This window comes from Enterocloster sp. (assembly GCF_057861365.1).
This window is the reverse complement of record NZ_DBMACH010000007.1, coordinates 115,343-204,331: the sequence shown is the minus strand read 5'-3', so window position 1 is coordinate 204,331 and position 88,989 is coordinate 115,343. Positions and strand designations below refer to the sequence as shown.

Sequence of the window (88,989 nt, the reverse complement as noted above, 5' to 3'; positions counted from 1 at the left end):
CCATATATTACTATATAATAAAAACAAAAATTTGACAAAAAAATAAGCCTGTTTCAAGGCTTTGCAGTATCCTTTTTAATTTTGATGTGTCAAACTCCCGACAACATACAATTCCCAAATATCTGATATAGCAGTAATCTTTATTTGTTATTGAATGCCAGATTATACCTATTTTTCGTGTATATGATATACTTGTGGTATAATCCATATACTAAATAAGATAAAGGGTGGTACTATGCAGATTTTTGTAGATGCAGATGCTTGTCCGGTGGTTTTCATTGTGGAAGCAGTTGCGAGAAAATATGGGGTGGCGGTAACGCTGTTATGCGATACAAATCACATATTGTATTCTGATTATAGTGAGGTAGTGGTTGTTGGAGCCGGCGCGGATGCTGTAGATTATAAGCTGATCAGTATTTGCCATAAAGGAGACATCGTGGTATCGCAGGATTATGGAGTAGCAGCTATGGCTCTCGGCAAAGGGGCTTATGCGATTCATCAGTCAGGCAAATGGTATACAAATGAAAATATTGACCAGATGCTGATGGAACGGCACTTAAACAAAAAAGCGCGGCGGAGCAGCCAGAAGAATCATATAAAGGGGCCGAGAAAGCGCACCGATGCAGATGATGAAAGATTTTTTCAGTCTATGGAAAAATTGGTATTGATGGCTATGAAAAACTGTTCAGAAGATACAGAGAGAGGGCAGAACGCGTGAATGAGAAATATCAGCTTTATTATTATTGGAATCATGGCATGTGCGATCAGTGTGGAGCACCAATACTGATTTTAAATGAGGCATTAAGCTACGAGGGCAATGATCAGCAGGAATTACAGGCTTTTTTGGATGAGCACGCAGAGTGCCGGTATTTTTCTAATAAAGATGAACAGAAAATTTTTGAAGAAAACGGTGGCTGCAAAAAGTTGGAAGAAACATATAATTACAAGTCACCATATTGGGCCATGCGATCTGTAGGAAGCAAATCCCTGCTGGGTCAGTTTTGCTGCCGCACATGTAGAGAAAAATGGATCCGGGAAAGAGAAGCCGATCATTTGAAAATTTATACATACTTCTGGGAATTGCGAGAGTACGCACTGAAAGTAGCCCCAGAACCATGTGATAATCCATCTGGAATTGTTGTGTTTGATCTGGAGACTACGGGGTTGAACAGTAACGATAATGAAATTTTACAGATCAGTGCGGTTGATGGAAACGGGGATTTACTTCTTAATGAGTATGTCAGACCAGAACTGATCAGGTCATGGCCAGATGCAGAACAGGTGAATGACATCACACCAGAGCGGGTAAAAAACTGTAAGACCATCAGAGAACTGATAGGGAAGATAAAAGGCGTTTTTGCATCAGGGAAAACATGGATTGCGTATAATTGTGATTTCGATCTCGGATTTTTATTCTTTGCAGGTATCGAACCAGGTACGAATACTGAATTAGAAGATGTGATGCTCGATTTTGCCGAAATTTGTGGGAACTATGATAAGCGGTACGGAACCCGACGATGGCAGACGTTAGAAGCGGTCGCCGCACATTTTGGGTATAACTATAAAGCGCATGATTCTTTGGAAGACGCAAGAGCCACACTGTATATTAGGAATAGAATTAAGCGGGAAAAAGAAATATTAGACGAATTGACTGCCCCATTTCAGACGGTGAAAAGACAATAGACTTAGGAGAAATGATACCTTACTTGCAGTGTGAAAATGATACCTCATTTATATCGGAAACAACCCCAAATTTTTCGGCTATCCAAGATGGGTGAAAAATTTGGGGTTTGGTCATTCAAAATGTGCAGTAAAATCAAGAGGATTACTGGACTTTTAATGAGGAAAATGATACCTGATTTATGTAGTAGGGGATCATTTTTTCTGAAATTAAATAGTGAATTGTATGGTGCAGAAAATTGGGGGATAGATTATGCGGAGGGCAGCTATATCTCGAAGCTGCCCTTAATGCAAAAGGCGGATTTGGAAATTATAAGATACCTATTTCTTCCATTTCGTTGCACAATTCTTCGAACGTACCGGTAACATAGTTTTTTGTGGTGCTGATATCGGAATGTCCTAAAATATTTGAGAGCATGACCAAATCATGCGTCTTGTCGTAAAAGGATTTGGCAAAAAAGTGGCGAAGTGCATGGGGATGTGCCTTTCTTTTATCAATGCCGGCATTGGCAGCAATGGTCTGGATCATGTTATAAATATTTTGCCGTTCCAATGGTTTTTTATTTTTATCAGTGAAAATAGGTCCAGATGGGATGTTTTTTTCAATGACATAATCATTAAGCATTTCCTGAAGTTCCCGGATTAATGGAACTTTTCTGTTTTTATTCTTATTTCTAATTGTGATTTCCTGTTGTTGTATGGATTCAACGGTAATAAACTGCAATTCTGAAACACGGATACCAGTTTGTCCGAAGGCGCGGATCATCAGGTTAACCTTTCTTTTTTGAGGTCGACTGCTTTCTTCCAGGAGTTTATGGTAATCTTCCGGGGTAAGAATAGCATAGGTGGCTTTTAATTCTTTCTTTTGAACTTTTTCTAACTGAACAAAACAATCAGCACGGTCCAAAAAGGTCAGAAAAGAATGAATGGAACACAATTTTGAATTTACCGTGGAAACGGCATAATGCTGTTCCAATAGATATTTTTTATAATTCAGGCATTGTTCTTTCGAAATTTCTGCGCCGGACAAAAAAGTTATGAAGTCAGTTACATCAGAAATGTATTTGCTGATTGTATTCTTGGATCGCTCATTTGCTATTAAAAAATCCCGATAAGGTTTCAAATTATCTGGAGAGAAAGAGGGTGTGTCGGTAATGGTATCGGAATTTGTTCTGTCACAGCAATCCAGAGGATCAGCTGCAAAATTCGGGTTTTCTAAGTGGGGCAGAATATTTGGCGTATTCGTTAATTCTGTATAAATGCTGCCAAGTAAGGACTTCAGCATGTCGAGATCTTTTTCTTTAAATTCCGCTTTTATATAGTGCAATAAGGTTTTTTTAATATCAACAGTAGTGGAACTGACTGTATTCATCACATTACTCCATTCATGCGCATTCCGTTTTAATTGGACACTCCGATTATATAGCGAACGTGCGTTTGTGTCAAAGAGCACAAACGCAAAACTTCTTGTTCAGAAAATAAATGAATGGAAGTTTTGCTTTTTTTTGATTTTATAATGGTCGTTTTTTAGGTAAAATGCCTAAACCGGATATGGTATCTAATATTGGAATATTAAAATAATGACATAATCCGATTTATGACATTATTTTACAATTATTTTTTCTTAAAAACAACGCAGATGAAAGTTTTTGACTGTGAGACTATTAATAATTTCGCTTATTTTTAAATATTGTTGATTAAATTATTAAAATTGTTGCTATTTTGTATATCTCCATGGTTTCATAAATCGGATTATGTGAAAAGAAAGCAGGGGGAAACGTGGCATTAGAACATGATACACAGGTGCTGGCAAAGCAGATTTTGGAGGATTTGAAGCCTGAATTGATTCTTCCATCTCCTTATTCCATATGGGATCCCAGCAAAATGAAATTTGAAGTTGCGGGTGTTACAAATCCGCAGTCATTAGCGGAGATGCAGGCGCTATTGGTAAAGAAAGCATTTACCGTTTCTGATATGTATATTTTACGTGTGATCCGAATGCTTGGGCATGCGGATCTGTTATCAATCTGTACAGTGCTGATGGCAGAACGTGAAAAGGAAGAACGAAAAGCCAAGGAGGAAAATCGGCCGACGCGTTGTATTCCGAAATTGGATCGGCGCTCCCTGAAAGAACGCCTTGATATGTTGGCAATGAGTGGTTTGGTTATTGTTGAAAAGTTTCAGATCAATGAAACCGTATACGCATATTTAAAGAGTGCAAAATCAGAAGCACACCAGACCCGGCAGATGTATTCTCTTACTGCCCATGCAACATACGCTTTTCGGACCATGTTGGAGGCGGATCAGCAATTAAGGTTTGATTCAAAAACAATATGGCTTAATGAAATGACAAAAATGGAGCGGGCAAATGCTGGGTTACTTGCGGCGGTTTTTTTGAAGCAGAAGTATATGTCAAAATATATATTTTCTTATCGCCTGAAAAATGTGAAGGGTATAGATGAGTTGCCAGCAATTATTGATTTTAAGAAAGAAGGAGTTATGCCTACTCGCCTGGTGATCTTCGCGGTTAATTTCTATACGAATGAGAGGATCGTAACCGAAAAAGATCATTCGTATTATATAAATTCAAAGATTAGGGGATTTTGTGCAGCTCTGCGTACAGTAATCCATGAAACCACAGGAAATGGATCTGCGTTTGCGGCCATCATATGCGAAGACGCTAAAGGCATACAAAAAGTAATTTCCATGATCCAGAACATTGATGAGCCGCTGATGAAGCATTGCATTTTTACGACAGGGACGGTATTGATATCACGGAGCGCGCTTTCAAAGGCGGATGTCTTGCCAGGATGTTTTGTAGAGCCGGTATTCAACACGGAAAAGGCGCGGTGGCAGATTGTTGGAGCAACAGGTTTTTATTTCCTGGAAGCATAAGAAGGGAGGAAGTGGACTGCCTGGCAGCGGACTTAGGCAGGAAATTAAATGGCAAAAATAATGAAGGACATGGCACAGGAGCAGGCTCTTTTAGAAGTGGCCGACTTGCTTCAGCAGCTTAAAATATTGGATAACAGTACTAAAAATCCGGAATCTTCGCTGAGCTGTACCTATCGCGTTGGAAGTGGACGAATGCAGCGCCTTCCAATTTCTGAAAACTATCTGGTTAGTATGATTGCAACTGTTCAGACTGACTTGCAGAAGAAAATAAATAGCCTTTGTAAAAAATATCGTATTGAACTGGAAGCTGATGAGGCAGCATTGATGGGAACGGGGATGGGAGAGGATATTGAGTAATCCACTTTGCTATAGCCTGCAGTTTCGACTATAGCGGTTAGCTTGGGGAAAGATTGTAGAGGATGATCTTCACCGGTTAGAGAAGCAGAAAAGACTGTATGGTAAAGAATTCATTATGTCATTTTTGAAATTGCTGCAGAAAACAGAATTTATTGATCGATTGATGGAGATTTGCAATGAATAAAAGAAAATCAATGAGCCGTTATGCCTTCTTGCTTTTGGGAATTGTGATTATGTCAGAACCGGTCCTGTCTTATGGTTATACGATAAAACAGCCGGTGGAAAGTGAACTTTCTGCATATGGAAATGCTTTAGAGGATACAGACCAGAATGCAACAGTGGAAGTTGCCCCGCGGGAACTGGTTTCATGGAAGGTTTATTTTGTAGATGAAGAGAGCAGACAAATCCAGTTATCTGCAATGCGCAGTGGAACGATTTTAGAGGGTGAAGAGCTGGTTATACCATATGCGAACAGCCTGATCGTAAACGGGCATCGCTGGCTAGCAAATGAGGACTCACCATACCGGATAAATGTATATGGGCCGGGTGAAAAAATCATCTATATCACTTATTCGGATGAAGGATCTGTCGGGGATGCAGACGATCCAGAGGCGTCGGAACGGGAACGCTTTGAAATGTATCTTGAAAGGGTTAAAAAAGCGGATGCAGCAATCACTGGAAAGGAAGCAGAGGAGATTCTGGATGATCAGATAATTTGTGAAAGTAACGCCAAATGTTCTTATCGTCTGCGAAGTCTGTCAACGCAGATAAAGAATACTGCTGCCACTCCTGTTTATGTGATTGCGAAAGACTGTGCGGCAACAGGGGTAATTTTGAAGGAATTATACAGTACTTCTGTGGAGTACAGCACAAATCTTCTGGATACGATTCAGCTGGATGGAGCGGAATATAGAATTTACGTGTTTCTCGTAAATAAAAAATTTGGAGAAACTTGTAGTCATAACTGGAAACTGGAGAAGCGAACAGAAGCAACATGCCTGTCATCAGGGTCAGAGAAATATGTTTGCAGTATCTGCAGTAAGACAGAAGTAAAAACGTTACCGGCCCTGGGGCATGTGGATGAAAATGGTGACTCATTATGTGACAGGTGTGGGAAGCGCACAGAGGAACAGAATGACGGAGACCGGATCACGGCAACGTATAGGCCATCCCAGAGTGAATATCAGATGCAGTTTGTCTGTGTGAGTGAAAACTTTCAGAATGGCTATCTTTATATTTCGGATACGGGAATACCGGCAAGTGAATTTGGAGGTTATGGATCACTTGATTATATGCTTTCCAATCCATACCAGGCTTTTGTTGGTACATTTGCGGACTGTTTCAGCATTACAGGGCAGGCACTGATGCCGATTGATGCAGATGGTGCGCTTGCGTATGCAGCTATTATGTCTAAGGAAGAAGTGCTTGCATATCGTGGGCAGATAGAAGGTGATTACATTACAAGAACCGTAGAAAATGGACAACTTGTGGTTGTACATGAGGATGGTTCAACGAGCCTTGTGGCACCTACGGATGATATGTTGCTTCGCCCGGCTATTGTGCTCAGTGCTCCAGATGCCGGTACCGCGGATCCAATCTATTGGTCAGTGGGAGATGTCCAGAAAGTAGTGATCGATCAGAAAACTTATGAATTTCGGTGTGTAGATACAAATTATTATGATAAATCCGAAAATCATCAGAAACTGGCATTGTTCCTTTGTGATGATGTGATTCCGGCAAATTATGGAAGTGAGTATTCATATTTGCCAGATGGAGAGGGTGATATGAGCCAGGTATTTCTCCCGGGACCCGTAGTAAATTTTGGTGATGAAAGTGATTATAAGTATTCCAAGATACATAGTTGGCTGAGCGAGCATCAGAATGGAATTTTTCAGAGCTTTAACTGTCATATTGGCGTGGACAGTGCATTTACCGGAAGCACAGGTAAGGGGCGGTTCAGTGAATTAAGTGACCAGGATTTGACTGTGCATAGTATCGGATATCAGAGACTGACAGCCAGACTTTTTAGCTTATCGGTGGAAGAGGCATTAAAGTATAAAGATTATCTTTGGAAATTAGGTGATACGGATTCGGATAATCCGGAAGCGGTAACCGATAATTTCTGCAATGGATATTGGCTGCGTTCTCCTATGGGGAATACAGCTGCTGACAGTGGATATGCCTATATCGTGGATCTGGTCAATGGAATGATCCGGCCAGAGGCAGTGAAACCGGATGGCAGTAGTACTGATGAAGAGTTAAGGGTAACTACTTCGATTGGTGTAAGACCAGCCTTTGCGGTACCGCAGGGATGATCATAGAAAATTAGTAGGAGGAATTTGAATGAGGAAACGAGGCGTTGTGATCTTAATGGCAGCTGCACTTACCGCTTCTGTTCCGGCAACCGCGCTGGCTGATCAGTTTGCCGGTCAGATAGCTTTGAATGGGGAGGCTGCTTCGGAAGATGTTGTTGATGAGGAAAGTCCGGTGGACATGGATCAGACAGAAGAAGCAGAGGATGAAAACCATGAAGAGTCGGAGAACGCGGGTTTGGAGGAGACGGATGAGGCAGAAGCAGGAACGGAAGAATCGGAACCCGAAGAGTCAGAGGAAGAGGTAAAGGAATCAGAAAAATCTGATGAGAGCAGTGAATCAGAAAATGAAGATGCTGCCTCAGAGGGATTGGAATCGAAAGAAGATGAGTTAGAGGACGAAGACACAGAAGAGACTGAAGAGAAGGAGGTAGTGGACGAGACAGAACTGGCGGATGAACTCCAGAAAGAACCGTCAAAAGCGCCAGAAGAGGAAGCCGGGGATATGCCGGAAATCGGAACGGAAGAATTTACAGCATGGTTTAAGAAAAACTGTAAAGAGGATTTTTTATGGGAGATGCTGGCAGAGCATTTAGAGGATGACACATTTTTTACCTGGGCGGTAGAACACGATAAGCTGTATTATAAAGCATTTAAAGCCTATCAGAAGATCCTGGAGAAAGACGGGCAGCCAGATGAAGAAATATCTTCCGAGGTAGATGCAGAAACAGAAGAAGACATGGCCATACTGGATGAAGAGGTGGAGGAACTGACATGAAAAAACGTAGATATCGAAGACTGTTTGCGGTGCTGACTGCTGCGATGTTTAGTGCCTGCAATGTTTCCACTGCGCTTGCAATGCCACTGCAGGAACTCACGGAAGATTATCAGGACTTCAATACAAAGCTAGTTGAAGAGAGTCGGCCGAAGGATATTGGCAGTGATGCATTTTCAGAGTGGTTTTTTACATATTTGGAAGAAGAAACTCTGTGGGACTGGTTTTACGGTGTTATGGAGGATGATACCAATGAAGATTACAGCGCACTGTATTCCTGGTATGAAAAAAATCAGGAGCAAATTGCAAAGCAGTTGGGGACAAATGCCACGGCACTTATGGCGAGCAGCGTAGGTGATCTTTGGAATAACTGGATCGACGGTAATTTTGATCTTACCGGAGACGGAACAGAGAGTAATCCGTATCAGATTGAAGATCTGGAAGATCTGATGATCATGACACAGGCAATTGCAGCTGGTACAGGTAATTATGATACTGCCTATTATCGGTTAATGGGTGATATTGATCTTTCTTTTGCCATTAACAATGGAAACTGGAATCCAATCGGCTGGTATCAGAATGCAGCACAGTTATCCGGTAATGTATCCAACAGTTTTAAGGGTACTTTTGACGGAGATGGCCATACGATCAGTGGCCTGAAAATTGTAAACATTTCAAAAAATCTTCAGAATGTTGGCCTTTTTGGAGTCCTGGATGGTGCTGTTGTAAAAAATCTGGCCATTGAAGATGCCCGTGTATATGGATATAACCATGTTGGTATTCTGGCCGGCCAGATAAAAGGAGAGTCCGTGATCACGGATGTGACAGTTGAAGGAACGGCTGCTGCCAACACATCGTCTGGTGGGTATGCTTCTGATGCAGCAGTAGGCGGTCTGGCTGGAAAAATTTCCGGGAGCAATTCTGGCTCCAGGGCTACGATCGAAAATGTAACAGCAACCGTGAATACAGTGAACCTCGGTGCTACCAGTAAAACGGGCGGTATTGCTGGTGAAGTGAGCAATGCCTATATCATTGATACCAGCGTATCCGCGACTGGAAATAATATCCTGGGAAGATATTATGTAGGCGGTATCGTCGGAGCAATGAGCAGCGGTACGTCCATTTACAATGTGTCCGTGGACGGAACAATTGGCGGAAACGGTTCCTACGCGGTAGGCGGTATCACTGGTCATTATGAAGGCGGAGAAATTGTCGTTGCCCGCATGTTCGGAGAAATCGGGAAGACAAATGCGGGGACGGCAAGAGAAGGTATCTTTATCGGTACCCGCAAAGATTCCGTTGATATGAAATATGGCACAACCTCTGGGAAGAACCTGGCGTACTGGTTCACGACCGCGGCTAATAAGACCAAAGCGATTGTCGGAAGCGGAAAATCAGCGGATATGACGGTTACCAATGCGGCCCATATTGGATACTGGAATGATAATGAAGTTCATTATTATTTGAAAAATGGAGCTAATGAGACCTATGATGCCAGCAGATATTTCTATGAGGAACTGGAGGACGGAATCCGCAATATTGTAGTCACCAGGCTGGACCGGGATTTTACGGTAGCCGATTACGAGAATGGCTTGCCATTTTCCATTGATCATTATGCACCGGGAACATATGGGCAGCCGGTGAAAGGCTATTTATTATCGGTCAGTCGTGTAGATGTAGCAAATTCAAATGGCACATTTGATCAGGATGTGGCTACTTTTACGGCATATCCGGGAGGTGCCAACAGTTTTTACCGGATCATCGATAAAGATAGTTCTGCTGCTGTCAGACCGGGAGAAACGGTCCATGTAACGACTGCGGCCAAGAATACAAATGGAAGCATTTATCAGATGGTAACGGATGAAAATGAACCTGGCGGCGTAAAACCACCAACTTATACGGATGAGGATGGAAATCCGCAGGATATGACGTATCAGATTGGTGGAGGATATACGTTTGAAATGCCAGAGCATAGCACAGAGCTGGATGTGGAGTACATCAGAACAACCTCAAAACTTTCCATGAATCCGGCCAATGTGACGTTCCATGTGGTACAGACCCGGAGCGGGGATCGGAAAAATCCGACGGTACAGACAGTAGTATTGGATGGCAACAACAATCAGCTTGCAACTTATACAGGAAATGATCTTTCCGCAATAAATGTTAATCCGGTTACTGTAAATGCCGTACACAATGATACCGGAGCAAGTACGGATAAAACACACAGTTGGAGCATTGATGATTCCGATCTTGTGGTAAATGCCTCTGATGCAGGTTTTGTGGAAACGGCTGCAAAGATCAAGCCGAATATGGACGGCAGTTGGATCAATGGCTTGTTAAATAAAGCGGTAAAAGCGCAGCAGGATAATAACTACTTAAGTGCAATTCCGGCCACGGTGACCAGCAAAAATGCAATTTTGACAGCTTCGACCAATGCGGACACCTCACCGGATCATAAATCTGTTTACGGAAATGTGACCGTTACGGTTGATTTTAAGATTGTGGATGAGACAACGCTCCGCGTTGAAGGAGTGGAATTAAACAAGAACAATATTACCTATACCATTACCAGAAAACTCACTGGAGACCGGAAAAATCCGACAGAAACCATTTTTGCAGATGAACCGCAGATCCTGGCGGCAAGTCTCAGACCGGCCCAGAGTTTTACCCAGAATGTGCGTTGGGAAGATGAGAATCCCAAACAGTATTTAAAGATTACTCCACAGGGAAGCTTTGAGCATGAGTTGAAAGTGGAAGCAAAGTATGATCCGAATGGCGCTGATAACCCTGCATGGATCCAGAATGTCATTAATGCAGATAATCAGAAGCGGGATGCGGATCCTTATGAGAAGCTCTCCGGAACAGCAACGCAGGTAGAGCATGTGACCGTTACCAGTGAGGATGCTACGAATGGCCACCAGACCGCAGACTGCGAGGTTACATTGAAATTTGTCACAGTGGATGAGACCGTCATTCACCCGGAAAGTGTTCAGATGGGCCAGCAACAGGTGAAATTTGATCTTCAGGCAACCAAAGAGGGTGATATTAATTCTGCAGTGAAAACCCGGACTGGATTTGATCCGGTACAGCTTAGCTGCACCGTACTGCCGGATTGTAGTTCAGATGCTTTACATACACCATATAACCGTGAAGTAATCTGGTCCGTATCGGATACGGATGTGGCAAGTATTTCCCAGACCGGTCTTCTGGCACCGAATCCAAATGCACAGTGGATTAAGGATGCTGAGCATGTAGCGCCGTATACTGGAACCAAGACGATCAAAGCGATTGCAACGACTGTTGACGGTCAGAAAGTGGGCGAAACCACGGTCGTTTTAAATTATGCTGCAAGGTGTATTGAGATGCCGGAAACAGAAACTCTGGATCTGGTACTCACGATGACCGGAAGAAGAAACTCTCCAACCTATACATTTGGTGATATGCCGCAGAAACAGGTGATTGCAACAACATATCAGGAAAAACGACCGGTTACTTACAGTTCTTCCAATACATCTGTGCTGCAGGTTTCTGCAGACGGAACGATCCGGCCAGTTCAGGATGCTGGTCTGAAGTGGATCAGAAAGGCGTGTGTAAGTCCGTATACGGGAACAATTCAGGCGGTTATTACCGGAACGGATGCGACTGGTTCAGACAGCACCGTTGTGACATTAAAAATTACAGTATCCGACCAGACAACCTATTCATCATCCTCCAGCGGCGGCGGTGGAGGTGGTGGCGGTGGCGGAAGCCACAGCTCAAAGACAGTAGCCACTTCTGGAACAACACCTGCTGCCAGCAGTCTGCCGGAATATGTTGTGCGAGGAACATGGACAGAAACAGAGTAGCACAAATGGACGTTCCACGATGATACTCGTACTTATGCATCTGAATGGGCAGCAATTTATAATCCGTATGCGGATAAAACCAAAGGTCAGCAGGAGTATGCCTGGTTCTGGTTTGATGAATCCGGTTATATGGTGACAGGCTGGTTTACAGATGTCGATGGAAACAGATACTATTTGAACCCGGTATCGGATGGCACACAGGGACGTATGGTAACCGGATGGTACTGGATCGACGGAATGTGTTATTACTTTAACCCAGTCTCTGATGGAACCAGAGGAGCCATGAAAAGAAATTGTGAAATTGACGGATATCAGTTAAATGCAGATGGTATCTGGGTTGTGAATGGAGTAGTTCAGACAAAATAAATATACCAGGTGTATTTATTATTTTGGTGGTGCCCTGTTAAGGGCACCGCCATTAAAAAATAAGTGACCATACACAGGGGGAGCTGCTGTTGGAAAAGCCGGGAAACAAGCAAGATGAAGAATTCGAGGAAGATTGGAAATTACTTTTTGAATTGTATGAAATTCTAAAAAAGAGGGTTGATGCCAGGGAAGAAAAGATGCGGGATTATGTAAGAAAAGTTGGCTTGACAGAGAAAGAAAAGAATAAGGATGAGCAGCAATAACAATGCAGAGAATCGTATGCTGTCAAAGGGATACGGTTTAGTTTCCGCAGGTGCGGTGTGTACCTTGAAAACTGAATAGTATGATAGCAAAAGAATATGCAGTATGGAAAATTCCCATGCTGCGGAATATGAATAACGTTTCTTGATTATAATTGAAATACTGGAAGCGCCGAAAAAAGTGTTTTATATTCCAGATTAACATCCGAAAAAATATTAAGATTTATAAAATAATGTCCGAAAAAATGTCAAAATAATTAGAATTACAGCCGAAAAAATGTTATAATTAAAACGGCGGTAGGAAACATATGCGTTTTGGAGGAGGTTTTTTATGGAAAGAGAACTGTTTACTAAGTTGGAACGGTGGATGAGAAAAAAGAATAGAAAGCCTTTGATCATACAGGGGGCAAGACAGGTCGGTAAAACATGGATCATGAAGGAATTTGGTGCCAGATTCTATGAAAATACAGTCTATATCAATTTTGATAATAATAAGGCGATGAAGGACGTATTTGAACTGGATTTTGATTTAAAGAGGATTCTGTCGGCAATTAAAATAGAATACGGAAAAAGTTTTCAGGCAGAGAATACCCTGATTATTTTTGACGAGATTCAGGAAGCGCCAAAGGCTCTGGCATCATTAAAGTATTTTTATGAGAACGCGCCACAGTATTCTATTATTGCAGCCGGTTCATTGCTCGGTGTTGCATTGCATCAGGGAACATCCTTTCCAGTGGGAAAGGTGGATTTTTTGAAACTCTGTCCAATGAGTTTTAGTGAATTTCTTTTGGCGGTTGGTGAAAATGGGCTGTATGAAACACTAAAGACCCAGGACTATGAGCTGATCAATGCATATGCAGGAAAATACGTGGATCTATTAAAGAAGTATTACTATGTGGGCGGAATGCCAGAGGTGGTACAGACTTATATTGATTCCGATGATCTGTATGAAGTTCGTGAGATCCAGAACAATCTTCTCACGTACTATGAGGAAGATTTCAGCAAGCATGCTCCCAAAGAGGTTGTTCCGCGTATTATGATGGTCTGGAATTCCATTCCGTCCCAACTGGCGAAGGAAAACCGAAAGTTCATGTATGGTGCGCTGCGTGAAGGAGCACGGGCTAAAGATTTTGAACTGGCAATACAATGGCTCGAAGATGCAGGATTGATTTTGAGAAGCTACAGGGTATCAAAGCCGGATATTCCACTTATTGCATATATGGAGATGAACAGTTTCAAGATGTTCATGTTTGATGTGGGATTATTAACAGCGAAGGCCGGTTTATCGGCCAGATTGTTGCTTGACGGCAGCCGTATTTTTGAAGAGTTCAAAGGGGCGCTCACAGAGCAGTATGTCGCGCAGGAGTTGCATGCAGCTGGATATCCACTTTATTATTTTGCGACAGAACGTTCAACGGGTGAAATTGATTTCATGCTGCAGGGAGATCTTGATTGCATCCCGATTGAAGTAAAAGCGGAACAAAATCTTCGTGCAAAGAGCCTGAAAGCTTTTTGTGATAAATATCAGCCGGACATGGCGGTTCGAAGCAGCATGGCAAATTATAAAAAAGAAGACTGGCTTATTAATGTTCCATTATATATGCTCGCTGAGTATTTAAAGAACATGGTGCATGTAAATTAGGCTATGGGAGAAACAGGCTATCGTTTGGTGGCCTGTTTTTTTATTCAAACAGATTGAAGTATTCATATTCCGTAGCATGGGAAGAGAAAGAAATTTCTATAATTGATGTTCGATAGTCATGATTTTTGCTCAAAAGGGCTTTTGAATCAGGTTGGTAGTTTACATATCATCATGGATCGTATACAGTGATTATAGACAGAGGAGGGGAGAAGTTTTATGAAAAGACTAACCATTTTGTGTGCGACTTTGACCGCAGCGATGTTTATGAATATGTCAGCATACGCTGGGACTTCAGAAGTGGCAACAGAAGTCAGTGCCGGTACTGTATGTTTACCGGGAGCTGATTTAACGGATGTAATGGGCAGCGGTGCTATTTTCAGCGATCAGCATCCGGAAATTACGGATCCGGAATATTACTTAAAAGAATGGTACAATTCTCCGGAAGAAAGGGAACAGAGCATTTTAAATGCGCATGGAGAGTATAAGACACCATACAACAATTACATGGATGAGGCATATCCACTTTTGCAGGAATTTCTTCATAGTTTTGACTGGATCCATGCAGATGAATATACCAGATACCAGAAAGCTTTTGAAAGAGTCGGGGCAGCATACCATGGAAATGTCTATGATGCGGATGCGGGATACAATCGCAGCAAAGAACGGTGGTTAGTTCTTCGTACCGGACATGGGATGTGTGAACAGTTTTCCAATGAACTGGCAGAGCTTTGTAAGCTGGTAGGCGTCAGATGTGAAGCATATCAGTCCTCGGCCTACCATAAGCGGTGTTTGGTACAGATTGGAGAAATCTGGTACGTGGTTGATCCAACCAATAATGGGGTGAAGAACTGCAAGGCCGTTGATTATGCGGCGGAGAGAGATCGGTATAAAAACGAGTATTTTGCATCAGAAGAAGCGCAAAAATTGCAGCAACAGTTAGATTTACAGAAAAAAGCTGAAAATGGGGAAATATCATGGCGCGAATATTATCGTACCATATGGCCAGATGTTTCTGACGAGCAAAGACAGGCGTGGCTCGGAATGACATATGATGAATATGAGCAACTTTACAAGTAGTGAAAGTGCTTTATAAATGGATATAGGAAAGCAAGCTATCAAACAAGGTAGCTTGCTTTTTTCTTTTTATAAAACAATCAGAAAATGGAGTATAAAGAGATGAAAAAATTTCGGAAGAATAAAAAACGAATTTGTGCAGGAATATTAGCGTTTGTTCTTAGCGCATCGCCAATATTAAATGATATCCCATCATTTTTTCTTTCCAGTGAAGCTGCAACGTATGGTGATACGATGCAGGCTTATATTAAGGACTCTGGATTTCGCCAGTATTGTATTGATGGAATGTCACCAAATAATGCATTGGGAGTGGCAGACCGATATGTGTATGTAAGTCCGTATGCATCGCTGAGCGAAGCAGAGGCTGGGCAGATATTTTTTGCACTGCTATCATTAGAGGTGAGTCAAGGCGGTAGCCAGGATATAAATAAAGCGTTAAATCAGCTAAATGTGGCTGCAGCATCTATTGGATTGACGCCTATGGGGCGTACTATGTCAAAGGATGATTTAAAGCTATATTTGCACAGCGCTGCCACCAGGGCAAAATATCCGTGGGTACAGGCCTGGAGTGATAATGCAGATAAATTGTTGGAAGCAGCTGGGTTACTAAGCAGTAGTTCCTCCGGATCTACAATGGGTGGACTGGTTCCGGCAACTCTGGCAGGCCATACCACTCCGGAAACAGCGGTAGCAGCAGATGGCACCCTGAGTATTAAGTTTGCGCAGGACGGCTCAGATGCCGGGTTTATCCAGTCGGTACCGCTAAAATTTTCTGCAACGGGGGAGGCTGGCTCCTATGTATCTGAAATTCCGAATGGTTGGACGTATGTAAAAACGGATACGGAGATCATCTTTACCAATCCTGGAAACAGCCCGACTCCGTTATATGTGCAGTTTGATCCAATAGGAACAAGGTATGAAACGGCAATGGGAACATTTGCTTCGGCCAGAGATTTGTATGAACAGTGTCTGCAGCTGTGGGTGCTTCAGCAGTGTGCTGGTCAGCATAAGAAATTCCCGCGAATTGGGGTAGTGCCGGCGCAGCAGCATCAGAGACTGGCATACGTGGAAATGGCTCTTCCAAGTAGTGTATATTATGCGTCCGTGGGAGCATCAGGAGTTTTTGGTACAGGAATTTTCTGGGGCCAGCAAGGTTTTGGTGGGAATGGTGGAAATACGCCATCGTATCCTTCTGGAACATCCAGCAGTGGCAGCCTTGAATTTAACTGTTATCGGCATGAGGAGGACTGGACTTCTACTTATAATACACAGCTGACTAAGTATGATCACGAAACAGGGGAAACTCTGGAGGAATCGAGTTTCCGGCTTTATGAGCGTTTTGATGATAAGGACCAGGTCAACCTGGAACGTGACGGTGCGGTAGAACTGTATGGCGGAACAGATCATGAAACGTATCTGTCAAAATACCTGGATAATCCGGTTGTATGGGATGATTATCGGTTTGTTGCGACCGTTACGACCAATGAAGAAGGCTATGCATCCAATACTGTAGAGCACAAATATCATTACGATAAAACCTTCTGTGATGGACATCCGGCACCGGCTTTTGTCGAAGTCCCGGAAGAGGAAGAAGATGAGGAAGGAGAAGTTACAAATCAGGACGAAATTGATGAAGCAAAGGAAGAAAACCGAAGACTTGCAAGTGGCTGGTTGGAATGTTTTGATGCGTGTGACGAAACTGCATCTGCAGGTACCTATGAGGGAGTCCACTTTCATTGGCTGATGTCGGAAGTCAGCCAGGGAGAAATCTCTTCCATTGCATCAAGCGGCGGCGAGGAGGGAAGCACTCCGAATGCAGGACCGACCAGTTCGGCATCCGGGGAGGATTCCTATGTGAATTCTGGCTGTAAGCAGGATGCGGAAGCGACATACAATAAATTTATTGCTTTGAAATACAGCTATACCTATCAGGAGGATACCGCGCGAAATGGGTATATTCTCCACGATCTGCATAATGATGACCTTCCAATTGAGGTGATCACAACAGATTCTTCGGAAAATGGTGCAAATTCATTTTTTGCGAATGAATACAGCAATCATATCCAGATCAACGAAGATGCAGCTCCAGAGGCAGATTCTTCCACGAGTAGAGTGGAGCAGGGCGCCGTTCATAGTATCACGGAGTCCGAGTATGCGGAGCTGACGGGAGAAGATCTGGATGTTCCGGAACTGGAGGAAGAGAAGAAAGAAGGAATTCTTTCAAAGGCCATTTCATTTTTTACAAAAATATTTAAGATCGAAAAAGAAGTGGAGCTTGAAGAAACAAAGGCACCGGAGCGTGTGGACGGCTCGGCTGCGGATACAAAAAAATCAGATGATGAGGAGTTTCAGGAGCATGAGACAGTGGACGGAGCGGATGAAACAACAGATTCCGACGACATTGATAATAAAAACTCATCGGATTCCGATGGTGAAATTTTGGATTCCACGGAAGCTTCGGATAAGGATGAGGAAGATCAGGAGAATAAAGGTGAGGTAGAGAATCCTGACGGCGGAATGTCAGATACGGACTCAAAAGATGAGTCCGAGAAAAATGATTCTGGAACAGGCTCTGAGGACGTAGCAGAGAAAGATTCCGATACTGGTAATAACTCTGGAGATCTGGAAAATTCAGACAGTGTGGATGACGCAGCTTCTAAAGAGCCGGACAGCGCGGTGGGAGATGTGTCTGCGAGATTGGAAACCTTTGAAGGAAAGGTATTTTCCGGCTGGATTGAAAAAGGCATTCAAAAAATTTTCGGTATTATGACTGTTTACGCAGAGACAACAGAGAATGCTGCAGGCAGTGATATAGAAAAAGAGTCGGTTTCTGCCAGGGAAACAAAGGACGATGATTCTGAGGATGTTTCTGATGAAGAGGAAAGAAGACCGTCTAAAGAAGAAACGCCAATTCAGGATGTTGTAAAAGATAATCGTGATTTAAAAAATGAGGAAAATCCATCAAAAGAAGAATTGGCAGACATTGATTCAGAAGAATTCCTTGATGACGATATTGAAGATGAACAGGAATTTATCGAGGATGAAGAACGGATCAGTGAGATAGAGGCTCTTGGCGGCAGGCAGGTAGATCTTGCGTCAGCCTCCAATGCGACCTACGTGGCGTATGTGGAATTTACTAAGCAGAGGGATGAGGGTGATCTGACTGTATCCGGAAGTGATGATCCGGACATTTCCCTTTATGCGCAGCTTTCAGGATCTGGCAAAGAATTGTTTGAAAGTGCCTACAGCACGGCAAAGGGTTCACCAAGTGTGGGCGTACTTATTACACCAGGATCGGCGGATCATTTTAGTCACTGCAATGATGAAGATGGCTGCGGAAATATGTGGCGTATCTATGACCATCGGACGGAGGGTGAAATCCATATCAATAAGAGAGATTTGGATCTGGAAAATGGGGCAAACGACGCATATGATTCCTATGGAGATTCTCAGGGAGACGCCACTTTAGAAGGAGCGGTGTACGGCCTGTTTGCTGCAGCGGATATCATTCATCCGGACGGAAAAACGGGAACCATTTATATGGCAAATGATCTGGTGGCAGTCACGACAACGGATAAAAACGGCGATGCTTCGTTTATGGCCTTTACAGAAGCACCGGGAATGATCTATGACTGTGAAGAGGGTAAGATCGTGGATCGCGGCCAGGGCTGGAATGCAGCATCTCCACAAAATCTCTATGATCATGCGGAAACATACGATGAGTATACGGCAGACGCAGATGTGGTAAGAACTTATCCGGATTATAAACTGGCGAATGGCAACTGCTGGATTGGAAGACCGCTGATCCTGGGGGACTATTACGTAAAGGAATTGACTCGCTCTGAGGGATATGAATTGTCGATTGGAAACCGAATGCAGCAGCAGACCAATCTGGGACAGGATGTAAATGCGGGAGTTCCAGGCGATTTGACCGGTTATGCTGGAATTGTTGGGATCCTTGCCGCGGAGGAGCAGATCAGTGATGAACCGACTGGAGATGTGGAAGATCCTGACTACAATCAGTTATTTTTTACAGCTGAAAGTGAAAAAACAGGGGATTCGGGATTTGATCTTGTATTTCGAAATCTGCCGGAGGGAGTAAAACTTTACCGGAAGGACAGTATTTCTACGACGAAAGAGGTAGAGGCCGGTACGGGTATCTATGATGAAGTGCCAGTCAAAAATATTTTTGGCCTGCCGGAGTATGTTGTGGCGGAAAACAATCATCAGTACCCGAAATATAATGCAGATGGAAGCATTAAAACCAAAACGACCAACGTGAATTTTACTGCGAAAAACGTAATCCGTGTGACCAGAAAAGGGTTGGATCCTGCGAAAGTTACGGATGTAATCCTGGCCTCTGTGCCAGGAATGTCCGATGATGACCTTCTTTTAAGACTAGCATCTGTACCAGATGTGGATAATGACTTTGCGCTGCTTAAAATCAAGGTGGAGCAGGCGCTTCGCACAAATGGAAAAAGCTCACCGAACTATAAAAGAAGCGGAGTTACAGCTTATTCGAGCATGGATGAGCTGGTATTTGACCGCGGTGTATGGGAAGGTGAGACAGATACCTATGGTATATCTGGTGGCAGCGTCGGAAGCGCAGCTGATAAAACGGTATGCGGTTCTCCTCTTGTAACATTGACGATCAATAAGGAAGGAACAGACGGAGAGGCCGTATCGTTATCTTCACTGATTGTTTCGATTCTGGATTATTACAATATCCATGATTATTACAATTATGGTGGAGTGGACTATATCAAAGAAAATGCCGACAGTTGGACGGTCGGTTTATATGCAAACCGGACTAATTATCCGATGCTCTTTTATGTTCCGGCGGACAGTTCTTCTGGAGATGCAATGTTTTACCGGGTAGCAAGTATGCCTACAGACCACAGTAAGCGGCCAAGAGCCATTTATGTTGCATACAGTGAGGATGCCATTTATGATCCTTGCGGTGAAATGAAGAATTTTTCCGTGAACGAGGACGGCACCGTTAATGCGATCCTTTCCCCAGCTGTACAGGCAGATGAGAATGGGGATATCGTGAATGGTGTCGTAACCGAAACTGAATTTTATAAAACCGGGGAAACACCTCTGGATAAAAATGGCAATAAAATTCTGAAGGTAACCTATGTGGAGAGGACAGAAAAGATTTTCGTTGAAGTTAATGAATGCAAGTGGACGGAGATCCTTCTCACAAAGGAAGGGAATGTGTGGATCGCCCATCAGAATGGTAATTATACGGATGGATATGGAACAGAGCATGCTGACGAGGCAGCAGCACGTTATGAATATACGCTGAAACTTCCATCCCGGTTCATTTCCCTGACTGAGCAGGATTGCATAGATTTTGGAATTTCAAAAGAACTTGCAGGAAACCAGGTTGGTAGCGCCTCCTATTATCTGGCAAAAGGTTCCAGTGTAAAAGCATACCTTAACTATCGCAGCCTTTTAGTAGGCCAGGAAAACTCCTATGTAAAATCGGTGGAACTTGATTACCCAGGCCAGGATTATACTTTCCAGGATGGTACAGAACAACCTGGAACCAATACCAGAAAGCTGCCTGTCGGCGTAGAAGAGAGGATCATCAGCCAGCAGATCAAGGTTACAAAAACGATTGATGAGAAGAGTTACCGCAATACGAACTCCTACAGTGAGGTGCATGAGGACTGGTGGAGTCGCTTATTTGGTAATCATGCAGGGAATGGAGCATCGGATCATTCGGCGAAAAAGCTTGATAATTTCCGTTTCAAAACCTATTTGAAGTCAAATCTGGAAGCATTGTACCGGAATGAAAATGGAGAAATTGTATGGCAGGACCGTATGGGCACTGAACGGACGGATGCTGAGCAGCTTGCCGCAAATAAAGCATTTCCAATGCTGGTCAATAAGATCTATACAAAGGTTCCTCATCAGACGGATCCGCTGTTTAAAAATTCCAATGATGCAGCGATTGCCAATACGGCTCTTTATGATTATCATAACGGTCTGATCAGTGATGAGGCAAACACGGGTTATACGAGACTGCTGGAAATGGCAGACTATCTGGTTGAGGATGGAGACAGTACAAGAACAGTCAAAAATTACAATTATGAGAAGTTTTTTGATGCGATCAGCGTTTCCAATGGAGATAAATGGGATGAAGATCATCCGACCTACACAAGTTATAAGCCGATTGGAAATTTCATGAACCGTACCGAAGAGCAGCTGGATAATGCCAGGGTATCTGACCGGGTGCGTCAGTTTGCAATCAGCTGGTACCTGGATGATGAGGTAAAAAAACTGGTTCAGGAGGTAGACGCAGGTACTGGAGAGAAGGAGGCCAGTGCAGGTGCAACGGCATACAGTGAAGAAACGTATGATCTGGCACTCCGTCAGGCCATTATAAAGGCAGAAAACTATTTGAAGCCATTCTTTGCGTATGATCTTGATGAGCTTTACGCAATTCACTGGGATAGTGAGGCAAACGGAGGCAGCGACCATGATACAACAACACTGGCTGCCAATACGATTTATGGAGATAAAGATCTTTCAAAAGACGGTGGATATGCCTATGGGTTATCTCGATATTTGCCCTACGGAACCTATGTAGTGGCAGAGCAGCAGCCTCATGTTGATGAACTGAAGGATTTAAAAAACCGTCATTATCAGATTGATCAGCCAAGGGAAGTAACTTTGCCAAGCGTGTATGCATCTTATGATGCATCACAGGAAACCCCGGAAACATTTAATTCTTTCTATAATTATGACCGTTCTGATTCCATGCAGCAGCTGGAACAGAAATATCAGATCCGGTTTGGTGAGGAGGACCATAAGATCCAGGCCCATAATCATCATGGGGATTTTGAAATTTATAAGTATGGACTTGATCTAAATAAGATCACAAATGGGGTTCTGGCAGAAGCCGGTAACTATTTTGCATTAACGCAAAGCCCATGGCGACCACTGAAAAATTATTATAATCCGGAGAATGATCGTTCTGCTGCCGAAGTTACCTATTATCTGACGGAGGGGCAGAGCGGTAGAAAAGGGATTTCAGAAAATTACCGGTATAGTTCCCTGTCTGAAGATGCGGGACTTTCTGATAATGTTCCGTATCCGGGTGCAGATATTACTGCAGATAACCGGTTGGGAATCCAGTACCGGGATCATGTTGCAACAATGACGGGAATGCAGACGGCTTATGACGGGAAATATGCTGCCATGCTGGTTCCATATAGCGTGGTTGCATCAACGGATGAGCAGGCGGAGGTGACAGATGAAGAGCCGGGCCAGGGAGGAAGAGCAACATATCGGGGCTTTGCTTACGATAAGTTTGTGAACCGCTTCTTTACGGCAAAGCTTAGAATTGAAAAGATTGACGCAGAAACCCATGAGAATATCCTTCACGACGGTGCACTTTTCAATCTGTATGCGGCATCCCGTGATGACAGTGAGAGTGGTCAGGGAACAGTAAAATTTACGACAGAACCCACGCAGTTTACTGGAACAAAAGAATTTTTAACGGCAATGGGGGCTACTGACATCCGGCCGATTGCAAAAGGCCGACTTGCAAGGTGGATTGATCGCATTACCGGAAAAGAGAATGGAATCGGTGATCTGTATAGTGGCACCGTGCCGGAGGGCATACCGATCTGCAGTGAGGATGAGCAGATTGTGCTGGGAGATGAATACGGGAATAAGACGGTGGTCTTTAAAACCTATTCAACAACCAGGGACGGCCTGATGCGGGATGAGATGACAGACAAGGGAGCGTCCTATCAGGACCAGAATGTCGGTTATCTGGAACTGCCACAGCCTTTGGGCGCGGGGGTTTATGTTCTGGCGGAAGTAGATCCGCCGGCCGGATATGCGCGGAGTAAGCCGATCGCGATCGAGGTTTACAGCGACAAGATTACTTATTATAAGGAAGGAACAAAGGATAGCCGGGTATTGGCAGTCGTTTATGAGGATGATGCGGACCACCAGACAACCAATGCAAACAAACCGGAAGACAAGGTAAACGTGGCGCAGGTCTATGTGGAGAATACTCCGATCCGGCTGGAGGTTGAAAAGGTAAAAGAATCCTATGTAGGAAAGGCCAATACGACGGCAGATAAGACGGTCAGCTACAAGATTTCCGGTCGTGTGGATGGAAAATACAGCGAGATCGGAAAAAATCCGGACCTGGTTTATGCGTATCGGGATGGAAAATATTTGGGATATGCATGGCAGAAAGGAACCCTGGAGTATTTAGAGGAACGCAAGGCAGCAGGAGAAAAGGTGGAAATCGTTTATTCCCACGGAACATTTGCGGGCTATGGGTATGTTACCAGGACTCTTGAAACTGCAGATGATGAAAATGGCTATGTAGCAGGGGCATTGATGACATTGTTTGATGCAATCCCTGTGGAGCGTTCTGGATTTGAGGGAGATGAGGCTTATAACGGACTGAAGATTGAAAGAAATCTCACGAACAATATCACCAGAATGTATATCGAGCAGGGATATGCCGGAGAGAAAGTAGAGTTTGTCCGTGAAAAGGACGAGGCGGGTAAAGAACTGGAAGTGACTTTTTCGGCCGGTATTGATAAAGACGGAAACACCATTTCGGCAACCGGCGGAGTATGGTCTGCGGTTACGTTACAGCGGCCAGATACAGATATCTTATATTATGATCTGGATGGCCTGGATCCATATCAGGAGCGGTATATTGACGGCCAGTTCATTACCTATGTGTATGATAAAACGCATAAGCAGACGCCTGTGGAAGATGCAGAACGGGACCGCAGAAACTTTGAAAAGACTGATATAGAGCATTCGATGTATGTTTTTAAGGATGGAGTCCCATATTTAGAGATTACAGAAGGCGATTTTACAAAGGTAAAATACCGAAAGAATGATAAGCAGCTTGAAGTGGAGGCAGGCACCAAAATTTATCATTTGGATAAAGACGGGTACCGCGATGCTTTGGTTGATCCGGCAACAGGAATGGCATATATCGAAGAAGGCTGTTCAGACGGAACGGTAAGAACTCTGGTATGGCCAGTTAATGTAAGAAAAGATGAATTCGGAAATGTGATTGCCCGTGATAAGATCACGACTTCCCGTATTGCTACGGTGGCAGAAAATAAGGACGGATATGCAGAGGATGAAACGCTGGATGTGGTAAATAATTCCACCGCGGAGATACCGGATGCGGATAAACCGTCGTATACCCATGCGGAGTCTGGCCATATTACCGGAACCTGGAAAGGAAATGGTGAGCAATCACACGAGGAGAGCAGCGTTGAGCAGAACCGTTTTAATCAGGATATGAATGGTTCTGTCCTGGTAGATGACAATGATGGTGATTTTCTAAATGAACTCAATCCGGTCTATGATGACCATGGTTTGGTTTTGTATTACCAGAGAAGTTCAGAAACCTACAAAAAGGGAGAGGATCTTTATGACCGGAATGGAGATTTTGTACGACACCAGGATTCAGATAATCTGGAAGAATACAATCTGAACGCATATCGTATCAATGAACATGATGAACTGTATGATGCTTCTCAGGAGAAGAAAACACCGGAGCGGAAAAATCTGTATCACCGGCTGGGTGAGGGATATATCCTTGAAAACACCTGGTTAAGCTCTGACAAGACTCCGAATGATCCATTCGATACATTTCAAACAGACGGACAGGCAGATGTTTTAAAACGCCTTCCGAGCGGAACCTATATTTTGGAGGAGTTAAAGGCACCGGAGGGCTATGTAAAGGGCCTGCCTAGTGGCATTTCTGTAGCGGAGACGGGAGAGCTTCAGCATGTTCAGATGGTTGATCGGACCACAAAGATTGAAATTAGTAAGATCCATGCGCCGCAGGATACCAAAATGCCGGTTCTGGATATGGACCATGAACATCCGGAAACGGGAGAGAAACCGTATGAGCGCGAGGTGGTGACTGGTGATATTGCTTCCTATACATACAGTTCTGTTTCTGGAGCAAAACTGGCGCTGTATCCGGCCAGACGGGTATATAGTGCGGATACGGAGAAATATCCGAAGGGATATTATCTGGTAAAAACGCAGAATACTCCGCTGGTTTGGGAAGATACAAACAGTACCGCTTCCAACCCGGTATGGAATACCGCGGAATGGATCAGTGGAAATGAACCGGCCTATTTCGAGCGGATCCCGGCGGGAGATTATCTGTTGGAAGAGATTGAAACGCCGGAAGGATTTGTAACAGCAGATCCGGTGGAAATTACAGTTGGAGATCAGTCAGAAGTTGAAACCGTCTGCATGAAAAATGATACCACAAAGGTTGAGATTGAAAAATTCTTTACAGATGAGCACGGAGAGAAAGTCCAGCTGTCTGGGGCGGAATTTAGCCTTCATCAGGCAGTGGTCAATGCAGAAGGGGAAATTATTTACGATGCGGATGGCACGCCGGTATATGATGCCCGTGTTCTGGCATCATTTAAGAGCGGCACTGTTGAGGATTATCAGAATTTCCGCGATGCATTTGAAAAAGCGTATGCGTCCTATGGTGTGGATCTTTCACTATTTGGCTGGAAGGAGAATGGGCAGGAAAAATCTGCAACCGTCACAGCTAAGACGGTAATGGATGCGACAAGCGCCGGAGGAAGTCACGACCGATTTGCAACGAAAGCACTCCTTACCATGATTACAAGCGACGGGGAGACTATACGCGTAGCAGTATCTGGCAACCTGCCGGAAACCGTCTTTGATTACCAGTTTGATTATCAGAAATTGGAGCATATAAATGCTTACGCGGATACTTACCTTACGGACAGAGGCACCAGAAGGATCAATGGCCTGCCAGCAGGGGAAAAGTATGTCCTTGTAGAAACCAAGGCACCCGATGGATTTTTAAAAGCAGATGCCCAGGTGATTGTAGTGGAGAACCGGAAGGAGATCCAGCAGTATCACATCGAGGATCTGGAGGGACAGATCTGGCTTTCTAAATCTGCTGTTGGTGTGACCGGGGAGATGGCTGGGGCTACCATGGCCCTGTATAGAGCAGATCAGTCAGGAAATTTGAACCAGTCCGATGAGTATCTGGTCAGCCAGTGGGTAACCGGAGCAGATGGCATTTATACAGTGACAGATAAAGTAAATGGCAGGATCCCGGAAGGATATCAGGTGGGAGATTTAAGGATTCACATCGAGACGGGCCTGGCAGAAGGCATCTATTATTTAGTGGAACTGTCAGCACCGGAATATTATACCTTAGCAGAGCCGGCACGATTTGAGTATCATCTGGATGATTTGGTACAGACGATTCGGGCAGTCAATGAAGCGGTGAAAGGTGCGCTTTCTATCACCAAGACTGGAGAAGACGGCCAGGGACTTGCCGGAGCAACATTTGAGATCAAAGCGTATAAAGAAAATGATCTGGATGAGCCGGTCACCACAAACATGATCTATGGAACAGAGCCAGTCATCACCGTGCAGGATCTTCCTGTTGGTGAGATGCGGCCAGATGGAAGCATCATTCCATATACATACACGTTACAGGAGATCGCAGCGCCGGAGGGTTATAGTGTAAATCCGGAAATCATCACCTGGCAGTTTGAGCCGAAACAGGGTGACGGCCAGAGCTTTGCCCATGAGACGGTAGTAATTCATCAGGAGAGCGTAAAGGATCAGAAAACCAGGCTGTATTTTAGTAAGCAGGACTTCGATGTTTTAGGGGATGACAATACAGAAGGTGCTTTTATAGATGGGGCAATTCTTTCCATTTATGAAGTGACAGGAAAAGATGAACACGATCAGCCTGTATATGATAAAGATGCACCGTTTACGACCTGGACCACCAGAAAATTGGAGAAGAGGCATAAGGTTATCGGACTTATCGCAGGGCATACCTATATCCTGGTGGAAGATACTGCGCCGAAGGGGTGGAATCTGATGAAGCCGGTACTGTTTACGGTATCCAGTGATGGAAGGAGTATCCAGGGCCTTTCTAACCAGATGGAGAGTATTGAAATCCAGCGGGTATCAAAGAATGATTATGAATTGGATACGATCAATCGTGATACCACAAGCATTGAGCAGGTAAAACTGAAGGGCCGTTATGTGACCCAGATATATTATGAGCTGACGGACGCAAACAAAGATCTGATAGAAAGCTGGATCGGTGCTGGCGAGGAACATGTGATAAGAAAACCGTTCGCTTCTGTGTCAGAAGGATCGGCCTATACCATCACGGAGTACTGCAGGTATTCCGATGGAACGGTTCTTGTGACGGATCGGTTCACCAAAACATTCTGGTTTGATGAAAATGGAGAGATTAAAATTCCAACCAGAGAAATTGACCATGTAAATGAGACCTTATCTTATGCGGACGGAACCAAGATTACCGCGTTTATTCCAGATGCGGATAATCAGGAAAAGCAGGTGAAAAATCCTCTGCAGAAAGATGATCTGGTAATAACCAGACTGTCTGCGGATGGTGCCAGTGCATTAGCGCCGGATCAGGCAATTTTTGAAAGAATTCGAATGATCAATACGGATCACAAAACGGCAGATATGGTATTAACCGTGACTGTCGATGCAGATACAAGCATTATTGATCCGGGAACAGGAACTTTCGACGGAGAAAAACTGGTATTTCATTTTGAGAGCGTGGCGCCGGGTGAAGCTGCATACGCTGCTTTTACAACACAGGTAAGTGGTGAGGCATCTACGATTGAGGCGAAAGCAGAATATAACGGAATTGTAAGGGAAACCCAGAAGACAGTGCCGGTATTAACCTATGGAAAAGTAGTATTGTTCAACGAACTTACGGGATCTGGAAAGGAGCGGTATAAAGATCAGAAAACATCATTTAGGGTAAAACTTTATGACGCATCGACAGGAAGGGAACTTCCAGGGACCTATTCATACAGCGGCAGCAGGACCGGCATGATAAAGAGTGGCGATACCATCAGCCTCTCTGGTAATGAATATGTCAAGATCGATCCTGGTTACTATAAAAATGTGACCTATGAGATTGAAAAGATCGAGAATGGCCTGCACCATACGGAGAAAATGACATCCGGAAGTGTGGATGTAACTCACGGAAACGGAGCCAGATTTACCAGAAATATTGAGGATACGGCGAAACGCACGATATTTAAGCAGGGAGAAACCTATGTGCTTACGGAAGAAACCGTATTCGCAAATGGGGACAGCCTTCCGACAAATAAGATCAGTACAATTCTGGGCCAGTCTGTGAATGTTGAAGGCATTGCAGCCGCGGACCGGAAAACCAAAGTTATGATCTCAAAGACGGAAATTGGCGGTGGTAAAGAGCTTCCTGGCTGTGAAATGGAATTATACGATGAGGAAAATAATTTGATCCACAGATGGACCAGTTCTGATGTAGCGGAAAGCCTTGAAGAATTCCTGGAACCGGGAAAGACCTATAGACTGGTTGAAAAAAGCCCGGAACCTGGATATTCCTATGCGGAAGATATCACCTTTACCGTAAATGAGGACGGCACAGTGGACCGTGTGGTTATGGTGGATAAGCCTACTCACATCGTGTTATCTAAAAAGAAGATCACAAACAGTGAGGAACTCCCGGGAGCGCTGCTTCAGGTTGTGGATAAGGACGGAAACGTAGTAGAGGAGTGGATCTCTACGGACAAGCCTCATGAAATTGTTGCAAAACTGGTAGTGGACGAGAGTTATGTGCTGCGAGAGGTTCGGCCTGCAGACGGCTGGGCATATGCCGAAGATGTGCCGTTTAAGGTGAGTCATGACGGAACAGTTGATTATGTCAAGATGGAGGACAAGCCGACTCATGTTGTAATTTCCAAGCAGGAGATTACGGGAAGTAAAGAACTTCCGGGCTGTACGCTGCAGGTCATTGATAAGAATGGAAATGTGGTAGATGAGTGGTTTTCTACCGACCAGCCTCATGAAATTAAGGAGAAACTGATCGCAGACGAGGAATATACACTGCGGGAGGTTCGTCCGGCAGACGGTTGGGCCTATGCGGAAGATATTCCGTTTAAAGTAAGCCATGACGGAACGGTCGATCAGGTCAAAATGGAGGATAAGCCGACGCATGTGGTTGTATCCAAGAAGAAAATTACGGGAAAAGAAGAACTTCCGGGCTGTCATCTGGTGATAAAGGATAAGAATGGAAATGTGGTTGATGAATGGACCTCTTCAACGATACCACACGAAATCGTAGCAAAACTGATTGCCGGAGAAACTTATACACTTATTGAGATCCGGCCGGCAGATGGCTATTCGGTTGCGGAGAGCATTGAATTTACGGTATCCAAAGACGGCAGCGTCGATATGGTGGAAATGTTTGATGATGTAACCCATGTAGAATTTGGCAAGGTAAATCCAAATGGCACGCTTCTTAGTGGTGGCCAGATACAGATCAAAGATCTGGACGGAAATGTACTGGTTGATTTCGTGCCGGATGGTACGGTTTACCGGGTTGACGGTGTACTGAAAGCCGGAGAGACCTATGTCATACACGAAGTATCAGCTCCTGGTGGATACCGGGTATCTGAGGATCAGGAGTTTATTATGCCATTGGGTCAGGAAACAAAAGAAATCCGATTCGTGAATTTTGCGATCAATGGCGGTGGTGGCGGAGGTGGCACCACTCCGGGGAAACGCCAGTTGTCCATTCGCAAGTACGATCCAGTAAACCAGATCGGCGTGGCCGGAGCAAAGCTTACTGTTTACAGTGCGGACGGAAGCCTGTATTTAAAAGGTATTACGGATGAGAGCGGATATCTGACATTTGCTATGCCGGCGGATGGAACCTATACATATCAGGAAACAGAGGCACCGGCTGGATATTACCTGAACCCGGCTGTACAGTACCTTTATATTAAGGATGGTAAAGTAACAAATCCAGAAAACCGGACCTTGTATGATTATCCAAATGTGGAGGTGATACTTGAAAAGAAAGATTCAGAAGACGGCACAGCAGTTCCGGATACACTGCTTCAGGTGACTGATCCGGCCGGCCAGGTGGTATTTCATGGCAGAACGGATGAAGCAGGAGCGTGCAAGGTTCCGGCCGGTAAGGCAGGAACTTACCGTATCGTGGAGATCGAACCGGCAAACGGATATGAGCGGTCCGAAGCACCATGGCAGTTCCTTGTTTCATATGACGGAACCATTGCTGGGGAAACAACGCTATATAATGAAAAGATTGATAAAAGGGTTGGTATCGGGCGGATCTATGCACATTATGAAAGTACGAATGGAAGCAGTGGATCCTATGGATTGGGTGTTCCAGACTGGCTGAAGCAACCGAAGGCAGGAGATACTACAGATTCATTCAAATGGTATGTACTGGCAACCATCTTTGCGATGGGCGCAGGGGGACTGGTGCTTATCGGACGAAGGAAAGGAAAGAAAAAAGATGATGAGGCGTAGATATTTTAGCGCCCTGATGTTTACGGCGGTACTGGTATTTGCCAGTCCCGCCGGGAAAACCATGGCGAGTCAGGTATCAGAAAACCAAACGCAGAGTATTGCAGAGAATGTGAATGTAGCGGTGCCTTCTGAGGCAGAAAAGCAGGTTAGCGGCGCAGATGATGCGATTACCACCGTGGAAGAAGTATTTGGAGAGCGGCCATATTACGGTTCAGGAGAGACGGATGGAAGTTATGTATATTATTCACAGGTCTTTCCAAAGGATGCGGATCAGGACCAATATCTGCCTGAGGAAGAGCATGTGGAAGGTGATGATACATACCGGTTAGTGGATTATGAGGTGAAGGAACAGTCTCTTTCAGGAAGGAAGAAGCATATCCGGGATACGTTACTACTGAAAGATTATGAGGGGATCGATGAGATTCCGGAAACCTATAAGGTAGAAATTGCAGATAATCCGTTTCAAACCGTAACGGAATATACGTTGCCGATCAAAGAGGCAGAGCGGGTAAATGAACGCTGGGAAGATTCCTTTACGTTTGATATTGTCGTAGAACATGCAGACTCAGGACTATTTCAGATTGGAAATGAGGTGATATCACTTAATCAGACTGTGGATCCGTTTGCTGGTAATGAAGGGCTTTTATTAGAGCTGATCGGGGTGCCAAATGACGCATACCAGATTGATCACACGGCCTGGGCCGGTGACATGTATGAGCAGAATGGGATCCTGTATCGGAATGCAGTCGCTTATGGGAAAAAGCTGGTTTATGATCTGGAAATTTCGTATGAAGATGTGATCACCCTGCCGGAAGAAGAGGGGTATCAGATCCGGGCGCGGTATGAACTGCTGCCGAAGGATGCTTCTGTTATGTCGGAAAGCACATCAAAATCATCGGGATCCAATCACTGGGATTGGCTTAAAAACCTATGGGAAGAGATGATGAAGTTTCTGAAAAAGATAGCAGAAACTGTAAAAAAGCATCCGTACATTACGGCGGTTGTATTTTTCCTATTGTTTATCGCAATCATATTATACCTTGCTGTCAGGCGCAGAACCAAAGATGTCGAAGAGCCGGAGTATGTTTCAAGGCGGTGGCATCGCGGTCCGAAACGCGGCAGAAGAAGGTAGATCTAGCTGCGTGTGGTGTCACAGCCATACGCAGTTTTTTAAAAAGAAGAATTTAAGGAGGGTTGTATTGAAGCAGAAAATCGGTTTTTTAGTATTGAAATCAGGTGGAAATGAAGAAGCGCGCTATTTATATCCAACAGTATTATATCATTTAGCACTTCGGTCCAGGATCAAAAGAGCATTAGAAACAGGAAAAGTGCTGCGATGCTGCTGCAGAGAGGATGAGACGGAAGTGACTGTCAATGAAAATTTGAAACTTCAATTTTTACGCGGCAGACATGCAGCAGCATGCGTAGAATACGTTCGGCAGCTTGCTAAGTATTCCAAAGCCGCCGGTGTCATTCCGTTCATCTATGGGCATGGATTTTCCATACCGGTTGCCTTTAAGTGCAAAAAAGGGGCCAGAAAGGAAGCAGGCATATACTCAGGAGAAGTGCTTGACTTGTGCAAGTGGAAGCGATTTGATCTAACAGCCCTAAACGCGATCATTGCCGCCAGAGCATTCGAAATGTGTGCACAGACAGGGCAAATGACGGCGGATGCTGTGCTTTCCCAGATGGAGTATGAATATGGCTTATATCAGTATGAGGACCCAGATGGTGCGCTGATCTCAATCAACAGTTCACTTGTACTTACCCGTAGGACAAAGATTGGAGAAACGGCATTCTTTTGTGGAAAGGTGCGTAAAATCAGCGCTCAGTATGGTGCTCAGATATATTTGATTTGTGAGAATGATTATGGAAATTTTAATATTTCGCTTCCTCGCGTGAAGTGGGAGAAAATTTCTTCTGCCGTATACCGTAGTGACCGTATGGCCTGTTGCATTACCGGGTTTGTTCAGGTGAAAGAAATTATTCCATATAAGAAGAGACATTATGACAAAATTACAAAGACCTCAACTGCAGGAAAGCAGGATGCAAAACGTGTCCTCGAATTTGCAAGCTTCACCTTGTTTTATCTGAATGAATATGGTCTGATTGGTGGAAAAGAGGAGGAACTGGCAGAGGTGAGTGAACTGATGCGGCAGGGGAAGCATGTGATCAAGCCATATTACCCGGTACCAGGATGTGACAAAATTCCAAAGTATTATGTGTTTTAAGAATGCAGCAGAAAGGTAAATAAATGCACTATATCAAAGGATGCCCATGCCTGTTTAAGGTGGCGTGGATAGCAGATCAGGCACTAAAAAATATCTATGTAATTCAGAAATGCGCTTCATGTGGATACACGAAGGAGCAGTGTGATTATGTGTTTGAAGAATTAAAGAGCATGAAAATAGTAGACACAAAGCCTGAATCAGCCTACATTTCCGATTTATACCAGACATATGGGGAACTGTCATTTCATTGCGAAGAAGTGGATACAAACTTTCACTTTGAACCGGAATGTCAGAAAGTAGATTTTTGCAAAATATGTGAATTCTCGAAAGATTTTTGTAATTGTCAGCTTAACGCGGAACTGCAGGTGCTGCGTTATATGTTTCATAATCCGACTGTTTCAATGATACGAAAAAATGTATTTCACATGCAGGTTTGCATCATTTTAGAACAGATGGGGCACATAAGAGGGTATGTATTACCGGTTGGAGAACAATTATATAAAGCGTTCAAAGATGCCAGGAAGCGTACCTCTGCTTCATTCCTATATGACAAAGAAAAGTTGCTGGATCATATATTAAATGGAAATCGGGGAATACTGCCAGAGCAACATGCCTTGGCAGCCAGGAAAATTCTGCGGAGTTTACTGGATGCCATTTTAATAGAGAATGAGGTGTGTTCGGCAAAAAGGTATGAGGATTGTCTGAAGAAACTTCGTGCTGCACCTGCTTACCAAGGACGCGAGCGACAGCAGTTCTTTGAAGATATCTGTATATATGATGAAATTCCTTATCTGTTTTTTGCGTCAGTAGCGGTAGAATTTGGTCAGAAAGATGATAAACAGATATGTCCTGAAGGAGCACACTCTGCTCATAAAAAGAAAATATTGGTTCCTACATACAGCGACAGGCCGGCTTTATCACTGGAGGAACTGATGAGTCAGGCGAGCATGAGTGCAGGTTTTTTAGGGCATGAAGCGAAGGAAGAAGAGAAAACTTCGGGACTGAATTGCCTGGAAAATTCTAGTAAGCCCGTTCCAGACACTCAAAAAAATAATCATAAATTGCCGTTGGATTCGATAAAAAATGATCCACAGGCACATATGGAAATCCGAGAAAAGTGGGCATTGCCCGGCGAAAAAGTTCCATTCCTGTTACCGAAAACAGCAGAAAATGTGCCGAAAAATGTAGAGTATATGCTTGATTTTTTACCAGGTTCTGACCGTATAAGTCAGACATCAGAGAGTGGGACAGAAGCAGGATCGGATAAAAATACAGCACAAAATGAGGAATCTCAAAAGGTTTCAATGGCATTTATGATAGATGAAGGCGCGCTGATTGTGGAAGACGGGGATGTGATAGACATACACAGCGAGGACTTTTTGCCGTTTTGCGCCGTAGTATCTTTGGAAGAATGGCTGACTATAGATTATGCGAAACGCTGGAAGCAGGAAGGGCTATTCATAACGGTTGCGTCACGAAGATGTGCCTATTTTCTGAACAAAAAGATGATCAAACCACTTGTGTTCGAGTATCTATTTCATGTGATCCGGCGGCCAATTTATACATATTCAGTGTATCTTGTGTGGCGTATCCTTTCTATGAATGATCTTGGAAATATTCGTCCAAAAGCAAAAATTTATTCATTGTCGTCTCTTTATAATGCTGTTCAGGGGACAGACCAGTTGCAGCCAATGGCAGATATAGTGAAAGAAACTGCTCCCGATAACAGTAATGTGTATTCCGTGACAGCACTATATAAGCGCTATGTGACAAGCAAAGAACCTTTGCTGTTATCGGAAGATATAAGAAAGCTGTACCGACATTATGTGAATGTAGAATATGCTTTTGGCACATCACGCGAATGTCACAATGGAGATTTTTTGTGCCGGAAGACATTCCTGTCATGCGAGTTTTCGCCATTTGATTTGAATGAAAAGAAGAAGGATCAGATCTTTATGTGTTACGAAATTTCTCCGGATTTGATTCCAGAAAATGCACCGTCAGATCTACTTCTGGCAACGAGATATACCATTGTGCAGGCCTTAACAGAACCGATTTTTATACGTTCTAATGCAATGTTGGTGGCGCTGGACGCAAGCAGTTTTTCGTTGATAGTAGATACCAGAAACCGTCATATCATTGATGAAATGGATCAGATATTAATGAGCCGGTATGCGCATTTGCTGTCTGAAAGTGGGTGCAGGATGCCAGTGATAAAACGATACTGGATTTGAAAGATATGGGGCGGATTTTGTGCCATGTGCGTGGCATAACCCAGGTGAGAAACGCAGCGGCCTGTGCATGGCATAACTATGTTGTGCCATGTACAACAGAAGAAACTGTGCCATGCACATGGAGCTTATACAGTAAGAAAAACCTATAGAATGCCTGAAATAATGTTTTTGAACCCATAAAAAGGCATACATAAAAAGGATATTTTTAGAGCTGAAAAACCCAGAAGCCAGGCACCATGAAATATGTATGAGAAAAAATTAGAAATAAATGAGAGTAGATGAGGTGGTACATGTTACATCTTAGAATGATTTACGATGAGATTTTAAAAAATAGTGTATTTGCAAGTTCCAGGCCCGGCCGAACAGATGCAAGGGTGATTTTAATTCTGGCCCTGCTCTTAAAATATAAGCGCCTCAGGCGGGAGATGATCCTATTCCTGATTCAGCATATTGATCCGTGTATCCAGGAAGCTGGAAGCATGGGGCAGCGGACGGTCAAAACATGTATTGAACGGGGCTGGATAAAAATGCAGGAACAAGGAGGAGCGCGGGAGAAAGGACTGTATTCCATTACCCAGGCTGGGAAGAAGCACCTTTACGAATTGATAAACGAATATTTCCATGGAGATCAAAATATGGTTTCGGTCCTGGATGCATATGCTACAGGCAGGACAAATATGGAATTATCCCCGCATAAGGAAGCAGAGATCGCAGCGGCGCTGAAAATGGTACTCTCTGATTATAGAGAGAAATGGACGCAGCTGGAGTTTGAAGTTCCGTATTCAGTTGAAATGATGCGGGAGTATAGCGGCCAGGCGAAGAAGCGTGGAGATATCTTTGCAGATCTAAAATTGTCATACCGATGCACGGATCACTTAGAAGAACGTCCACTTTGTATAGAGATTGATATGGGAACAGAGCGGGTAAGTACGCATGGTGGATTACTTTTTAAATGCAATGCGTATGCACAGGTAAACCGCCGGATGCGGCAAATCTCCCTGCATCAGGCAATCAATGTGGTGTTTGTTTTCAGCAATGATCCTGCGGATGATCTTCAGCAGACAGATCTTTTAAAATTTGAATCCATAAAACGTTATCAACAGCCGCTGCTGCCATTTCTGTCCTTTATCTGCAGGCAACAGGATCCAGATGCTTCTGTAACTTTGAAAAAAATGGAACAGGCCCTGGGAAAGGTAAAAGAATGTGATGCGTTTGGCTATGAAAAGAAACAGTTTTATCGAGATGCAGAATTCTTTTTGCATGTTTTAAAGGAGCAGTGCAGTAATCAGGAGCAGGCCGAAGAGAAAGAAATCCTAGCTTGTATGACAGAAATATCGGATTTCTGCAGAAATCATTTGGAAACATCCAGAACAGAATACAGCAGGCAGTATGCTCTGAAAAAGAGAATGGATCTGTTTGAACAGATCAGAAAGAATAATTCGTATGCGTTGGAGGGGTTGAGGAATGGAATGAGCCTCTCCTGCAATTCCCATCAGGATTTTGAACAGGAAATTCCATTTTTATTCCCGGAGCTATACTTCCGGGATCAGTTTGGAGTCTTTCTTTATCATTTGGGTATTACCAGGGAAAATGTAAAGGTTTCATCCGTGTATGCCATTCCGCTGTTTGAAGAACAGGACGTTGCAGAAATTGGTACAGTTTACCGATGCGTATTTATGGTTGGTGAGCTTACGGTCCTGATTGAAAATTTGAGTTCCGATATGGGCGGCCTTATCCGGGCAAGGGATTATGTACGGCTCCCGCCGGCCGCCAGAGAGAATACCATTATGATCATGCTGATGAATGACAGGGAGGAACTGGCTGACGGGAGCTATCTGAAAGAAGGAACTTTATATAACCAGTGGGGCAGTGAGGAGCACATCACGGATCAGGCAGCCATGGGTATGGCCTTACTTGCAAAAAAGGTGGCACCGACAATGACAGCATTCGGCACCGGTTATGCTTTTGAGTCTGTTCCGTTTCTGATGAACTCTACACAGGATTATATCATGCTTCATTACTCAGAATTTCTTCAGGCACTTCAGAGACCGGTGCGGCCCTGGATACGAATGGACCTGTATGTGAAGGAACAGAACAAGGTGCCATATATTCCATTCCTTATATACCGTACAGGAGAACATCAGGAAGAGGAAACATACAAAGTTCCATTTCATAAAGAAAAGCAGTATACGCCGGTTGACTGGAGGGGGTTATGCAATGATTAGAAAGACTGTTGCCATGTCGTTGATCCTGGCAGCAGGTATCTGTGTTTATCAGGGATCGTCTTCTTATATAGAGGCGCGCATGGAACAGGAGCATTTGAAACAGGCAGCATTTCCCGGAAATGAAGGAAACCTATCAGAAGAGGAGGGGCGTAAGGGGAATGGAGCAACCAGGGAAGAAACGGTGCTTTATACTTCACCGATAGATTTTGAAGTCTTAAAGAGTATCAACCCGGATATTGTTGGCTGGATACAGATTCCTGGGACAGCTATCGATTATCCCATTTGCTGGCGGGCCGATGATAACGAATATTATATGACGCATTCGGCAGAGGGCAATAAGCGGGAATTTGGTGCCATTATGCTAGATGGATCCAATTCCTCTGCGGCAGAGGATCATCTAGTTGTACTTTATGGACACCATATGCGCAATGGGACGATGTTTAAAGATATCGTCCGGTATACGGATGCGGATTATTTGAATGACCACAAATCAATTTATTTATATTTCCCAGACAGGGAAGAGCGATACAGCGTGATCAGAACCATTGTTTGCTCAGCAAAAAGTTTTGATCCTTCGCAAATGGTGAAAGAAGAGCTGCTTTTCAAAGAATGGTGTCGCAATTCATGGAATGGATTGCCGGAAGAGACAATTCAAAAGAAAATGCTTGCACTGGTGACTTGCAGTTATGGAAGCAGGGATGAAAGGACAATTTGCTTTGCGATGATCGAAAAATGAAGGACAGGAGGTGATGCTCCTGCGTGTTAGAGGTAGGAGACGGTTATGAAAAAACGGATATTCGGACGAATGATAAAAAAATTAAAGTGGCTTGTGATAATCAGTGTGGTGCTTGTTGCATTAGGAACGGTTGGAATTGGTATTGCATCGGTATACCACATGAAATATGCACTGAAGAGTCTGTTCAATATGGAGTTCAACACGGGAAGTGATTTCTGGGCTTATGGAGATATTTCATCCTATAATAAGATCGGGGAACGGGCAGTTGCGATAGCGCGGTCACGTTTGAATTGGTCTTACAGCCAGGCAAAGAGAACCCTGGAGGGATCCTGGGACTGTTCTTCCATGGTTGCACGCTGCTATCAGGAGGCCGGCTTTGATTTAAAAGGTATTATGGGATCTGGGTGGTGCATGACAACCGTTGGTTGGAAAAATTTTGCGACCAAAAACAGACAATTCATCGAAGAAGCGGATCTTCAGCCTGGAGATGTAATCTGGTATGGTAAGTCATCGGGAAACCATATGATGATGTATGCTGGGAACGGTCAGGTGATACATGCAAAAGGAGCTAAATACGGGACGGTCTTTGAACCATTAGTAAATACCGGATACCGGTCCGCAAGACAGGTTTATTTTTTCCGGCCTTATCTAAATTTACTTGATGAAAGTATCGATGATTCCTCAGATGATGCTTTATTTACGGATTCCTCCGGGTATGGGCCTGATAATGGGATCGTCATGCAGGTGCCTGGAGGAACGGTTTGGACCGGCTGGACGGTATTTGAGTCCGGAAGGGAACGGTTTAACCTGGCTGGAAGTGATGGTGGATATGCATATGGCTGCTACCAGTTCGATATTGGATATTCACTGGTAGATTTCCTGAAATTTTGCATTTCCTATAATCAGGCGCATTATGGACAGTTCCAGCAGTTTATTGATATGTCTTCGATTGAAAGCGGATACCGCAAGGAAACAGACACAAAGCCGAGCATGATAAATCCGCCGTTATATTCTAACCGCGCTTCCCTGATCAATGCATGGCACGCCGCTTACATGAACTATCCGGATGAATTTGCAGGGCTACAGAGCCGGACCGCCTATGAGACTTATTATTTGCCAGCGCAGCGCGGACTTCTATCCAATTATGGCATCAATATAAAAGAATACAGCCCGGCCCTTCGAGGTACCATTTGGTCCCTGGCCATCCGAAATGGAGCAACGGTGAGTAAGGATAATACAAAGAATGGTTTACGATCTGCAACAAGTACATATTATCCCGGGATTGATGAGAGGGAATGGCTTACCAAAATATATGAGGCAGAGGCGAGACGGCACCCGTCCCAGAGAAACCGCTGGGGAACGGAGCAGATAGCAGCCTGCTTTGCATTTATGAATGGAGCCACGCACCTCGGTGGCCTGGATGGAAACTATGACGGGGCATTTATTGGCTCACTCAATACGAGCGCGGCAGCAGGTGGTGTTTCCAATGCCATGATGTTAAATGCCATCAAAAACGATGTGGTTTTAACTGAGAGCGATTACCGGATTTTAAAGATAAATCGGGATACGCTTCTGTACCTGCTACAGAAAGTATATGACTATGAGACTCAGTACCTGCTGCAGCGCTCTATTACCGTATACGGATTACGGGAGTATCAGATCGAGCATGAAGATGAAGAGGGAAGCTGGTACGAAGATGCTGAGGCATATGTGAGCAAACAGATACTGGTCAGCAATGAAGATACGGAATGTATGCTCCGGTTGGACTGGCAGATGCTCTATATGTATTCTATTCTGGCATCCATGGGAAGAGAAGGCCGCGGGGAGACAGAGGGAGTATGGGACTGGGAGATCACGGTAAAAGATGTGGATGTGGCATTTGATCAAATCGCGATGAAATATGATTATGCTTTTAATGTGATGACAGACGAAAAATCCGAATATGATTTTGCAACCTGCCAGAGTCTGCCGCATAAAACGGAAATTTACGGAGACCCGGACACAACAAGCGGAAGATATACCTGGTATTATCCGAACAGCCTGCTTCGCAGCGCCTCTTCCGGCTATTCTGACCTGGCATATACGTATTCTGGAGATGAGATAAACGGGATTGTTGAAACATACCAGAATGAACGTTATGAGGGGATACCGACTGCACTTACGCGGTATTATAATTTTGACCGGTTTCATACGCTTGCAAAGTATATGCCAGGAGGGTACGAGGCTCTGAAACGTTATGAAGCGTACAATCAAAAGGCAATGACTGGGAATCCCATTATATACAGTGGAAATTTTGATATGAGCATGGGTGACTGGAAATCAGTTTCTAAATAATAATTAGTCATGAGTAAACGGCAACAGTACCGGGATTGTAAACAAATAATAGGGAAAACTGAGTATGATAATTTAACCAGGCGCAGAATTTTATTACAGGGTAATGTTTTGTACCCTGGTTTTATTTGCAGCAGAAACAGTGTTAAGAGCATATATAGTCAATGGGTAACAAAAGAGTTTGGGATGATGTATAAAATTTTAATGAGAAAAATTAGATGTTTTGCACAAAATGAAAAAGAAAGATCGAAAAAAATTGACATACTTATGACATGGTAGTAATATGTAGTCATGGACGTTCGTAAATAAAAATAGCGTTCCTATATAGGAACGAACGAGGGGAGATGGATATAGATTGATTAAAAAAGATAATAACTTTGTAACTTAATCTGTTGTTTAACATTCTGGTCGGAAACTGCAAACAAAAATATGGAAAACACATTTATTACTGTTGTGTCATCGTTGCACGGTGGGAGGAAATTTCTATGGGAGATTCAAGCAATAAAAGTGAAAACATATGGAAAAAAGGAGTAGCGCATGTTATTGATCTGCTATCTTCTTTGTTTCTTCCTTTTATTAATCTCATGGTTTCTGTGGGAATATTAAAAGGTATTTTGGTACTTATGGTTGCAAATGGGATAGTTACAGATGGAACAGCAACTTATGATATTCTGAATGCCATGAGCGACGCGTTCTTTTATTTTATTCCGCTGTTCTTAGCTTATACTGCAGCAAAAAAATTTGATGTAGAACCGTTCTCGGCAATTTTAGTTGCGTGTATTCTTTTACACCCCAGTATGACTACAGTTATGGCAACAGAGGGAACAGCCACCTTCTTTGGAATTCCTCTGAAAACTGTGACTTACTCTGCTTCTGTAATTCCCATTCTTCTGGCTATTTACTGTATGAGTTTTGTTCAGAAGTTCTGTTATAAGGTAATACCGGAAACGTTTCGATATTTGTTTACGCCTCCGGTTTGCGTGATTGTGATTGTTCCTGTTACGCTTCTTGTATTTGGACCGCTTGGAAGTTTTGTTGGCGGCTGGTTGGCAAAAGGATATGAGTGGATTTATAATTAAAGTCCCATGGTAGCCGGTATGTTTATTGGTGCTTTACAGCCGTTTATGGTTATTTTGGGGCTTCACTGGGGACTGTTCCCAATTGCACTAAACAATGTAGCGGTATATGGTTATGACACAATTATGGCATTGTTCGGCGGGGCCATTTTTGCTCAGGGAGGCGCAGCTCTCGCAGTGGCAGTCAAAGCCAAGGACGCAACGTTCAAATCTCAGGCATTATCTGCGTCATTAACTGCTTTGCTTGGCATTACAGAGCCGGCCATGTTTGGTGTAAACCTTAGACTGAAAAAGCCAATGGCATGTGCATGTGTGGCTGGCGGCATCGGAAGTGCCGTAGCCGGATTTTTCGGATGCCGGGCCGTTTCATTTGCATTGCCTGCACTCACGACATTGTCGGTATTTATGAGTCATGCCTTTGTTCCGTTTTTAATTTCACTGGTGGTTGCTTTTGGGTTAGCATTTGTATTTACAATGATGGTAGCAATTCCTGATTTAAATAACAATGAAAAGGAGATCTAACTATGAAGAAGATTGATGCACATGCACACATTTTTGAGCGTATTGCAAGTTTTGGGAAATGCGGCGAGTTAAGACCAATTGGAAACGGTGTATGTCGATGGGCCAATGGCGATGAAATGGCTATCATACCGAAAGGATACGGAGATAAAGAATTTATGGCCGAAACATTGCTGAAGATTATGGATGAAGAAGATGTCGAAAAAGCAATTCTTTTGCAGGGAAGCCTCTACGGATTTCAGAACGAATATGCTATGGAAACAGCAGAAAAATATCCGGATCGTTTTAAGGCTGCTGTAACACTGGATGCTTTCTGCAAGGAGGCAGATTCCATTCTTAATCATTTCATCGATGATCTGCATGCAAAAGTATTTAAATTTGAGGTAAGCGTTGGTGGTGGTATGATGGGATATCACAAGAATTTTATTATTGACGGTGAACCTTTTGGGAAAATTTTTGAAAAAATCTCAAAAGTAGAGAAGGCAACGTTGGTTCTTGATATTGGCAGTCCTTTCATGGAAAGCTGCCAAGTAGAGGCTGTAGACCGTCTGGCGCAGAAATATCCTGATTTAAATATCGTGGTATGCCATTTACTGGCGCCAAGAAGAGAGGATGGAGCAGCTTTGAAAAAAGCTTTGCCTTATTTGAAACACAAAAATGTATGGATTGACTTATCAGCACTACCATGGAATGTAAGTCCGGAGGCATATCCGTATCCAACTGCATTAAAGTTTATCAGCATGGCAAAGGAAGTTCTTGGAACCGAAAAAATTATCTGGGGTACCGATTCACCATGTGTTATGACAAAGTTCAAATACGCAGATTTATATAATTTTATTATTGAATCCGATGTATTTACAGAAAAAGAATTAGAAATGGTATTCTATCAGAATGCTGTTGAAGCTTATTATTTAGGTTAATCATTCATCTTATATGGTTGATATTTGACTGATATGCTGCAGACCATCTTTGGAAAAAATTGTTTTCGTAAAAGACGGTCTGCAGCAATTCTTACTATTCTGCAGAGTGGTTATATTAAAAGATCCGTTCATTCTGTTCCAAAAGTTTTTCAAAACGTGGTTTGGCAGAAAGAAGAATCTGTTCGATTTGCGTCTGCTTTTCTGGTGTGAAACGAAAAGTTGGTACGCTGACACTGATGGAAGCAGCTGGTTTTCCATTGTGGAACAGTGGGGTGGAAATACAGGAGATGTCTGGATGAGTTTCTCCACGTTCAATAGCTATGGAGGTAGCGCGGACAGTAAGAATCTGTTTGTATAATTCATCCAGATTTTTAACTGTATTTGGTGTAAACGGAATCAAAGGATTGGGGAAGAGAACTTCCAGATCCTCTTTTGTACATTCGCATAACAGAGATTTTCCAAGGCTGGTGCAGTATGCAGGAAGGCGTTTCCCGATAGAAGATGACAGGCGGATTGGTTCTGGGGAATCGACTTTCGCAAGATAGAGAACCTCAGAATGGTCAAGAATGCCGAGCTGACAAATCTCGGAGCACTGATTGACAATGGACTTCATTTCTTCCTGAAACCGTTCAAATATATTATGTGTTTCCATATAAGCAACGCCGGTCAGATAGGCATTTAAACCAATACTGTACTTTTGAGTCACCTCATTGTAAGAAGCAAAATTCTGGTTAGCCATAGTATGTATAATAGTAAACAGACTACTCTTTGGTGCAGAAAGTTGTTGGGAAAGCTCTGCAAGGGTCATTCCGTCCGGTGTGTTTGATAATGCTAACAATATAGATAACACACGTACTGTTGAGCGGTGCTCGTCTTTGGTCATGGCAAATTCCTTTCTATAAATAATACTTATATAGGCGTTTGCGAAACGCCACAAACCGCATAAATACGGCATATTTTGTTACCTATAGGATAAAGGTGGATAACTTTGGCTTAATCACAGATTTGAGTTTCGCAACACCTAAATAATACTTATATTATACTATAGAACTATAATGTGCAAGATAGATATCTGTCAAGAATAAGGAGGTAGGAAATTATGCGAAATGCAATGCTGATCAATGAAAAAGATAATGTCATTGTAGCAATTGAACCGCTTTCGAAAGGAACGAATGCGGTGTATCAGGTGAATGGAAGATCAGAGGAGATAAAAGTGCTGGAGGATATTCCTATGTATCACAAAATTGCCAGAGTTCCGATAAAAGCCGGAAGCGAAATTATCAAATATGGCGAGTACATTGGAGAAGCAGCTTGTGATATTCCGGCCGGATCGTATGTGCATACACATAACGTTTTAAGTATCAGAGAAAAGAAAGTAGATTGAGGAGGGATTTTTATGAATTTTTGGGGCTATAAAAGACCAGATGGCAAGGTAGGGATTAGAAATCATATATTGATTTTGCCGGCAAGTATCTGTGCATCAGATACTACAAGGATTATTGCTTCTCAGGTAGAAGGAGCCATTACCTTTAATAATCAGAATGGCTGTTCTCAGGTACCGCCGGATATGAAGCTGACAATGGATGTTCTGGCAGGATATGCTGCAAATCCAAATATTTACGGAACCGTTGTTGTTTCACTGGGATGTGAAGGATGCCAGATGGATTTGGTAGTAGAAGCAATTCGTGAAAGAACCAACAAGCCGTTGAAAACCCTGATCATTCAGGAAGAAGGCGGTACAATCAAAACGGTTGAAAAGGGAGTTCGTTACGCACAGGAAATGGTAGCAGAGGCTGGACTTTTAAGAAGGGAAGAATTCCCTATCTCCGAGCTGATTTTAGGAACAAACTGTGGCGGCAGTGACCCATCATCCGGACTAGGTTCAAATCCGCTTGTTGGTGAGTTGAGCGATCGCTTTGTGGAAATGGGCGCAACATCGGTGCTTTGTGAAACGACAGAATTTCTGGGAGCGGAACATATTCTGGCAAGGCGTGCTGCCAATAAAGAAGTACATGATAAAATTTACAAAATTGTGTATGACTATGAGGAATCATTAAAAAGAATCGGGCAGGAGATCCGGAACGGAAATCCGTCACCAGGAAATATTGCGGGAGGTCTTACAACACTGGAAGAAAAATCACTGGGTTGCATTCATAAAGGTGGAAAAAGTACGATCAATGCTGTATACGATTATGCAGAGCAGCTGAAAACAGGTGAAGGTTTGATCATCATGGACACGCCAAGTAATGATGCGGCATCTGTAGCTGGATTGATTGCAGGAGGATGCCAGCTTGTTGTGTTTACAACTGGTCTTGGAACACCAACTGGAAATGCAGTAGCACCGGTTATGAAAATTACAGCAAATAAGAAAACTTATAAAACGATGCAGGACAATCTTGACTTCGATGCTAGCCATGTGATTTATGGACCGGAAACCATGGAAGAAATTACAGATCAATTTATGCGGGATGTGATTGACATTTGCAATGGAAGGCTGGTAAAAGCTGAGGCACTTGGATACATTGAAACAGCAATTTCCCGTGCCTGCAACTATATGTGATGATCAAAAAATATAGAACTAGGAGAAAGACAGATGAGAGCAGAATATATTTGTCCGGTACTGACTGCATTTGATGAAAACGGAAAAGTTGATATGGAGGCAATGAAAAGGCAATTTGATCACCTTATAGAAGGCGGATTGAACGGAATAGCGATCATGGGTAGTTCTGGAGAATTTTATGCGATGACATTGGAAGAGGCAATGGCATTTGCCAGAGATTCTATCGCATATTTAAAGGGCAAAATTCCAGTTGTGCGCCCAGCTAAGGGTGTGTAGTCAAGCCGGTGGGAATCCGGTTTATCCAAGGTTTAGCCAACCAGATAATAGCGAGTCTTGGGACGATGTCGGTAACGGCATCTGACAAGCGTAGACAGCAAGAAAGCAGGGTTGAATAGTGATTGAGCTTCGAAACGTTAACTTCAGTTGGTCGACGTCTTAACTGGTGCGGAAGACAATATCATATAATGCGATATGGCGAGTGTTATGTGGCACTGCGGAGTCAGAGAACCAATCATGTTTTATATTGTGAATACACATCAACTGGGGAGAACCTGCCGTTTCTCGAAAAAGAGTATGAAGTCACAACTGAAAACGGAGGACTTCAAATGAATGGCAGGTAGTCGGACAATCTCATAGTACTGTAGAAATCAGGTAATGCCGATGGAGGGAAGGGGATTGCATAGTAAAGGTCTTACTGAGGACACATTATCCGTACTCAGGGACGGAGGAAATAATGGAAACGAAATTAGTAAGAATAGCTGAGATATCGGTAAAATCAAAACATCCTATATTTACATCAGTGTACCACTTGATAAATGAAGATATGCTAAAGCAATGTCATAAGAAATTAGATGGGAGCAAAGCAGTCGGAATCGACAAGGTAACCAAAGATGAGTATGGGAAGAACCTTGACAGAAATATCAAGGATTTAGTACAAAGGCTGAAAAACAAATCCTTTAAGCCACTTCCATCGCTGAGGGTATACATTCCTAAAGCAAATGGAAAGAAAAGACCATTAGGGATAGCTTCTTATGAGGATAAGATTGTACAAATGGCAGTGAAGAAAATATTGGGTGCTATTTATGAGCCAAGATTCCTAAACTGTATGTATGGATTCAGACCGAACAGAGGTTGTCACGAAGCGATAAAAGAGGTATATCAACGGATAAGTTATGGGAAAATCAGCTATATCGTAGATGCTGACATCAAAGGGTTCTTTGACCATATCGACCATGAGTGGATGATGAAGTTTCTCGAATGGAACATACAGGATAAGAACTTACTGTGGCTGATACGTAAATATCTTAAAGCAGGAATAATGGAACAAGGTAAATTTGAACCAACAGAGGAAGGTTCGGCACAAGGCTCCGTAATGAGTCCGATGCTTGCGAATATATACATGCATCATGTGTTGACGCTGTGGTTCAAACTTGTAGTGAAGAAGGAAATGCAGGGAGAGTGTTTTCTTGTCAACTTTGCGGATGATTTTGTTGCAGGATTTCAACATAAGTCAGAAGCTGAAAGATACTATAAAGAGTTAAAAGAACGAATGGAAAAGTTTAGTCTGGAACTTGAGAGTAGTAAAAGCAGATTGATTGAATTTGGAAGATTTGCAGAGCAGAGTTGCAGGGCAAGAGGGGAACATAAACCGGAAACATTTGACTTTCTGGGATTTACTTTCTACTGCAGCAAAAATCGAAAAGGAGGTTTCGCACCAAAAGTACAGACTTCAAGAAAGAAGTTTGAGCAAAAGGTCAGAGCCTATAAGAACTGGATTTATGATAATCGAAATCGACCGATGCGAGAGATAATCAAGGAATTGAATGTGAAGCTAATCGGACACTATCGGTACTATGGTGTTACATGGAATTTCCGAAAGATAACAACATTTTTACATAGGGTTCAGCAGTTTCTGTTTAAAGCCATGAATCGGAGAGGTTGTAGACGGGCATACACATGGAATGGATTTGTGGAAATGCTCAAGTATTATCCATTAGCAAAGCCTAAAACGTACTATTGCTTATATTAAAGTGAATGTTACTATGAGGAGCCGTATGCGGGAAAACCGCACGTACGGATCTGTGAGGGGCTAAGATTGAGAGGTCTTAGTCTACTCGACTACATAGGAACAGGTCGGTTGATTGCAGATGAGACAATCCAGTTCTCTAATTATGTATTGGATCAGGGCGCAACTGCGGTTATGATTGTCGGACCATATTATATAGGAACAGATGATGCCGGAGTAGAAGAGTATTATGATTATGTAGCCGAACGAATTAATGGTAATATCATTCTTTATAATTTTCCGGATAGAACAGGATTTGATTTGTCCGTAAATGTAATTTTGCAGCTGCTTAAAAAGCATAAAAACATTATTGGATTAAAAGATACGTTCGGTGCTCCGTCTCATACAAGGACATTGATCGGTAGGATCAAACCGGAATATCCGGAGTTTAGAATTTATTCGGGCTATGATGATAATTTTGCACATGTAGTCAGCAGTGGCGGGGATGGCTGTATTGCAGCATTATCTAATGTTTTCCCTAAACTTTGTTCTGAATGGGTAGATGCGGTTGAACATGATAACATGGAAAAAAGCGCACAGATCCAGCAGACGATAGATGCATTAATGGATTTTTATGCTATTTCCACTCCGTTCATGCCGGCCATGAAATATGGGTTGTCCGTAATCGGTATTCCGTTTCCGCTTACATGTAAACGACCAGCGCTTGAGGTAACAGAAAATCAGAAGCAAATGGTCGATGGGATGTTGAAAGAAATTATATCTAAAATTCAGAAATAAAGAAATGGTTATCTCTGAGTCTTTTTAGAAGAACTTTTTTAGGCTGATTAAGTAACTGGGCATGCTTTAGCTTAGTTCAACTTTTTCAGCCTAAAACAGTTTAAAATGAATAAAGCCGGTGCAGGATTTGATATCCAGTACTGGCTTTATTCATTTTGAAGAGGTGCGGTGTAGAAGTTAATTATCAATGTAATCGCAAGAAAAAAGCAAGAATCTAAGCATGGAGTTTTTTTAGATAATGTTATGATAAATATATTGGGTAGAAGGAGAAATCTACCTAATTGATTGGGAATACATTGGTTTAAACTATGCGGCGAATGATATTGGATGTATTTTATGTCGTTATGATTGGTCGGATGAGCAGATAGAGAGATACCTAAAGGCTTTTGTTGGTAGAACGTTAACGGAAGATGAACATCGGTATTATATTGCATTTATCCCTATTTCGGCGTTTTATTGGTTCTGCTGGGGGATTTATAAAGGTAGCGTTGGTGATGATGACAGTTTTTTCTTCTTACCATCTTACAGAAATTTGGTGAGATTTATTGACTTCGCATTGGAAAGTTATGGAGAAAAGGAATAATGGTCACAGCAATAATTCTTGCGGGTGGAGTTGGCTCTCGTGTGGGTACAGGGCGTCCGAAGCAATTTATTGAAGTACTTGGAAAACCAGTTTTGGCATACACAATTGAAATTTTTCAGAATAATCCTCAGATAGACGCAATAGAGGTTGTTTGCCATAAGAAATGGAAAGAGTATCTTATGGGAATGATCGAACAATATGGTCTGAACAAAGTAAAGTGGATTGCAGATGGCGGAGATACTTTTCAAGATTCTGTAATGAGCGGTATCAATAATTTAAAGGATACAATCAAGCCTGATGATTATGTTATGATTCAATATGGGGCTGCACCGTTTACATCGGATAAAATTGTCAATGATGTGATCCGTGTGATGAAAGATAAAGGATCAGCTATTACAGCTACGCCATGTTATCAGTTGTTAGGAAGTAATGACGAAAATGCTACTAGCAAGACATGGGGTGATAGGGATAAATATATTCAGATTGCATGTCCTTATGGGTTCAGATTTGATTATCTTCTGAATGTGTACGAGAGGGCAAAAAAGAAAGGATTAATTGAGAAGGTCGAACCGCATACAACTTCTTTGATGTATGCTCTTGGAGATAGATTGTATCAGGCGTATGGAGATCAGACAAATATTAAAATTACAACAAAAGAGGATCTTGCGTTGTTTGAGGGTTACGTACTATTGCAACAAAGAAAAATGAAGCTATGAAATTGATTTGATGAAATCAATTTACATAAAAGTAATGAGAAAAGAGTGTTATTAGAAAAATACAAGTGATTCGTATTGTAAAAAGCTATACATAGTGGTACACTGTAAGAAACAGGAGGTGCATACTATGGCAACAAAAACTGCAAATGTAACAGCCCGAATTCAACCGAATATAAAAGAGCAAGCAGAGGCGATCCTTGAGAGACTTGGAATCCCTGTATCTGTATTCATAGATATGACATACAGGCAGGTCATTATGCGTGATGGAGTACCGTTTTCACTTGATATTCCAGATAAGCTTGCTACAAGAGATTCTATAACACAAGCTGAATTTAATACTATGATGCAGACCGGACTTGCACAGGCAAAGAGGAATGATTCTCTATCTGTTGATGAGGCTTTTAATCAATTAAAGGTGGAGATATAGTACATGGATGAATATGAGGTAAGGGTAACAAGGCAGGCATTGGAGCAGATGAAAGAGATAATGCATTATATTTCAAATGATCTGATGGTACCGGACGCAGCGGATAATCTGCTTGATAAGATAAAGGCAGAGATTATGAAGTTGTCGTGTTTTCCGAAAAAACATGCCTTGATTGATGAAGAACCTTGGAGGACGGAGGGAATGCGTAAGATTGTCGTTAAGAATTTTCTGATTTATTATTGGGTTGATGACGAAAACAGCAGAGTTCAAGTAACAGCAGTTATCTATAGCAGACGCGATCAAATTAGGCAGCTTGCCAATATGGATATGGAATAGCAGCCTAACTTGTCAGGGGATTGGTGAACTACATCGGCAATTCGAAAAAAGCGTGGCATCTGCATTGTAGATACTGTGATCTACAATGCAGATGCAGTAGGAGTTTATAATATTTTGAGAAAGTATCATGCCGTATCCGGCAAAGAAATTGATATGCCCGTAACCGGGTTGAGCAGTACAAAAACAATAAAAGCAGCTGTGTAACCCATCTGGGTAGCAGTATGGGTGTCATGGACGCACCTCTGAAGCTACGGAGCTATGCTTCGTAATCAGATGCTCGGTAATTCAATTGCCGATGTAGTTCACGATATAGCAGAACAAAATGTTCAATGATGGTAATTAATAGCAGGAAGATCACGATTGCTTTCCTCTACATCCATTGCAAATGTTTCGTTTAGTTTCTGCTGGATGGCGATATATGTTTTAAAATCCTCTTCACTGAAGCTGCTTAGATTCTGATAGCTTCGCTGGTAACAACATTTTTCAAAATGGTCATGGTCCCTAAATATCTTCTCACCGTCTTCTGTGAGGTACAGCTGGTATTCACGGTTGTTTTCTTTATTCCTTTTCTGAGTGATCAGTTCTTTTTTCCTAAGTTTCCTTATTAATTGAGAGCAGGCACTGGGAGTTTTTTTGAAGATTGCGGCAATTTCGTTGGCAGTGATTCCTGGGCGGTGTCCAACCTGATGGATGATCTGAGATTCGGCCTGATAAAGGGTGGCAGATCCATAGTTATGAGGAACGGAATCATAGTCTATGATAAGGCGGCAGCTTTCGTCTAATTCATCTAACATTTTACAATATAATTCATAGCGTTCATCTATATGCTGATTATCCATAAGAATATAAGTTCCTTTTCTAATTTTTTATTTCTTACTTCATAATTATAAAGGAGGAGTGGGGGTAAAGTCAATTAAACAGTGCCCATATTTTTGTTTATTTCGCATTATGTACCTTGTAATTCGTGTTGAAATTTGTTACAGTTATAGTGTAGCAGCTTAAATATTAAGCAATATGATCATACAGAGGAGGTATTTGTTATGGCAAGATTGGCAGTAGGAGAAAAAATGCTGGATTTTACAGCAGCAGGTGCATTTGGACCAGAAGAGGCATTAAGCAGCCGTGTAGGAAAAGGAAAGACAGCAATCGTATTTCTCAGGTACTATGGATGTACATTGTGTCAGTATGATATCCATACTTATGCAGAACATTACCAGGAGATTGTAGGAGATACTGGTAAGCTTTTTGTAGTATTGCAATCGACGCCGGAAAGCATTAAGAAGCAGATGACACGGGAAACACTTCCTTTTGAGATCATCTGTGACCCGGAAGGAAAACTTTACAAAGAATTTGAAATCAACCCGGCAAAAGATAAGGAAGAGCTTGGTGGTGGAAATGTAGTAGCTAAGGTAACGGAAGCAAGAAAGCTATTTTCCCATGGAGATTATGAAGGAGAGGAACTGCAACTTCCAGCTGCATTTGTTGTAAAGTCTGATCTGACCATTACTTATGCAAAATATGGAAAAGATGGGGCAGATGTACCGACTCCACAGGAGTTAGAACAGCTTCTTAAATAATAATGGTGACTAAAAAATAAAGGGCAGATGATGCAGAAAAATGTGCATTATCTGCCTTTACTATGTAAAAAGAAAAGAAATCTAAAAATGACGATGTAAATATTTTATAAAAAATCTAAAATATATCTTGATTTATTGAATAAAATGTACTATATATAAAGTACATTAAAAATTAAGCAGCTTAATAATTTAGTACATACAAGAAAAGTGGAATACTATTATAGACGTATGATAGTATCCCAAAGCTACAGTCCATCTGTGCCTGTCAGGAGAAGGGAGGTACAGACGAAAAAAAGGAGAGAAATATGGCAGAGTGTAAAGGGAGTTCAACAAAACAATTAAAGCAGTGTCTTGGTTTTTGGGATTTAATGGGAGCATCAGTTGGACAGATCATCGGTGCAGGTATTATGACGCTGTTAGGAGCAGCAATAGCCATGACTGGTCGTTCTGTACCAGTAGCATTTTTGATCGCAGCTGTGATCACGATATGCCAGTATGCACCGCTCGTATTTATAGCTGGCACCGTCCGTCTTAGGGGGGGGGGCAATATACAATGATCACTATGCTTACCGGTAAGAAATACGCGGGAGCATACAGTCTTATTTTTACATTTTCAAACTTAAGTCTTTCCATGTATGCATTATCATTTGCAAGTTATTTTATCTCTTTATTTGGTTTTGGTAATGAACGTGTAGTTGCATTGGTAGTGCTGACTATTTTCTTTATTCTTAACTGCCTTGGAATTGATAAATTTGCAAAAGTGCAGAATCTGATCGTAGGATGTTTGGTAATTGCGTTAGCTGCTTTTGCTGCCTTTGGTGTAGGAGAAGTAAAACCTGGATATATGGCAGCAGATTCCTGGATGACTGGCGGCATGATGGGGCTTTTCCAGGCTGGAGGACTTTTAACCTTTGCAGTAGGTGGCGCAAACTGTATTGTAAATCTTTCAGCAGAGGCAAAGAAGCCAACCAGAGATATTCCGATGGTTATGATCATTTCTACCCTTTGTGTAGCTGTTATCTATGGTATCGTAGCTGTTGTTGCAGCAGGCGTTCTTCCTGTAGAGCAGGTAGCAGGCGAGAATCTGTCAATTGTAGCAAAAGAGATCCTTTCGGGCCCTGTTTACGTATTCTTTATGTTTTGCGGTGCTGGATTTGCGCTGATTTCTACCTTAAACTCCCAGTTTGCTTGGGCGCCAAAGCCTATCATGCAGGCATGTGATGATGGATGGCTTCCTCATAACCTTGCAAAACTTTCAAAATGGAATACTCCGGTCGTTCTTTTAGGCATTCTCTATGTGATCGGTGTTGTATGTATCCTTACCGGATTAAGCGTTTCTATTTTAGGAAATATGTGTCTGGTTGCTAATGGTGTTATTACATTTATGATCAACTGCTCTGTATTTAAACTCCCGTCTGTTGTTTCAGAAGCATGGGATAAATCCAGATTCCGTTGTAGCAAGAGTGTGCTTATGCTGATAACTGTACTTGGTTCAGTAGCATCTGCTTTTAATATTTATCTGAATGCCAGCAGACTTTCCCATAATTTACTGCTGATCAATGTTGTTGTGATTGTAGTAGCATTTGTTTTTGGTACAGTACGTGAGAAAAAGGCAACTGTAGAGGTGAGTTACGAAGAGGCATAAAAAATAGGATAAGTTAAAAAAATAAATATTTTTTACAAATAATATGATACGAACAGGAGAAGAAAAACTATGAAGTATGATTTTACATCTATTATGGACCGTATGGGAAAGGATGCAATTGCTGTAGAGGCACTGGGACAAAATCCAATGGCACCAAAGCCACCAAAAGAAGGATTTGATGTTATTCCGATGTGGGTTGCAGATATGAACTTCCCTACAGTACCTACCATTCCAGAGGCAATTATTGAACGTGCAAAACATCCGGCGTATGGTTATTTTTCAACCCGCAAGGAGTATCTGGATTCTATCATTAAATGGCATGAGACAAGAAATGATGTAACAGGGCTGACACCGGAGTGCATTGGCTATGAAAATGGTGTTCTTGGTGGTGTGATTACTGCATTAAATGTATACTGCTCAAAGGGAGATAACGTTCTTTTACATAAACCTACTTACATTGGTTTTACAAACAGCCTGACCAATAATGGATATCACATTGTCCACAGCGACCTGGTAAAAGATGAAAACGGCGTATGGCGTATGGACTTTGATGATATGGAAAAGAAGATCGTAGAGAATAAGATCCATGCAGCAATCTTCTGTTCTCCTCATAACCCATGTGGTCGTGTTTGGGAACGTTGGGAGATTGAAAAGGCAATGGAAATCTACAAAAAGCATGACGTAATGGTTATCTCTGATGAAATCTGGTCTGATATTATTACAACCGGACATAAGCATGTTCCAACCCAGAGTGTGTCTGAAGATGCAAAGCAGCGTACAGTGGCTCTTTATGCACCAAGTAAAACTTTTAATCTGGCAGGACTTGTAGGAAGCTATCACATCATTTATAATAAGCATATTCGCGAGCGCGTAGACAAAGAGGCATCTTTATCCCACTACAATAGCATGAATGTACTTTCCATGCATGCCCTTATCGGCGCATATAAGCCGGAAGGCTATGAATGGGTAGAAGAGCTTTGTGAAGTGATCACAAAAAATATTGATTTTGCCTGCAATTATATTAAAGATCATTTTGAAGGAGTTTCAGTTGGAAGACCAGAAGGAACCTATATGCTGTTTGTAGATTGTACAGAGTGGTGTAAAAAGCATGGCAAGACCATTGAAGATGTGGAAAAAGCAGCATGGGATGTAGGTGTTGCATGCCAGGATGGCCGTATGTTCCATGGCCCGTGCCATTTACGTATTAATCTGGCACTTCCTCTTTCAAGAGTACAGGAGGCATTTCATCGTTTAGACAAGTACGTATTTAATGTGGAGTAAGCAAAAGACGAAGGATTGAGCTGGAAACAGAAAGGAGATATGGACTGCTGCAGAATAGGAAAACTGTTTTGCAGCAGTTTCTATGTGTAGTAGATGGACATTTTAAAATTGGTACTTGTATTTTGTGTGATCATAGGTGTTATGTGGATGAAAAAGCCTATGTGGATGGCTGTGATCGCGGCATCTGTTGCAACAATCTTTTTGTATGGCCTTTCGCCAGATGTAGCGGTTCACGGAATCATAAAAGGCGCCACAGCCAGAGCTACCGTTGAAACGCTGGTAGTATTTTATTCCATTACATTTTTGCAGAGAATGATGGAGAAAAGAAAAAATTTAAGCAATGCCCAGGTTGCAATGAACGGCCTGTTTAATAATAACCGGGTAAATGCTTCAATCGTTCCTTTTCTTTTAGGTATGCTTCCGGCTGCCAGCACAGTATTGATCTGCGGCCCTATTGTTCGGGAAAGTGTAAAGGATTCTGACCTTAGCGTGCCGGAACAGGCATGTATCACATCTTATTTCCGCCATATATCAGAAGCTTTTGTGCCTACTTATACCAGCATTTTTATTGCGTTGGGGATTACAGAAGGCCGTGTCAGTGCAGGAACCTTTATTTTAGCTATGCTGCCTATGGTAGCGGCACTTTTTGCTGTAGGCTGGATCTTTTATCTACGCCGGGTGCCTAAGGATACAGGAATGGTGCCGGATCAGCCAAAAGGGTATTACTGGAAGCTTCTGGCACAGAGTATCTGGGCCATTGCACTGACTATTGCATTGATCCTGATCTTTAACCTGCCTGTATGGGGCGCAGTGTGGATCTGTATTTTATTAAATGTATTTGTAAACCATTTTAATGGAAAAGAACTGGTTCCGTTTATCCGTACTGCTTTTGAGACCAGACTACTGCTCAGTACACTGCTGATCATGATCTTCAAGGAGCTGCTTACAGAAACAGGTGTTATCACATCACTGCCGGAGTTTTTCTCTGCGCTGCCGATCCCTACATTCCTTGTATTTGTGCTTCTGTTCCTCTTTGGAACCATTGTAGCGGGAACACAGGCGATCATTGTATTATGTATGCCTATGGCAATGGAAGTGATCACCCCAGGGCATACAGGACTGGCGCTGTTTACACTTTTAATGTGTATCGGTTATGTGGCAATGCAGATTTCTCCTACTCACATATGCCTGGTTCTTTGCTCGGAAGATTACAAAATCTCACTGGGAAGCATGATACGTAAAACGACTCCTATGGTTGCCTTATTTACGCTGATCGCCATTGCTTATTATGGGTTGCTTAGTATGATGGGATTTTAAGATGGAAAAGATTTCATGACACGGAAAACTGATAACATATGACCTGTCAGGGTGTATGCAGAAAGATAGAATTTGACTACAGAAAGTATGTATGCTATATGCCGAGTTTGCCACTTGAAGAAAATCTTCCAGAAATGCAGATATTATCCACTTTCTGGAAGGTTTGCCGTAAAATAATGAAATGTACTTAAAAGGTCTGTATCTGTTTTTTCATTCGTTTCAGTTTTTCATCTGTATATTACTTAGCAAAATGACTAAGCAGATGTTAAAAGGCATTCGTGTCAATTCAAAAGAGGAATTATCGGAACGAATATATCGCTACTTCGATGAGATCAATGCTGACCCGATTGTTTATCATTGGACATATAAAATGGATGAAATTGATCCGGATGAGGCAGCCACTATTTAAACTATCAACAATTTAATATTCGATGTACTAGCATGGCATATTGCACCAGAAACAGACGCTGGCGAACGGTGGCGAGTATTGCGACTATTTTATTATAGGAAATAAAGAATAGATTGAAAAGGGGATATCCGGACGCTTTGAGGGTGCTGGAGATCCTCTTCCTATTTATCACATTGTCGGTTGTAATATTTCAGTCCATTTAAAATATCCGGATTTTGAAAGGCAAGCTGCCGGAGAATGAGTTCATATAAACTGATCGGAATATATTTTTCTTCCTCTGGATCTTTAAAAGTTCTGTTTTGGATAATACGAAGGACCGGGCTGTTATCCGGGATCTGCTTTTTACATCGCTGGATCCAGGAAAGAACAGCCAAATCTCTGGCCTGAGTCAGTTTTCCGTCTTCATCTTCTAACCCATATAAGGTAAAAAAGAGAAACGTATCCGATTCTGCGAGGTAGTAGGGCCGATGCCGCAAAAGGAACAGGGTATATTGTGGTTCCAAATACCAGCGGATAAAATACGCCGCGGCATAATACAGGATACATATACCTAAAAAACTGGTTTTTAACTGCGGATAGTAGCGAAAAAAACCATAGTAAGCCATGAGGCAGGCGATGATATAGGGGATTGTCAGGTGGAAGCGTTTCATCATACGGTTCGCCCTGGCTGCTGCCCGTAGCTCCTGTTTGTTTTTCGAAAGAACACTGTAAAACACTGGGGCATCCGGCAGGGGATGACCGTGATCATTATTTAAAAGCATCATTTATTTCTCCTGAAGTTTGGAAAGCCGGTCAACCAATGATGACAGGGAGGGGTGGAGCGGACTTTCCGGATCTTCATATAGTGACAGGTAAGAATTATTATATTTCCAGACCTGGTCATAGTACGGCAGCGTTATAAGAATCGGAATGTGAAAAAGCTCCTCTATTTCCTGATCCGAGTACATTCGTTGTTCTTTCCTAATTTGAGTTACGATCACATGCATGTGATCGTAACTGACCTGCTTTTGGGTCAGCAGTCGGCGAAAGCGCTGATTGTTTTTAATTGAGCATTCCGTATCATCTGTGATCAGCAGGGCCAGGTCCGACATTTCCATAAGTTTTGCGGAAGCATCCGTGGATGCCATATCGGTATCGATAAGAATCAGGTCAAAATAAGTCTTCAAAGAAGAAATGAGCTGTATGATCCGATTGAGAGGCAGATGGTATGCTCCTTTCACCTGTTTGGCGGATAAAAGATGGATATTCCGACCGGGGACAGGCGTAAGATAGGGTTCCAGATCCTGCCAGTACAGAGGGGAAAGATCCCCCGCATTGTGCTTAAACAGATATTCCATTGTACGTGTTGGAAGTATGCGGAAAAGTGTTTCCTGGGCAGGGCAGGAGAGGGCCATATCAACCAGACAGACGGAAACGTCTTTACTAAATGCAATCGCCAGTTCTTTGGTTAATGTGGAGGTTCCAACTCCCCCTTTGGCCGAAATAAGTGATACAACGGCATGGCTCATATATTTTTCTGAATTCATAAAACTCCCCTTTTGAAATCTTAAGGATATTATATCTCAGGAGAGTGGTTCTGTCTAATAGTAAACCCGCTTCGCTTACCATAAGGCAACTTGTGATAATTTTTTTAAGCGGTATAATGCTTTTGAGATGAAAGTGGTCGGTGCCATTTAGAAGGTGAAATGGAATGAAAATTATATGTAAAAAGGGCTGCAGCTTAAAAAGCGCATTGCAGATAATGTCAGAATATATTGAGAAGAAGGGGCTGGAGTATCCTCTCATAAGCGGGGATTTGGAGATAGAAATCTCTTTGAAAAATCAAAAAGGGGAAGAATACCCGGGCAATAATCAGACGGTGTACTTTGATGAAAAGGAACTCCCTTTTCGGAATTGTGTACCCACTGAAAACGAGCCTATAAACATGCATTCACAATGCATAAAAACACGTTCCGGCTATTTCCCACACATTGAAATATACACTTAGATAACGTATAATACGAAATATATTTTGGGGAGGATTATGACCATGAAAAAGAAATTATGCAGTATTGTTTGTCTTTGCTACTTTGTTTCAATTATGTTATGTGCATGTGGAAGAAAAGAACAGGGGAATCCTATTAGATTGCCAGCCAGAGAGGATATTGTATCGATTGGTGTCTCTGACGGTGACAAATATGCTATGTCACCTAACACAGAAGGTGAAGCTACGGAGTTTATTGATGAATTTTTATCTATGCTAATGGATATGGAAACAACCAGTCAGCAATCAATCAATGATGCACCGGTCAACAAAGATTCTATTACGATCAATATAAATTGTGATGGGGCGGCAGGAACTACTCTTTTTTACTATGTAGATAAAGGAATCGAATATGTAGAACAGCCATATCAAGGAATTTATAAACCAACGCCTGCTTTAGGTAATTGTATAACTGAAATGCTTGCTTCGGCAGATAATAGACCGCTAATGGTAACATTTCAGGCATCGGTAATTGAAACGAATCATGATTCAATAATAGTAAAACCGGTAGATGGTTCTTTGGAACTTGATTCAGCAGATAAGTTTTATATATCAAACGAAGAGAACCTTGAATTGCAAATTGGAGATTTCGTAGAAATTAGCTATAACGGAGAAATAATGGAATCATATCCTGCACAATTAGGAGAGGTTTATAAAATTACCGTGATAGAACAGACAGAAGCAAATGCCATGTGGGATAGAATACCTATGGTAAGAATAGATGGTAAATTATACTACGATACAGGGAGAGAAAGCATCATGGATGCACGTTGTGGCACTATGGATGGAGAAATAACATCAACTGTCGATGGAACTGAAATACCAACAGAAGATAGTCAGTCTAATTTTGGAAGTGGATTTGGTTATCAGTATGGGGCAGACGATACAATAGAAATTTATATGAATGAAAAGTGGTTCGTCTTTGAATACAGAGAAGAATCTGAATGAGAGAATAAACGATAGATAAGTCGAATTAAATTCAAAAGGCTGTCTCAATAAAGGGATAGCCTTTTTTCAATTCTCAGCCTAAATTTTCTCAATATTCAGTAGGCAAAATCCAAGATACAGTTGCTCAAATTGCTCGAAAAATTAAGAAATGTATGAATATACACTAAAATTGGGGAAATGAACAGCGGGAACACTTTTCCGAAAAGGGAGAAAAGGAATTGGAGCTTCTTCAGCGCCATGAGAAAACACCGGATTGTTATAATATCGATGCATTGACGGGCCTGTATAACCGAGGAAAGTATGAACGGGATATCCGTATGTTTCAGGCTACAGGGTATGAACGGCTGACCTGTGTTTATATGGATGTGGTAGGACTTCATGAAGTCCTTGCCCACGAACGCGCCCGAAAAGACAGCTAGGACATCACGCAGGAAATTGAAATCTACTTCAATTTTTTGGAACGCTATATCCCACCATCCTTGCAGCCGGTTCTTTTATCCACGGAGGAACAGGAAGAACTGCGAAAAAAAGAAGAACGCAAGGATAGGCTCTATCAGAACTATTTGAAGCGGAAAGCCAACGGTGCACAGAAGCGGTATGAGGACAAAATTAAGGCGAAGAAAAGGGCGGAAATGGACGCTAAGAAAGCCCTGATCCGGGCTGAGAATATGAAAAAAGGTGTTTTTTCTACGGGCTGGCAGCTATCAAAAGGAGAACCGCGCAAATGCGGAATAGTAGCCAGCGCAGCAGTCTAATCATCACGGAGCAAAGGAGAATGAATATGGGTAAGTTGACTTACATTCGTTGTGGAGATTATGATATACCCAACCTAAAACTTTCTGCGCAGCCGGAAACTTCTATCGGCAAGTACGGCAGGATGAGAAAATCCTACCTAAAGAAACATCGCCCCATTCTCTACAACCAACTGCTGATGAGCGAGAAGCTGTATCCACATCTGTTAGAGATTGACCGGACATCGCAGGAGCGCGTGGACACCATATTGCCTCACATGATGGAGACTGCGAGTGTTACGGAAGAACTGAAAGCCTGTGACCCTATGCGTTGGGTGGGGCTGATGAACACATTAACGGCACAGATTGAGAAAATTTTGATCAGGGAACTGATTTGCAACTAAATGGGAGGTGTGGGAAATGCTGACCTTTGAAAAGGTTTTGAAAGTGTTTCAGGCATATCTGGATGATGATCCTCTGTATGCGGTGGTTCAGACTAGCCACGGTTATACATTGATGGCATGGGAACCCCACCGGAATGATTGGTACAGCGCCGACATACAGAAAACCCCGGATGATTTACGGAACGCTTTGTTGGGTACATACGCTAATTTTCTGGAAGATAAGATTACCGGAAATGACCGTGACCTGACTGTGACAGAAACGGAGAAATCCAGCAGAGGTGTCGGGAATTTTTGGAAAAGTGCCGGGAAACTTGATACAGAAACGCCAGAAGGAGGCCGCGATTATGCGTCCTCCTTCTGCTTCGCAGTCTGTTCCATTTTGAGCGCCCCGTCTATGGCACCTTCAATAATCGGCAGGTATTATTCAGGGCAAAGCTTCAGCTTGTGACTGACCCGTTGCCGCTGTTCGCTTTCTTCCCGCATGATCTCCGGGTTAAAATACCGTTCCACGGGAAGTCCGCAGATCTTAATCAACTGGATCATCACAGGCAAGCTCGGAATCGCACCTTGATCTTTAATGTTGGCAAGATACCGCCATTCAATCCCGACCATTTCCGCCAATGTTTTTCGTGCCAGACGCTTTGCTTTTCGTGCGACATTGACATCTGCACCGAAGGTTTCAAAACCGGGACAATCTTCAACTTTCGCCATATAACATCACCCGGTTACATTGTATAATTCATACTTTTCCCGTTGAATGTTACTATATGCAGGTTAGTTGAAGTTTATAATTCATATATAAAAGACCAGCGCCACTCAAAGTTGCTGGTCTTTCCGCATAATGATTTATTGTTAATTCTCTTTTAATGAAGCAATCCATGCTTGGATTGCTTCCACCAGTACATACTGCTGACGCAAAACAGCCATACCTGTTGCGGGAATACTGGGCTCATTTTCTTTTTTCTGTATATTATGTTCCAGATAGGATTTTAAAGTACTAATATTTTCCTCAATTTCTGCTATGCACGATTTTTGTTTTTCAGGTGGCAAGGAATCCAAATTCACAATAACAGCGTTGAAGTCCAGAAAAATGTTAATAGGTTTTCCAGAAATCTCAAACATGAGCCGTTCAAATTCTGCTTCTCCGGCTTCCGTCAGGGAATAAATCGCTTTTTCTGGCATCTTCCCTTCCTTTACGATTTCGCCTCGGATTAGCCCCTTTTCTTCTAACTGAATGGCTTTTTTATAAATGGATGGAGTGCTGATTTTTACCCATTTGGATATGTTTCTATATTCTACCAACTTTTGAATATCGTAGGCGCTCATTGGCTCCTTTTTCAATATTCCCAACACGATTAAATCTATGGTTGCCATGTGGAATCACACCCTTTCACTATGCTTTCTGCATGAAAGAATACTGTCAAATTTACTATAAATTATAGTATTAGATTTTATACTCTTTGTCAAGATAAAACGCCTGACTTCTCTTGACATATACTATAAATTATAGTACTATGATTTATACGGTAGTATACTATAATTTATACTACTATAAATTATACTTAAAGAAGCGAAAGGAGTATTAACAATGAATGAACGCAACAACAAACTTGAGCTTTTGGGTAGTGCGCCTATCCCAAAAGCGCTGATGGCTCTCGGCATACCGATTATGATTGGGATGTTGATCAATGCACTCTATAATCTGGTGGATGCCTATTTTGTGAGTGGCTTGGGCAAAAGTCAAATGGGTGCTATTTCTGTCGTATTTCCGTTGGGACAAGTCGTGGTTGGTTTAGGTCTTATGTTCGGTAACGGAGCCGCATCTTATCTGTCAAGACTATTGGGACGCGGAGATAAAGATACCGCTGATAAAGTGGCAAGCACCGCATTGTATAGCAGTATTCTGATTGGTGCTATTATCATCCTACTTTCTGCGATTTTCCTTAAACCAATTTTGGTAATGTTGGGCGCGACGGAAACAATTATGCCGTATGCCTTGACATACGCAAGAATTTATGTGCTGTCCTGTGTTTTCAATGTATTTAATGTAACAATGAACAATATTGTAAGTAGCGAGGGTGCAGCAAAAACGACCATGTGTGCCTTGCTATTGGGAGCCGTATTGAACATCGGATTAGACCCTCTTTTCATTTATACTTTGGACATGGGAGTAGAAGGTGCAGCAATCGCCACAGCAATTTCGCAAATGGTATCCACGCTTGTTTATCTTACCTATGTTCTGCGCAAAAAAAGCGTATTTTCGTTCAGCATAAAAGAGTTTTCTCCTACGAGGCAAATGATAACGGAAATTTTGAAAATTGGAGTTCCCACTTTGGTGTTCCAACTGCTAACAAGTCTTTCGATTGCGCTAATTAACCGCGCATCCAGCAATTATGGCGATTCGGTCATTGCAGGCATGGGGGCGGTTACGCGAGTTACTTCTATGGGAACTCTTGTTGTCTTTGGATTTCTGAAAGGGTTCCAGCCTATTGCTGGATTCAGCTATGGGGCAAAGAAGTTTGATCGCCTGCGCGAAGCAATCAAAACCTCAATCATTTGGTCTACAAGTTTCTGCTTAGTCGTAGGCTTGGTGATGGCCGTTTTTTCTACGCAGATTATCTCTCAATTTACTGAGGGAGATAATCAAATGATTTTAGTGGGTCAAAAATCACTGTTTGCAAATGGGATCACATTCATTCTTTTTGGTTTCTACACGGTTTACTCCTCTTTGTTCCTTGCCTTGGGTAAAGGTGCGGCAGGTTTCTTTTTGGGAGCATGTAGACAAGGTGTCTGCTTTGTTCCTGTCATTTTGCTGCTACCTATGGTATGGGGAATGAACGGAATCCTATATGCCCAACCCATCGCAGATGTAATTTCCGTAGTTATCACTGTATTTATGGCGTTACACCTTCATCGGGACTTGTCTATGGCTGAAAAACAGGTTATGTCCAATTCGGATATATAATGTATTTCCCCTTGACTTTTACTATCAATAATAGTACTATTGACAATAGTAAAAGTTGGAGGTGTAGTTATGTCGTCAATCGATTTAGTCATACTTGGTATTGTATTGGAAAAACCGCAAAGCGCCTATGACATTCAAAAGGATGTGGAGTACCACCATTTTTCCCGCTGGACAAAAATAAGCGTACCTTCTATTTATCGCAAGGTTCTCCAGTTGAGCGAAAAGGGTTATCTGCAAAGCGATATTGTCAAGGGCGATAAGTTTGCGGATAAAGCCATTTATTCTATTACCGATCAGGGCAGAGCGTATTTCAAGGAGCTGATGGCCTCTTATGCCGCTGGCCCAGTACCCTTGCTATTCGATTTCAATGTGGTCATTACCAATTTGAACAAGATGGACAAGACCGAAGCGTTGGAGCTGGTTTCGGCTTTGCGCCGGAGCATACAGTCCTCGGCTGAATCCAACGAGGGCCATGCGCGGGAATTTACAGACATTCCTTTGGTTGGGAGAACGATTTTTGAGCAGCAGCAGCTTCTCTATCGCGCCCTTTTGGAATGGCTGGATCACTTTGAAGGGCAGTTCTTAAAAGAATGAGCACAGCCCCCCAAAGCAGTTTGACCATCCTGTTTGAAGTTCCATTTTGGATCGGCCTATATGAAAGAACTGATAACGGTAAGTACGAGGTATGTAAAATCACTTTTGGTTCAGAGCCCAAAGACTATGAGGTCTATGAGTTTCTGCTGAAGAATTGGCATAAATTGAAATTCAGTCCACCGATCCAGACCGAAGTAGCCATAGAGCGAAAAATCAATCCCAAACGAATGCAGCGCGAAATTCAAAGTCAACTGCAAGATAAAGGCATTGGCACAAAGGCACAGAAGGCGTTGAAACTCCAGCATGAGCAATGTAAGCTGGAACGGAAAACCAAGAGCCGTGAGCAGAAAGAGGCGGAGAAAGACCGTCAGTTTGCCATACGGCAGGAAAAGAAGAAAACTAAGCACAGAGGAAGATAACATGAAGATAGAATGGATTTTATGCCCCTTTTGCGGCAGCAAAACGCGATTGAAAATCCGCGATGATACAGTACTGGAAAACTTTCCATTATATTGTCCTAAATGCAAACATGAAATCCTGATTACAGTAAGAAAACTAAATTTATCCATCGTCCAAGAGCCAGACGCACAGACGCAGAGCCGATAATACACAAGGTAAGTTTACTTGTGGTTATCGGTTCTTTTTTATCTTAATATACAACGAGAACCTGCCCCGCCCAACGGGGTAAGAAAAAACCGTGGCAGGGCAGGTTGATTTTGTGCGCTTACTCTACATACTCTGGCGGCGGCTTTGATTTTCAGAGCCACCGTTTCTTTTCGTCTCCCCTAAACCAACGACGACCTAACACCGTGTAAATCCACGGCGGCATATAGGAGGATTGCCGCCGGGTCTATTTTTGCCTTTTTTCACAGTACTCATGATCTGCACAAGCTAAAAAAAGCCTGTTCCCAGCAGCGGAGCAATGCGGTCAGAAGTATGCATTATACCATGTAGCTAAACAGCAAAATATATTCCCTGACGCTCGTATGGCATTATACCGTCCGGGCGCTTTTTTGTCTCTATGGAGCCGTAACATCGGGTCAGCATGGCCCGAACTTTATCCCCGGTGCCGTTTCCCGCCACCCCATTCAGATTTACCCAAAAAATCTGAATGGAGGAAAGGCAGATGGAAGTTACCATCAATTATAACGGACAAGCTGTGACCGTGGGGGTCACGTTGGAAGTCTATGAATTTCTTGACCGGGTCGATCACAAAACGGAGAACCTGTTCCATGAACAGCGACGGCATTGGGATGGCCGGGAGTTTGACGAGTACATCATTATCACCGAGGGTGTAGGGGCCTACGGCGAAACGCCGGAGGAATACCTTTGCCGCGTGGAAACGCTACATGAGCTGATGGCTGTTCTGGACACCTGTACCGAAGCCTAGCGCTGCTGGTTCCTGCTCTATGCGCTTGACGGACTGAGCCTTGCGGAGATCGGTATGCTATGTGGCTGCTCCAAAGTGGTTGTGTATCACCCATGTGCGTGCCTATGTGAAGGACAACTTTGTAGACAAAGGAATGTGTGCTGACTTTGCTATCCATGACAAGGGAACCGGCAACCCTCATGTCCATATCATGCTGACGCTCCGGCCTCTAAAAGAAAATGGACAGTGGGGCGCAAAGTGCCGCAAGGCATACGATCTGGACGAGAATGGACAGCGTATCCCGGATGGGAAAGGCGGTTGGAAAAATCACAGAGAGGATACGACCGACTGGAACGATAAAGGAAATGTGGAGATTTGGCGGGCAGCGTGGGCGGCCTACACCAATCGGGCGTTGGAATCTGCCGGCAGACCGGAGCGCATTGACCATCGCAGCTACAAGCGGCAGGGCATTGATAAGATTCCCTCTGTCCATCTGGGGCCAGCTGCCAGCCAAATGGAAAAGCGCGGAATCCGTACCGACAAGGGGGAGGTAAATCGGCAGATTGCCGCTGACAACAAGCTGCTGAAAGAAATCAAAGCCCGCATTACCCGTCTTTATCGCTGGTCGAAAGCCGAAACGGAAAAACCACAAACGCAGCAAAGCAGCTTGACCGTCTTGTGGGAGACCCAGCAGCAGTTGAACGCTTCCCGCACCCGTACCGGCAAAATCCGGGCCTTGCAGGAAAGCGCTGTACTGTTCAGCTTTTTGCAGGCAAACGGCATCCAGTCTATGCAGCAGCTCCATGAAAAAATCGCTGATATGAACAGCCCTTACTATGATCTGCTCGGAAAGATCGTCAAGGCTGAGCGCCGGATTGCCACCCTTACCGAACGCAGGGAGATGTGGGAACAGTACAACCAGTATAAGGCCATCCACAAACAGCTTGCCAAAGTAAAGCCGGAAAAGCGGGAACAGTTTGAGCAGCGCCACAGCCGGGAACTGATCCTCTATGACGCAGCGCCCCGGTATCTGAAAGAACTGAAAGACAACGGCGAGGCAATCACTCCGAAGGCATGGCAGCGGGAAATAGATTAGCTGGCCGCTGGAAAGCAGACGGACACGCTTGCCATGAAATCCATGCTGGAGGATTTGAAAGCAGTGGAACGGCTCCGCAAAATCGCCGGGCAGCTGTCCCGACAGGAACGGGACAAGTCTCACGACCGGGAGCCGGAGCGGTAAGGGCTACCGCGTTTTGGCGTACCCCTGTCAAGTGCGTCGCGTTTCACGACACTCTTTTGCATACAGAAAAACCGCCGTACAGGTTTCCCCATACGGCGGCAGACTGTTTATTTGCCGAACAAGTCGCTGTGTGTGCCGGTGCGGGCCAGCGTCAGCACCAGAACATCATCCTCTATGCGGTAGACAAGCAGCCAGTCCGGGAGAATGTGACATTCCCGATGGCCTGCCCAATCGCCGCACAGGTCATGGTCACGGTTCTTATCCGGCAGTGGTTCGCCCATCGCCAGCAATGCTACGACCTGATTCAGCAGCTCGATCTTCAAGCCACGCTTGATGGCTCGTTTGTAGTCTTTTTTGAAACTGGTCGTGTACTTGACGGTATATTTGGTTTCTTTCATCGTTTCAGGTCAGCAAATAACTCGTCAAGGTCATTGTAGCCCTTTACAGATGGGTCTTTTGCAATCCTTTCCGCTTCCAGCATGGCAGCAACCGTTTCTTTGTTCGGCTGTTCCAGCCTTACTTCAAAGGGAATGCCACCTTCACGAAGCGACTGGCGCACAAAGATGTTAAACGCCGTAGTCAGGTTCATGCCAAGTTCCGTAAACAGTGCGTCCGCCTGTGCTTTCAAATCTGCGTCCATGCGGATACTGATGTTTGTGGTATTTCCAGCCATACGATCAACCCCTTTCTGCTGGCAATTATAGTATATGCCATTTGCACGAAGAAAACAATACTTTGCACGAATATTTAACAATAAATTCATTCAAGGAGGTTATCGGCTTTATGAAAGAACTCATTTATGAAGAACAACAAGACTGAACCTATCCCCGTCATGGATTACCGCCAGTACCGCAGAGTGCGGAGGCTGGTGCATGAGTGCTGTAACTACATCGACGGAAACTGTATCGCCCTGGACGATGGGAAGGAATGTGTCTGTGTCCAGTCCATTTCCTATTCCCTGTTGTGCAGGTGGTTTCGGACGGCGATATTGCCGCAGGATAAGGAACTGGAAACGGCGCTGTTCCATCGGATGAATGCAAAGAAATGCGCCGTATGCGAGGCGCTGTTTACCCCCGGTTCTAACAGGGCCAAATACTGCCCGGAATGTGCCGCACGCATGAAGCGGATCAACGCCGCAAAGTGCAAGCGGAAACAACGGGAGAAATGTCACGCTTTAGGGGCTGAAAAACCCTTGTAAATCAAGGCTTTTTTCGAGGGTGTCAAAGGCAGTCTGATAGATTTATCCTCTGACCTCTAAAATAGCCTTAAAATGTGTACAGAATTCCAAGAGAACCCCAAAGGAGGAACACTATGTCAGACAATCGAAAATATTATTACCTGAAACTCAAAGAAAACTATTTTGACGATGATTCCATCGTGCTGCTGGAAAGTATGCAGGATGGTGTGTTGTATTCCAACATTCTGCTCAAGCTGTATCTGAAATCGCTGAAACATGGCGGATGGCTCCAGCTTGACGAGGACATCCCCTACACGGCGCAGATGATCGCCACCATTACCCGCCAGCAGATTGGCACTGTGGAGAGGAGAGAGCCTTGCAGATCTTTTTGAAGCTGGGTCTTGTGGAGGTGCTGGACAGCGGCACATTCTACATGAGCAACATCGAACTTTTAATAGGCCAGTCTTCTACCGAGGCTGCGAAGCTCCAAAACAAGGCTCTTTCTGCGCTCCGGACAAGTGGCGGACATTTTCCGACATTCGTCTACCAGAGATAGAGTTAGAGAAAGAGATAGAGAAGGTGCGCCCTAAAACAGGGCACCCTTCCCATACCTATGGCCGTTACCAGAATGTTTTTCTGACGGACGGGGAACTGGCAGACTTACAGGCCAGCTTTCCCACTGTATGGGGCCAGTACATCGAAAAGCTGTCCGAGTACATGGCTTCTACCGGCAAGCGGTATCAGAGCCATGCAGCAACCATCCGGTGTTGGGCCTGTGAGGACGTTAAAAAAACGGTCACACACTCATGCAACCGGGATGACAGCGTAAAGGAGGATGAAACTGTACGATTGAGATTACCGCAGAAATCCGGGCGTTCATCCAGCCATTATCAAGGTCGCTTTTCTTTGGAGGTTTTAAACTCATGCGAAATCACCTCTGAGCATGTTGGAAAGGTATGGATCAGCTCCATAGCGTCCTTCCAGATACTGCTTATCGTAGGCCGCGGTATTTTTGACGCGGTCGTTATCTTCCCCACGGATTTCATGCAACGAATAGATTTCGCTTTCGTGGGAAGCATTCTCCGCGGCAAACCAGATCTCGTCACGGCGGAATATGGTATTTTTTAAAGTATACATATCATGGGATGTGAATAAAAGCTGGGCCCCATATTTGTTGATCTCTTTATTTTTGAACAGGGAAATGACATAGCGCAAAAGCTTCGGATGAAGCTTTGCATCCAGCTCATCAATGATCACCATGCGTCCTTCTCTGAGGGCAAGCAAGATCACCGGAAGGGCCGCGATAAGCTTCTTGGTTCCATCGGATTCCTGGGAGAATGGCAATTCATATTCCTGGGAAGATAACGTGCGCTGCATGAAGAGCTGCTTTGTATCTTCATCATAGCGGTACCCGGTGATATCAATATCCATATCATTTAAAGCGCGGATGAACTGCTCCTTATATGGCGCATCTTTGGCTAACAGAATCTGATGTTCCACTACGGGATTTGCATAGCTGCGGATAATGCAGCTTTCAAACCATGTAATAACCTCGCTGATGACCGGAATGTCATAGTTAATGGCCAGGAAAGAAAGATACGGCATCTTAGGGTTAATGCTGGTGTTCAGGCTTTTTTTATTAATCGTATAGCCAAGGGAAATGCTGTCAGCCTCACGTTCAAAAATCATGGCAGTTTTCTTCCCAGTGACTGCTTTTCTGTAAAGGGATTCCGATATAACCTCATCATTTTTTAAGGCGAGATAGTAGCAGTATTCATTCTTCTCAATCCTGAAAAATATCCGGAATTCGATCGGTTCATTTTTGGAAATCTCATCAAACAGAAAGGGAACTGCATCAATTTTCTGCTGGAGGATGAAACCCTGTCTGTTTTTCCCTAATTCATTCACCGGTTTTACGATCGTAGAGATGACGCAAGCAAGCGCCTGCAACAGGTTTGACTTTCCACCGCCATTTGGGCCATAGACGACATTAACTGGCAGAAGATCAGAGGCAGAAGTCTCAGTGATCAGTGTATTTTTGAATTCAGGAAGTACTGCAGCCTGATAATCTAAAGTAGTTTCATTTTTGTAAGACTTAAAATTTTGAAAAGTAAACTGGCATAACATGATTGGAAGCCTCCTTTCCCCTATAGTATGACCACAAAAAATCAAAACATCAAGTTATATATTCGATACAAGGAAATAAATTTATGAAATGGATTATAAAACGATAATTTTGCGACTTTTTACGACCTTATTCATAAGTCAGATAGCCATTAAAAAATTAATAAAAAATTTTTAGAGCTTTTGAAACTTTTCAGGGTTTCAATACGTCTAATTAGTGTAATTAAAAAATCAAATCTATTTAGTTTGGAGGCTTTATTATGAAAAAAAGAAATCTTATTGCAGTTTTGATGATGACCGCGGCTTTGGCTGCTGGATGCGGTGCCAAGGCTGAGACAACCACAGCAGCGCCTACCCAGGCGGAAACGACCAAGGCAGAAACAACGCAGGCAGAAACCACCCAGAGCGAGACAACTCAGTCTGAATCGCAGAAAACAGAGGAAAAAACGGAATCTGTGACAGGAAAGATTGAGGAGATCAAGGATTTTATGTTCACGATCGAAAGCGATAAGGGTACCTATGCAATGACATTCGATACCGCACCGGAAGGCTTATCAGATGTTAAAGAAGGAGATGAGGTAACGGTAACCTATACGGGAGAGCTCAGCGAAGTGGATGCGTTTACAGGAACCATTATTTCTGTGGAGAAAGCAAATTAATGTGATGAGAAAACGCTAAAATTTATCACTGGATGCCAGGAATATTCATAGGCCCGGCTGGGATATGTATTGAAGCTTTTTTGCAAAGAATTACGGCCAAAAACCCGCTGCTATATGGAAATCATGCAACAGCGGGTTTTTGGCTGTTTTTTATATGGCCGGTAATGTTCTACACTAAAATATATAGGTGTGTATGAATGCTGAGAAAATCATATGTATTTATTTTCGCCATATGCAAGCGGATATTCCCCAATTTCCATTGCTCCCTCGACTTTTTTATTAAATGGGAGAGAGAATTGGCTGCATAAATTCCTTGATTGCTGGCGCAGCAGCGCCGTTTTTCATTTTCCCTTCCATTTATTTTTCTTTTTATCCATTGAGTGCGCCGCCTGATGGCGGCAAACGCCTGACGGCGAGCGAACAAATTAGGGGAGCCTAGTGGAGAAATATTTTTTCGAGAGGTCAGGAAAATAGCGGGAGAGAAGAGAATGGAATTGAGTTTCGGAGTTGCATATGGCGAAAATAGATACATATAATTTGTCTACACTACTCTCTTTCGAATATGAGGCGGTATTATTAAGCAAAAATATGGCAATATCCATCATGATGCCACTTTTCCTTGCTATCTTTACGGTTTTGCATTAGAATGAAGAAGCACTTAAATTCATACTATCTAAAAAAGTAATCGTTCTCGTTTCTGAGTCGGTTACTTTTTTATAAGTAAGCAATGCTATATTGTTGCGTTATTTCATCTTTTACAATCATTACACATACCGCATTGAAAATTTTAAAGAAGTAGAGAAAGCCTGGATTACTAATTCTTCCAGGCTTTCTTTACTTCTTTTATGGAGTCGAAAATATAAGTTGGAGAGTACGTATGAATCATAGTATCTGTTTTTTTCGCTTCACCGGTTAGTACCAGGACTGTCTCTACCCCAGAAGCGTTCCCGCATGCAATGTCAGTGTAAAACCTGTCACCCACTATCACGGTTTCCTCTTTGGAAAACGGATTTTCCCGGAGTGCAATATCCACCATATCGGTAGAAGGTTTTCCGATATAATGTGGTACCTGGCCTGTGGCATTAGTGATCATCTGACATATGGAGCCACAGTCGGGTACATAGCCAAATGGGACCGGGCAGACCAGATCCGGGTTGGTGGCCAGGAAGGTGACAGGGCGGGTCTGCAGGATGCGGCAGGTGTCAGTCAGCTTCTTGTAGGTAAGTTCGCTGTCGTAGGCAACCAGCACAAAGGAAATATCCTGGGTGTCCGGATCCGTGGTGACGCGGATTCCATGTCCTTCAAGCTCTCGAATCAGTGATCGTGTTCCAAGTGTATAGATAGTCTTTCCAGCTGCGTGTTGCCGCAGCCAGCTGGCAGAAGCGGTGGAGGCAGTTACAAAATTCTGAGGATCGGTTGAGACACCCATCTGACGGAATTTTTTGATGTAGTCCGCAATGCTTTTGGTGGAGTTATTGGTAATGAATACAAACTGCCCGCCGCGCTCTTTAATTTCCTGGAAGAATTCCGCCGCTCCGGGCAGCAGGACATCGCCCAAGGCCACGGTTCCGTCAATATCAAATAAGAAGAGTTTCTTTTCGGAAAGCATAAGCTACCTCCGGATCTGCTCCAGAAGCCAGGAAATGTCTTCTTGGATTCCGGATTCATCATCTGCCACATTCGGGCTGTATTCCAGAACCAGATCTGCGTTTGGAGTCAGTCTCTGATAATCAGACAGAAACAGGGGAAAATCCAGGGTCCCGTGGAAAATCCGCTGATGGCTGTCGTGAACACCGTCGTTGTTGTGAAGATGGTAAGCCACGATCTGATCCTTTAACGCTTCCATGGTCTGCTCCAGGTCCCAGCCGTTGGCGTAAGCATGGCCAATGTCGATCAGCACCGGATAATGTTCTTCCCTGCAGAGCTGGATAAACGCATCCTGGTCAAACAGCATGTTGCCGCGGTCCAGGACACCGGCATTCTCCACCACCACCGGGATCTGGTGCGGCTTGAACAGCTCCGCAATTTCCCTGTAGTTTTCTCTGGAAACACGGATCATCTCTTCCCGGCGTTCTTCCGTCACCGGGATGTTATTGTGATGAAAGACCAGATACTGGCTTTGAAGGCGCACACAGTAAGGCAGGGTTTGGCGGATCAGGTCCATGGAGTGCGCATATTCCGGGGTGCCGGGGGCTGCGCTGTGCTCGGTTTCATAGTACGGGCCATGAAAACTAACTGGGATTCCTTCAAACTCCGGCAGGCAATGAAGAAGCTCTTCCTCATAGCAGTCTGCGTCAAACATAGGGAACAGCTCGACGCCAATCTGACCACGGAAGGCATGTAAATGCGGGATGACCCGGGCAAGCTGACCCGGTTTATACACATTGGTACTGACCAAAAGATTCATGATATTTACCTCCTGCTTTCTGGTTTTTATTCTGAGCATCCGGCATGGAAAAATCCAGGGCTGCGTTCAGACGGCGGATTTCTTCTGGATATCCAAGGGACTTCTCGCTCTGGGCATCAAACAGATGCAGTTTGCGGAAATCAATATTGATGAAAATGTTTTCGCCCGGGCGCGGAACCGAGTCGTTGCAGATGGCAATCAGCTCGCTCTTTTCACCCTTTACATCAATATAAACTCCGTAGCGGTTTCCATAGTCCTCCACGTATTTTACGGTTCCGCAGATGGAAGTTTCCGTTGGACGGCTGCTTAAGACTATATGTTCCGGGCGGATGCCAACGCAGTATTTTCCGGATGGACAGGCATCTGCGATCGGACGCCACATCAGAGCCAGTCTGATCATCTGGTCTCCGATGGAGAGATTGCCGTTTTCATACTGGCAGGAGATGATGTTCATGGACGGAGAGCCAATGAATCGGGCACAGAAAATACTTGCCGGCATATTGTATACATGGCTTGGCGTGTCCAGCATTTCCATATTTCCGCGATACATGATGGCAACACGCTGTCCCACGGTCATGGCCTCAATCTGGTCATGAGTGACATAAACCATGGTCGGACGGTACATCTCGTGGATCTTGACCAGTTCTTTTCGCGCACGCAGGCGGAGCTGTGCATCCAGGTTGGAAAGCGGTTCATCCAGAAGAAAGTAGTCAGAGCGTTTTACGACGGCGCGGGCCAGGGCAACACGCTGGCGCTGTCCACCGGAAAGATCCTTCGGCTTGCGGTCCTCCAGACCTTTCAGCTGCAGCATTTCCAGTACTTCCTCCAGGCGGCGGTTAATCTCAGCCGCTTCCATTTTGTGGGCTTTCAGACCGTAGATGATGTTATTTTTTACAGTCATATGCGGGAAAAGGGCGTAGTTCTGGAATACCATGGATACGCCGCGGTCTCCGCAGGCAACATTGTTGACTACCTGGCCTCGCATATGCAGGGAGCCGGAGGTGATATCCTCCAGACCGGCGATCATGCGCAGGGTGGTGGATTTTCCGCAGCCGGACGGGCCCAGCAGAATCAGCCGCTCCCCTTCCCGGATTTCCATATTCAAATCATTGACGATCACATTTTTTCCGTATGCTTTTACGACGTGTTCAAAAACGATATTATTCATAAGTCCTCCTGACAGATTAACCTTTTACGCCGGATGCGGCAAAGGTGTTGATGATATAGCGCTGGAAAATAAGATACAGAGCCAGCGGAATGATCATGGTGATGACGGATACGGCCATGGCAATGGTAAATTCGGTGCCGCCCTCAGCGCTGATGTACATCTGGAGCGCCAGGGAAAGCGTGTAGTTTTCCTTGCTCTTTAAGATGAGCACCGGCCATACATACTCGTTCCAGGAATTGATAAAGAAAATGATCCCGGTCGTGAGAATTGACGGGCGTACCAGCGGCAGGATGATATCTCGCATGATCTTGAGGCTACCGATGCCTTCCATCCGCGCAGCCTCAATGAGGGCCTTCGGGATTCCGCGCATGGCCTGGCGCAGCAGGAAGATACCTAAAACATCCGCAAACTGCGGAAGTGCCACGCCCCAGATGCAATCCCGCAGACCGAGTTTTGAAATCATCAGGTAGTTTGGAATCATGGTCACGGTGAACGGAATAAACATGGTACTCAGCATGATAAAGTAGAAAAACTGTTTTCCTTTGTAATCAAAATAGACAAAGGAATAGGCGGCAAACAGGCTGGTAATGGTTTTGAAGGTGGTAACGGATGCCGCGATCAGAAATGTATTTAAAGTTATCTGGACAAATGGCAGTTTTTCAAATACATGCCGGTAGTTTTCCAGAGTCGGGTGAGACGGAATGATCTCAAAAATAGTATTAAATGCGTCCTGCAGAGTCTTGAAGGAGTTGGACAGAGCGAACACGATGGGAACCAGCATGAGGAAGACGATGGCGCCCAGGATCATGTGCCAGCCAATTTCCGAATGATTGTTAGTTTTCATAGTAGACTCCCTTCTCCACAAATTTAAATTCCAGAAGTAAAAGGACAATGAACAGCAGCATGGTCAGAATGGAAATGGCCGATGAGGTGCCGGTCCGATACAAGGTAAAGGCCTCGTGGTAGGAAGCGTAGATCAGGTTGGAACTGGCGTAGTTCGGTCCGCCCTGGGTAATGACCTTGATGGGGGTGAACACATACTGAAGTCCCTGGACAATGGTGGTGATGAACACGTAAATTCCGGTAGCGGAGCTCATTGGCACAATGATGTCCAGAAAGATTTTCCATATGGGAACCTGATCCAGCCGTGCAGCCTCAATAACTTCCTGGGATACGCCGGAGACACCGGCTAAAATATTGATGAAGTTGTAGCCGAAGGTCTTCCAGGTGGTAATGATGCAGAGCACGGCAATGACCCATCCGTCGGTTTTGGACCAGAAGGGCATCTGGATGCCGAATTTACCGAGAATGATGGCCACCGGTCCGGAAATCGGGTTTAAGATCCAGGTATAGAGGATGGAGCCGACCACCAGGGAGATGACGCTGGGAAGGAAGAACACAGCCTTGTAAAAACTCTTTCCATGCCGGATCACGGCGGAGAGGATAAAGGAGAGAATATAGGGCAGCACAAAGTTCAGGACCAGCAGAACCAGAATGTAAGCAAGGGTATTGCCCAGAATCTTAAAGGTATTCGGATCTCGGAATACGGCAATGTAGTTGTTCAGACCGACAAATTTTTTGACAGGCTTTACCATGTTCCACTCAAAAAAGCTTAAGTAAAAGGTATAAAGGAGTGGGTAAAACATAAAGACTGCGAACACGGCTAGGGACGGGATCAGAAACAGATATCCCAGAATCGTTTGTTTTTTTGTTTCTTTATTCAAGTGATTACCTCCGTAAATTCAGGAAAACCGGTACCTTCCCGTGAGCAAAAGGGAAAGTACCGGTCTGCATCTGGAATGTCAGCTTACTGTGCGTCTAACAGGGCATTGATGGCATCCTGGGTGGAAGTCATACCCTCCTCGGCAGTTACCTGTCCACCGAAGATCTGATCTCTCATATCCAGGAGCATCTGCTCAGCCTGAAGACCTGCATCACCCGGGAAGGATGTCCAGGAAACCACGCCGTCCATCTGCTCAATGGCAGCCTTCATCATCTCATTTTCAGCCAGGAAGGATTTCAGTCCGTTCTCTGCGTCTGCAACGTCCTTTCTTGGCGGTACATAACCGGTTCCGATGGTCCATGCAGCCATGGATTCCACGCTGTACAGGTATTTCTCAAACTCCCATGCGGCTTCCTTCTGCTCATCGGTCTGTGCAGTGATAGCTAAGAAGCATCCGCCTGCCGGAACTTTACGCGGGCTGCTGCCCCATGTCGGGGATTTTACGGTAGCGACATCGAACTGCGCGCTCTTCTGAACGGATGCGCGACGGGCAATGGTGGTGTAGAGCATTGCGCAGTTGCCATCAATAAAGCTCTGGCAGCCTTCATCCCAGGAAACATGGAGAGCGGCTCCGTCCTTGATGAGGTCAGCAACCATCTGCATAGCCTGAATGCCTTCCGGGCTTGCGAAGCTTGCCTGAATCTTGCCATCTGCGGTCTTGGTCAGCATGGAAGTGTTATTGCTCTCGATGAGTCCCTGCTGTGCCCAGAAGTCTGCCGGCTCCTGCATATAGAAACCATATTTTCCGGTCTTTTCCTGAACAGTTCTGGCAAAGGAATCAACCTCTTCCCAGGTCTTCGGTCCCTCTTCGGAAAGTCCTGCTTCCTTCAGCAGATCGCGGTTGATGTAGAGAACCGGGCTGCTTAAAGAATACGGTATTCCGACCTGTACGCCATCACTGTTTACCGCCAGATCCAGGACGTTTGGCAGGAAATTGTCGGTCAGGAAGGTTTTGTCAGAAGCATCATACTGGTCGATGATCTCCTGTGGGGAGGTGTAGGAAAAGTTGTTGGAAAAATAATCCAGGAAAGCCCAGCCGATCTGAACCAGTGCCGGGGTATTGCCGGTAGCGGCTTCAGCCTGCAGGTTCTGCATCAGTCCCTTATACATATCCGGGTTATATTTAGCAACAACTTCAATGTGGTCATTGTTCTCATTAAAGTTTTTTACCAGTTCATCTACGGTCAGTCCGCCCTGGTTCTCTGCATTACAGTGCCAGTACTCGATAACGGTTTTGGAACCATTGCCGGAAGCGGTGCTCTCGGCGGAAGTGGTGGCTTCGGAAGAGGCGGAACCTGCTGTGGTATCTGCGGAAGTAGACTGACTGGATGAACCGCATCCGGTCAGAGAGATCATGGCACCAGCCATGCAAAGTGCTGTGAGACATTTTAGATTTTTTTTCATAATGTTTTTCTCCTCGTGTTAGTCTGGCAATAGGATTGGTTATGTGTTTCACAGTTTCCGATTATAGTGTTGTATGGTCTTGACATCTATCATGAAACAGTAAAAACATTGTAAGTTTTTAAACAAGAAACTAGGAAAAATGCAAATAATTGTTAAGTATGTTAATTCTAAGAAAAATACCAAATTTGCAAGTTTGAAATTTTTGATTTTAGTGGAATGTTAAGATTAGCGAACGGGCAATAGATTATTTCCGCAAAACACCAATATCATCAGCATCGAGTACGATGATAATGAATACGGATTTTCTTCGATGTGAGAGTTCGGAAAAGATTGGATTAAAGATTCGATTCTTATACTGCAGTCAAAATCAAATATTCGGAGAAATCTTCTGATTTTGACTGTTCTGGGGAAATTCTAATAATTTGAGTTCAAATCTTTAGTTTGATATTGTTGCACTTGTGTAATAAACCATTCTGTGATAAGTTGTATCTATCTGCACTTTCTATACTTAGATAAGGGGGATTTTTTCATGTCTCAAGAATACATTACCTTTACAATCGGCCAGAAAAAGAATATTGCCCTGATTGCTCATGACAACGAAAAACAGAAACTGATTGCATGGTGTAAAGAACACAAAGCTGAGCTAGAGAAGCATAATCTTTACGGAACAGGTACAACGGCCCGCATGATCACAGATCAGACTGGACTTACAGTAAAAGGTTATAACAGCGGCCCATTAGGTGGAGACCAACAGATCGGTGCTAAGATTGTGGAGGGTGTCATTGACTTCGTGATTTTCTTTTCGGATCCGCTGACAGCGCAACCTCATGATCCAGATGTAAAAGCCCTGATGAGGATTTCCCAGGTCTACGATATTCCAATGGCCGTCAATAAATCCACTGCGGATTTTATGATTACATCCTGTTATATGAATCTTGATTACAAGCATGAAGTGATCAATTTCAAACAGCATATTGCAGATCGGGCAGAAACACTGTAAGTACCTGCCTGAACCACGCAATGAGACCGGTCCGTCACGCCGGTCTTATATTTTTCTTTATCAGAGATATGCTGTAGCCCGGGTCATACATTTTAGCTGTTTCTGTTGCTTCTGAAGAGCTCATTCAGGAGCCAATTCCAATACTTTTTTCCTTTCAGAATGCCCGTATATGAAAAATTTGAATTATTGGAAGCAACTAAGCGTGGAAAAGAATCATTTAAGCGCTAACGAGGTTTCACCCGCTTTGGTTCATTTCGAGGAAAAAGAATGGCACCGGAACCGAAACTCCGATGCCTGTACATTTTCCTGTTTCATTTTGCGCCGTTAATCCTCTAATTCCCGGTCTATGAATTTTGCGGTTTTTAATACAAACTGAGCCACCTATTCTTTTGTCCAATCTTCAACTTCTAAGTCATCAACTCGGAAGAACTCTCTGGTATTATTTGTCACAAGAACCAACCCTTCTGATCTCGCATGACCGGCAATCAGCATATCCATCGGACCAATTGGTGTTCCCTTTCGTTCAAGGTCTGCACGAACCTTTCCGTATTCTTCTGCAGCATAATTGTCAAACTGAAGAATAGAAATAGACGACAAGAACAATGTAATTGCTACACGGTTGCGTTCCACCGCCTGACTCTTTTCCACTCCATGCATCAGTTCTCCATAAGTAATGGACGAGATACACATATCGTCTGGATCATGCTTCAGAAAATTTTTTATGACTTCGGGCGGCTTATGCTTGATTGCATAGATACAAATATTAGTGTCCAGCATATACTTCATAGAGCTTCACGCTCCTGTACCGCAGGCTGTTCTCTGCCATCACTCATGAAGTCATCCGAGAACAGTTCCAAGCTGTTCAGGAAAGCGGACCACTTGTTTTCCTTCGGCATCAGAATAACAATATCACCGACCTTATTAATCGCCACTTCATCACCATTGAAGCGATATTCCTTCGGAAGTCGAACCGCTTGGCTCCGACCATTTTCAAATAACTTTGCAGTCATCATAGTAATGCACCTCCTTATATTATTAGTATATATCGTGGTATATATTTTGTCAAGTTATTCTCTGCGTTTCCAGGGATTTCGCTTTTAGCACTGTATATTTATAAATAGTGCCCCTCCAACACTATTTTTCTTTTGCTTCCTGAATAGCTGAATGCAAACAAAGTTCCTCCTTAGCTCGTTTCAAGGCGCCTGTTCTTATTTTCCCACTGACATACTATCCGCCTTTTTCATACAAGATACATTTTACTTTTTCCAACAATAGCTCATCACAAAACTTCCGGTTTACACTTTTTCGGCTGTTCACACTTTCTTTAAATCTTTGAATACAACGATACGGCAATTTCTGAAGAACTCCTTCCTGAGTCCATTCTAACATTTTTTTGCTTTCCGAATGCCCGTATATGTAAAATTTGATAGTTCTGCCCAATAAACAGAAATATGTAAGAAATTGTTAATCTCATCTTTCTTGTCAGATATTCCTATTATTTCTATAATGAAAGTAAATACAAAATTGGAAATTCGCCTGTTTTCCGGAAAGGAGATGACATGATGAAACAAAAGAAGCGAGTCTGGATGTCCTTTAATTTATGGGAAGCAAATGTATTTGAACAGTACCTGGAAGAAATGGCAGCGCAGGGCTGGTTTCTGGAGAGCGTTGGCGGTTCTGTCATGAAGTTTCATAGAGCAGAACCTGCAAAGAGAAGATATGCAGCCCTTCTGGTTCCGGGAAGTTCTTCCCTCACAGGCGCGGACAGCTGGAAAGCAGAGCAGTTCCGTAAGCAGTGCCAGGAAGCCGGCTGGAATTTTGAATGCAGCGGTACTTTCTGGCAGATTTTTTATACGACGGATGATGCAGTGGAGCGTACAGGGGACATGACCGAAGAAAAGCAGTTCCTGATCCAGAAATCGCTTTCCTGGACCTGGTCTGTGAAACTTTGTTACCCTGTTCTGATCGTATTAGAGGCATGGGCGGTATACCGATACTTGCAAAATCCAGGGAAACTGTTTTCCGATTCCATGCTGCTTCTTCTTAATCTTCTTATGGTTGGGATCTTTGTGTCCTGGATCGTTTCATATGTACGGATTTTCTGGTGGGTTTATAAGACTACCTCTGCTTTCAAAAAAGGGGAACCACTTCCGAAAATGGATCTTAGGCGAAAGGTAAACTTTAAAAAGCGCATTATTCTATTTGACGGCATCCTGATACTGGGGGGCCTGGCATTTTCTTCTTCCATGAGTGCCTTTGTCGGATTTATGATCTCTTCCGTACTCATTGTAGCAATTTCATTTTTTATGAGAAACTGGATCCGAAATAATGGAAGTGGTGATAACCGCGATGACTGGATTGGATACCTGGTTGGCGTCGCTGTGGTCTGCATGATCACCATTCCCCTGTGTAACGCGGCCACGTCACATTTTCTGGGAGAGGAAGAACCGGACGCTGATAAAAAGCAGACCATATTTGCAAGCTGCCAGAATGATGAATTTAAAATAAATGGTTCTGGAACGCCGGTAGGCGTTACCATATACAAAAGTCCCATTCCATGGATCATTCGCAAAACCAGCGAGTGTTATCCAAAAGACATGTCCGATTTGTGGGACCAGACAGAGCAGAAGCTTCCGGCCGAAATGGAAAGTCTTTCAAATGGTATGGAAGTGGCCTGGTACCGCTATATGTTCCGGAAAGATGAAACTAATCCGGATCCAGAAAGCAATGCTTCCGTGAATAAGGAGGAACCTGCTCTGGATGAGGTAATTTTAAAAGATAAATCACACCTGATCATTCTGGATTTCGGTGGTGGAACAGATCTGGCCGGCCTGAAGGAAGCAGTGGCTGCTTTCGAAGAGGATGATAAACCATATATGGGGGCACCGAAAATAGTTCTTGATGGACATAACTATTTTGCAACGGAATTATGTATTGTGAACGAGGTGCCTGAAAGGTATTTATATGCCGGCGAATTAACTGACCAGGAGAAGAAATATGCTTTCATTGATGGAAGCAAGTACTATACACCAAATAGTGATGGAGTGCCTGAAGACTTTTATATTTATCAGGAGTGTGGGACTCCAGTAAGCGAACACGAAGTGGATAATACTAAACGTCAGTGGGCGTATGTCAAATGGAGACTGGAAGATTAACAATATTGAGAGGTATCTATATGGAAAATAAGAGATTTGAAATTACTGAAACCGCTGGAAGTGTAAAGGGTTTTTATGTGGTAGTAGATAAAGAAACCGGTGTCAATTATGTTGTTGCAAAGTTTGGCACTGGTGTTGGCATTTGCCCTTTAATTGATAAAAATGGAAAACCCATTGTTACAGAGTAATTGCCTATAGAAAAGAGGTTTCCCACGCAACATGAACATCGGTTGCCTCCGAAATGAGTGATCAGCAAGCCGATGTCTCCTTTGATAGATATTGCCGTTTTGAACTGGAATCAACTGTATTCCTTTATTGTGAACGATTCCAATTGTATTTCTGTAAAGATTACGGATGAAACCAGGTACTCATGAAGAAATTATTATAGAAGAAAATGCTTATCCGTATGTATTCTATTTGGCATCTATTCCTTCGGAGTACATTTTTATTGATGCCGAAGGAAATGCACTTAATGACAACTACTGGCTTATAGGACTGTGAAATCGGGATTTGGAGGTAAAAAGCATGATGAAGCTCGATAATTTTATTAATATGATGACAGGACACTTTAATAACAAAGAGCAGTTTGATAATATGCAGAGAGAAGGGAAAACATATCCTTATGCAGAACACATTAATACAATCTGTAATGAGAAAATTATGAACCTTCCTAAAGATTTTAATGGTAAATTTGTTGTTGAAGAAAGCTACTATGAGACAAATGGTAAACGCCATGCTTCCCCACATCTTTTCCTTATTACAGAGAAAGAAGATGGAATTGTGTTATATTCTTATGAAATACCAGAAGGAGAAGATAAAAGTACGTTTTCATATGATTCTATGAAAAATGCTGACTACACTGAATTGAAAAAATCTGAAAAATTCACTCCGGCGCTCTATCATGAAAAAGATGAAATCTGGGAAGGAGGCAGTACAAGCCAGTTTTCACCGGTAATGACATTTAAACTTTGGGAAAAGTTTTCTGATAGTTGTCTGGAGGTATCTGAAAGCATGGAAGTTAATGGAAAGAAAACTTTTGGATATGATGAACCAATTATCTATAAGCGAGTATAATCCACGGCTGGAATATTGCGATAAATTCCAAATTTGCAGAATCAAGAAAATCTGAATTATGAAAGAAGAGTTTGCTTATGGGACAGATAGCAAATCAAATGGCATTAGAATTATTTTTTAAGATTAAAGAGCGAATAAAAGAAAAAAAGAAGCAAAAACAAGCCAATAAAAACAATGGTTCAAAGAAATAGACAACTTGTTAAGGAAACAATCGGAGTTGGTGTAAACGAAAAAGCAGTCTTGCGGTTTTATCAAACTGCCCTTTCGTTTACATCAATTTCGATTTTTCCTTGGTGAACAAAGTCGCGTCCCTTTCGCCACTATCTATGGGAATTCAATCTTTGCTCTCTTCTATAAGTTTATCATATCTCGCGTTTTATTGACAGCTGGTTTTTGCCAAAAGAATTATTTTTAGGCATGACAAACAGACTCCCTTTGCGGAAGTTTTTTGAAGTATTCAGTTGTATATTTTAACATCTCATATGCTCTAAAACAGATGGTGTATGCTTATCTGGAAGATGTGGGACCATTTTTCCGCCACAGGAAGAACACCTGCATACATCTATGTTATATAGCAGCTTTATCATTTCAGCGGCACTTCGATTTTTAAATGCAGAAATATATTTTTTACATCCAAGCAGATTTCTACAGTGCGTCATCTTTTTGCTCTTGTTTCGGCACGACAGCAAACCATAGTGCCGGATTCTGACAAAACGTTTTGGAGGAACATGCATTAAAAATCGACGGATGAATTCCTCGCCCGGAACTGTTTTCTCTTTCCACTGACCTTTGTTTTTGTAGTCTTTTACGGCATATGTAACAGTTGCTTCCGTCATGGACCTGATCCGATGATTACTGATTGCTATCCTGTGAGTATATTTCCCAAGATAATTTATGACTGACTGTGCTCCATTAAATGTTTCCTTACAATAAGCAACCCAGTCTTTTTTATAGCACTCATCGAGAAGTTCTTTGAAGCAATAGTGGTTTTGATATTTCTCCGCTGTACCATGAAACTCAAGCTTTGAATCATTCCACAGGCTTTTTAATTCACACAAATATTTCCCGCGGAACACTTTTGCAATGACCCCATACGGGAGAAAAAACTTCCCACCGGTATCTTTCCATTTGCTGTCCTTATCAAGTCCGCCACCAAGAACAATGGTATGGATATGAGGATGATAATTCATTGCAGAACCCCATGTATGAAGAATACAGATATAGCCGATGTCAGCTCCCAGATACTTTGAATCTTTCGCTAGCTCGTTCAGAGTGGATGATGCAGCATGATACAGTGCATCATACAGAAGTTTCTGATTGCTATAAATGATAGGATTCAATTCCTCAGGGACTGTGAATACCACATGATAATAGGGTGCATCCAGTACATTCTCCTTCTGGGCATCAATCCATTTTTCTTTCGGAAACTCCTGACACATAGAGCAACACCTGCTTCTGCAAGAGTTATTGTGAATGCTGATACATCCACAGTCCTCACAGACACTGATGTTCACACCAAAAGCCCCGGTTTTACAGTTCATGATGTGAAAAGCTGCTTTTCTGTGGTGAGCAGGAAGCTCATGTGTTTTTTCATAAACAGGATAAAACCGTTCAAAGACATCCTGTATCGTACAAGATTTTTCCACGATTACTCACCACCCATCTCATCAAATGGGCTTTTAATACCGAGCAGAGTCTTATTGCTTACATGAAGATAAATCTCTGTTGATCTTGGATCACGGTGTCCCAGAAGGGCCTGAATATATTTCACGTCGCACCCGGCTTCAAACAGATGGCTTGCGAAACTATGGCGCAAACAGTGTGTAGAGACATGCTTCTGAATTCCAGCCCTTTTTGCACTTTTACGGAAGAACTGGATGACACTGTCCTTCACAAGATAATCGCCAGACCATGAACTTGGAAACAGAATCCCTGTTGGTCTGCCGCATTTAAACCAGTATTCTGTAAGTATCTCAAGTGTACGGTCAGCAAGCAGGGTATAACGGTCAAATCGGCTTTTGCCATCACGGATGTGTATTGTTTTATTGGTGCGTGAAATGTCAACATAGTGAAGGTGCGTGACTTCCGATACCCGAAGACCACCTGAATACATGGTAGCAATCATGGCTTTATGTTTCAGGTTTGGCGTTGCATCCAGAATCGCTGATATCTCTGCTTTCGTAAGTACGATTGGCAGGCTCCTGTCTCTTTTCATACGTGGGATATCATCGTCATCCCAATTCATTTTTAATACTTTTTTATAAAAGAAGCGAATACCGGAATGATAGTGGTTGTATGTTTCCGGTGAGATCCCGGAAAGTCTTTTTTCGGTCAGAAATGTGTCAACATCATCTGTTGTCAGAGCATCTATTGGCTTATCAGTATATTTTAAAAAGTGAGCAACACTTGTACAGTAAGCATGAATAGTAGAATCTCTTAGATTCCGTTTGTTTGCTGCATTTGTAATCTGGCTAAATATTTCATTGTACATAATAAAATCCTCCATGAAAAATCAGTAGTTAATGAAAAACCCTGCTTACATGGAGGTGCATTAGCATAATAAAACCGCTTGTCAGAAAAGCGGTCAAATGGTATTCTTTTCATAGGCAGTGGTGTCTTTCTGTATTGAATTGTTTTGTGTGGTAACTTTACAATATCAAATACTGGTAAGAATTGTCACTGCCTATTTTATTATTGAGAAAAAGAAAGCTGCGCCACAGCCTTGGCAGGCCATCGCGCAGCGATTTTGTTCAATTACAGTTTGCCGATGCCAAAAAGTAAAAACAGTATATCGCGGAGGCGATGGCGTGAATAAACTATACGATTTATTAAAATATATTATCTATGCGAGTTTCTATGTGATTGTGATTAAAACGGGTATGGATTTCTATGAGTATAAGCGCTTTCCGAAACTATACGAATCGTATTCTTCACCGTGGTATACAGAAACATTACTGTATATCGCTGCTTCACTTTTCGTGATTGTCGTATGTTTTGTGCTCAGAGTGATCCTTGGACGAAAGATGAAGAAGAGGTGAGCTATATGTTTATGATGTTTGAGTTTATGTTTCCGATTATCTTCGTAATGGTTTTCGGCATGATCATCTTCCAGTTTGCGACAGGAATCGGAACATGGCATAAAAACAATCAGTCACCGCGTTTGTCGGTGAATGCAACCATCGTCGCAAAGCGTGAAAGTATCACACATCATAGCCATGCAAATGCGGGTGACCTGTCTGGAACGCATGGCTACCATTCGACTTCAAGTACCAGCTACTATGTCACGTTTCAGGTAGCGAGCGGTGACCGGATGGAACTGCCGGTTACTGGCAGTGAATATGGAATGCTGGCGGAAGGCGACATTGGGAAACTTACGTTTCAGGGAACGAGATATCTGTCATTTGAGCGCGTGTGATTCTGGAGTTGATAGTGTGAAAGAACCTAGGATTTACAAAGAGGGGGCACTATGAAAAAGAAACAATGCATCTTTTTTGCTCTTATATTGATAATCGTAGTTGGTGCAGTAGTAATTATCTTAAACATACCAGATAATCAGCAAACATCATTTGTTGTCGATGGAAATAATTGGTCGGGCGAAGTTGTCAATGGAGGTTCTTTGCTGTTGGAGCTGAATAATGATGATAATCGTAAAGAATGGTCAATCACATTGAAACCAGAAATCTTTGTAAGCGATTATCACAACATTGCGGGAACTATTTCAGAGTTTCATATAATTGCCTTGAATGACGGAAAGGGTGAAATGGTATTTCAGTGCACAAATGATGATGGCCGCACTGACAAGTATATACTTGAGCTTTCCATTTCACGTCATCAAAAAAAATATCTCCAAATTGATTCCATTTCCTTCAAAAAGAGCGAATGACAATTCAAATTTCAGAGGTGGTTTTATGTGGTTCTGGTGGTTTATTTTGGTTTGTGACTTATTAGTTCCTTTTACAATGCTGATTGCCGGAAGAATGATGTGGAAGCATTGCCCGAAACACATTAATGGTGTGGTCGGATACCGGACACGGCGTTCCATGAAAAATATAGAAACATGGAAATTCGCACATGATTATTGCGGCCAGCTATGGTGGAAGATTGGATTATGGATGATTATTCCTTCCGTACTGGTGCATGTTCCATTCTATCACAGTGACGAAGATGCGATTGGAAATGTCAGCCTAATTCTGGTAATCATTCAATGCATTGTTTTGGTTCTATCTATTTTACCAACGGAACACGCATTAAAGAAGAAATTTTATGATGACGGAACGCGCAGATAGAATATGACGCAGGCAGAAATTCACCTGGCGGGAATATAATTATAATTACCAAAGTGGTGGAAATCCTAAATTTCAAATGTCAGGAGGAAATATTTGATGAACTATATTATTATCGTTACAGATTGTGACTGCATCGTTTCATTCTATTCATTTCATGGAACAGAAAAAGATATGCTTAGTGTGCTGAAGAAAAAAGCAGAGGAACGCCGACAGGCTCTTGCGGAACGTCCGGAATATGTAACTGATATTGAATATGATGAACTTACTTCTTCCTGGCACATAAATATTCTTAGTGATAATCTTGAAGTGACGGAAAGTATCACTGCAAAACCAGTAGACTTAATCGAATGTCTTAATGCATAGTAGAATGGGTGATAAATTAAAAAGAGGGGGAAGATCCAGATATCGTGCTGATTGTACCACACAGGAAGTCGTTTTAAATCTGGAATGGCCCCTCTTCATCGCCAACTATTCGTTAAACCAGTGTTTAGCGAATAGTTATGGACCGCTATCCTATCGTAATTTTGGGTATGTTAATGTAGGTAACTTCCTAACACAGCAAAAATCCGTCAAAAAGATTTCCGATCATCCTGATTCATCCAGGCTTCACAGTTATTCACAACTTTTCAGTTTTCTGCAGTTTGCTTTACGCATCCATTTCTTCCTGATCTAAACCTATGTCGATTAACGATACACCTGGGTTTTCCTTTTTCATGCTGTAAAATGTATCCTCACCGATGATTACATGATCCATTAAGCGGATCCCTAATATTTCCCCGTCCCATGCAATCTGGCGTGTTAATGTAAAATCTCCGTCCGACGGTTTTGGTACTCCGCTTGGATGATTATGCGCCACCGCGATGGCCACCGCATTGGCCACAATCACACCTTCGAATACGTTCTTGATCTCTACATTGCATTCATAGCTTCCCCCGATTGCTATAATTTCCACACCAATCGGATGCAGCTTCATATTGAGATACAGAACCACAAACTGTTCTCGGTCCAGCCCATCAAAAACCGGCTTTATTACTTCCACAATTTCTTCCGGAGCCGCAATGCCGGTCACTCTGCGCTCTTTCATTAAATCACGATCTTTTTCCAGCCGGACCCTGTATAGACTGATTCTCTGTGTATTTTTTTTTGCTTTTTTCCCTTCGTCGCCTCTTCTCCCCATTATGTTTTAGCAAGCATCATTCTTTCCAACTGTAGCTATTTCTGCATTTCATAGCTCATGCCTTATCATCTTTATAAGTGATTGTCTATTATCTGTAGGAAAATAATCTTCCAACAATGATGATCAGGAATATGGATGGAACTGCTTGTATTCATGCGTATGCTTTCACTTATAATTATATTATAGGCAGATTACATGTTTTTTCCAATCTTTTTCTAAGTTTATGGTCATTTTTCTGTATTCGTAGAATATTTTCCATATAATGTTTACGTTTACTAAGTAAACGTAAACATTATATACATTCAGTTCTTTAGATGACACGATATATCACGAACTATTGTGTAAAGAATGATATTCATACGGTTGTAATTGGAGATATAAAGGGGATTCGTAAAGAGAGAAACCTGGGGAGGAAAACCAACCAGAAGCTTCACAGTCTGCCATATGCCCGTATCTATATGCAGTTAGAATATAAGCTTAAAATGAAAGGAATTTGCCCGATAAGACAGGAAGAAAGCTATTCCAGTCAATGTCCGCCGCAGTCAGAAGAAGTATGGCACATTTATGCAGAGAAAAGAAATCGAAAAAAGCGTGGCATCTACATTGTAGATACCGTGATCTACAATGCAGATGCAGTAGGAGCTTATAATATTTTGAGAAAGTATCATGCCGTATCCGGCAAAGAAATTGATATGCCCGTAATCGGGCTGAGCAGTACAAAAACAATAAAAGTAGCTGTGTAACCCATCTGGGTAGCAGTACGGGTGTCATGGACG

72 protein-coding genes and 5 pseudogenes are annotated in these 88,989 nt (G+C 43.1%); 56 read left to right on the top strand and 21 right to left on the bottom strand.

Translation table 11 applies throughout. The features are described from left to right. The first annotated feature begins 235 nt into the window (after positions 1 to 235). Positions 236 to 718, top strand: a complete 483-nt coding sequence (locus ACZM6M_RS09910) for a YaiI/YqxD family protein (RefSeq protein WP_118656268.1) — start codon at positions 236 to 238, stop codon at positions 716 to 718. Beyond that, complete coding sequence (locus tag ACZM6M_RS09905; protein WP_489490301.1) at positions 715 to 1,683, top strand: 3'-5' exonuclease; 969 nt, start codon at positions 715 to 717, stop codon at positions 1,681 to 1,683. The genes ACZM6M_RS09910 and ACZM6M_RS09905 overlap by 4 nt, the downstream gene beginning before the upstream one ends. A gap of 307 nt (positions 1,684 to 1,990) precedes the next feature. Here ACZM6M_RS09905 and ACZM6M_RS09900 read toward each other — a convergent pair whose 3' ends face one another. Next, entirely contained in the window at positions 1,991 to 3,052 is a 1,062-nt protein-coding gene (locus ACZM6M_RS09900) for a tyrosine-type recombinase/integrase (RefSeq protein WP_118656265.1), read from the bottom strand. Between the two features lie 407 nt (positions 3,053 to 3,459). On the opposite strand from ACZM6M_RS09900, the gene ACZM6M_RS09895 reads away from it, so the two are divergent. The 17 genes and pseudogenes from ACZM6M_RS09895 to ACZM6M_RS09815 all read left to right on the top strand — a co-directional run bounded on the left by ACZM6M_RS09895 (position 3,460) and on the right by ACZM6M_RS09815 (position 42,871). Beyond that, positions 3,460 to 4,575, top strand: coding sequence for a hypothetical protein (locus ACZM6M_RS09895; protein WP_118656263.1), 1,116 nt, complete (start codon positions 3,460 to 3,462; stop codon positions 4,573 to 4,575). A gap of 48 nt (positions 4,576 to 4,623) precedes the next feature. Next, positions 4,624 to 4,932 (top strand): hypothetical protein, encoded by a 309-nt coding sequence (locus ACZM6M_RS09890; protein WP_118656261.1) that lies wholly within the window; start codon positions 4,624 to 4,626, stop codon positions 4,930 to 4,932. 176 nt (positions 4,933 to 5,108) lie between these two features. Further along, positions 5,109 to 7,247, top strand: a complete 2,139-nt coding sequence (locus ACZM6M_RS09885) for a DUF6273 domain-containing protein (RefSeq protein WP_118656259.1) — start codon at positions 5,109 to 5,111, stop codon at positions 7,245 to 7,247. A gap of 28 nt (positions 7,248 to 7,275) precedes the next feature. Next, on the top strand, positions 7,276 to 8,022 hold the full coding sequence (locus tag ACZM6M_RS09880) for a hypothetical protein (protein ID WP_118656257.1): 747 nt from the start codon (positions 7,276 to 7,278) through the stop codon (positions 8,020 to 8,022). Next, positions 8,019 to 11,864, top strand: coding sequence for a hypothetical protein (locus tag ACZM6M_RS09875; protein ID WP_489490297.1), 3,846 nt, complete (start codon positions 8,019 to 8,021; stop codon positions 11,862 to 11,864). Before ACZM6M_RS09880 ends, ACZM6M_RS09875 begins: the two co-directional genes overlap by 4 nt. Before the next feature lie 54 nt (positions 11,865 to 11,918). Then, positions 11,919 to 12,230 carry a hypothetical protein gene (locus ACZM6M_RS09870; protein ID WP_489490305.1) on the top strand — a complete coding sequence of 104 codons (312 nt, stop codon included), beginning with the start codon at positions 11,919 to 11,921 and terminating at the stop codon, positions 12,228 to 12,230. Between the two features lie 89 nt (positions 12,231 to 12,319). After that, positions 12,320 to 12,493: a hypothetical protein gene (locus ACZM6M_RS09865; RefSeq protein WP_154106746.1), complete on the top strand. Its 174-nt coding sequence runs from the start codon at positions 12,320 to 12,322 to the stop codon at positions 12,491 to 12,493. Positions 12,494 to 12,821: 328 nt separating this feature from the next. After that, a complete protein-coding gene (locus ACZM6M_RS09860) occupies positions 12,822 to 14,132 on the top strand; it encodes an ATP-binding protein (protein ID WP_118696920.1) in 1,311 nt (436 codons plus the stop codon). Positions 14,133 to 14,348: 216 nt separating this feature from the next. Further along, positions 14,349 to 15,209 (top strand): hypothetical protein, encoded by an 861-nt coding sequence (locus ACZM6M_RS09855; protein ID WP_118726131.1) that lies wholly within the window; start codon positions 14,349 to 14,351, stop codon positions 15,207 to 15,209. Positions 15,210 to 15,308: 99 nt separating this feature from the next. Then, on the top strand, positions 15,309 to 30,599 hold the full coding sequence (locus ACZM6M_RS09850) for an MSCRAMM family protein (RefSeq protein ID WP_489490293.1): 15,291 nt from the start codon (positions 15,309 to 15,311) through the stop codon (positions 30,597 to 30,599). A gap of 1,001 nt (positions 30,600 to 31,600) precedes the next feature. Beyond that, positions 31,601 to 32,830: a hypothetical protein gene (locus ACZM6M_RS09845; RefSeq protein ID WP_489490291.1), complete on the top strand. Its 1,230-nt coding sequence runs from the start codon at positions 31,601 to 31,603 to the stop codon at positions 32,828 to 32,830. 149 nt (positions 32,831 to 32,979) lie between these two features. Beyond that, positions 32,980 to 35,064 carry a hypothetical protein gene (locus ACZM6M_RS09840; protein ID WP_489490289.1) on the top strand — a complete coding sequence of 695 codons (2,085 nt, stop codon included), beginning with the start codon at positions 32,980 to 32,982 and terminating at the stop codon, positions 35,062 to 35,064. 290 nt (positions 35,065 to 35,354) lie between these two features. Beyond that, positions 35,355 to 37,289, top strand: a complete 1,935-nt coding sequence (locus ACZM6M_RS09835; RefSeq protein WP_489490287.1) for a hypothetical protein — start codon at positions 35,355 to 35,357, stop codon at positions 37,287 to 37,289. After that, entirely contained in the window at positions 37,282 to 38,025 is a 744-nt protein-coding gene (locus ACZM6M_RS09830; protein WP_278495028.1) for a class B sortase, read from the top strand. The genes ACZM6M_RS09835 and ACZM6M_RS09830 overlap by 8 nt, the downstream gene beginning before the upstream one ends. A 45-nt stretch (positions 38,026 to 38,070) precedes the next feature. After that, a complete protein-coding gene (locus tag ACZM6M_RS09825; RefSeq protein ID WP_489490285.1) occupies positions 38,071 to 40,359 on the top strand; it encodes a C40 family peptidase in 2,289 nt (762 codons plus the stop codon). 482 nt (positions 40,360 to 40,841) lie between these two features. Then, positions 40,842 to 41,954, top strand: a pseudogene (locus tag ACZM6M_RS09820) (PTS transporter subunit EIIC). 2 nt (positions 41,955 to 41,956) lie between these two features. Further along, the gene (locus ACZM6M_RS09815) at positions 41,957 to 42,871 is read left to right on the top strand and encodes an amidohydrolase family protein (protein WP_489490284.1); all 915 of its coding nucleotides are present in this window, start codon (positions 41,957 to 41,959) and stop codon (positions 42,869 to 42,871) included. Positions 42,872 to 42,986: 115 nt separating this feature from the next. On the opposite strand, the gene ACZM6M_RS09810 is transcribed toward ACZM6M_RS09815, so the two are convergent. Beyond that, a complete protein-coding gene (locus ACZM6M_RS09810) occupies positions 42,987 to 43,826 on the bottom strand; it encodes an IclR family transcriptional regulator (RefSeq protein ID WP_118741319.1) in 840 nt (279 codons plus the stop codon). A gap of 144 nt (positions 43,827 to 43,970) precedes the next feature. Here ACZM6M_RS09810 and ACZM6M_RS09805 point away from each other — a divergent pair, with 144 nt between their 5' ends. From ACZM6M_RS09805 to ACZM6M_RS09770, 8 genes are all read left to right on the top strand, one after another. Further along, the gene (locus ACZM6M_RS09805) at positions 43,971 to 44,255 is read left to right on the top strand and encodes a UxaA family hydrolase (protein WP_118585074.1); all 285 of its coding nucleotides are present in this window, start codon (positions 43,971 to 43,973) and stop codon (positions 44,253 to 44,255) included. A gap of 12 nt (positions 44,256 to 44,267) precedes the next feature. Then, positions 44,268 to 45,431, top strand: coding sequence for a UxaA family hydrolase (locus ACZM6M_RS09800; protein ID WP_118696936.1), 1,164 nt, complete (start codon positions 44,268 to 44,270; stop codon positions 45,429 to 45,431). Positions 45,432 to 45,464: 33 nt separating this feature from the next. Then, entirely contained in the window at positions 45,465 to 45,707 is a 243-nt protein-coding gene (locus tag ACZM6M_RS09795) for a dihydrodipicolinate synthase family protein (protein WP_118741322.1), read from the top strand. A 457-nt stretch (positions 45,708 to 46,164) separates the two neighbouring features. Next, the gene (gene ltrA / locus ACZM6M_RS09790) at positions 46,165 to 47,460 is read left to right on the top strand and encodes a group II intron reverse transcriptase/maturase (protein ID WP_489490282.1); all 1,296 of its coding nucleotides are present in this window, start codon (positions 46,165 to 46,167) and stop codon (positions 47,458 to 47,460) included. 66 nt (positions 47,461 to 47,526) lie between these two features. Continuing rightward, positions 47,527 to 48,234 carry a dihydrodipicolinate synthase family protein gene (locus ACZM6M_RS09785; RefSeq protein WP_489490281.1) on the top strand — a complete coding sequence of 236 codons (708 nt, stop codon included), beginning with the start codon at positions 47,527 to 47,529 and terminating at the stop codon, positions 48,232 to 48,234. A 582-nt stretch (positions 48,235 to 48,816) separates the two neighbouring features. Continuing rightward, a complete protein-coding gene (locus ACZM6M_RS09780) occupies positions 48,817 to 49,533 on the top strand; it encodes an IspD/TarI family cytidylyltransferase (RefSeq protein ID WP_489490280.1) in 717 nt (238 codons plus the stop codon). A gap of 127 nt (positions 49,534 to 49,660) precedes the next feature. Further along, a complete protein-coding gene (locus ACZM6M_RS09775; protein WP_118585082.1) occupies positions 49,661 to 49,960 on the top strand; it encodes a type II toxin-antitoxin system RelB/DinJ family antitoxin in 300 nt (99 codons plus the stop codon). A 3-nt stretch (positions 49,961 to 49,963) separates the two neighbouring features. Next, positions 49,964 to 50,296, top strand: a complete 333-nt coding sequence (locus ACZM6M_RS09770; RefSeq protein WP_118585084.1) for a type II toxin-antitoxin system RelE/ParE family toxin — start codon at positions 49,964 to 49,966, stop codon at positions 50,294 to 50,296. A gap of 326 nt (positions 50,297 to 50,622) precedes the next feature. Here the strand turns inward: ACZM6M_RS09770 and ACZM6M_RS09765 are convergent, their stop codons facing one another. Continuing rightward, a complete protein-coding gene (locus tag ACZM6M_RS09765) occupies positions 50,623 to 51,135 on the bottom strand; it encodes a MarR family winged helix-turn-helix transcriptional regulator (RefSeq protein ID WP_182433841.1) in 513 nt (170 codons plus the stop codon). A gap of 201 nt (positions 51,136 to 51,336) precedes the next feature. Between ACZM6M_RS09765 and ACZM6M_RS09760 the strand changes: the two genes are divergently transcribed. The 6 genes and pseudogenes from ACZM6M_RS09760 to ACZM6M_RS09735 form a co-directional block, all read left to right on the top strand. Then, positions 51,337 to 51,873, top strand: a complete 537-nt coding sequence (locus ACZM6M_RS09760) for a peroxiredoxin-like family protein (RefSeq protein WP_118585086.1) — start codon at positions 51,337 to 51,339, stop codon at positions 51,871 to 51,873. A 305-nt stretch (positions 51,874 to 52,178) separates the two neighbouring features. Continuing rightward, the gene (locus ACZM6M_RS09755) at positions 52,179 to 52,430 is read left to right on the top strand and encodes a hypothetical protein (protein ID WP_489490279.1); all 252 of its coding nucleotides are present in this window, start codon (positions 52,179 to 52,181) and stop codon (positions 52,428 to 52,430) included. After that, positions 52,427 to 53,518, top strand: coding sequence for an APC family permease (locus ACZM6M_RS09750; protein ID WP_489490278.1), 1,092 nt, complete (start codon positions 52,427 to 52,429; stop codon positions 53,516 to 53,518). The genes ACZM6M_RS09755 and ACZM6M_RS09750 overlap by 4 nt, the downstream gene beginning before the upstream one ends. Before the next feature lie 69 nt (positions 53,519 to 53,587). Beyond that, positions 53,588 to 54,799, top strand: coding sequence for a MalY/PatB family protein (locus ACZM6M_RS09745; RefSeq protein WP_118585090.1), 1,212 nt, complete (start codon positions 53,588 to 53,590; stop codon positions 54,797 to 54,799). 93 nt (positions 54,800 to 54,892) lie between these two features. Continuing rightward, complete coding sequence (locus ACZM6M_RS09740) at positions 54,893 to 56,116, top strand: DUF401 family protein (protein ID WP_118585092.1); 1,224 nt, start codon at positions 54,893 to 54,895, stop codon at positions 56,114 to 56,116. A 244-nt stretch (positions 56,117 to 56,360) separates the two neighbouring features. Continuing rightward, positions 56,361 to 56,525, top strand: a pseudogene (locus ACZM6M_RS09735) (IS630 family transposase); the annotation flags it as partial. Positions 56,526 to 56,686: 161 nt separating this feature from the next. On the opposite strand, the gene ACZM6M_RS09730 reads toward ACZM6M_RS09735, so the two are convergent. Both ACZM6M_RS09730 and ACZM6M_RS09725 read right to left on the bottom strand, forming a co-directional pair. Next, a complete protein-coding gene (locus ACZM6M_RS09730; protein WP_489490275.1) occupies positions 56,687 to 57,289 on the bottom strand; it encodes a hypothetical protein in 603 nt (200 codons plus the stop codon). Then, positions 57,290 to 58,051: a CpaE/TadZ family protein gene (locus tag ACZM6M_RS09725; protein WP_489490274.1), complete on the bottom strand. Its 762-nt coding sequence runs from the start codon at positions 58,049 to 58,051 to the stop codon at positions 57,290 to 57,292. A gap of 164 nt (positions 58,052 to 58,215) precedes the next feature. Between ACZM6M_RS09725 and ACZM6M_RS09720 the strand changes: the two genes are divergently transcribed. The 5 genes and pseudogenes from ACZM6M_RS09720 (at position 58,216) to ACZM6M_RS09700 (ending at position 61,079) form a co-directional block, all read left to right on the top strand. After that, complete coding sequence (locus ACZM6M_RS09720; RefSeq protein WP_118585098.1) at positions 58,216 to 58,512, top strand: hypothetical protein; 297 nt, start codon at positions 58,216 to 58,218, stop codon at positions 58,510 to 58,512. Positions 58,513 to 58,554: 42 nt separating this feature from the next. Further along, entirely contained in the window at positions 58,555 to 59,496 is a 942-nt protein-coding gene (locus ACZM6M_RS09715; protein WP_243036271.1) for a DUF5301 domain-containing protein, read from the top strand. A gap of 386 nt (positions 59,497 to 59,882) precedes the next feature. Next, positions 59,883 to 60,251, top strand: a pseudogene (locus ACZM6M_RS09710) (DNA recombinase); the annotation flags it as partial. A 26-nt stretch (positions 60,252 to 60,277) separates the two neighbouring features. Beyond that, entirely contained in the window at positions 60,278 to 60,631 is a 354-nt protein-coding gene (locus ACZM6M_RS09705) for a TnpV protein (protein WP_118562452.1), read from the top strand. A gap of 16 nt (positions 60,632 to 60,647) precedes the next feature. Then, positions 60,648 to 61,079: a hypothetical protein gene (locus tag ACZM6M_RS09700; protein WP_489490271.1), complete on the top strand. Its 432-nt coding sequence runs from the start codon at positions 60,648 to 60,650 to the stop codon at positions 61,077 to 61,079. Here the strand turns inward: ACZM6M_RS09700 and ACZM6M_RS09695 are convergent. Together ACZM6M_RS09695 and ACZM6M_RS09690 are read right to left on the bottom strand one after the other, a co-directional pair. After that, complete coding sequence (locus tag ACZM6M_RS09695; RefSeq protein WP_489490270.1) at positions 61,052 to 61,342, bottom strand: XRE family transcriptional regulator; 291 nt, start codon at positions 61,340 to 61,342, stop codon at positions 61,052 to 61,054. The two genes, ACZM6M_RS09700 and ACZM6M_RS09695, sit on opposite strands and share 28 nt — an antisense overlap. 141 nt (positions 61,343 to 61,483) lie before the next feature. Further along, positions 61,484 to 62,005 carry a PadR family transcriptional regulator gene (locus tag ACZM6M_RS09690; protein ID WP_176256125.1) on the bottom strand — a complete coding sequence of 174 codons (522 nt, stop codon included), beginning with the start codon at positions 62,003 to 62,005 and terminating at the stop codon, positions 61,484 to 61,486. Between the two features lie 214 nt (positions 62,006 to 62,219). Between ACZM6M_RS09690 and ACZM6M_RS09685 the strand changes: the two genes are divergently transcribed. The 6 genes and pseudogenes from ACZM6M_RS09685 to ACZM6M_RS09660 all read left to right on the top strand — a co-directional run bounded on the left by ACZM6M_RS09685 (position 62,220) and on the right by ACZM6M_RS09660 (position 66,655). Continuing rightward, positions 62,220 to 63,596, top strand: a complete 1,377-nt coding sequence (locus ACZM6M_RS09685; protein ID WP_489490268.1) for an MATE family efflux transporter — start codon at positions 62,220 to 62,222, stop codon at positions 63,594 to 63,596. A gap of 69 nt (positions 63,597 to 63,665) precedes the next feature. Continuing rightward, positions 63,666 to 64,190 carry a PadR family transcriptional regulator gene (locus ACZM6M_RS09680; protein WP_489490266.1) on the top strand — a complete coding sequence of 175 codons (525 nt, stop codon included), beginning with the start codon at positions 63,666 to 63,668 and terminating at the stop codon, positions 64,188 to 64,190. Then, positions 64,187 to 64,609: a YjdF family protein gene (locus tag ACZM6M_RS09675; protein WP_489490264.1), complete on the top strand. Its 423-nt coding sequence runs from the start codon at positions 64,187 to 64,189 to the stop codon at positions 64,607 to 64,609. The genes ACZM6M_RS09680 and ACZM6M_RS09675 overlap by 4 nt, the downstream gene beginning before the upstream one ends. 1 nt (position 64,610) lies before the next feature. After that, positions 64,611 to 64,796 carry a cysteine-rich KTR domain-containing protein gene (locus ACZM6M_RS09670; protein WP_118656229.1) on the top strand — a complete coding sequence of 62 codons (186 nt, stop codon included), beginning with the start codon at positions 64,611 to 64,613 and terminating at the stop codon, positions 64,794 to 64,796. A gap of 520 nt (positions 64,797 to 65,316) precedes the next feature. After that, positions 65,317 to 65,724 (top strand): annotated as a pseudogene (locus ACZM6M_RS09665) (RNA polymerase sigma factor). Continuing rightward, entirely contained in the window at positions 65,642 to 66,655 is a 1,014-nt protein-coding gene (locus tag ACZM6M_RS09660) for a MobA/MobL family protein (protein WP_489490262.1), read from the top strand. The pseudogene ACZM6M_RS09665 and the gene ACZM6M_RS09660 overlap by 83 nt, the downstream one beginning before the upstream one ends. 251 nt (positions 66,656 to 66,906) lie before the next feature. Here the strand turns inward: ACZM6M_RS09660 and ACZM6M_RS09655 are convergent, their stop codons facing one another. Then, the gene (locus ACZM6M_RS09655) at positions 66,907 to 67,197 is read right to left on the bottom strand and encodes a type II toxin-antitoxin system YafQ family toxin (protein ID WP_118586877.1); all 291 of its coding nucleotides are present in this window, start codon (positions 67,195 to 67,197) and stop codon (positions 66,907 to 66,909) included. Continuing rightward, complete coding sequence (locus ACZM6M_RS09650; protein WP_005924829.1) at positions 67,194 to 67,472, bottom strand: type II toxin-antitoxin system RelB/DinJ family antitoxin; 279 nt, start codon at positions 67,470 to 67,472, stop codon at positions 67,194 to 67,196. Before ACZM6M_RS09650 ends, ACZM6M_RS09655 begins: the two co-directional genes overlap by 4 nt. A 126-nt stretch (positions 67,473 to 67,598) precedes the next feature. Between ACZM6M_RS09650 and ACZM6M_RS09645 the strand changes: the two genes are divergently transcribed. Then, positions 67,599 to 67,997: a cysteine-rich VLP domain-containing protein gene (locus ACZM6M_RS09645; RefSeq protein WP_118719142.1), complete on the top strand. Its 399-nt coding sequence runs from the start codon at positions 67,599 to 67,601 to the stop codon at positions 67,995 to 67,997. Positions 67,998 to 68,110: 113 nt separating this feature from the next. Beyond that, positions 68,111 to 68,822 (top strand): annotated as a pseudogene (locus tag ACZM6M_RS09640) (phage replisome organizer N-terminal domain-containing protein); the annotation flags it as partial. 75 nt (positions 68,823 to 68,897) lie between these two features. Here ACZM6M_RS09640 and ACZM6M_RS09635 read toward each other — a convergent pair. Next, complete coding sequence (locus ACZM6M_RS09635) at positions 68,898 to 70,103, bottom strand: AAA family ATPase (protein WP_118562450.1); 1,206 nt, start codon at positions 70,101 to 70,103, stop codon at positions 68,898 to 68,900. Positions 70,104 to 70,360: 257 nt separating this feature from the next. Between ACZM6M_RS09635 and ACZM6M_RS09630 the strand changes: the two genes are divergently transcribed. Next, positions 70,361 to 70,759 carry a DUF1344 domain-containing protein gene (locus tag ACZM6M_RS09630; protein WP_118562449.1) on the top strand — a complete coding sequence of 133 codons (399 nt, stop codon included), beginning with the start codon at positions 70,361 to 70,363 and terminating at the stop codon, positions 70,757 to 70,759. An 814-nt stretch (positions 70,760 to 71,573) separates the two neighbouring features. Here the strand turns inward: ACZM6M_RS09630 and ACZM6M_RS09625 are convergent. From ACZM6M_RS09625 to ACZM6M_RS09600, 6 genes are all read right to left on the bottom strand, one after another. Then, positions 71,574 to 72,368, bottom strand: a complete 795-nt coding sequence (locus ACZM6M_RS09625; protein WP_118562448.1) for an HAD-IIA family hydrolase — start codon at positions 72,366 to 72,368, stop codon at positions 71,574 to 71,576. Between the two features lie 3 nt (positions 72,369 to 72,371). Continuing rightward, positions 72,372 to 73,166 carry a TIM barrel protein gene (locus tag ACZM6M_RS09620; RefSeq protein ID WP_177274816.1) on the bottom strand — a complete coding sequence of 265 codons (795 nt, stop codon included), beginning with the start codon at positions 73,164 to 73,166 and terminating at the stop codon, positions 72,372 to 72,374. After that, positions 73,135 to 74,334, bottom strand: coding sequence for an ABC transporter ATP-binding protein (locus ACZM6M_RS09615; RefSeq protein ID WP_118562447.1), 1,200 nt, complete (start codon positions 74,332 to 74,334; stop codon positions 73,135 to 73,137). Before ACZM6M_RS09615 ends, ACZM6M_RS09620 begins: the two co-directional genes overlap by 32 nt. 16 nt (positions 74,335 to 74,350) lie before the next feature. Continuing rightward, positions 74,351 to 75,178, bottom strand: coding sequence for a carbohydrate ABC transporter permease (locus ACZM6M_RS09610; protein WP_118656217.1), 828 nt, complete (start codon positions 75,176 to 75,178; stop codon positions 74,351 to 74,353). Next, complete coding sequence (locus ACZM6M_RS09605) at positions 75,168 to 76,058, bottom strand: carbohydrate ABC transporter permease (protein WP_489490259.1); 891 nt, start codon at positions 76,056 to 76,058, stop codon at positions 75,168 to 75,170. The genes ACZM6M_RS09610 and ACZM6M_RS09605 overlap by 11 nt, the downstream gene beginning before the upstream one ends. A gap of 83 nt (positions 76,059 to 76,141) precedes the next feature. Beyond that, the gene (locus tag ACZM6M_RS09600; protein ID WP_054334813.1) at positions 76,142 to 77,521 is read right to left on the bottom strand and encodes an ABC transporter substrate-binding protein; all 1,380 of its coding nucleotides are present in this window, start codon (positions 77,519 to 77,521) and stop codon (positions 76,142 to 76,144) included. A gap of 529 nt (positions 77,522 to 78,050) precedes the next feature. On the opposite strand from ACZM6M_RS09600, the gene ACZM6M_RS09595 reads away from it, so the two are divergent. Beyond that, a complete protein-coding gene (locus ACZM6M_RS09595; protein ID WP_118586858.1) occupies positions 78,051 to 78,521 on the top strand; it encodes a methylglyoxal synthase in 471 nt (156 codons plus the stop codon). A 381-nt stretch (positions 78,522 to 78,902) separates the two neighbouring features. Here the strand turns inward: ACZM6M_RS09595 and vapC are convergent, their stop codons facing one another. Then, a complete protein-coding gene (gene vapC / locus ACZM6M_RS09590; protein WP_118562442.1) occupies positions 78,903 to 79,307 on the bottom strand; it encodes a type II toxin-antitoxin system tRNA(fMet)-specific endonuclease VapC in 405 nt (134 codons plus the stop codon). Further along, positions 79,304 to 79,534 carry a type II toxin-antitoxin system antitoxin VapB gene (vapB, locus tag ACZM6M_RS09585; RefSeq protein WP_118562441.1) on the bottom strand — a complete coding sequence of 77 codons (231 nt, stop codon included), beginning with the start codon at positions 79,532 to 79,534 and terminating at the stop codon, positions 79,304 to 79,306. The genes vapC and vapB overlap by 4 nt, the downstream gene beginning before the upstream one ends. Positions 79,535 to 80,080: 546 nt before the next feature. Here vapB and ACZM6M_RS09580 point away from each other — a divergent pair. The 3 genes from ACZM6M_RS09580 to ACZM6M_RS09570 all read left to right on the top strand — a co-directional run bounded on the left by ACZM6M_RS09580 (position 80,081) and on the right by ACZM6M_RS09570 (position 82,750). Beyond that, positions 80,081 to 81,676 carry a DUF2812 domain-containing protein gene (locus ACZM6M_RS09580; protein ID WP_118656215.1) on the top strand — a complete coding sequence of 532 codons (1,596 nt, stop codon included), beginning with the start codon at positions 80,081 to 80,083 and terminating at the stop codon, positions 81,674 to 81,676. 20 nt (positions 81,677 to 81,696) lie between these two features. Next, the gene (locus tag ACZM6M_RS09575; RefSeq protein WP_182433908.1) at positions 81,697 to 81,864 is read left to right on the top strand and encodes a DUF6440 family protein; all 168 of its coding nucleotides are present in this window, start codon (positions 81,697 to 81,699) and stop codon (positions 81,862 to 81,864) included. Between the two features lie 337 nt (positions 81,865 to 82,201). Next, positions 82,202 to 82,750 carry a hypothetical protein gene (locus ACZM6M_RS09570; protein ID WP_489490256.1) on the top strand — a complete coding sequence of 183 codons (549 nt, stop codon included), beginning with the start codon at positions 82,202 to 82,204 and terminating at the stop codon, positions 82,748 to 82,750. Between the two features lie 470 nt (positions 82,751 to 83,220). Here the strand turns inward: ACZM6M_RS09570 and ACZM6M_RS09565 are convergent, their stop codons facing one another. Together ACZM6M_RS09565 and ACZM6M_RS09560 are read right to left on the bottom strand one after the other, a co-directional pair. Further along, the gene (locus ACZM6M_RS09565; RefSeq protein ID WP_489490254.1) at positions 83,221 to 84,396 is read right to left on the bottom strand and encodes an IS91 family transposase; all 1,176 of its coding nucleotides are present in this window, start codon (positions 84,394 to 84,396) and stop codon (positions 83,221 to 83,223) included. A gap of 2 nt (positions 84,397 to 84,398) precedes the next feature. Beyond that, on the bottom strand, positions 84,399 to 85,241 hold the full coding sequence (locus ACZM6M_RS09560; protein WP_489490253.1) for a tyrosine-type recombinase/integrase: 843 nt from the start codon (positions 85,239 to 85,241) through the stop codon (positions 84,399 to 84,401). A 552-nt stretch (positions 85,242 to 85,793) separates the two neighbouring features. Here ACZM6M_RS09560 and ACZM6M_RS09555 point away from each other — a divergent pair. The 4 genes from ACZM6M_RS09555 to ACZM6M_RS09540 all read left to right on the top strand — a co-directional run bounded on the left by ACZM6M_RS09555 (position 85,794) and on the right by ACZM6M_RS09540 (position 87,399). Next, positions 85,794 to 86,165 (top strand): DUF2500 domain-containing protein, encoded by a 372-nt coding sequence (locus ACZM6M_RS09555; protein ID WP_118562437.1) that lies wholly within the window; start codon positions 85,794 to 85,796, stop codon positions 86,163 to 86,165. Between the two features lie 51 nt (positions 86,166 to 86,216). Then, the gene (locus tag ACZM6M_RS09550; protein WP_118562436.1) at positions 86,217 to 86,633 is read left to right on the top strand and encodes a hypothetical protein; all 417 of its coding nucleotides are present in this window, start codon (positions 86,217 to 86,219) and stop codon (positions 86,631 to 86,633) included. 25 nt (positions 86,634 to 86,658) lie between these two features. Further along, entirely contained in the window at positions 86,659 to 87,036 is a 378-nt protein-coding gene (locus ACZM6M_RS09545) for an SdpI family protein (protein ID WP_118562435.1), read from the top strand. 96 nt (positions 87,037 to 87,132) lie between these two features. After that, positions 87,133 to 87,399 carry a hypothetical protein gene (locus ACZM6M_RS09540; protein WP_118562434.1) on the top strand — a complete coding sequence of 89 codons (267 nt, stop codon included), beginning with the start codon at positions 87,133 to 87,135 and terminating at the stop codon, positions 87,397 to 87,399. A gap of 283 nt (positions 87,400 to 87,682) precedes the next feature. Here ACZM6M_RS09540 and ACZM6M_RS09535 read toward each other — a convergent pair whose 3' ends face one another. Beyond that, positions 87,683 to 88,120, bottom strand: coding sequence for a JAB domain-containing protein (locus tag ACZM6M_RS09535; RefSeq protein ID WP_489490252.1), 438 nt, complete (start codon positions 88,118 to 88,120; stop codon positions 87,683 to 87,685). 407 nt (positions 88,121 to 88,527) lie between these two features. Here ACZM6M_RS09535 and ACZM6M_RS09530 point away from each other — a divergent pair, with 407 nt between their 5' ends. Further along, positions 88,528 to 88,956 carry an IS200/IS605 family accessory protein TnpB-related protein gene (locus ACZM6M_RS09530; protein WP_489490250.1) on the top strand — a complete coding sequence of 143 codons (429 nt, stop codon included), beginning with the start codon at positions 88,528 to 88,530 and terminating at the stop codon, positions 88,954 to 88,956. Positions 88,957 to 88,989 lie beyond the last annotated feature (33 nt).

Coding starts and splice junctions, on each gene's coding strand:
- ACZM6M_RS09810 (WP_118741319.1), bottom strand. CDS start 43,826: ATGCCGTATTTATGCGGTTTGTGGCGTTTCGCAAACGCCTATATAAGT.
- ACZM6M_RS09900 (WP_118656265.1), bottom strand. CDS start 3,052: ATGAATACAGTCAGTTCCACTACTGTTGATATTAAAAAAACCTTATTG.
- ACZM6M_RS09700 (WP_489490271.1), top strand. CDS start 60,648: ATGCTGACCTTTGAAAAGGTTTTGAAAGTGTTTCAGGCATATCTGGAT.
- ACZM6M_RS09725 (WP_489490274.1), bottom strand. CDS start 58,051: ATGAATTCAGAAAAATATATGAGCCATGCCGTTGTATCACTTATTTCG.
- ACZM6M_RS09535 (WP_489490252.1), bottom strand. CDS start 88,120: ATGAAAGAGCGCAGAGTGACCGGCATTGCGGCTCCGGAAGAAATTGTG.
- ACZM6M_RS09675 (WP_489490264.1), top strand. CDS start 64,187: ATGAGCACAGCCCCCCAAAGCAGTTTGACCATCCTGTTTGAAGTTCCA.
- vapB (WP_118562441.1), bottom strand. CDS start 79,534: ATGATGACTGCAAAGTTATTTGAAAATGGTCGGAGCCAAGCGGTTCGA.
- ACZM6M_RS09695 (WP_489490270.1), bottom strand. CDS start 61,342: ATGGCGAAAGTTGAAGATTGTCCCGGTTTTGAAACCTTCGGTGCAGAT.
- ACZM6M_RS09750 (WP_489490278.1), top strand. CDS start 52,427: ATGATCACTATGCTTACCGGTAAGAAATACGCGGGAGCATACAGTCTT.
- ACZM6M_RS09745 (WP_118585090.1), top strand. CDS start 53,588: ATGAAGTATGATTTTACATCTATTATGGACCGTATGGGAAAGGATGCA.
- ACZM6M_RS09770 (WP_118585084.1), top strand. CDS start 49,964: ATGGATGAATATGAGGTAAGGGTAACAAGGCAGGCATTGGAGCAGATG.
- ACZM6M_RS09670 (WP_118656229.1), top strand. CDS start 64,611: ATGAAGATAGAATGGATTTTATGCCCCTTTTGCGGCAGCAAAACGCGA.
- ACZM6M_RS09720 (WP_118585098.1), top strand. CDS start 58,216: ATGAAAATTATATGTAAAAAGGGCTGCAGCTTAAAAAGCGCATTGCAG.
- ACZM6M_RS09680 (WP_489490266.1), top strand. CDS start 63,666: ATGTCGTCAATCGATTTAGTCATACTTGGTATTGTATTGGAAAAACCG.
- ACZM6M_RS09740 (WP_118585092.1), top strand. CDS start 54,893: ATGGACATTTTAAAATTGGTACTTGTATTTTGTGTGATCATAGGTGTT.
- ACZM6M_RS09730 (WP_489490275.1), bottom strand. CDS start 57,289: ATGATGCTTTTAAATAATGATCACGGTCATCCCCTGCCGGATGCCCCA.
- ACZM6M_RS09650 (WP_005924829.1), bottom strand. CDS start 67,472: ATGGCTGGAAATACCACAAACATCAGTATCCGCATGGACGCAGATTTG.
- ACZM6M_RS09555 (WP_118562437.1), top strand. CDS start 85,794: ATGTTTATGATGTTTGAGTTTATGTTTCCGATTATCTTCGTAATGGTT.
- ACZM6M_RS09850 (WP_489490293.1), top strand. CDS start 15,309: ATGAAAAAATTTCGGAAGAATAAAAAACGAATTTGTGCAGGAATATTA.
- ACZM6M_RS09830 (WP_278495028.1), top strand. CDS start 37,282: ATGATTAGAAAGACTGTTGCCATGTCGTTGATCCTGGCAGCAGGTATC.
- ACZM6M_RS09800 (WP_118696936.1), top strand. CDS start 44,268: ATGAATTTTTGGGGCTATAAAAGACCAGATGGCAAGGTAGGGATTAGA.
- ACZM6M_RS09780 (WP_489490280.1), top strand. CDS start 48,817: ATGGTCACAGCAATAATTCTTGCGGGTGGAGTTGGCTCTCGTGTGGGT.
- vapC (WP_118562442.1), bottom strand. CDS start 79,307: ATGAAGTATATGCTGGACACTAATATTTGTATCTATGCAATCAAGCAT.
- ACZM6M_RS09685 (WP_489490268.1), top strand. CDS start 62,220: ATGAATGAACGCAACAACAAACTTGAGCTTTTGGGTAGTGCGCCTATC.
- ACZM6M_RS09805 (WP_118585074.1), top strand. CDS start 43,971: ATGCGAAATGCAATGCTGATCAATGAAAAAGATAATGTCATTGTAGCA.
- ACZM6M_RS09875 (WP_489490297.1), top strand. CDS start 8,019: ATGAAAAAACGTAGATATCGAAGACTGTTTGCGGTGCTGACTGCTGCG.
- ltrA (WP_489490282.1), top strand. CDS start 46,165: ATGGAAACGAAATTAGTAAGAATAGCTGAGATATCGGTAAAATCAAAA.
- ACZM6M_RS09615 (WP_118562447.1), bottom strand. CDS start 74,334: ATGAATAATATCGTTTTTGAACACGTCGTAAAAGCATACGGAAAAAAT.
- ACZM6M_RS09620 (WP_177274816.1), bottom strand. CDS start 73,166: ATGAATCTTTTGGTCAGTACCAATGTGTATAAACCGGGTCAGCTTGCC.
- ACZM6M_RS09540 (WP_118562434.1), top strand. CDS start 87,133: ATGAACTATATTATTATCGTTACAGATTGTGACTGCATCGTTTCATTC.
- ACZM6M_RS09855 (WP_118726131.1), top strand. CDS start 14,349: ATGAAAAGACTAACCATTTTGTGTGCGACTTTGACCGCAGCGATGTTT.
- ACZM6M_RS09860 (WP_118696920.1), top strand. CDS start 12,822: ATGGAAAGAGAACTGTTTACTAAGTTGGAACGGTGGATGAGAAAAAAG.
- ACZM6M_RS09690 (WP_176256125.1), bottom strand. CDS start 62,005: ATGGCAACCATAGATTTAATCGTGTTGGGAATATTGAAAAAGGAGCCA.
- ACZM6M_RS09550 (WP_118562436.1), top strand. CDS start 86,217: ATGAAAAAGAAACAATGCATCTTTTTTGCTCTTATATTGATAATCGTA.
- ACZM6M_RS09635 (WP_118562450.1), bottom strand. CDS start 70,103: ATGTTATGCCAGTTTACTTTTCAAAATTTTAAGTCTTACAAAAATGAA.
- ACZM6M_RS09910 (WP_118656268.1), top strand. CDS start 236: ATGCAGATTTTTGTAGATGCAGATGCTTGTCCGGTGGTTTTCATTGTG.
- ACZM6M_RS09880 (WP_118656257.1), top strand. CDS start 7,276: ATGAGGAAACGAGGCGTTGTGATCTTAATGGCAGCTGCACTTACCGCT.
- ACZM6M_RS09545 (WP_118562435.1), top strand. CDS start 86,659: ATGTGGTTCTGGTGGTTTATTTTGGTTTGTGACTTATTAGTTCCTTTT.
- ACZM6M_RS09625 (WP_118562448.1), bottom strand. CDS start 72,368: ATGCTTTCCGAAAAGAAACTCTTCTTATTTGATATTGACGGAACCGTG.
- ACZM6M_RS09655 (WP_118586877.1), bottom strand. CDS start 67,197: ATGAAAGAAACCAAATATACCGTCAAGTACACGACCAGTTTCAAAAAA.
- ACZM6M_RS09560 (WP_489490253.1), bottom strand. CDS start 85,241: ATGTACAATGAAATATTTAGCCAGATTACAAATGCAGCAAACAAACGG.
- ACZM6M_RS09765 (WP_182433841.1), bottom strand. CDS start 51,135: ATGGATAATCAGCATATAGATGAACGCTATGAATTATATTGTAAAATG.
- ACZM6M_RS09760 (WP_118585086.1), top strand. CDS start 51,337: ATGGCAAGATTGGCAGTAGGAGAAAAAATGCTGGATTTTACAGCAGCA.
- ACZM6M_RS09815 (WP_489490284.1), top strand. CDS start 41,957: ATGAAGAAGATTGATGCACATGCACACATTTTTGAGCGTATTGCAAGT.
- ACZM6M_RS09825 (WP_489490285.1), top strand. CDS start 38,071: ATGAAAAAACGGATATTCGGACGAATGATAAAAAAATTAAAGTGGCTT.
- ACZM6M_RS09630 (WP_118562449.1), top strand. CDS start 70,361: ATGAAAAAAAGAAATCTTATTGCAGTTTTGATGATGACCGCGGCTTTG.
- ACZM6M_RS09705 (WP_118562452.1), top strand. CDS start 60,278: ATGGGTAAGTTGACTTACATTCGTTGTGGAGATTATGATATACCCAAC.
- ACZM6M_RS09610 (WP_118656217.1), bottom strand. CDS start 75,178: ATGAAAACTAACAATCATTCGGAAATTGGCTGGCACATGATCCTGGGC.
- ACZM6M_RS09885 (WP_118656259.1), top strand. CDS start 5,109: ATGAATAAAAGAAAATCAATGAGCCGTTATGCCTTCTTGCTTTTGGGA.
- ACZM6M_RS09530 (WP_489490250.1), top strand. CDS start 88,528: ATGACACGATATATCACGAACTATTGTGTAAAGAATGATATTCATACG.
- ACZM6M_RS09755 (WP_489490279.1), top strand. CDS start 52,179: ATGGCAGAGTGTAAAGGGAGTTCAACAAAACAATTAAAGCAGTGTCTT.
- ACZM6M_RS09795 (WP_118741322.1), top strand. CDS start 45,465: ATGAGAGCAGAATATATTTGTCCGGTACTGACTGCATTTGATGAAAAC.
- ACZM6M_RS09580 (WP_118656215.1), top strand. CDS start 80,081: ATGATGAAACAAAAGAAGCGAGTCTGGATGTCCTTTAATTTATGGGAA.
- ACZM6M_RS09645 (WP_118719142.1), top strand. CDS start 67,599: ATGAAGAACAACAAGACTGAACCTATCCCCGTCATGGATTACCGCCAG.
- ACZM6M_RS09890 (WP_118656261.1), top strand. CDS start 4,624: ATGGCAAAAATAATGAAGGACATGGCACAGGAGCAGGCTCTTTTAGAA.
- ACZM6M_RS09715 (WP_243036271.1), top strand. CDS start 58,555: ATGAAAAAGAAATTATGCAGTATTGTTTGTCTTTGCTACTTTGTTTCA.
- ACZM6M_RS09835 (WP_489490287.1), top strand. CDS start 35,355: ATGTTACATCTTAGAATGATTTACGATGAGATTTTAAAAAATAGTGTA.
- ACZM6M_RS09575 (WP_182433908.1), top strand. CDS start 81,697: ATGGAAAATAAGAGATTTGAAATTACTGAAACCGCTGGAAGTGTAAAG.
- ACZM6M_RS09600 (WP_054334813.1), bottom strand. CDS start 77,521: ATGAAAAAAAATCTAAAATGTCTCACAGCACTTTGCATGGCTGGTGCC.
- ACZM6M_RS09775 (WP_118585082.1), top strand. CDS start 49,661: ATGGCAACAAAAACTGCAAATGTAACAGCCCGAATTCAACCGAATATA.
- ACZM6M_RS09570 (WP_489490256.1), top strand. CDS start 82,202: ATGATGAAGCTCGATAATTTTATTAATATGATGACAGGACACTTTAAT.
- ACZM6M_RS09595 (WP_118586858.1), top strand. CDS start 78,051: ATGTCTCAAGAATACATTACCTTTACAATCGGCCAGAAAAAGAATATT.